Origin of the sequence: Streptomyces sp. SAI-170 (genome assembly GCF_049739565.1) — a bacterium.
GTDB lineage: Bacteria > Actinomycetota > Actinomycetes > Streptomycetales > Streptomycetaceae > Streptomyces.
In genome coordinates, this window is sequence record NZ_JBMGQD010000001.1 from 4,069,473 (window position 1) to 4,183,670 (window position 114,198).

Sequence of the window (114,198 nt, forward strand, 5' to 3'; positions counted from 1 at the left end):
GGTCGCCGTTGCCCACGAAGCCGAACATCATCGTGCCCAGGCAGTAGCTGCTGACCTCGATACCGGTGCGCCCCAGCGGGCGATAACGCATGCTCATGCCGCGCACGCTAGGTGCTGGAGCGCACTCCAAGTCCAGCGGGTTTCCTCAGTGGGAGGATCTGCCCGGGTCGTCCTTGGCGAGCCGTGCGAACGGCGCCACGAGCAGCCACAGCATCGCCAGGCAGACCAGCCCCGCGCTCCACGTCCGGTGTGTGCCGCTCAGCCAGGGCACGGCCAGCAGGAACGGCACGCCGTAGATCAGCAGCCAGCCCAGCGCCCCGAGCGGTGTCCAGCAGTCGTCGCCGGAGGCGCCGAGGCCGAAAACACTGACGATCGCGCCCATCAGGCCGGTCAGCACCAGGGGGCCGCCGAGGTACCACCAGGGCGAGGGCGGCGTGGCGTCCTCGGCCGCGAGCGCGAGCAGCAGCCCGCCGATGGGCACGCCCATCAGCATCACGTTCCCGGTGCGCAGCACGGCCCACATCCAGTCCGGCTCTCCGCCGACCGGGTCGAGCCCGGACACGGCGAGCCTCTTCGTGCCGGCGTCGGTGACCAGCCCGCGCCGCACCCACACCGCGTTGCGCCACAGCAGCAGCGTCCACAGCGCCCAGCAGCCGAGCGCGGCGCACCCGGCCACCAGGACGTACGGGTGCGTCTCCCGCTCCGGCCGTACCGGCAGCAGCCCGGCGGCCGTCCAGCCCAGCACCACCGCGGCCCCGGCGAGCAGCCGCGCGGCGACCGTGCGCAACAGCCCTGTGCGTACGGCCCGTTCGCCGTCCGCGTGCAGGGTGCGCACCTGGAACAGCAGGACCCGGCGGCCTCTCACCACAGCGCCCCGAACACCATGACCACGCCGACGACCAGCACCAGCCCGCCGGGGACGATCATCGTGAACAGCTTCAGCAGCAGGAACGGCGGCCACTGCACATGCGCGGCCGTGCCGGGGTTGCGGGGGTCGTACACGATGTGGGTGCGCTGGACGTTGCGCTGGCAGTTGTAGAAGTGCTCCCGGCCGTCGGCGTCGGTGTAGCGGTAGTAGGTGGACCCCCTCCGCCGCGACGTCGCGTACGCCTCCACGGTGATGCCGCGCCGCGCCAGCGTGATCCGCCGGGAGGTCTCCTCCAGGCCCCCGAAGAACAGCAGCAGGCCGATGAACAGCGGCAGCAGCCCCACGATCACCCCGAGGACCCGCACCCCCTGGGTGGAGGCGACCCAGCCGGCGTAGCCGAGGTAGGCCAGCACCAGCAGGATCAGCGGTCCGAAGAACCACCACACCGACGTCTCGCGCGACCCGCTCGTCGTCACCAGCGCGCTGCCCGCCGGGTCCCGCCGCTGCGGCAGCAGACCGCTCAGCGCAGTGGCGAACGCGCTGGTGGCGGTCGGGTTGCCGCCCTCGACGCGATGCACGACCCCGTCGGTGAGCACGACCTCCACGACCCGCTCGGCCGGGGTGCGGACCTCCCGTACGGCGGCCAGCGGGATGTCGGTGCGTCGGCCGGAGCGGTCGATGCGGAGGGCCTCCGCGTCGTAGGTGGCCGTGACGCGGCGGCCGTTGAGTATCTGGGACATGCACAGTGGACCGCCGGACGGCCCGCAGGGTTGCCCCGGATCAGGGTGGAGTCGGGGCTGCCCCGCCGACCAGGGGCAGCCCCGCGTGTGTACCGCCGGGAGGAGGCTTGGGCCGGACACCTTTGCCATGACAGCCGTGGGGGAAATACAACTGCCGGCACCGGCACTGCCGTCCTCCGGGCGGTGTCCCCAAGGTTGGCGCGCCGGGCGGCCCGCCGCATCGGTGACGCGCGGAGATCCGTACACCTATTCCGCCCGCCCCCCGCGGACGTACGACCCGCTCCGGTCACCCGGAAGGAGTACCTCCGTATACCTAGGTGTGCACCGCCGGGATCTCCGTGCGCGAGGTGATGCCCAGCTTGGCGAGGATGTGCTCGACATGGGCGTCGACCGTGCGTTTGGAGATGACGAGCCGCTCGGCGATCTCCCGGTTGGACAGGCCCTGGGCGACCAGGGAGGCCACCTCGCGTTCGCGGCGGGTGAGGGCGTCGACGGACCGTTCCGGTGAGGGGCGGGGGGCGGGTGGCCGGGCCACGATCGCGGGAGTGCCGTCGGGGCCGTCGCTGACGGCCGGCACCGCGTCCAGTACTTCCTCCAGCACCTCCAGCCCCGACATCCGCTCCCCCGCCTGCCGCCACCGCTCGAACTCCTCGGCGCCCAGCGCCGCGCGCACGGTCTTCTGGACGGCCTCCTGCTCCTCCAGCAGGCGCGGCAGCATCGCCACCGGGTCGCCGGACAGCCGGCGGGCGCTGTCGGCGTAGCCCAGCAGCCGGGCCGCGCGCGGCCAGCGTTCCTGCCGGGCCGCCTGCCAGGCCAGGCCCAGACAGGCCAGTGCCGCCACCAGCACCTCGCCGACCTCGCTCGCGGCCTCCAGGCCGCGCCGCAGCGGGTCCTCGCTCTCCTCGTACTGTCCGGCCAGCCACAGGATGATGCCCTGCACGGTCAGCGTGGAGGCGTACAACTGCCGGTCCCCGGTGCCCTGAAGGAGTTCCAGGCCGGTCCGGCACAGCTCCAGCGCACCGGCCGTGTCCCCGAACACGGCCCGTAACAGGGCCCCTTCGTAGTGCACGACCCCGATGCCGAGCGTGTCGCCGGAGGCCACGATCCGCAGCCGGGCGTCCTCCAGCGCGGCCAGGCCCTCCTCGACCTGGCCGCCGATCGCGGTCATCGCGCCCAGGTAGGCCTCGGCGAACAGCTCCACGCGCGCCTCGCCGCAGCGCCGTGCGCTCTCGTGGGCCTGCGGGAAGTACTCCAGGGCCGTCGCCAGGTCGGCCGTCCACACCGCGGACACGCCGGTCATCAGCAGGCCCCAGGCCCGCTCGGGCCCGTCGTCGCAGGTGTGCCCGAGGCCCTTGTCGATCCAGTAGCGGCCCTCGGACAGGGTGCCCATGGCCCGCCAGTACGGGGCCAGGCGTGCGGCCATCTCCAGCGCCTCGGGGGCCCGGTCGCCACCGCCGAGGCCGTACTCCAGGGCGGCCCGCAGATCGGGCAGCTCCTGGCGGACCGTGCGGTGCAGGACGATCTGGGCGGGGGTGAGCAGCTCGTCCCAGGAGCGGCCGACGAGTTCCTCGTAGTGGGCGAAGTGCCGCTGCCGTACGGCCGTCTCCTCGTCCGGGGTGCGGGCCAGGTGGCCGGCGCCGTACTCGCGGATGGTGTCCAGGAGGCGGTAGCGGTCGCCGTCCTCGCCGATGCGCTGCACGACCGACTTGTCGACCAGCCCGATCAGCGCCTCCACCACCCGCGGTCCGGCCAGTTCGCCGCCCGCGCAGACGCGTTCGGCGGCGGCGAGCGTGAAGGACCCGGCGAACACCGACAGGCGGGCCCACAGCAGCCGCTCCAGGGGGGTGCACAGGTCGTGGGACCAGTCGATGGCGGTGCGCAGGGTCTGGTGCCGGGTCAGCGAGGTGCGCCGTCCGCCGGTGAGCACCTCGAAGCGGCGGTCCAGCCGGGCGACCAGCTCGGCCAGCGGCACCGCCCGCAGCCGTACGGCGGCCAGCTCCAGGGCGAGCGGGATGCCGTCGAGCCGGTCCACCAGGGCGAGGGTGCGCTCGCGGTCGGAGCCGGTCGGCGCGAGCCCGCCGGTGACGGCGGCGGCGCGCTGCACGAACAGGTCGACGGCGTCCTGCCGGGCCAGCGGCGCGATCGGCACGCAGTGCTCGCCGGGCACGTCCAGCGGCTGTCTGCTGGTGGCGAGCACGCTCAGCCCGGCCGCCTCGCGCAGCAGTATGTCGGAGAGCATCGCGCACCCGTCGACGAGATGCTCACAGGTGTCCAGCACCAGCAGCAGACGGCGGCTTCTGAGGTGCTCCACGACCGCGTCCAGCGGGCTCATCCCGGACTGCTCGGGCAGTTCCAGCACGCCCGCGAGCGTGGCCGGGATCAGCTCGGGGTCGTGCAGCGCGGACAGCTCCACCAGCCGCACCCCGTCCGTGTACCGCCCGGCGCGCGAGGCGGCGGCCCTGAGCGCGGTGCGGCTCTTGCCGACCCCGCCGGGGCCCACCAGCGTCACCAGCCGGGAGCGCGCCAACGCCGCGTCGATCAGGGCGAGTTCCTCGCCCCGGCCGACGAAGCTGGTGAGTTCCACGGGTAGCTGACCGCCCCGCCGCTGTCCGAAGCCGAATCCCATGCGACCCCCGTAGCCTTCCATCCGACCATCACAGCGTAGGCAACCGGATGCCGAGCGTGAATGGCGCGAGGAACCCGCCCCCGGGTGAACACGAGGCCGGCTCCGGGGCCGCCGGATGCGCCGTCCGGGCGCCCCGGCATGCGCGGGGCGCGGCACCGAACTTCACTGGAGGGAGCGAGGCATCCCCACGGAGGCGGCACAGACATGGACGGTTCCCTCACGCGCCGGGCGGCGGGCGCGGCCCTGGCCCTGCTCGCCGGTACGGCGGCCCTGACCGGCTGCTCCGACGACGACAGCCCGGCCTCGACCGTCAGCAAGGCCGCCTCCGCCGTGGAGTCGGCCGCGTCGAGGGCCACCGACGCCTGGGCCTCGGCGACGGCGGAGGCCGGCCGGAAGTTCGACGAGATCAAGAACGGGACCGACGCCAAGGACGACGTGGCCGTCGCCGCACCCTCCGCCGGCTCCGACGGCCGCGTGACGGCCGAGGTCACCGTGGCGAACGACGCCGACTCCGCCAAGTCCTTCGCCGTACAGGTCGACTTCAAGGACAAGGACGGCAACTTCCAGGACGCCGTCGTGGTGACCGTCTCCGACGTGCCCGCGGGCAAGGAGAAGACGGCCACCGCCCGCAGCAACCGCAAGCTGGACGCCGACGTCCGCGCGGAGGTGTCACGGGCGGTGCGCTACTAGCCGTTTTCACCCGTTCGGCCGTACCGACGGCCGACGACCACGCACAGGGACAGGGACAGGGACGGACACCATGACCGAGGCACCGGCGCCGGAGCCGTTCACCGAGCGGGACTACGCCGAGCGCATACGCCGCGCCACCCAGGACGCGGTCGCCGCGGGGCTCTCCGGGCTGCTCGTCACCCCCGGCCCCGACATGGTGTGGCTGTGCGGCTACCAGCCCACCGCGCTCACGGAGCGTCTCACCCTGCTCGTCCTCGCCCCCGAGTCCCAGCCGCGCCTGCTGGTGCCCGCGCTGGAGCGGCCCGACGCCGAGAGCGCGCCCGGCGCGGGCGTGCTGCGCATGACGGAGTGGCGCGACGGCCAGGACCCGTACGCCGCCGCGGCCGGTCTGCTGCGGCCGGGCGGCCGCTACGGCGTGTCCGACGCGGCGTGGGCGCTGCATCTGCTGGGCCTGCAGGAGGCGCTGCCGCTGACGGCGTACCGGGCGCTGACGACCTCGCTGCCGATGCTGCGGGCGGTGAAGGACGAGCACGAGATCGCCCGGCTGGAGGCGGCCGGGGCGGCGGCGGACGCCACGTACGAGGAGCTGCTTTCGGTGCGGTTCGCGGGCCGCAGGGAGTTCGAGGTCGCGGCGGATCTGTCCCGGCTGCTGCTGGAGCACGGCCATGAGCAGGTCGACTTCACGGTGGTCGGCTCGGGCCCCAACGGCGCCAACCCGCACCACGAGGCGGGCGACCGGGTGATCCAGGAGGGCGACATGGTCGTGCTGGACTTCGGGGGCCTGCTCGACGGCTACGGCTCCGACACCACCCGCACCGTCCATGTCGGCGAACCCACTCGCGAGGAGATCCGGGTCCACGGCATCGTCCGCGAGGCGCAGCAGGAGGCGTTCGAGGCGGTGCGTCCGGGAGTGCCCTGCCAGCTCATCGACCGGGTGGCCCGCGCGGTCATCGAGAACGCCGGCTACGGAGACCACTTCATCCACCGCACCGGCCACGGCATCGGCGTCACCACCCACGAGCCGCCGTACATGGTCGAGGGCGAGGAACAGCCTCTCGTCCCCGGCATGTGCTTCTCCGTCGAACCCGGCATCTACCTCCCGGGCCGCTTCGGCGTGCGGATCGAGGACATCGTGACCGTCACCCCGGACGGCGGCCGCCGGCTGAACAACACGGACCGGGAGATGGCGCTGGTGGAGTGAGGGTGCGGCGTAGGGTCCCGGTCAGAGGGACCCCGTGTCCGGGCCCGGTGAAAGGAGCCCTGCCATGACCGGTCAGCCCGTTCCGGTGATCATCGACTGCGACACGGGGGTGGACGACGCCCTGGCGCTGCTGTTCGCCGTGCGCCACCCGGGGCTCGATCTGCGGGCCGTGACGTGTGTCGCCGGGAACACGGACGTGGACGGTGTCGTCCGCAACACCCTGATCGTGCTGGAGCAGGCCGGGGCGCCCGACATCCCCGTCGCCCGCGGGGCCGGGCGGCCGCTCGTCGAGGTGCCGCGGTCGGCGCGGCATGTGCACGGCGAGGACGGGATGGGGGACCTGGGGCTGCCCGCCCCGGCCCGCACACCCGTGGACCTGGACGCGGTGGCGCTGCTGCGCCGCGAGATCCTCGCCTCCCCGCGGCCGGTCACGCTGATCCCCACCGCGCCGCTGACGAACATCGCGCTGCTGCTGCGCACCCACCCGGAGGTCACCCGCAACATCGAGCGGATCGTGTTCATGGGCGGGGCGGTGGCGTGCGGCAACGCCACACCGGTCGCCGAGTTCAATGTGTGGCACGACCCGGAGGCGGCGGCGGTGCTGCTCACCGCGGACGTGCCGATCACCATGTACGGGCTGGACGTGTTCCAGCGGGTCCTCGTGCCCGGCCCGGCCGTACGGCGGCTGCGCGCGAGCGCGGAGCCCGGGGCGCGGCTGGCGGGCGACCTGCTGGCCCACCGCCCGGCCACGCCCGACGAGGACGGCGACGACCCGGCGGGCGGCATCGGCGACGCGGGCGCGGTCTGCGCGGTCGCCGACCCGGAGGGCCTGACCACCCGGCTGCTGCCGGTCGAGGTGTCCCTCGCTCCCGGGCCGACCCGCGGCCAGACCATCGTCGACCGCCGCCCCCGGCCCCGGCGAGGCCGAGATCCACGGCGGCGGCCGCGAGCAGGCCCTCGTCGACGTCGCCCTGGACGTCGACGTGGACCGCTACGTCAGGCTGTACCTGGACACGGTCGAGGGCCCCGTTCGCTAGGACCTGCCACCGGAAGCGCCGTTTGATCGTCTTCCTCTCGGGCAACGCCGTTGCCGCCGGGGGAGCAGCAGGGGGATCAGACGTGCGTGCGACACCTTTCAGCCGCCATGAAGCGGGCCGGCCGGTCCTGGCCGGACTCGCCTTCGCGACGGTCGCGGCGGCCGTCGTGGTGGGCCGGCCGGGCCTGGAGACGGTCGTGGGCTGCGGCGGCGGCAACGACCCCTGGCCGTCCCAGACGGCCCGCAACTGGGTGACGTACGCCGACCATGTGGTGGTGGCGTCGCCGACCGCCGAGGAGGAGACCAACAGGCGCGAGTACCGGACCGGCGCGGTGCGCTACGCGACGGACCGCCTGGTCACCTTCCGCACCGACGGCGTCCTGTGGAGCGCCGAACGCCCCGCGCACGCGATGGGCCGCGACTTCCGCCTGACGGCCCCCGGCTGGGCCACCTACCGCGCCACCGGCAACCGCACCGAGCTCACCACCGGCGACGCGCCCCGCCTGGAGCCCGGCCACACCTACCTCCTCGCCCTGCGCTGGGACGCCGGCCGGTGGACCCCCCTCGGCGAGGGCGCCGCCGTCCCCTTCGACGACGGCGTCGCCGGCCGCGGCGAATGGTGCGGCCGCGTCCTGCCCGAACAGGACGTCGCCCGCGGCGAACGCTTCTCCCGCCGCGACGACCAGAGCCTGGAGGAGACCCTGCTGGGCCAGGGCGAGGCGGCGGTGAGCCGGGAACTGGGGCGCGCGGAGGGCAGGTGAGCGCCCTCGCCGACCCGCCATAATGCCCTCAGGAGGTGAGCCTCTCGTGTCCATCATGAGCGACCTGATCGAGCGTGGAGTCCCTGAGGGCTACAAGGTCGAGGTCTTCGACGGCAGGGTGATCATGACGCCGCAGAGCCCGGAGCAGGACTGGACCGTGTCCGATGTCAAGGACGCCGTCAAGGCTGCGGGGATCGTCCGGGAGCGCGTCTTCGGGGACGTCCTCATCACGTTTCCCGGCGAGAACGACGCGGCTCCCGACCTGACGATCGTGGGCTTCGACGCCGAGCGGCGTAAGAACAGCTACTCGTGCCTCGACGTGCTGGCAGTGCTCGAGGTCCCCTCCGAGCCGGAGGACGAGAAGGACTACGTGCGGAACGTCCGCAAGTACGGGCGCTTCGGCATCGACCACTACCTGATCGCCGACCCGTTCAAGAAGGCCGTCACGCTGATGTCGGAGCCGCAGGCCTCGGGATACGGGCGGGTCGTCGAGATCCCCTACGGCGAACCGGTCACCTTCACGCTGGCGACCGGCGAGCGCGTGGAGATCGACACGAGCACCTTCCCCACCCGGGACGTCTGAGGGGACTGGGCCTCACCCGGACGGACCGCCGCGCTGGTGGTGGGTGCGGGGCGGTGGTGCCGTTGGTCTACGTCACTACGCCGTGAGTCCCCTCGGAGGCATCCCCGATGACCCGCCCCGTGTCCCCCGGCGCCCCTCGCGCCGTCCTCGTGTCGCTGTTGTGTGTGGGTGCGCTGCTGGCCACGAGTGGCTGTTCCGCGCTCGTCATGGGTGAGAGCGCCGAGCCGTCCGGCTCGGCCTCGTCCGCCGGTACGCGGCCGGCGAAGCCCAGCAAGCAGCCGCCCTCACCGACGGCTCCGGCCGCGCTGACGGACGCGCAGGCGCGGGCCGCGCTGGTCAGCTGGGCCGATCTGGGGGAGCCGTGGGCGCCGACGCAGGGGGCGGCGACCTGGCGGGACGCGTATCTGAAGGCGACGGCGGCGCAGCCGGACTGTGCGCGGCTGCTGGAGGCGCTGTACACCGACGAGCTGCTGGGCGCGCCGGGCCGTGCGGCGGTGGGCCTCGACGACGACTGGGACGAGGCCCAGCTGCGCCACCAGGTCGCCGTGCGGCCCCGGGCGGAGGTGGACCGGGCGCTGGAGTGGCTGGCGACGCTGCCGGACACGTGCTCCGGGTTCACCGCGAGGGCGGCCCGGGACCGTGCGCTTCAGGTGACGGTCTCGGACCTGCCGCTGCCGGAGGCGGGGGACGCCCGGCAGGGCCTGCTGGTGACGGTGACGGACGAGGAGGGTGACGAGCCGGTGACGCTCACCCTGCTCGCGGCGGCCGTACGCGTGGGCGACGACGCGTTCACGGTGACCGGCGGCGGTCTGGGCGACGTACCGCCCGAGGCGGTCGACGCGGTGGTGGACCTGGGCGCCCGCCGACTGGCGGAGGTCCGCCGCCAGGCACGCGTGCAGGTGTGACCGACAGGCCCCTACATCGACAGGTCCGGCTCGAAGCGCTCTCGGTGGGACACGATGTCGCGGGCCGCCTCCGGCAGGGTGCGGCCGCGGGCGAAGGCGTGGGCGCGCAGTCGGGCCAGTGCCTCGTCGGCGGCGATCCGCAGCCGGGCCATGATCATGCCGACGGCCTGGTGGACGGTGTCGTGCCCGGCGGCCAGCTCCCCGAACCACGGCGCCCGTCGGCCGGCCTCCGGCACCCCCTCGTCGTCGTAGCCGTAGTCACCCTCGCGCTGCAGGGTGGTCAGGGCGACGGTCACCACCCCGGCCAACAGCTGGGCGGTGCGCAGATCGCGGGCGGACAGCTCGGCCGGGATGTCGCGGCACAGGTCGAGGGTGCCGACGCAGTAGGGGTCGCAGCCGAGCGGGAGTGCGTACAGGGCCTGCACGCCGAGGGTGGTGGCGAGGGGCGCGAACACGGGCCAGCGTTCCGCGTCCGGCCCCGTCGACAGATCCGGGGCGAGGACGGGCGTCCCGGTGCTCGCGGCCTCCAGCGAGGGCCCCTCGCCGAGGTCGGCCTGGAGTTCCATCACCTGCGCGGCCCGCTCGTCGGTCGCGGTCAGCGGCACCGGCATGCCGTCGCCGCTCAGCAGCACGCTCGCGCAGGTCATCCGGAGCAGTCCGCCGGCCACGTCGCACAGCCTGACCAGCATGTCGCCGGGCCCGGCGAGCCGCACCTCGTCGGTCAGCGCATCGAGGGCCCTGGCCATGTCCCGCTCGTCGCTGTGACCCACGGCAGAGCCCTCCTTCCCGGCGATCGTTCCACCGCTCGCAGGCGCCCTCCGACTACCCGGGGTATGCCACACAAAACCCCCTGAGGACGCCCGGCCACGGGCTCAGAGCGGGGGCTGCGCGGGCGCGGGCCCCAGCGTGGTGGTGCCCGGGGCCGTACGGTGCCCGAGCCCGGTCCGGTACGCGTCCAGGGCGGCCTCCACCCGGCCGGTACGCCGCAGCAGATCCCCGAGCATCCGGCACAGGTCGGCGAGGTCCCCGGCCGCCCCGGCCCGCTCCAGCAGGCTCAGCGCGCGGACGTAGTGCTCCTCGGCGGCCTCGGTGTCGCGGGCGTCCTCGGCGATGATCCCGAGCAGCCGGTGGGCGGCCGCCGAGTGCACGGCCCCGCGCTCGGACGACAGGTCCCCGAGCACGTCCTGGAGCAGTTCGGAGGCCTCCTGCGACTTCCCGCGCCGGTGCAGTACGTCGGCCAGCTCGACGGTGACCTGGCTGCTGTAGAGGGCGGACCGCTGCGAGGCGAGCATGTCCTGGGCGGCGCGCAGCTCGCTCTCGGCGCGCTCCAGCTCGCCGTTCTGGGCGCAGACGTAGCCGCGCATCCAGTGGCAGTTGGCCAGCTCGGTGCGGATCTTCAGCTGGCGGTACATCTCGGCGGCCTTGGCGAGCGAGGCGTCGGCCTCGGCGATGCGCCCCTCGGCGAGCAGCGTCCGCGCGACGGACCGGTGCATCCGCGCCACGAGCGCCGGGTCGCCGGCCTGCGGGGCCAGCGCGAGGGCGAACTCGGCGGCCTGCGCGGCGCGGGCGTGGGCGCCCATGTCCATGTACGGCGCGATGGCCCCGGTGTAGAGCAGCAGCAGGGCGTCCGGATCGTGCAGGCCGCCCCGGTTGAGCTCGTCGAGGGTGGACTCCAACAGATAGACGGCGTAGCGCAGTTCACCGGCGAGGTAGTGGGCGACGGCCCGCCCGCGCAGCGCGGGCACCCTGGCCGGGAGGGGCGCGTCGGCGAGCATGGCCTCGGCCCGCTCGAAGTGCTCGCGGGCGGCGGCGATGTCCCCGGTGTCGAGCCCGCACTCCCCGAGCCCCAGCAGGGCGGCGGCCTGTTCCTCGACGAGTCCGTGCTCCTCGGTCTCCTCCAGCAGCCCGGCGTAGAGCGCGGCGGCCTCCTCGGCCTCCCCGACGGCGAGGGTGCGCTGCGCCTCGGTGAGCCGCAGCCGCAGGTCGGTGGCGAGCCGGGCGGGCCGCCCGGTGGCCAGCTCCTCGAACTCGACGCCCAGCCGCTCGGCGAGATGCCGCAGGGCGTCGTCGGAGGGCCGTACGCGTCCGGCCTCCAGGGTGGAGATGTAGGCAGGCGTGTAGACGGGCTCGGCCAACTGCCGCTGTGTCAGCCCCCGCTCACGCCGCAGCGCCTGTACGCGTCTGCCGATGACCTCGGGCTCGTCCCTCTTGGGCATGGACTTCATCATGCCAACTCCCGCCCTTCCCTTGTGCCTTGCCGGGCAGAGCCCCTAACTTAAGCGACCGATTAAGCGCAGTTAACCATTCTCTATCGAGAGGTCGCCGTGCCCATACGCAGCTGCACGCGCACACGCTGGATCGCCTCCCTCGGCGCGGGGATCGCCGCGACAGCGGCACTGATCGCGGCCGGGAGCGCCGTACCGGCCCAGGCGGCGGGGGATCCGGGCGACGTCCACGAGGTGGAGTACTTCACGGCGGGCCGCCCCCACCACACGGACGTCCGCACGAACAAGGCCCCCACACAGCCGCACGCCCCGATCGCCACCACCCCGGTCACCCCGTTCCAGCAGACGGGCCCGACCTCGGGCCGCCTGGACCTGGTGGTCATGGGCGACGGCTACACGGCCCCCCAGCAGGGCGACTTCAGCGCCGACGCCCGCGAGAAGCTGGAGGAGATCTTCGCGATCGAGCCGTACCGCAGCTACCGGGGCCTGTTCAACATCTGGCTGGTCGAGGCCCCCTCTGCCGACTCGGGCGTCACCGGCGACCCCACGGCCGACGTCACCCGCGACACGGCCCTCGGCTCCTACTTCTTCTGCGACGACATCGAGCGCCTGCTCTGCGTGAACCCGGACGCGGTCACCACCTACGCGAACAAGGCCCCGGCGGCGGACATCGTCTTCGTCATCGCCAACTCCACGAAGTACGGCGGCGCGGGCTACACCTTCGACACCCCGCCCGACAACGCCACGTACCGGGGCATCGCGACCATGTCATCGGACAACGAGCGCTCGTACCTGATCGGCGCCCATGAACTGGGCCACTCCATCGGCAACTTGGCCGACGAGTACCAGTACGCCGGGTACGGGGCCTACCCCGACCCCGAGCCGGCCACCGTCAACCTCACGACCTACCGGGACCTCGGTACGGCCAAGTGGTACCGCTGGCTGGGCGAGCAGGACCCCACGGGCTCGGTCATCGGCACGTACGAGGGCGGCGGCTACTACGAGACGGGCATCTACCGCCCGACCGACACCTCGATCATGCGCACCCTCGCCTCCACCGAGTTCAACCTCGTCGGCCGTGAGGCGATGATCGCCGGGTTCTACGCCCACGCGGACGCGCTGACGTCCTCCACCCCGACGACCGCGCCGCTCACGCCGTCGACCCGCCTCACCGTCGACGTGGCCCCGGTGAACGGCCTGGCCGCCCCGACTGTGACCTGGTACGCCGACGGCAAGCGCGTCGACCGCGCGACGAACGACCTCTCGGTCACGCCGCTGGAACTGGGCGTCCGGGGGCGTGGCCCGCACACCATCCGGGCGGCGGTCTCCGACGGCTCGACGTCCCTCCGCGACCCGGGCGCCCGGGCGGCGGCGACCAATTCGCTTACTTGGTGGCTGCGCTGAGCCCCTTCAGGAAATCGCCCCAGGCGGTGGCGGTGAGGGTCAGTACGCCGTGAGCGGGGTTCTTGGAGTCGCGCACGGCGATGGCCGAGGGGAGATCGGCGACCTCGACGCAATCACCGCCGGTGTTGCCGCTGTAGGACGACTTACGCCACTGCGCACGCGTCAGGTCCGAGCTGCTCCCCATAGCGTTCCTCCATCACGCGAGCGATCAGTGCGGCCGAGTCCCTCGGAGAGAGGGCCGAGGCCTGCACGGAAGCGTAACGGAGGGCGGCTTCCCGGACGGTGTCCGGGTTGGCCGTCATGTGGCCCGCGATGAGGTCCTCGGTGTAGACGAGGTCCGGGTTCTTCTCGAAGCGGAGAAGGTTGAACGAGCCAGCCAGGCTGGCGTGTTCACCGGCTTCGAAGGGGAGCACCTGGACCCGGACCCAGCGCTGGTTCCGGAAGCTCAGCAGGTGGTCGAGCTGCCTGCGCATGATCTCGGGGCTGCCGATCGGACGGTGCAGGACGGCCTCGTCCAACACCACCAGCGCCAAGGGCGGTTGCTCCCGCTCAAGAATCCGCTGGCGTTCCATTCGTGCGGCCACCGATTCGTCGACGTTGCCCTTAAGGCCAGTCTCCAGCAGCGCCCGTGCGTACTCCTCCGTCTGCAAGAGCCCGTAGACGACCTGGGCCTGGTACGTCGAGATGTAAGCCGCCTTCGCCTCCATCTCGGCGTACGGCTGGAACCAGCTCGGCAACTGGCTCTTCAACACCAGCCCCACCAGCCGCGAGAAGAACCCGTCGGTCATCAACGCGGCATCCACCCGCTCGGCGAACTCCCGCGTCGGTACCTTCAACGCGGTCTCGATCTGCCCGATCAGGGAGCCCGTACAGAAGACGACACCCCCCAGCTCTTTCTGCGTGAGCTCGGCCGCCTCCCGTTTGCGGCGCAGCTCGTAGCCGAAGTAGTCCAAGGGAGAGGCATTGGGGTCAAGTTCGCGCACATGGACCATGCAACCCAGCGTAACGAGGCCATTTCACCCCGTGTGCGGAAACCGGGAAATCGCCGTAACGAAAATCACGACAAAAGACCCTCTGCACCCACCTGCCTCCCCCTTACCTTGGAGGAATGTCTCCTCTGGCCAGAATCAGCACCTCGTACGGGCCCCGCTTCGCGGAGTTCGCGTTCGAGCCTGCTTTCACGGCCGCGGTGGACCAGCACGTGGCGGAACTCAGGGAGCGTCTGGGTGCGGCGACGCCCGACCTCAGCCCTCAGCCGCCGCACCCCGAGGACCTCTCGGACTACGCGCTCGGCTTTCTGGACGCGCTGAGCGAGATGGACTGGCGCGAGCCCGTCGGGCACGACTACGCGGTGTGCCGCCTGACCGCCATCACGTGGCTGGTCAAGCGGCACGGCCTGCTTCCGGAGCCTCGTAAGGCCCAGGACTGAGTCACATCTCGGTGGAGCCGGGCGGCATGTCGCGCCGGCCCTCCATGCCGCGGTCCATGCCCATGTCGGTGCGCTCGCGAGCCGGCTGGTTGCGCATCGCGTCCTCGCGGCCGGCCTGGTAGGCGGACATGCCACCGCGGGCCTGCGCGGTCTCGCGCTCGGCGGTGGTCAGCCACCGCTCCCAGCGCTGCCGCATGGGCATGATCATGCCGCCGCCGACACCGACCACCACGACGCCGACGATCGTGGCGAGGACCGCGTACAGGATCGGCCCGGTGATCGCGGTGGCGATGCCCGCCTGGCCGAGGGCGGCGATCACGCCGAGGGCGACGATGGCGGCCCAGACCATGGTGGCGACCGTACGGCCGTAGGAGACGGACGACAGCGCACTGGCGACGATGGACCGGACGGCGTTGGCGATGGCCATGGCGACGACGACGAGGACGACGGCCACGATGCCGCGGGGCAGCCAGGCGACGATGCCGTTGATCATCGAGCTGACCGGGTTGGGCCCGAAGACGCCGAGTGCGAGCTGGATCGTGATCAGCATCAGGGCGTAGAACACGATCCGGCTGATGATCGCGGTCATGTCGTACTTGGAGTCGCGCAGGAGGCGCTCGGTCCCGGCCCGCTCCGACAGCCGCTCGGAGCCCACCTTCCTCAGGACCCGGTCCAGCACCTTGGCGATCATCTTCGAGATGAACCAGCCGATGGCCAGGATGACCAGGAAGGCGACGAGTTTCGGCACGAACGTGGCGATCTTCGACCAGGCGTCGTTCAGACCCTGGGTGAAATCGACGGCGAGGTTGGCCATGGCGGGCACGTCCTTCGGTCGGAGGCAGGGGCATCCCCCTGCCTCCGGGATATCGCGGACCCGCGGCGGTGGCCCGTTGTGCACCCCCATCCGAGTGGTTGTCGGTGCCATGACCTACTGTGCGATCTCTCTCATACTTTTCGTACCGGGGGGTTCGAATCCGCGTGCACAGACGCACCCTCACGACCGCCACCACGCTGGCGGTCCTCTTCAGCTCGGCGATGCTCGCCGCCGTACCGGCGTCCGCCGACTCCACCATCGCCCTGCCGGTCAGGTCGACCGGCGACATCGTCGTGGACGGGGTCCACAAGCGGGTCTTCGTCAGCGACCCGGTGAACGGCAAGATCGTCGTCACGGACTACGCGGGGACGGTCGTCAAGCAGGTGGGAAACCTGCCGGGCGTCACGGGGCTCGAACTGTCCGCCGACTCGGGCACGCTGTACGCGGCCGTGAAGGACGCGGACGCGGTCGTCGCCGTCGACACGGTGACCGGCACCGAGTCCGGCCGCTGGCCCGTGGGGGACGCGCCGCTGAGCGTGGCCGTGGCCGGCGGCAAGGTGTGGTTCGGCTACGGCGCCGCCGGCGCGGGCAACATCGGCTCGCTCGACCTGTCCGGCGAGCAGCCTGTGCTCACCCTCGACCAGGACCCCTGGTCGGGCGCGCCGCTCGTGGACGCCGCGCCCGGCTCGGACACCGTCGTGGCGGGCAGGCCGGACGACCAGAAGCTCGTCGCGTACGACGTGTCGACGGGAACCGCAACCCGTACGGCCACCATGGACGGGGAGGTCCACCACCTGGCCGACTTCGAGGTCACCCCCGACGGACAGCGGGTGATCGCCGCGGGCGCCTGGCCGGCATCCCACCACGTGGTCTTCAGGACAGCCGATCTCACCGCCGTCGGCAGCTACGCCAGCGAGACCTGGCCGAACGCGGTCGCCGTCGCCGGGAACGGGACGGTGGCAGCGGGTGTCGACGGGGCGTACAGCCCCGACCTGTACATCTACAAGCCGGGCGCCACCACCTCCATACGCGAGTACGAGTTCCCGGACACCGACGACATCAGCGGCAGCGACGAGCTCGCCGACGGGGCTCTGGCCTGGGCGCCGGACGCCTCCCGCCTGTTCGCCGTGTCGCACAACTACAACGGCGTGTACACCCTGCGCGTCCTGACCACCCCCACCCGAGCCACCACGGCCCTCACGGTCGACGCCCCGGCCACCGCCGCCCGCGCCAAGCAGCTCACCGTCAAGGGCAAGATCACCTCCAGGGTGAAGCTCCCGACGGGCGCCCAGCTCACGGTCACCCGTACCGACGTGGAGTCCCCGAACGGCAAGGCTCTCAAGCCGGTCACGGTCAGGTCGGACGGCACGTACTCCTTCACCGACGTCCCGCCCGCCGGCGGCAAGGTCCGCTACACGGTCCGGTACGCGGGCGACGCCGAACACACCGCCTCGTCCGCCTCGGACACCGTCCAGGTCTCACGGGCCACGCCGGTGCTGACCCTGACCAACAACCGCAAGGTGTACTCGTACGGCGCCGACGTCCGGTTCACCGCGCACCTCGGGACGACGTACAAGAACCGCAAGGTGGAGATCTGGGCCGACCCGTTCGGCGGGGACAAGCCCAATCGGCTGGTGAAGTCCGGCACGGTCAACTCCAGTGGCAACCTGTCGGTCGTACTGGACCTGCGCCGGGACACCAAGGTCGTAGCGAAGTTCGCGGGTGACGCGCGCTACAAGCCGCGCACGGTGACGAGCACGGTCGGCACCCGGGTGAGGGTCTCGACCGCGCTCAGCGGCCAGTACAAGAAGCAGTACACGTGGGGCCACACGTACCACTTCTTCAAGAAGACCCGGAACCCGCTGATCACGACGGTGATGTCGCCCTACCCGGGCCGGTCTCAGAGGCTCGAGCTCGAGATCTACTACCAGGGCACGTGGTACGAAGCGGGCACCGAGTACTTCAAGCTGGACTCCTCCGGTGTCTCCAAGGTGGAGCTTCTCGGCCCGCACGACCCCGGCTGGCGCCTGCGGGCGCGCTCGGTGTACCTCGAGGGCCCCGGGGCCGGTGACCGGGTGAACACCACGACCTACGGCGCCTGGAAGTACCTCTACTTCACCAACTGATCGGACGTCAGGCGGCCCAGCCGCCCAGCCACGTCCTCCAGGGCGCCCTGCCGTCGGCCGGGCACCCTGGAGCGCAGTTCCACGAGCGCGGGCCCGAGTTCACGGGCCCGCGCTTCGTCGTCGATACGGCCCCACTGGTGATGGGCGCGGTCCACCGCGGCCTCGACCTCGGGCGCGTCCGGGGCCTGCCCCGCGGCGAGCCGGGCGGCGGCGACCGTCAGCCAGGTGCGGCAGCTGCGCACCGGGTCCCCGGCGAGCATCGCCAGGTCGGCGCGGACCTCCGTCCAGTGCAGGGCCTCGGCGGACCCGGGCCCGTGGGCCCGTACGGCGGCCTCCTCCCAGCGCGCGGCGAGCGCGTCGGCGTCGGAGTGGCGGCCGGCCTGGACGGCGGCGGTGATCGCGGCGTGCGGGTCGCCCCCGGTGAGGGGCGCGGGTGTGCGCAGCTCCAGGCCGGCGGGCTCCTCCCCGGCCACCCGGCCGAGCGCCTCCTCGTGCAGCCGCTCCAGGGGCGGCCGGTGCCCGCTGCGCAGCACCGTCGCCACGGCCTTCATGTACGACGGCCGCCCCACGCTCCGTCTCCTGGGCGGCGGCGCGATCCTGCCGTACACCTCCGTACCGCGGCCGCAGTCCAGGGGACGGCCCCGCAACTGCTCCCAGGTCTCGGTGTCCGTGTGCAGGTCGAGGACGAGCGTGGTGGTGCCCGGCGGGCGCAGCCGCAGTTCCTCGCGGAACCAGTGCCAGGGCAGGGCGGTGTAGCGCACGGTCGCCGGAGTGGTGCGGGCGAGCGCGAGGTGGGGCAGGCGCTGGCGGCGGTCGAGCTGGAGCTGGCCGGCGACGAACACGGTGAGCGGGCCGGGGGCCGCCGCGGCCGCGCGGAGCCGGGTCAGCACGGCCTGCGGGTCGAGCGGGTCGGCGAGTTCGACGACGTTGGCGGTGTCGGTGCCGGCCAGCACGGCGGGTGCGACGGCCGCGAGGACCGGCAGCACCGCCGCCGCGTCCACCAGCCGTCCCCGGCCCACCGGCGAGGCCGCGAGCAGCAGCACGGTTCCGGGCATGGTCCCTCCCCTGTCGATCACCTACCGCGTCCTCACCGTAACGGGTGGCCATCGGGTGCCGCTGCGGAAGGCCGTCCCTTACGCCCGCCTGCGCACGGCGAACACGGTCGTGTCGTCGGCCAGCCGCCCCCCGCAGTGCCGCAGCGTGCCGTCGCGGACGTAGGCGACCAGGCGGGACGGCTCGGCGGTGCGCGGGTCGGCGGCGACGGCGCGGGCCACCTCGGTGGCGAGCGGGTAGAAGCAGCCGCCCGCGTCGCGGGCCTCGGTGACTCCGTCGGTGGTCATCAGGACGGTCTCCCCGGCGGCGAGGGACACCCGCTGCACCGGCGGGGGTCCCGCGGCGGCGGCCAGCTCGCCGAGGCCGAGCGGGAGGCCGTCCGCGTCCGGGAAGGGGCGCACGCCCCGCGGGCCGACGACGAGCGGGGGTTCGTGGCCGAGGACGACGACGTCGACGGCGTCCGGGGCGTCCTCGGGGAAGCCCAGCAGGACCGCGGTGGCGAACCGGTCGCCGTCGGGGAAGCCGAGCTCCTCGTAGTGGCCGCGGTGCCGGATCATCCGGGTCTCCAGGCGTTCGGCGACCGTGCGCAGGTCGGCCTCGTGGTAGCCGGCCTCGCGGAAGGTGCCGAGCAGCGCGGCGGCCGTCTCGACGGCGGTCAGGCCCTTGCCCTGGACGTCGCCGAGGAGCACGCGCGTGCCGTGCAGGCCGGGCTGGATGTCGTAGAAGTCGCCGCCGACGCGGGCGTCGGTGTCGGCGGCGAGGTACACCGCGGCGTGGTCCAGGCCGCCGAAGCCGGGCGGCAGGGGGCGCAGCACGGTGCGGCGGGTGGTCTCGGCGATGTCCCGCATCCGCAGGATGTGCTCCTCGCCGCGCACTCGGACCACGCAGGCGAGGGTGGCGAGGATGCCGCCGAGCGCGGCCAGGACGAGATCGGCGGCTCCGGCGTCGTACTGGTGTGGCAGCAGGGCGTCGGCGATGAGGTAGACGATCGGCGCGAGCACCGCGAAGGCGGCCGTGCCCGCGATGCCGCAGATCGCGGCGGCGATGCCGGGCACCAGCACCACCCAGGAGATCATCCGGAAGTCGGGGCCGGTCACGTAATCGGCGCCCACGACGGCGGCGAGCAGCAGCAGCGGGGGCAGCCAGGCGACGCTGTGGCCGCGGACCCGGAGCAGCTGGTGCCGCTGCACGGCGTCCCGCCGCCCGGCCCGGGGATACCGGTCGAGCAGCCGCTGCCCGCCGCCACCGCTCACCGGACGACCCACGGCACCGCTCACGGCCCCAGCGAAACACGGGCCCGCACGCCCCGCATCCGCTCCGCTACGGGCCGACTTGCCTTCGGGCCGTGCGGGGTGTGCCCTTGAAGGCGGGGGCGAGGAGAGAGAGGAGTGCTCTCATGGCTCATGCGGCACCCGCGCCCGGACGCCCCGGACGTACCTCCAGGACGGCGACCAGGACGCCTTACACCACCCCGTCCAGGACTCCGGACGTGTTCAGCGCGCGTACCCACCGGATCGCGCAGTGGGCGGTCCCCGTCACGCTCGGACTGATCTACGGCTACTGGGTCGCGGCCAACAACCGCAGCGGCGGCGAGATCACCGGCTGGAACCTGCTGCTGGGCTTCGTCAGCGCCCTGGCGTTCATGGCGCTGTGGGTGGCCCTGTGGGCCGTGGCCCCGCGGATGAAGCGCGAACTGCACGCGCTGCTGTGGGCGGCATTCGCGGGCTCCGCCTTCGGGTTCATGTACAGCCAGGCGGGGAACCCCCCGCTGCGGTCGACGGGCATGGCGCTCGCGGCGGCGGCGACGGTGTTCGCGATCCTCTTCTACCGCTACTACACGCACGAGGACGCGGCGGGACGCCGCATCCGCTGACTTCCCGCGACAACCGTGAACCCCGGTGGTGTCGGCCACCGGGGTCCACGTTTCCCTCATCCCTCCACTCACCGGACGACTGGTAGCCATTCCCATCCGTCCGACGAGGCTCCGGTGACGCTCCAGCTCCAGGAGCCGGAGACGCTCCACGACCCGGACGCGCTCCAGGAGGCGCCCTCGAAGGGGTCGTTCCAGTTGGACCAGCGGCCGTCCTTCCATTCGGGACAGGGGTCCGCGCAGGTCGGCACATGGTGCCGGTCGGGCTCGACGAAGGCGGCGCTCGCCCAGCCCTGGGCGCCGACGAGCCAGTACCAGTACGGGTTGCCGTTGACGCTCTGCCCGATGACCTTGCACTTGATGCGGTCCTGGCTGCCGGGCGAGAGGCGGTCCACGACCGGTGCGTGGGTGGTCGGTGCCATCCGCACGTTGAGCGCGGTGCGGGAGACGACAGTGCCCCGGATCGAACCGTGGGATCCGTCGCCGTCGTGGCCGCCGGGGAGTTGGCCGGCGTACGTCGGTGGGGCCGCCGCTGCTGCCGTGGCTCCCGCCGTGACGGCGAGAGTGGCACTCGCGAGCAGGGCTGCGGTCAGGGTCCGCAGGGCCAAAGTGGTGCGCATGATCGGCCTCCTTTCCCCAACTCCAGGAAACACCCGTTCGGGTGAACGCTCCACCGGAGGCGGGAACGCCCAGTTCGGCAGGGGTGCGCATCCGGTGTGCACCCGTACGGCGGCGGAAAGCTGGCGCGCCCGGCGCCGGAGGCCTTGCCTGGAAGGGTGTCCTTGCGCCTGCGGACCGCGTTGTCGGCCGCTCTCATCGCCCTGTCCTGTCTGCTGGTGCCGTTCGGCGCGCTGGCGGCCTGGGCGGCGTACGGCCTGGCGGACACGGGCCGTTATGTGCGCACGATGGCCCCGCTGGCCGGTGACCCGGCCGTGCAGGACGCGCTCGCGGACACGGTCGGGCAGGACCTGGCACGCGAGCTGCACCTCACGGTCGCGCGACCGCAACTGCGCGAGGCCGTACGGTCCTTCACCGCCACCGACGCCTTCCGCGCGGGCTGGGACCAGGCGAACCGCTCCACGCACGGCGCCGTCCTGCGTGCCCTGCACGGCGAGGACACCGGCCCGGTCATGGTCGACCTGGCGCCGGTCGCTGCCAGCGTGAAGCACCAACTGGCCGCTGACCACGTCCCGTTGGCGCAGCACATCCCCGTCGCTCACCGGGAGGTCGCGGTCGTGCCGGCCGGTGAACTCGCCGGGATGCGCGAGGGGTTCCGGGCGCTGGAGGTGGCCGCGTTCTGGCTGCCGTCGGCGGCGGCCGTGCTCGCCGTCACCGGGATCGCCGTCGCCGCCTGCCGCCGCCGCGCGGTCACCGCGACCGCCCTCGGCACGGCCCTCGGCGGGGCGCTGCTCGGCGTGGCGGTGGCCGTAGGGCGGCACCTCACCGTCGCCGACCTGCCCGCGGAGGTCTCCGCCGCGGCGGCGGGCGCGGTCTACGACGCCCTGACCGCGACCCTGCGCACGGTGTCCTGGCTGCTGCTGGCGCTGGGCCTGACGGTGGCGGGCCTCGCCCGGCTCACCCGGTACGCGGGGCGGGCGCGCCGGGTGCCCTGACGGGCGGGCCCGCCCGAGCGACATCGGCCAGCGTCCGCAGCGCCCGCACCAGCGCCTCCTCGCGGGCCGAGGCGAGCCCCAGCCGCACCGCGTCCGGGGTGCGGGCCGGGTCGACGGCGAAGGCGGGGCCGGGGGTGACGGCGATGCCGTGCGCGGCCGCCGTCGCGGCGAAGGTGTCCGCACGCCAGGGCGGGGGCAGCTCCCACCAGGCGTAATAGGCCTGCGGGTCGGACCGTACGGTGAAGCCCGCGAGCTGCTCGGCGACCAGCCGCTGCCGCCGGGCCGCGTCCGCACGCTTGGCCGTGACCAGCCGCTCCACGGTGCCGTCCGCGCACCACCGTACGGCCGCTTCCAGGGCGAACCGGCCCGCGCCCCAGCCGCCCGAGCGCAGCGCGGCCGCGACCGCCGTCACCCGCTCGGGCGGGACGACGAGGAAGCCGACGGTCAGGCCCGGCGCGACCCGCTTGGACAGCCCGTCCACGACATGGGTGAGGTGCGGGGCGTGCGCGGCCAGCGGGGTGGAGCCGGGGCGGAGGAAGGACCAGATGCGGTCCTCGACGATCGCCGTCCCCAAGTCGGCGGCGGTTTGGGCGAGTTGGGCGCGGCGTTCCTCGTTCATGGTCCGGGAGGTCGGGTTGTGCAGCGTCGGCTGGAGGTAGAGCGCGGACAGCGGGGCCCGGCGATGGGCGGCGGCGAGCGCGTCGGGGCGCGGGCCCTGCTCGTCGCAGGGGAGGGGCACCAGGTGGATGCCGAGCCGGGCGGCGATCTCCTTGACCAGCGGATACGTCAGCTCCTCCACGCCCACCCGGCCGCCGGGACGCACCAGGGAGGCGAGGGTGGCGGCGATGGCCTGGCGGGCGTTGCCCGCGAACAGCACCTGCCCGGGGTCGGGGCGCCAGCCGGGCGCGGCCAGCAGCGCGGCGGCGGCCTCGCGGGCGGGCCCGGTTCCGGTCGCGGCGGCGGGCCGCAGCACCTCGGCGAGCACGTCGGGCCGGCGCAGCGCCTCCAGCGCCGGGGCGATCAGCTCGGACTGACCCGGCGCGGAGGGGTAGTTGAGCTCCAGGTTCACGGGTGCCGAGGTGTGGGCCTCGGTGAGGGCACGCCCGCCCGCGGTGGGCGGCGCGGCCCGCACGAAGGTCCCGCGCCCGACCTCGCCCACCACCAGGCCCCGCCGCACGAGTTCGCCGTAGACCCGTCCGGCGGTGGACGCGGCGATGCCGTGGCGGCGGGCGAACTGCCGCTGCGGAGGCAGCCGTTGCCCGGGGCTGAGCCGCCCCGAGGCGATGTCCACGGCTATGCGGTCGGCGATGCGCCGGTAGTCGTCCATGAGACCCATGATGTGGCACCCCCTCGGCATTGCACCGAGGGCAAAGATCTTATTGCGCCGAGGAGTTGGCGCCGCCTAGGGTCGCAGCCATGGCACCCTTCCTTGCATACGAGGACAAAGGCGGCGATTCCTCCGCGACCCCGCTCGTCCTCGTCCACGGCCACCCCTTCGACCGCACGATGTGGACCCCGCAGATCGAGGCGTTCTCGCCCGAGCGCCGGGTGATCGCCCCGGACCTGCGCGGCTACGGCGCCTCCCCGGTCGTGCCCGGCATCACCCCGCTGTCCCTCTTCGCCCGGGACATCGAGGAACTGCTGGACGAGCTGAAGGTGGACGGCTTCGTGCTCGGGGGCCTGTCCATGGGCGGCCAGATCGCGATGGCCTGCCTCGACGTCCTCGGCGACCGGGTGCGCGGCCTGCTGCTGGCCGACACCTTCGCCGAGCCCGAGACGGCGGAGGGCAAGCGCGTGCGCAACGCGATGGCCGACCGGCTGCTGGCCGAGGGCATGGCCGGTTACGCCGACGAGGTGCTGGAGAAGATGGTCGCGCCCTACGCCCACCCGGACGTCAAGGCCCACGTCCACCGCATGATGACCGGCACCGACCCCCAGGGCGCCGCGGCTGCCCTGCGCGGCCGCGCCGAACGCCCCGACTACCGCCCCGTGCTCGCCCGCGTCACGGTCCCCTCCCTGGTCGTGGTCGGCACCGACGACGAGTACACCCCCGTCTCCGACGCCGAGGCCCTGCACGCCGCCCTGGCCGACTCGGTCCTGCACATCGTCGAGGGCGCCGCCCATATGCCGAACCTGGAGCGGCCCGAGGAGTTCAACGCGGCACTGGCGGGGCTGCTGGCGCGGGTGGACGCGAGCTGACCGACAGCCGTTCGGACGGGCCGCGTTCACCAGTGGTTCACTCCCAGTCCCCGCTCCCGCACAAACGTGCTCCTAGCGTCCGACGAGCTGAGTCCAAGGGAAGCCAGGGGAGAACCACGTGCGCATTCAGCTGCCCATCATCAGAACGTCGAACGAGTCGCATCCGGGCGGCCGTTCCGCCCTGACCTGCCGCTTCCGCTGCGGTGACGCCTGTTTCCACGAGGTGCCCAACACCAGCGGCAACGACTACGTCGGCGATGTCATCGCGGGCGCGCTGAGCCGTCGTAGCGTGGTGCGCGCCGCGGCCGTCGTCACCGCGGCCGCTGCCGCCGGTACGGCCGCCGCTGCCGCCGTCGCCCCGAAGGCGCAGGCCGCCACGGCCTCCGGTAAGCCCGCCGCCCGGGCCGCGCGCGGTCTGCGCTTCACCCCGGTCGCGCCCAACACCGCCGACCAGGTCACCATCCCCGAGGGCTACGCGCAGAACATCGTGATCCGCTGGGGCGAACCGATTCTGCGCGGGGCCCCCGCCTTCGACGCGACCAAGCAGAGCGCCGCCGCGCAGGCCGGCCAGTTCGGCTACAACTGCGACTTCCTCTCCCTGCTGCCGCTGCCCGGTGAGCCCGGCCGCCAGGTCCTCGTCGCCAACCACGAGTACACCGACGAGATCCTGATGTTCCCCGGCTACGACGCCGAGAACCCGACGAAGGAGCAGGTCGAGATCGCCTGGGCCGCGCACGGCCTGTCCGCGGTCGTCGTCGAGGGCAACCGCGCCAACGGCAAACTCGTCCCGGTCACCCGGCACCCGCTCAACCGCCGCGTCACCGCCACCACCGCCTTCCGCCTGACCGGCCCCGCCGCCGGCTCGGCCCTGCTGAAGACCTCCGCCGACCCGACCGGCACCAAGGTCCTCGGCACCCTCAACAACTGCTCGGGCGGTACGACGCCGTGGGGCACGACCCTGCACGGCGAGGAGAACTTCAACCAGTACTTCGCCAATGGCGCCCGGGCCACCGACAAGCGCTACGGCCTCGTCGCCGGCCCCACCGAGCGCAAGTGGGAGCGTTTCGACAAGCGCTTCGACGTCGCCCAGGAGCCCAACGAGGTCCACCGCTTCGGCTACGTCGTCGAGTTCGACCCGTACGACCCGACCTCCACGCCCCGCAAGCACACCGCGCTGGGCCGCTTCAAGCACGAGGGCGCCACCGTCCGGCTGACCGACGACGGCCGCCCGGTCGTCTACACCGGCGACGACGAGCGGTTCGACTACTTCTACAAGTTCGTCTCCGCCAAGCGGATGAAGAAGGGCACGTCCCGCGCGGTCCGCGAGCACAACCTCTCGCTGCTCGACGAGGGCACCCTGTACGTCGCCAAGCTGACCGGCGACTCCCCCGCCCTCGAGATCGACGGCACGGGCAAGCTGCCCGCCGACGGCGAGTTCGACGGCTCCGGCCAGTGGATCCCGCTGGCCACGGCCACCGCCGACGGCGCCGTCTCGCATGTGGACGGCATGACCGCCGAGGAGGTGTTCGTCTTCACCCGCCTCGCCGGTGACAAGGTCGGCGCCACCAAGATGGACCGGCCCGAGGACATCGAGCCCAACCCGCACACCGGCAAGGTGTACGTGGCCCTCACCAACAACTCCCGCCGCGGCACCACCGGCAACGCGCCCGTCGACGAGGCCAACCCGCGCATCGGCAACAAGCACGGCCAGGTCCTGGAGCTGACCGAGCGCTGGAACCGCGCCGAGAGCCGGACCTTCGCCTGGAAGCTGTTCCTGGTCGCGGGCGACCCGAACGACCCCGCCACCTACTTCGCGGGCTTCCCCAAGGACCAGGTCAGCCCGATCTCCTGCCCGGACAACGTGGCCTTCGACCCGCACGGCAACCTGTGGATCTCCACCGACGGCAACCAGCTGGGCTCGCACGACGGGCTGTTCGGTGTGGCCACGCGTGGCTCGCGCCGCGGTGAGCTCAAGCAGTTCCTGACCGTGCCCGCGGGGGCGGAGACCTGCGGTCCGCTGGTGCAGAGCCGGCGGGTGGTTGTCGCTGTGCAGCATCCGGGGGAGATCGACGGGGCGACGGCCGAGAAGCCGCTGTCGGTCTGGCCTGATGGGCCGGGGAAGATCAACCGGCCTGCGGTGGTGGCCGTATGGCGCAAGGACGGATCTGACATCGGGGTCTGAGTGCGCGCCTGCGGAGAGGGGTGGTTTCTGGCTTTCGGCGGCTTCGGGTCGTTTGTGGTTGCTCGCGCCCACGCGGCGGAGCCGCATATCGAAACAGCCCCGCGCCCCTAAAGAGGGTCAGCGAGGTGAGGCGATTGCTCTTGCCGCGGCCACCTCTTGCCTCAGCCGTTCCAGGACGCTGTCCGGCGGGCCCGTCAGATCCGTACGGACGGCGATCAGGACCTCCGCCTCGCGGACGCCCTCCGACAGCTCGCGCAGCTGAAGGGCGACCTGGGTGATCTCCGCCTCCGACGGCGGCGCGGCTCCGTGCTTGACGCGGACCCGCGCCGCCGTCGTCGCGTCCACGATGCGCTCGACGGCCACGACCAGCGGCCACCACGCGGCGGCCCGGCGCCCGGTGGGCGGCGGCTCGGTCAGGGCGCGCTGGAAATCCGTACGGATGACGGACAGGTCGCGGTAGAGACGGCGGCGCATGCGGGCGCGGGCGGCGGGCTCGACGGTGTCGCCGAACGCGGACTCCACATAGCGGGCGGTGTCCGCGACCGCGTCCGCGAGACGGTCGCCGACACGGGTGTGCCAGCTCTCCGGCCACAGCAGATAGCCCACGGCCAGCGCGATCGCGCAGCCCATCAAGGAGTCCACCAGACGCGGCAGCAGCAGCCCGGTGCCCTGACGGTTGAGGACGTCCGACAGGAGCAGGATCACGGGCGTGATGGCCGCGGTCTGATAGCCGTAGCCGCGCGGGGTCAGGGCCGGGATCAGCGGGGCGAGCACCAGCATCACCGGCACGTCCCACCAGCCGCGGGGCACCTCCGCGAGCACGGCCGCCGCGATCACCAGGCCGCCGACGGTGCCGAGCGCGCGCAGCAGGGCGCGCGAGAACACCGAGCCGAAGTCCGGCTTGAGGACGAAGGTGATGGTCAGTGCCACCCAGTAGGAGCGCGGCACAGAGATGATCGACACCAGCACCTGGGCGATGCCGATGCACAGCGCGAGCCGCAGCCCGTAGCGCCAGGACGCGGCGGACAGCATCACATTGCGGGCGGCCTGCGCGGCCCGGCTGCGCAGCGCGGCGGGACGGCCGAGCCGGTCGTCGAGCGCGTACGGGTCGACGTCCGGGGCGGTGACGACCTCGGCGGTGTGCCGCAGGGCGTGGTCGACGGCCCGGCTGGTCTCGTCGGCCGGCTCGGGCAGCCCCAGCGCTATCGGCCCGGTGTAGCCGGTCCGCACGGCCTCGGCGAGATGCCGTACGGCCTCCGGCACCTCGACGGGCAGCGGCTTGCCCCGCAGATGAGCGGCCGGAGCAGCCTCGACCACGGCGATGACGGAGTTCAGCTGGGCGAGCAGCCGGGTCAGATCGGGGCTGCGGCCGTGGTGGCGGGCGCGCCGGGCCAGGACGAGGTCGTACGACTGGTTCAGCGACTGGGTGACGGCGTGCCGGGCGTCGTCGTAGCCGTCGGTGGCGCAGGCGGCGAGCAGCTCGGCGACCCTGCGGTAGGTGTCGGCGACGGCGTCCCGCTCGGGCACCCCGGACCGCAGCGGCCAGGCCAGCAGGGCGAGCACCAGCACGAGGAGCCCGCCGCCGGTCATCAGCAGCGGCGCCAGCCACCACTGGCCGGGCATCGGCAGCCCGGCCCCGACGACGGCGTTCAGCAGGAGCAACAGCCCCGACACGGAGGCGACGGCCCCGATCGTGGAGATCATCCCGGACACGAGCGCGATGCCGGTGACGGCGAGGACCGCGACCCACCCGTGCCCGAAGACGAGCGACCCGAGCGTGATGCCCACGGCACCGAAGGCCTGCGGGATCGCGATGTTCAGAATCCGCATCCGGTAGGCGTCCGCCGTGTCACCGATGACCCCGGACAGCGCCCCCATCGACGCGAGCGCCCCGTACGCCGGCTGCCCGGCCGCGAGACCGACGACGAGCGGCAACGTCATCGCGAGCGCGGCCCGTGCCACAGCCGCCTTGTTCATGGGCGCGGCCGGCTGAGACTGCAGGTTCCGCACCAGCCAGTCGGGAGGGGTGAGGCTGAGGGGGAACTCGCGCGACATGCGCCCATTATGGGTCGAGGCCCTCGGATACCCGCCTGACCGGCAGAATCCGACCCTCCCCAAGATCTTCATTCCGTGCCGCTAACCTTACGTGTCCGTCCTGGCCAGCGATCGACGGGCTACAACTCACGCGAAGGGTTGCGCACATGGGCATTCTCACTCTCCTGCGGAACACATTCGGCCGGTCACGCAAATCCCGCCACGCCGACCCGGAGGGTACGAACCCGACACCCGCGACCCCCGAGCCGACGACCCCGGCCCCTCAGGTCCCCGAACCCCGCACCTCCTCCTCCACGGACGACTCCGAGGAACACGAGCTGGTCGCAGCGGCCTTCGACAAGGTGGCCGTCCCGCGGCCGACGCGGTCGGGGGAGGACGTGGCGACGGGTGAGGAGCCGGTCGCGGCGGAGAAGCCGGTCGAGGTCGAGGAGCCGACGGTGACGGCTGAGCCGGAGCCCGAGCCTGTGGCGGTGGCTGAAACGGAGCCCGCGCCGGAGCCCGAGGCGCAGGTTGCGGCCGAGCCCAGCCCGGAGCCCGAGGCTGAGCCGGAGCCTGTGTTCGAGCCCGACCCGGAGGCGCTGGCGGCGCTGGTGGCAGTGGTCGAGCAGGGCTCGGAGCAGGAGCCGGAGCCGACGGCGGTGGCCGAAGGCGAAGCCGAGGCCGAGCGGGCGGAGCCCGAGCCCGCGGCCGCCGACGGCGAGGACGCCCCACAGGGGCCACCGGCAGCCGACGACGAGAGCCGCACGGGCGGTGCGGGTGGGAATCCGGAGGCGGCCGAAGGCGAAGCCGAGGCCGAGCAGCCCACCCCCGAGGCCGCGGCCGCCGACGGCGAGACCGCCCCTCAGGGGCCACCCGCAGGCGACGATGAAAGCAGCACGGGCGGTGCGGGTGGGAATCCGGAGGCGGCCGAAGGCGAAGCCGAGGCCGAGCAGCCCGCCCCCGAGCCCGCAGCCGCAGACGGTGACGCCAAGCCCGAGCCCGCCATCCCCCTCAGCCGCCTCAAGAGCCGCGCCCCCTCCCTGGCCACCGCCTACAAGGCAGCCACAGGCACGCTCAAGAAGACCGGCCTCACCGGCACCCGAGCAAAGCTCTACCTCGTGCTGGACCGCTCCGCGAGCATGCGCCCGTACTACAAGGACGGCTCCGCCCAGGCCCTCGCCGACCAGACCCTCGCCCTCGCCGCGCACCTCGACCCCGAGGCCACGGTCCACGTCGTCTTCTTCTCCACGGAGCTCGACGGCACCACCGACCTCACCCTCACCCCCGACCACGAGACGAAGATCGACGACACCCACGCCGAGCTCGGCCGCATGGGCCGTACCAGCTACCACGTGGCCGTCGAGGAAGTCGTGGCCCACCACGACAAGCACGCCGCCCCCGGCACCCCCGCCCTCGTGATCTTCCAGACCGACGGCGCCCCGGACGCGAAGACCCCCGCGACCCAGTCCCTCACCGAGGCCGCGAAGAACCACCCGGACATCCACTTCGCCTTCGTCGCCTTCGGTGAGCACGACAACAAGGCCTTCGACTACCTCCGCAAGCTGAAGACCGGCAACACCTCGTTCTTCCACGCCGGCCCCACCCCCCGCGAGCTCACCGACGCCGAGCTCTACACCGGCGTACTCGCGGACTGGCAGCCGTAAGGGAACCCGCACCACCCGGCCGTCCGCTTCCCACCCCTCAAAACGGGAAGCGGGCGGCCCACCCATGTCGGCTACGATTTCAAGGTTCGAAAAACAACCGACCTGGGAGCAGCCAAACCATGGCTCGACACCTCATCACCAGCGCCCTTCCGTACATCAACGGGATCAAGCACCTGGGCAACATGGTGGGGTCCATGCTCCCGGCGGACGTGTACTCCCGGTACCTCCGCCAGCGCGGTCACGACGTCCTCTACATCTGCGCCACCGACGAGCACGGCACCCCGGCCGAGCTGGCGGCGAAGGAGCAGGGCCTGCCGGTGGCGGACTTCTGCGCGCAGGCGCACGACGCCCAGAAGGCGGTCTACGACGGCTTCGCGCTGGCGTTCGACTACTTCGGCCGCAGCTCCTCGCCGGAGAACCGGGACATCACCCAGCACTTCGCCCGCAAGCTGAACGAGAACGGCTTCATCGAGGAGCGGGCGATCCGCCAGGTGTACTCGCCGACGGACGGCCGTTTCCTCCCGGACCGCTATGTCGAGGGCACCTGCCCCCACTGCGGCTACGACAAGGCCCGCGGCGACCAGTGCGAGAACTGCACCCGGGTCCTCGACCCCACCGACCTGATCAACCCGCGCTCGGCGATCTCCGGCTCCACCGACCTGGAGGTCCGCGAGACCAAGCACCTCTTCCTGCTGCAGTCCAAGCTGCAGCACGAGGTCGAAGCGTGGGTCGCCCGGCACGAGGCGGACTGGCCGCAGCTGGCCTCCTCCATCGCCCGCAAGTGGCTGAACGAGGGCCTGCACGACCGCGCCATCACCCGTGACCTGGACTGGGGCGTCCCGGTCCCGGCGGACACCTGGCCGGAGCTGGCGGCGGAGGGCAAGGTCTTCTACGTCTGGTTCGACGCCCCGATCGAGTACATCGGCGCGACGAAGGAGTGGGCGGACCAGGACCCGGAGAACCGCGACTGGAAGTCGTGGTGGTACGACGCCGACGAGACCGTCCGCTACACCGAGTTCATGGCCAAGGACAACGTCCCCTTCCACACCGTGATGTTCCCGGCCACCGAGCTGGGCGTGCGCGAGCCGTGGAAGAAGGTCGACTACGTCAAGGCCTTCAACTGGCTGACGTACTACGGCGGCAAGTTCTCCACCTCCCAGAAGCGCGGTGTCTTCACCGACCAGGCGCTGGACATCCTCCCGGCCGACTACTGGCGCTACTTCCTGATCGCCAACGCCCCGGAGTCGGACGACTCGTCCTTCACCTGGGAGCACTTCACCGCCACGGTGAACAAGGACCTGGCCGACACCCTCGGCAACTTCGTCAACCGCGTGCTGTCCTTCTCGCGCAAGCGCTTCGGCGACGACGTCCCCGCGGGCGGCGAGCCCGGCGAGGCGGAGGCGCGTCTGGGCGAGGAGATCGCCCGGCTGCTCGCCGAGTACGAGGAGCAGATGGAGGCCCTCCAGTTCCGCAAGGCCGCGGCCGCGCTGCGCGCCCTGTGGTCGGCCGGCAACTCCTACCTGGAGGAGAAGGCCCCCTGGCTGGAGATCAAGACGGACAAGGACGGCGCGGCCCTCACGCTGCGCACCGCGATGAACCTGATCCACCTCTACGCGGTGGTCTCCGAGCCGTTCATCCCGTCCACCTCCGCGGCGATGCGCCAGGCCTTCTCCCTCACCGAGGACACCGCCACCTGGGTCTCCCAGGACGAGGCGAAGGCCCTCACCTCCGTCCCGGCCGGCACCCCGTTCACCGTCCCGCCGGTCCTCTTCGCCAAGCTCACGGAAGAGGACCTGGCCACGTACAAGGAGCGCTTCGGCGGCACGGAGGAGTAGTCGCGCGGGTCGGTGAATCCCGGCCCCGGAGCGGGTGCTTCGTGGTCTGATGTCGTGCATGGCACGGCCGGGCCGCAGGTACCTCATCGCCGTCGGTTCATCGGTGTACGACGAACCGCTCATCGCCGATCTGCCGGGCGTCCCGGACGATGTGCGGCGCGTGTGCGAACTGCTCGCGCCGATGGGCTACGAGCGGGTCCTCGACAGCCTGTCCACCGACCCGAGCGCCCACGAACTGGCCCAGGGCATCGAGCGCTGGGCCAGAGGGGCCGACCTGGGTGAGCAGGACCTGGTGGTGGTCTACGTCGCCGGACACGGCGTCCGTGGCCGGGACCGCCACTACCTGCTGTGTGCCGACTCCGAACCCGGCGTGTGGAGCACGGCGCTGGCCAGCGAGGACCTCGCGCGCCCGCTGGTCAACAGCCCGCTCGGGCATCTGCTGGTCGTCCTGGACACCTGCTACGCCGGGGCGGGCACCGGCGAGATCGCCGTCCTGGCGGCCGAACTGGCGGCCACGCAGCGCGGCACGGCGGGCCGCAGCCTGCTGGCGGCCGCCCGCGGACGTGAAGCCGCCGTGGAGAACGTCTTCGTCGACGCTCTCGCCGAGGCCCTGACCCGGCCGCGAACCGGGGCCCGCCAGGAGTTTCTCGGCGTACGCGAGGTCACGGAATGGGTGAACGGGTATCTGCGCGCCCGTGGAGCCCGCCAGCACGCACGGCACACCGTCGTCGACAGCGACGGCCAGGACCCGTTCTTCCTCAACCCCGCCCACATACCGGGTCTCCCGGCCGACGACCTCGACGTGGCCACGCTGTCCCGGCTGCGCAGGAGCCAGCACGGCCACTTCGATCCCCGCAGCCGCGGTGTGGAGCACGCGGGTGAGAAGGGGGACCACTTCACGGGGCGCCGGCGCGCGCTGTCCGAGCTGCTGCGTTTCACCTCGACCGGCCCTCATGACCGTAAGGCCCGTGTGGTCACGGGCGATCCGGGGTCGGGGAAGTCGGCGACGCTGGGGCGCGTGTGGGCGCTGGCCGACCCGGACCGGGCAGGCGGGCCCGAGCTGCCCGTCGTACCGTTGCACGCCCGCCGCGCCACCCTGGAGGCGCTCGTCGCCGAGGTCGCCGGGGCCCTGGCCCTGCCCGACGCCCGCCTCGACGACGTCCTGGAGGCGCTCGGCGAGCGCACCCGGCCGGTGGTCGTGCTGGTCGACGCACTCGACGAGGCGGGCACCGCGGGCGAGGCCTCGGAGGGTGCCCGCATCGCGCGGGAGCTGCTCCAGCCGCTGAGTTCGCTGCCCTGCGTACGGCTGATCGTGGGGACCCGGCGGCATCTCGTCCCGGGCCTCGGCCGTGCCGTGGAGGTCATCGATCTCGACCGGCCCGAATACATCGGACCCGACGACATCCGCAGCTACGCGCGCAGCCTGCTGCTCGACGCGGGGGACCCGGACAGCCTCTCCCCCTACCGCGGCCGGGAGGAGCTCGCGGCGACCGTGGCCGACGGGATCGTGGCACGGGCCGGGAGTTCCTTCCTGGTGGCGCGGATGACGGCCCGCGCTCTGGTGCGCGGGCAGATCACCGTCGATCCGGGTGTGCCGGGCTGGCAGGAGGCCCTGCCGTCCGACGCCGGGCAGGCGTTCGCCGCGTATCTCAGCCGGTTCGGCCCGCACCAGGCGCGGGTCGAGCGGCTGCTGCGGCCGCTGGCGTACGCCCAGGGTGCCGGGCTGCCCTGGTCCTCCGTCTGGGCGCCGCTCGCCGAGGCGCTGTCCGGCGTGCCGTGCCCCGAAGACGAACTGCACTGGCTGCACCAGCACGCCGGCGCCTACATCGTGGAGTCGCCGACCCCGGCCGGGTCGGTGTTCCGGCTGTTCCACGAGACCCTCGCCGAACATCTGCGCACACCCGGCAGAGACGCGGAGAGCCACCGCGCCATCGGCGAGGCCCTGCGCGCGCTCGTCCCGTCCGACCCGCTCTCCGGCGCCCGCGACTGGCTCGCCGCCCACGCCTACGTGCGCGAACACCTCGCCACCCACGCGGCGGCGGGCGGCATGATCGACGCCCTGCTGTCCGACGCGGACTTCCTGGTCCATGCCGTCCCCGCCTCGCTGCTGCGCGCCCTGGAATCGGTGACCACGGACGCGGGTCACCAGGCCGCCCGGATCTACCGGGCGTCGGCCGCCGTGCACGCGCAGGCGGGGCCGCGGGCCCGTCGTCAGATCCTCGCCGTGGACGCCGCCCGCCACGGCGCCGCGCGCCTCGCCGGCCGGCTGGCGACGGAGGGCGCGTGGCGGGTGGCCTGGGCGAGCGGTTCCCTGGTCCACGCCGCCCATCGGGCGACCTTCAGGGGTCATGAGGAGCTCGTCCAGCAGGTGTCGTGCATCGACGTCGACGGCCGGCCGACCGCCCTGTCGGTGGGCGACGACGGGACGGTGGTGGCGTGGGACCTGCTGGAGGAGCGCGAGATCAGCAGAATCGACCTGGATCTCGGCTGGCTCGCCTCGGTGCACTGCCTGGACGTCGACGGCCTCCCCCACGCGGCGGTGGGCGCGGGGGACGGCACGGTGGTGATCCTCAGCCTGGACGATCTCGCGGTCAGGGCCGTCCTCGACGGCCACACCAGATACGTCACGCAGATCGCCCACTTCGACCACGGAGGCGAACGCCACCTGGTGACGGCCTCGTTGGACGGCACCGTGCGTACGTGGAGCCTGCGCGCACAGGAACAGACCGGCGTCCTCGACGGGCGCGACGGTCGTGACGCGGAGCTGTCCGCCGTCATGTGTCTGCTCCACGACGAGGTCCCCCACGCGCTCACGGGCTCCTCGGACGGACACCTCAGGCTGTGGAACCTGGCCGACCGCACGCTCACGGCCGCCGTAGACACCGGGGAGGCCGTCCGCTCCGCGCACTGCTTCCGGCTGGACGGGCGGCTGTACGCCCTCGCCGGGAGCGAATGGGGCGAGGTGACGATGTGGGACATGCGGGCGGAGGAGTTCGTCACGCAGCTCCTGCGTTCTCACACCGAGGCCACCACCCCCATCACCTCCACCGTCCTCTCCGGCGTGCCGCACGCACTGCTGGGCCTCGACGACGGCACGACGAGGGTGTGGAACCTGGCCACCCGCACGCAGGTCGCGGTCATCAGCGGCCACACCTACGCGGTGCACTCGGTCGCGGGAGTCGACCTGAAGGGCCGTCCGCACGCGGTGACGGGTTCCGGGGACAGCACCGTACGGCTGTGGGACCTGGCCGCCGCGCTCACGGCCGAGCGGCCCGTCGGGCACCGGGACTGGGTGGACGAGGTGGCGTTGATCGAGCGGGAGGACGGCCGCCGGCTGGCGGTGAGCGGCTCCCGGGACTACACGGTGCGCCTGTGGGACGCCGCGACCGGCACGGAGGCGGGACGTGTGCCGGTCGGGACCGGCTGGCCGCGATGGCTGGGCCCGATCGAGGTGCACGGCCGGACGCACCTGGGAGTCGGGCACACGGACGGGGCCCTCCTCTGGGACCTCGAGAACCAGGCCGACGAGTTCCACGCCTGGAAGGACACGGTCGGAGAGGCGGCCTTCGTGACGGTCCGGGGCGCTCCCTACGTGCTGCTGGCCCCACGCGGAGACGCTCCCGACCTCTGGGACGTGCACGAGCGGCAACTCCTGTGGACATTGACCGAGTCGAAGCACTGGTCCTCCGCGGCGGTCTGCCACGACATCGACGGACACACGCTGCTGCTGGTGGGCTCACGCCTGGGACACGTGGACGTCTGGGACTTCGACAAGGCCGAGCGCGTCGACTGCCTCGAGGGTCACAGCGACCAGGTGGCCGGCCTGGCCACAGTCCCCGTCCGCGGCCGCCCCCACCTCCTCACCGCCTCCTGGGACGGCACGATCGGCGTCTGGGACCTGATCGACCTCTCCCGGCGCACCGTCCTGCGGGCCCATACCGACCGCGTGTCGACGATCTCCCGCTTCGACGTCGACGGCCGCCCCTACGCCGTGACGGGCGGCTGGGATCGCACGGTCCTGACCTGGGACCTGGAGACGCTCCAGGTCGTGGACCGCCTGCACCTCCCGCTGGAGGTGGAGTCCTCGGCGCTGAAGGACGGGCTGTTGCTCCTCGGGGCGAGAAGCGAGCTGATCGCCCTTCACCTGGCCACCCACAAGGAGCGCTTCGGCGGCGAGCCGGAGGTCTGAGCCGGGCGATCAGTCGCCCATGAACCACACGTGGCTGCCCGGCGTCGCCGCGCACTGAGCGAGGAGCGCGGCGAGGTCGAGCAGGGCGGCCTTCTCCCCCTCGTTCGCCGACCGGCCGGCGAGGGCCTCGGCCTCCTGCGCGGCGGCCCCGGCGTCCTGCTCGCCGAAGAACGTGTCGCCGTACGGGTCCACCCGGCTCAGCCGGTCCGCGTCCCGGGGCCCGATGCGCTCCAGCGCGCGGGCGAGCGCCTCGCCGTGTTCGTACGACCCGCGCAGCAGGGTGTCCCGTGAGCGCCCCCCGCGGCTGTGCAGTTCCAGCTCGATGCCCATGGCCGAAGCTTCGCAGGCTGTGCTCAGCAGCGACACAGCCGGGTAACAGCCCTTCTCCGCCGCCGCACGCACCGGGTATACCTGGCCCAAGATCACATGGCTCACCTGGTCATGCGACACACATGTGGGGGGTCCTTTTCCATGGCTCTTTTCGGCAACGCGCACCCGATCGACCCGGCGCAGGCGGCGCAGGACTACGCGAGGCTGCTCGGGCAGGGGGAGACGGTGCATGCCGCCTACCTGCTGATCCGCGACACCATCCTGTTCACCGACCGCCGGCTGATCCTGGTCGACAAGCAGGGCATCACGGGCAAGAAGACGGAGTACCACTCCATCCCGTACCGCAGCATCACGCACTTCGCGGTGGAGACGGCCGGCACGTTCGACCTGGACGCCGAGCTGAAGATCTGGGTGTCCGGTTCGCAGCTGCCGATCACCAAGACCTTCACCAAGGGTGTGGACATCTACGAGGTGCAGGCGATCCTCACCCAGTACGTGGCCCGCTGATCGACAGGTAGTATTCGGCCACTTGTGCGAGGGCGCGGGCCCTCGCTGGGGAGGGTTCTCACGTGGGCAGATTCGCCCCGAGACGGGGCGGTCTGACCGCTGCCGTCTCCTCGCTCGTGGTCGCCGTGACGGCGACGTCCCTCGTCGTCCTTTCACCGAAGGACGGCGAGGCCGCGGAGTCCGCTGCCGCGGACACCACCGGGATCACACTGACCGATCCCAGCACCACCAAGGCACGCACCGAACGCCCGTACGTCACGGGCGACACCGGCTTCCTGCACCGCCATGAGGGCCGGGACGGCCTGCTGTGGACGGACTACGCGACGGGCCGGACCGTCACCGTCGAGGACGCCAGCGGCGTCTACACGCCCGACACCGCCTGCGCCGACGTCGATTCGGCCTGCCGCGACGCCTGGTACGGCTCGGACAGCGACGTGATCGCGCTGCCGAAGACGGCGTCCGACGCCCAGGCCACCTTGTGGGACCCGGCGACGGGCACCACCAGGACGGTGGACTGGAACGCCACGGACCACGGCTACTACCGGGCCCTGGCGGGCGACACGGTCCTCACGACCTACTCCCTGCTGGACGAGGTCGACGGCACCTGGCGCACCCGTCCCATCGGCGGTGAGCCGACGAGCGTGAAGAGCACGGACGTACGCGCCGCGGACTCCTCCGGTGTCCTCGTGGCGTACGGCAACTACGGGCTCGGCTACATCGACGTCGAGACGGCCACGGCCACCGTGGCGTTCGACGACACGGTCTACCGCCCGAAGACCGTGATGAGCCAGGACCGCGTCGGCTGGTACGACACCTACAGCGGCTATCTGCACCTGAAGTCCCGCGCCGACCTCGCCGCCGAGGAAGAGCTGGTCGAGGTGCCCGAGCTGTCCTACGGCCTCGACGGCGAACCGGTCCTGGTCGGCGACTGGCTGCTGCTGCAGCGATACGTGAACGACACCACCACCAGGCTCGTCGCGGTGAACGTCACCGACCCGTCCGTGAAGCAGACCCTGCTGCCCAGCGCCGGCGAGTACACGCTCGCGAGCGGTGACGGCTCCGCCCTCGTCACCGGCGGCAGCGCCATCACCGACCGGTGGGTCCAGCGGGTGAGCCAGGCCGCGGACGGCACGCTGAAGCTGGAGAAGGTCTACCAGCCCCCGGCCCTGGAGAACACCAAGACCGGCATCGCCCTCAGCCGCGGCAACCTGCGCGTCGCCGCGGACGACCCGGCGAGCACCACCACGGACACCACGTCCGTGCGCACCCTGACCACGAACGGCTCGACCACCCTGACGGCGTCCGCCGTCACGGCGAGGGGCTCGATGTACGAGCCCGTCTGCCCCTACCCCGGCACCACCTGCTCGGCGCTGTGGGGCAACGTCGACGGCCAGCACGCCTACCTGGACACCCACGGCGGCATGGGCGAGGGCGGCACCGGCGGCGACGACCGGCTGGTCGCGATCGGCGGCCACGAGCTGGAATTCGGCACACGCGGCGGCTCGATCGTCGACGTCTCCGACGAGTACGCGATCTACGACGCGGCCGGCACGCAGTACGTCGGCCGGTTCGGCTACGGCCAGCGGGTGAAGCGGCCCGCACGCGCCGCCGCCCTGAACGGCGCCACGCTCTGGAGCGCGAGCACGCTCGGCAAGCTCTCGTCGTACGACCTCGTCGCGATGAAGACGCTCGCCACGGTGACCGTGCCCGGCCTGGCCTGTGTGCCGAGCCAGCTCCAGGCGGCCGGCCGCTGGGTGTACTGGGCCTGCGGCACGAACTCGGCGGGCGTGTACGACACCAAGGCCCGTACGTCGAGGGCCGTCGCCCCCGGTGACGTGCTGCTCGGCGACGGCTTCACCGTCCGCCACGACCACGGCACCGACGAGCTGGTCCTGACCGAGGCGGCCACCGGCGCCACCCGCGTCGTCGCCTCCGGCCTGCCCGACACCGGACTCGCCGTCGACCGCCGCTACCGCTGGACGGTCGACGAGTACACGGGCCTGGTCGCCTGGTTCGACGGCTACGAGCGCACGCACGTCGCCACCACCGGCATCACGCCGTCCGCCGTGACCGCCTTCGAGTCGGAGACGGAGAGCTACACCGAGCCGTCGACGTCGGCACCGTGGAACGGCGCATGGCTGCTGTCCCGCCCGGTCACCTCCTGGTCCCTGACCTTCACCTCCGTCCAGAGCGGCGCGAACGGCAAGGCCACGCGCACGATCACCGGCACAGCCACCGCGGCCCGCGTGGCGGTGCGGTGGAACGGCCTGGCGTCCGACGGAACCCGCTTCCCCAACGGCCACCTGACCTGGGCCCTGAGGGCGACCGGCGTCGGCAGCACTTCCGTGAACACCGTGGCCACGGGCGGTGTCTTCCTCCAGCGGGGCATGCCGGTCCGCCGCGACTTCGTCAGCCCCGACGGTCCCGACGGCCGCGGCGACCTGCTCACCCTCGGCTCCACGGGCGCGCTGACGTTCCACTCGGGCACGGGCACGGGCAAGCTCGGCGAGCGGACGGCCGGCACCGGCTGGCCCACCTCCGTCACAGCCGTCCCCTTCGGCGACCTCAGCGGCGACCGCTGCAACGACGTCCTCGTCCGCCTGTCCAGCGGCGCCCTGCGCCTCTACAAGCCCGGCTGCAACGCCGCGCTCAGGCCGTCGACGCCGTACACCACGCTCGCGACCGGCGGCTGGACGACGTTCGACGTCCTCACCTCGCCCGGTGACGTGACCGGCGACGGCCGCCCGGACCTCCTCGCCCGCAAGGCGTCCACGGGCACGGTGTACCTCTACAAGGGCCTCAGCACGGGCAAGCTGTCCACCGCGGTGAAGCTCTACTCGGACTGGCGCACCTACAAGAGGGTCGTCGGCGTCGGCGACATCACCGGCGACGGCCGCCCCGACCTGATCGCCCAGGACAAGGCCAACGCCCTCTACCGCTACGACGGCAAGGGCAACGGCACGTTCGCGTCCCGCGTCAAGGTGGCGTCCAACTGGGGCAGCCGTTACAACGCGGTCGTCGGTGTCGGCGACCTCACCGACGACGGCAAGGCCGACCTCGTCGCCCGCGACACCAGCGGGTACCTGTGGCGCCTGTCGGGCACGGGCAAGGGCACGTTCGGCTCGCCCGTGAAGATCGGGACCGGCTGGGGCGGCTACAAGTCCCTGTCCTGACCACCACGGCTCGACAAAACGGTCTGGACCGAAATCACCCTGTCAACTCCCGCTCCCACAAGGTCAATCGCGTTCACTGTTTCCTCACAAGCGACGTAGAGTCCCCCCGGGGAGGCACCCGCCTCCCACGGGGAGGGAACACCACACATGGGCAGATCAGCCCTGCCGCGCCACCGTGCCGCGGCCACCGCACTCGTCACCGTCTCGCTCGTCCTGGCGTCCGCCACGCTGCCGGCCGCTCCGGCCGCCGCCGCGACCGCGCTGCCGCCGTGGACGGAGGCGGTGGATCTGGCGACCGAGCGCACCCGCGTCCAGGACGTCGCCGTAGCCGCCGACGGCACCGCCGTCACCGTGTGGATCCGGAGCGAGAACAACGACCCCGGCATCCTGTACGCCGCCACCCGCCCGGCCGGGAGCGACACCTGGAGCACTCCGGTGCCGCTCAGCACCGCGCCCGTCCGGGAGGCCGAGCTGGCGGCGCGCGCCGACGGCTCGGTCGTCGCCCTGTGGGCCGAGTTCCCGAACCCGACCTCGCAGGGCATCGGCACGGGACCGGCACGCCTGTCCCGGGCCATACTCGGCGCCGGGCAGACGGAGTGGTCGATACCCACCGACCTCGTCATCCCCGAGCAGCAGCTCGGTGTCCGCGGTCTCGACCTCACGGAGGGCCGGGACGGCACGCTCGCCGCCGTATGGACCGCCCTGCCGGTGAACGCCGTGGCGACCACGTCGAGCGAGGTGTACGCCAGCGTCATCGCGCCGGACGGCAGTCACACCGCGCCGCGGAAGGTCAGCAACGCGTCCGCGTACGCCGGGCCCTACAGCGGCATGCGGGTGAGCAGCCCCGAGGTCGCCTCCGACGCGTCCGGCGAGATGGTCGTGTCGTACCGGATGGAGCCGTTCGGGTACGGCACCGTGCACGTCATGACCGCCGTCCGGCCCGCCGGGAGTGACGTGTGGCAGACCCCGCAGCTGGTCACCACCGACGTGGCTCCCCTGGGGGCCCCGACGCTGTCGGCCGGCCCGCAGGGGGCGGTGCTGGTGTGGCCGGACAAGAACAAGACGCTCCAGGTGATGCGCCGGTGGTCGTACGCCGGGGAGTGGGGGCAGCCGGAGACGGCCGTCACCGGCGTCCAGCAACTCTTCCAGTTCCCGGACCCGATGGTCGGGGCGGACGGCGACGTGACGCTCGTCTGGTCCGACTACCAGGCCAACAGCGTGCAGACGACCACCTTCGACACCGACACCGGGCAGTGGTCGGCTCCGCAGATCCTGTCCACCGGCGACGTCGCCGGCGACGCCGACTCCAGCCCCGTGTACGACGCGGAGATGGCGCCCGACGGGTCGATCCACGCCCTGTGGCACCAGCGCGGCCAGTACGGCCGGGGCCTGTTGCAGGCCACGCGCGTCGGCGGCACCTGGTCTCCCGCGCGCGGGGTGAAGGGCAGCCTGCACGAGTACCTGACCGGGCAGATCGCGGCACGGTCGGCGAACGAGGCCACCGCCGTGTGGAGCTGGCTGCAGTCCACCACCTACCGGGCCGCCGGACTCCAGGCGTCCCGCACGGCCTGGCCGCAGCTGAAGGTCACCGGGTCGTCCGTGCCCGCGTCCGTGGACTTCAAGGCCACCGGCTTCTGGAAGCCGAGCTGGTACACGAACCGGCCGGTCGAGTCCTGGACCCTCACCCTCACCGACCGGTCGGGGCGCACCCTGCGCACCCTCACCGGCACCCAGGGGATCGCCGGCATCGAGGCCTCCTGGGACGGCCGCACCACCTCCGGCGCCTGGGCCGCCAACGGCAGGGTGAACTGGACGCTGACGGCCACCCAGCCGGATGTGCCGGGCACCACGACGCTGGCGAGCGGCCCGGTGACCGTGGCCGGAGGCGCCCCGGTCCTCCACGACTTCGGCGGCTCGTACGGCGTCCCTGACGGCGGCGGCGACCTGCTCATGCTCACCTCCACCGGGCGCGTGCACATGCGCCACACCAACCTGACCGCGACCCGCGAACTGGGCACCGGCTGGCCCACCACCGTCCGGTTCGTGGCGCTCGGCGACCTGAGCGGCGACCGCTGCAACGACGTCCTCGTCCGGCTGAGCACCGGCGCCCTGCGCGCCTACAAGCCGACCTGCGGCGGAGCCCTGAAGACCAGCACGCCGTACACCGCGCTCGGCACCGGCTGGAACCAGTACGACGTCCTGACCGCCCCCGGCGACCTCACCAAGGACGGCCGCCCGGACCTGATCACCCGTAACGCCTCGACGGGCGCGGTGTACCTCCACAAGGGCACGAGCACGGGCAAGCTGGCCGCACCCGTGAAGCTGTACACGAGCTGGAAGGCGTACAAGAAGATCGTCGGCGCCGGGGACCTCAACGGCGACGGCATCGGCGACCTCCTCGCCCAGGACACGTCGAACAACCTGTACCGCTACCTCGGCACGGGCTCCGGCACCTTCGGCGCCCGGGTGAAGCTGGCCGCGAGCTGGGGCGCTTCGTACAACCTGGTCCTCGGCGCGGGCGACGTCACCGGCGACGGCAAGGCGGACCTCGTGGCCCGCGACACGGCCGGGGTGCTGTGGCGTCAGGCGGGCACCGGGACGGGGACGTTCGGGGCCCGTGTGAAGGCCGGCACGGGGTGGGGTGCGTACAAGGGCGTGTTCTGAGCGTGTTCTGAGCGTTTACAACCATTCGAAGTGCTGAGCGGTCCCCTTCTTCGATCATGCGTCGAAGAAGGGGACACTCATGCGCAGATGGAGTGCGGCCGCGGTCGTGGCCGCCGCGGTGATCGCGGGGACGCTGGCGCCGGCCGTGCCGGCCGCCGCCGTGCACGGGGCGGTGCCGGGGGACTTCGACGGCGACGGGTACCGCGACCTGGTGCTGCCGGTGCCGGGTGCGACCCTCCAGGGCGCCGAATGGGCGGGTGCCGTCGTCGTGGTGTACGGCTCCTCCCGGGGCGTCTCGTCGGCGAGCCGGCGCCAGACCATCACCGAGGACTCGCCCGGCGTTCCCGGGCGCCTGGACGCGTGGGACCAGTTCGGCACCAGCACGGCGACGGCCGACCTGAACCGCGACGGCTACTCCGACCTGGTCGTGGGCTCCCCGCACAGCGAAGCGGACCAGCAGGTCACGGTGCTCTGGGGAAGCCGGAACGGCCTGACCAAGGGCACCCGGCTGCCGCAGGAGGTCAGGCAGGACGACGACGGCCTCGACCTGGCCGCACTCAGCCTGGGGACGGGCTCCAAGACCAAGATCCTGGTCGGCGGCGGTGACTGGACGACCGTCCACAAAGGCCCGTTCGCCAAGGACGGCTCCATCGGCTCCAGCGTCGTGACCCGGACGGACAAAGCCGTCGGCTCCGTCGCCCTCGGCGACTTCAACCGCAGCGGCAGCCCCGACCAGGTGGCCTTCGGGGCGCTCCGCCCCGAGCTGAGCGGCAGCCCGATCATGGCCAACCAGGCCGGGACGCAGACCTGGCCCGAGCCGCTGGCCAACGGCAACGGCCTGCTCGCCGCCACCGGAGACGTCAACGGCGACGGCTACCCCGACCTCGTGGTCGGAGACCCGCTGGAACCCGTGACCCCGGGTGCCGACGGCGAGCTCGGCGGGCGCGTGCTGGTCTACCGCGGCTCGGCGAACGGCATCACCCGCGCGCAGAAGCCCGAGGTGATCACCCAGCAGACCTCGGGCGTCCCCGGCACCAGCGAGGCGGGCGACCGCTTCGGCGGCGGCCTCACCGTGGCCGACCTCAACCGGGACGGCGCCGCCGACATCGTGGTCGGAGCGCCCTACGAGACCGTGGGCACGGTGGAGCGGGCAGGCACGGTCACCGTGATCCCCGGCCGCCGCTCGGGCGCCCTCGGCACCGGCGGGTACTCCTTCCACCAGGACACCTCCGGTGTGCCCAGCGGCAACGAGGCCGGCGACTTCTTCGGCACCACCGTCTCCGCGGGCGACCTGAACCGGGACGGTAAGCCGGAACCTGGTCGTCGGCGCGGCCGGCGAGAACTCCGGCAACGGGGCGGTCTTCGTGCTGCCCGGCGGCACCTCCCGCCCGACCGGCGCCGGCAGCCGCGTCTTCACCCTGGAGTCGCTCGGCATGGCACAGGCCGACGGCTGGCTCGGCGGAAAGGGCCTGCTGAGGCTCCTCGATTCCACCGGCGGTACAACCAACTGAAGCCGTGGCATGTCCCCCTTTCCACAAGCGCGTTGGGAAAGGGGACAGACATGGGCAGATGGGGGGCGGCCGCACTCGTGGCCGCCGGACTGGTCGCGGGGCTGCTGGCACCGGCCACCCCGGCCGCGGCCATCCACGGTGCCGTGCCGGGCGACTTCGACGGGGACGGCTACCGCGACGTGGTGCTGCCGATACCGACCGCGAGGATCGGTGACGGTGTGGGTCTGGGTGCCGTCGTCGTCCTGTACGGCTCCGCGAACGGCGTGTCGGCCGGGGGCCGGCGTCAGGTCATCACCGAGCTCTCGCCCGGCGTCCCGGCAGAGGTCGCCGAGTCGGCGAGCTTCGGCCAGTCCACCGCCACGGCCGACCTGAACCGCGACGGATACGCCGACCTCGTCATCGGCGCACCACGGGGCGGGGACAGCACAGGGACCGTCACCGTCATGTGGGGCAGCAGGAACGGCCTGCGCACGGGCACCCTGCTGCCAAAGCCGGTGTCCTACTTCAGCAACTACGGCGTGGACGTGGCGGCCGTCAGCGCGGGACCGGGCGAGAAGGCCCAGGTCGTCGTCGGCGGGGAGTACGCCTCCGTCGTCTTCAAGGGCCCCTTCAGCAGTTCCGGCACCTACGGCTCGGTCACGTACGGCCCGCGCGAGCGGGGACCGCTGCCCGGGTCGGTGGCGCTCGGCGACTTCAACCACGACGGCATGCCGGACCAGGTCGACTTCGGTGCGCGGGAGAAGGCCCTGACCGGCAGCCCGATCCGGCTGAACCAGACCGGTGCCGCAGCCGGGACGGTGCTGGAGTCGGGCAACGGGTTCATCGCGGCCACCGGTGACGTCAACGGCGACGGCTACACCGACCTGGTGGTCGGCGACCCGCTGACGCCCTGGAACCAGGGCGTCGACGGCCAGCTGGGCGGCCGGGTGGTGCTGTGGCGCGGCTCGGCGAGCGGCATCACCGCCAACACGGAACCCGAGGTGATCAGCCAGGACACCACGGGTGTGCCCGGCACGAGCGAGAAGGGCGACATCTTCGGGGCCGCCGTCGCGGTGGCGGACCTCAACCGGGACGGCGCGGCGGAGATCATCGTCGGCGCACCGCACGAGACCGTCGGCGCGGTCAGCCGGACCGGCATGGTCACCGTGATCCCGGGCCGCCGGACCGGCGCCCTCGGTGCGGGCAGTTACTCCTTCCACCAGAACACGCCCGGTGTCCCCAGCGCCAACGAGACCACGGACTGCTTCGGCACCACGGTGTCCGCCGGGGACGTGAACCGGGACGGCAGGCCGGAGCTGTTCATCGGCGCGGCCTGCGAGAACCACTACAACGGCGCGGTGTTCATGCTGCCCGGCGGCTCCTCGCGCCCGACGGGCACCGGCAGCCGCGTCTTCACCCTGGAGTCGCTCGGCATGCGGCAGTCGTACGAGGGCTGGCTGGGCGGCTACGGACTGTTCTGGATCATCTGATGACCGGGCGGGGACACACGCCGTACAACTCGACGCAATCCGCCGTACAACCAACCAGAGCCGCGACAAGTCCCCTTTCTCAAAGGGCGTTGGGGAAGGGGACAGACATGGGCAGATGGGGGGCGGCCGCACTCGTGGCCGCCGGACTGATCGCGGGGACACTGGCACCGGCCGGCCCCGCAGCGGCCGTGCACGGCGCCGTGCCGGGCGACTTCGACGGTGACGGGTACCGGGACGTGGTGCTGCCGATACCCGGCGCCGACAACGGCGACAACGCGCGGCCGGGAGCCGTGGTCATCCTGTACGGCTCCGCGAACGGGGTCTCGACCGCGAGCCGGCGTCAGGTCCTGACCGCGTACTCGGCCGGGGTCCCGGCACCGGTCGAGAACTCGTCCAACTTCGGCACGTCCACCGCCACGGCCGACCTGAACCGCGACGGATACGCCGACCTGGTCATCGGCGCACCGGGGGGCGGCTCCAACACGGGGACGGTCACCGTCATGTGGGGCAGCAGCAGCGGCCTGCGCAAGGGAAGCCTGCTGCCGAAGCCGTCGTACAACGGTCTCTACGGCGAGGACGTGGCGGCCATCAGCACGGGGCCGGGAGCGAAGGCCCAGGTCATGGTCGGCGGGGAGGACGGGACCGTCGTCATCAAGGGGCCCTTCACCAGCTCGGGCGGCTACGGCTCGGTCACGCAGGGCGAGCGTGAGGAGGGGCCCCTGGTCGGGTCGGTGGCGCTCGGCGACTTCAACCGCGACGGCATGCCCGACCAGGTCGACTTCGGCTGGCGGCGCCCCGAGATCACCGGCAGCCAGGTCCGGGTCAACCAGACCGGCGCCGCAGCAGGGTCGGTGCTGGAGAAGGGCAACGGGTTCATCGCCGCCACCGGTGACGTCAACGCCGACGGCTACACCGACCTCGTGGTCGGCGACCCGCTGACGCCCTTCACCCCGGGCGTCGACGGCGAGCTGGGCGGCCGCGTGCTGCTGTGGCGCGGCTCGGCGAGCGGCATCACCACCGACGCGGCACCCGAGGTGATCACCCAGGACACTCCGGGTGTGCCCGGCACGAGCGAGAAGCAGGACACGTTCGGCGCCGCCCTCGCGGTGACCGACCTCAACCGGGACGGCGCCGCGGACATCGTCGTCGGCGCGCCGTACGAGACCGTCGGCGAGGTCCGCCGGACCGGCGTGGTCACCGTCATCCCGGGCCGCCGCACGGGCCCGCTCGGCGCCGGCGGCTACTCGTTCCACCAGAACACGCCCGGCGTGCCCAGCGTCAACGAGACCCGTGACTGCTTCGGCGCGACGGTCTCGGCCGGGGACGTGAACCGCGACGGCAGGCCGGAGCTGTTCATCGGCGCGGCCTGCGAGAACCACTACAACGGCGCGGTGTTCATGCTGCCCGGCGGCGACACCCGCCCGACCGCCACCGGCAGCCGCGTCTTCACCCTGGACTCGCTCGGCATGCCCCAGTGGTACGAGGGCTGGCTGGGCGGCTTCGGGCTGTTCTGGATCATCTGAGCCACACCGTCCGGATCATCTGAGCCGCAACAGACGAAGGGGGCCGGAGATGTGCTCTCCGGCCCCCTTCTCATGGGTGACTTACTTCGGCTGCGGCTTGCGCACCGACAGGTGCAGCTCCTTCAGCCGCGCCTCGTCCAGCTCGGTCGGCGCGCCCATCATCAGGTCCTGGGCGTTGCCGTTGAGCGGGAAGGCGATGGTCTCGCGGATGTTGGGCTCGTCGGCCAGCAGCATCACGATGCGGTCGACACCCGGGGCGATGCCGCCGTGCGGCGGGGCGCCGAAGCGGAAGGCGCGCAGCATGCCGGCGAACTGCTCCTCGACCGTGTCACGGTCGTAGCCCGCGATCTCGAAGGCCTTGAGCATGATCTCGGGCTCGTGGTTCCGGATGGCGCCGGAGGACAGCTCGACGCCGTTGCAGACGATGTCGTACTGCCAGCCGAGGATGTCCAGCGGGTCCTGGTTCTCCAGGGCCTCCAGGCCGCCCTGCGGCATCGAGAAGGGGTTGTGCGAGAAGTCGATCTTGCCGGTGTCCTCGTCCTTCTCGTACATCGGGAAGTCGACGATCCAGCAGAACCGGAAGACGCCCTCCTCGAAGTGCCCGGCACGCTTGGCGGCCTCGACCCGCACCGCGCCCATGATCTTCGAGACCTCGTCGAACTCGCCCGCACCGAAGAACACGGCGTGGCCGGGGGCCAGCGACAGGCGCTTGGTCAGCTCGGCGACGTTCTCCTCGGTGAGGAACTTGGCGATCGGGCCGGACAGCGAGCCGTCCTCGGCCACACGCACCCAGGCCAGGCCCTTGGCGCCCTGCGAGACGGCGAAGTCACCGAGCTGGTCGAAGAACTTGCGCGGCTGGGCGGAGACGTCCGGCACCGGCAGGGCGCGCACGTGCTTGCCCGCGAACGCCTTGAACTCCGAGCCCTCGAAGACGTCGGTGATGTCGACGAGCTCCAGCTTGGCGCGCAGATCGGGCTTGTCGGAGCCGTACTTCAGCATCGCCTCGCGGAACGGGATCCGCGGGAACGGCGAGGTGACGTGGCGGCCGCCGCCGAACTCCTCGAACAGCTCGGTCATCAGCTTCTCGACGGGCTGGAAGATGTCCTCCTGCTCGACGAAGCTCATCTCGATGTCGAGCTGGTAGAACTCGCCCGGCGAGCGGTCGGCGCGGGCGTCCTCGTCGCGGAAGCAGGGCGCGATCTGGAAGTAGCGGTCGAAGCCGGAGATCATCAGCAGCTGCTTGAACTGCTGCGGGGCCTGCGGCAGGGCGTAGAACTTGCCCGGGTTCAGACGGGACGGCACGACGAAGTCACGGGCGCCCTCGGGGGAGGTCGCGGACAGGATCGGCGTGGCCATCTCGTTGAAGCCGAGGGCCGTCATCTTGTGACGGATCGCGGAGATCACGGCCGTGCGCAGCATGATGTTCTTGTGCATGCGCTCGCGGCGCAGGTCGAGGAAGCGGTACTCCAGGCGCCGCTCCTCGTTGACCCCGTCCTCGGCGTTGATCGTGAACGGCAGCGGGGCGGCCGCGCCGAGCAGCTCGACCTCGCCGACCTCGACCTCGATCTCGCCGGTGGGCAGCTCGGGGTTGATGTTCTCGGCGCCGCGGGAGACGACCTTGCCGTCGACGCGGACGGTGGACTCCTTGGAGACCTTGTCCAGGGCCTCGTAGGCCGGGGTGCCCGGACGGGCCACGAGCTGCGTGATGCCGTAGTGGTCGCGCAGATCGATGAAGAGGATGCCGCCCAGGTCGCGCCGATTGTGCAGCCAGCCACTCAGCCGGACGTCGGTGCCGACGTCAGAGGCGCGGAGCTCGCCGCAGGTGTGGGACCTGTACCGATGCATCGTCGTTCATCCAGTCTTCGCGGATCGGGGTCTGTGTTCCAGGGTGTTTCACGTGAAACACGACCCAGGGTACCGGGCAGGCGAAGATCGGCTCCCCCTATAAGGGACGGGGGTCACGGCACCCTTCGGTGGCAGGATGCGAACACCCTTTCTTAAAGTGGGGCAATGCGCACTGGTGAGCCCCTGCCCCTGCCCGCCGTGGAGCAGGTCCTCGCCACTCTCGCGACCGGCCTGTGGCACTGGGACACGTCGACGAGCCTGGTCAGGGTGGACGCGGAGGCGGCCCGGCTGCTCGGGCTGCCCGCCGAGGGGACGACGCTCAGCGAGTCCCAGGTGCGGGCCCGGCTGCATCCGGTGGACTGGAACGAGATCACCGGTGTGGTGCAGCTCGCGGTGGCCGAGTCCACGCTCGCCGAGGTCCGCATCCGGATCATGGACGAGCAGGGCCGGATCGTCCGGGTCGTACGCAGCCGCTCCAAGCCGTCCTTCGATCCGCACAAGCGGGCCTACGAGCTGATCGGCACCCTCCAGGAGGTCACCGAGCCCGCGCCGGGCACCCCGGCGGACCGGCGGACGGTCACCGGTGACTGGCGGCGCTCGCGGGAGGCGTTCCTGCTGGACGCGGGCCGGGCGCTGGCCGAGGCGCGGTCCACCGCGGAGGTGCTGCGGGTGGCGGCCGGCCTGTCGATGCCGGGGTTCTCGCCGGACGGGCTGGCGGTGTTCGGCGTCTCGGGCGATCGCCTGACGATCATCGGTCATCACGGACACCGGCCCGGCGACGAGGGACCCTTCGCCGCGATGTCCCTGGACACGGCCTATCCGGCCGCGGATGTGGCACGCACCGGGCGGGCCGTGTATCTGCCCTCCCCGGAGGAGTACGCCCGCCGCTATCCGCTGACCTGGCCACTGGCCCAGCAGTTCGGCCGCCAGTCGTGGGCGTTCCTGCCTCTGACGGTCGCCGGGCGCACGATCGGCGCCTGGATGGCCGCCTTCGCCTATCCGGTGGCGTTCACCCCGGACGAGCGCTCGGTGCTGACGACGGTCGCCCGCATGCTGGCGCAGGCCCTGTCCCGCGCCGGGACGGCGGAGTCGGAGCGGGAGCTCACCGACGGCCTCCAGCGCTCGATGCTGCCCTCCCTCGGCCCCGAGGTCCCGGGCATGTCGGTCGCGGCCCGCTACATCCCGACCGGCGGCGGCCTCCAGGTCGGCGGCGACTGGTACGACCTCATCCCGCTGCCCAACGGCAGATTCGCCCTGGTCATCGGGGATGTGCAGGGGCATGACGTACGGGCGGCGGGACTGATGGGGCAGTTGCGGATAGCCCTGCGGGCGTACGCGTCGGAGGGGCACCGGCCCGATGCCGTGCTCTCGCGCGCCTCCCGCTTTCTGCACGGCATCGCCGACGACGGTGCCGACCTGCGCTTCGCGACCTGTCTGTACGTCGAGGTCGACCCGGCCACCGGGGTGGTGGAGGCGGCCCGGGCGGGGCATCTGGACCCGGTGATCCGGATGCCGGACGGCACGGTGCTGCTGCGGGACACCGCGGGCGGGCTGCCGCTGGGCATCGACCCGGACTGCGACTACCCGACCACACGGCTGGCGCTGGAGCCGGGCGAGGTCATGATGATCTGCACCGACGGTCTGATGGAGACCGGCGGCCACGACCTGGACTCCGGCTGGGCGCGCATCCGCCGGATCCTGGAGCTGCACGACGGCGACCTGGAGGAGCTGGCCGACTCCCTGGTGCAGGCCGTGCACGGGCCGTCCTCGCACCACACGACCGGCCCGCTGGCCGACCGCCGTGAGGACGACATCGCGTTCCTGCTGCTGTGCCGCAAGGGCGAGGGCTGCGGCTGCGGGGATTCGCCGGCCGTACACGCTCCCGTGCGGCGCACCATGCTGACGGTGGCGCAGGCCGAGCCGGAGCGGATCGCGGTGGCCCGCCGGCACCTGCGGGAGCTGCTGCACGACTGGGCGTCCCAGGACCAGCTGGACTCGGCGGTGCTGCTGGTGTCGGAGATGCTGACCAACGTCCTGGTGCACACCGACGCCGACGCGCTGCTGGTCGCCCAGGTCACCGGCGAGGGCGCCGGGCGACGCCTGCGGGTGGAGGTCTCCGACACCAGCGACGACCTGCCGCACCGGCGCCACCCCGGCGAGCTGGCCTCCTCCGGGCGCGGCCTGGTGCTGATCGAGCTGCTGGCGGACGAGTGGGGGGTCGCGCCACGGGGCGAGGGCAAGGGCATCTGGTTCGAGCTGTGCGAGGGCGACGACAGCGTGTCCTACGACGGTGACGGCTCGGCCGGAGGCGACCCGGGCGGCGCGGCCGCGGGCGTGTAGCGGACCCGCAGCTCGCTCAGCACCCCGAACGCGGCGGCCGTCGCCGGCACGGCGAGCAGCATGCCGAGGATGCCGGCGACGGAGGCGCCCGCGGTGATGGCGACCATGACGACGGCGGGGTGCATCTGCACGGTCCGGCTCTGGATCATCGGCTGGAGCACATGCCCCTCCAGCACCTGCACGGCGAGCACCACACCGACCGCCCACAGCGCGATCACGAACCCCCGGTCGGCGAGCGCGACCAGCACGGCGACCGCGCCGGAGAGGAAGGCGCCGAGGTAGGGGATGTAGGCGCCGACGAAGACGAGCGCCCCGAGCCCGACCGCGCCCGGTACGTCGAGGATCAGCAGGCCGACGGTGATGCAGACGGCGTCGATGAGCGCGATGAGGGTGGTGCCGCGCATGAAGCCCTCGACGGCGTGGAAGGCGCGGCGCGCCATGGCCTCCAGGGTGTCGCCGGTGCCGCGCGGGGCGAGTCCGCGCAGGGTGCCCGCGGCCTTGTCGGAGTCACGCAGGAAGAAGAAGACCAGCAGCAGGGCGAGCACGGCCATGGCGATGGACTCGCCGACGACGCTGACCCCGCTGATCACACCGGAGGCGGCGGTGCTGCCGAACTTGGAGGCCAGTTCACGGGCGTTGGAGGCGATGTCGTCGAGGGAGGTGCCGGCCGCCCCGAAGTGGTCGGCGAGGGACTCGGCGGCGTCCTTGAGGGAGGCGACGATCTGGTCGCCGGTGTCGATGAGCGCGGCGACGACGATGTACACGGCCCCGCCGACCACACACACCACGGCCACACAGGTCAGCGCGGCCGCCAGCGAGCGGTGCAGGTGCGCCTTGACCAGCCGCCGGTGGAGGGGCCCGAGCAGGGCGGTGCCGAGCAGCGCGAGCAGCACGGGCACCACCGCCGTACGGAACACGACGCACAGCCGCACGGCGACCCAGCCGACGCCCGCGAGGAGCAGGAGGACGGCGCACCAGGCGGCGAGGCGGCGGACGGGGCGGGGGAGCAGCGGGGCGGAGTCCTGCACGCCTTCAGCGCACCACGCCCGGCGCGGGCTGTCCCGCCCGGACGGGCCGGTCGGGTGACGGAGCGTCAGGGCTTCAGCGGCGGCCGCGTCCCCGGTTCCTGGGGTGGTCGCGGGCGGTGCGCTCGTTGCCGAACTTGTACGAGCCGGTCCAGCGGGCCATCACGAGCTGCGCGTCCCCCGACCCGACCTCGTCGAGGAACCGTGCGGCCCGGTCCCCGCGCAGGGTGGCGGCCCGGCGGCCGCGATGGGTGATGACGACGCTTCCGTCGCCATGACTGCTGTAGGTGAAACCGGAGGGGGCGGGCATGCAGGCTCCTCGTGGCAGATGTCCCCGCATCCTGGACCAGGCCGGGCCCTGCGCGCCCCCGGATTTCGGGCGGGATGGACGAGGGGGCGCCGACCACGCTGCCGGCGCCCCCTCGTCCGGTCGGTCAGGCCTGCGGCCCGCTCGCGTCCATGCCGTGCACGGCCGGAACGGTGCCGAGGCGTCCCTTCTGGAAGTCCTCGAAGGCCTGCATCAGCTCGTCCTTGGTGTTCATGACGAACGGGCCGTAGTGGGCCATGGGCTCACGGATGGGCTGTCCGCCGAGGAGGACGATCTCCAGGTCCGGGGTGTGGGAGTCCTGCTTCTCGTCCGCGCGGACGGTCAGCGAGCCCCCGGCGCCGAAGACGGCGGTCTGGCCCGTGTTGACCGGACGGCGCTCGGCACCGACCGCGCCCCGGCCCGCCAGCACGTACGCCAGGCCGTTGAAGTCCTCACGCCAGGGCAGGGTGATCTCGGCGCCCGGCGCCAGGGTGGCGTGGATCATCGTGATCGGGGTGTGGGTGATGCCGGGACCGGCGTGGCCGTCCAGCTCACCGGCGATGACGCGGAGCAGCGCGCCGCCGTCGGGTGTGGTCAGCAGCTGGACGTTGCCGCCGCGGATGTCCTGGTAGCGCGGGGGCATCATCTTGTCCTTGGCCGGCAGGTTCACCCACAGCTGGAGGCCGTGGAAGAGGCCGCCGGACATGACGAGGTGCTCGGGCGGGGCCTCGATGTGCAGGAGGCCGGAGCCGGCGGTCATCCACTGGGTGTCGCCGTTGGTGATGGTGCCGCCACCGCCGTTGGAGTCCTGGTGGTCGAAGATCCCGTCGATGATGTAGGTGACGGTCTCGAAGCCACGGTGGGGGTGCCAGGGGGTGCCCTTGGGCTCGCCCGGCGCGTACTCCACCTCACCCATCTGGTCCATCATGATGAACGGGTCCAGATAGCGGTAGTTGATCCCGGCGAACGCTCGGCGCACCGGGAAGCCCTCGCCCTCGAAACCGCTCGGCGCGGTCGTGACAGCGAGCACGGGACGTGCCACGGCGTCGGCGGGCGCGGTCACGCGGGGCAGCGTCAGCGGGTTCTCGACGGTCACTGCAGGCATGTCGGTACCTCCTTGTGCTCCGATTTTAGTTGACGATTGAACTTTCTGCCACCCGCAACGCGAAAAGCCCGGAGGGCATTCCCCTCCGGGCTCTCCCGCACCAGGCGGTCCATTCAGCGCGTCCCGGACATCTCCCACAGCTCCGGGAAGAACCGGTGGGCGGCCCGGGCCCGCAGATAGGGGGACCCGGTGCTGCCGCCCGTGCCCCGCGCGGCCCCGAGCTGCCGCTCGACGACCCGGACGTGCCGCTCCCGCCAGCGCGCCCAGCCCCGGTCGTGCTCCAGCAGCGCCGCCGCCAGCTCACCCGCCGCGGTGCCGCCCCGCCCGATCCGGTCGTACGTCCGCCTGCGCTCGGCGCGATTGCCGCAGGCGAAGCCCTGCGCGGTCAGGGCGGCGAGGAAGGCGTCCCACAGCGACGGCTCCAGCAGCCGCCGGTCCAGCCGGGCCCGCTCGGCGGGCGTCAGCCAGGCGCCGAGGCCGACCGGGGCCACGTCGGTGCGGCCGGAGAGCGCCTCGATCTCGTGGAACTGCGCCGACTGCGCCCCGCTGGCCGTGCCGAGCGCGCCCCGGAAGGCCCGGAAGTCACCCGGCGCCATCGTGTCCAGCACCTCCAGCGCCGCCAGCATCGCGCTCTCGATCTCCCGGCAGCGCCGCAGCCGCAGCACGGGTACGGCGGTCTCGCCCGCCAGCATCCGGTCGCGGGCGTCGGTCAGCTCGGCAAGGAGCAGCTTGAACCACAGCTCGTGCACCTGGTGCACGGCGATGAACAGCGGCTCGTCGTGGGCCGTGCCGCCCGTGCGCGGGACCTGCTGGGCGAGCAGGGCGGGCAGCCGCAGGTACTCGGCGTAGGTGAAGGTGTCCGCAGCGGTCAGGGGTGTGCTGTTCATGAGTGCTCCAGGTGTCCGGCGCCGCTTCCGTCGCCGAGGCCGTGTGCCGCGAAGTGGTCGCGGGCGCCGGGGAGTTCGAAGACGCCCGTCGCGGCGCACAGCCGCAGCAGGGCGCGGGCCATCTCGTTCAGCCGCCGCTCCCCCGGGCCGCCCGCGTAGGTGTCGGCCACCACCTGCCGGGCCGTGTCCGCGTCCAGCCCCGCCAGCCGCAGCGAGGCGTGCACCGGGCCGAGGTCCCAGGTCAGGGCGGCCCGGATCAGCGCGGGCAGGGCACGGGCCGCACCCGCCCGCTCGGCGGGGGTCAGGCGCACCCACAACTCCCTGAAGAACAGGGAGAAGAAACGGTGGTGCCGTCCCTCGTCGCGGGCGTGGTCGCGCAGCAGGTCGCGTACCGGGGCGGCGACCGTCTCGTCGGCGGGCACCTCGTTCAGCACGGCCGTGATCAGGGTCTCGAACACGACCGCCTGGAGGAGTTCCGCCAGCCGGGGAGACTCGGGCAGCTGTGCGCGGCCCGTCTCCCGCAGCCGCTCCACGAAGCCGCCGTAGTCCCAGCCGGGGACGGGGATGCCGGTCACGGCCGCGACCTGGTCGGCGAGGTCGAGGCTGTACAGGGCGTGGTAGCCCTCGTCGCAGTACACCTTGAAGGCGTCCAGGCGCAGTGCGGCGGGCAGGTCCAGGCCCGCGCGGCCGTTGGCGACCGGCTCGGCGGCGGCGTTGACGACCCGGGTCTCCAGATGGGTGGTGGACAGCAGGAACTGGTACAGGTGCCGGACCGTCACCTCCCGCACCCGCTCCGGCGGCAGGGCGCGTACGGCCTCGTGGCCGGCGTACGGCACCAGCGCGGCCGGGAAGAGGACCTTGCCGCGCTCGGCGTCCTCGTGGAACATCCGGCGCACCCCGGTGCGGACGCCCGCCTGCTCATACCAGCGGTCGAGCGGTCCCGGCGGTGTGCTGTCGTCCCTCGCCACGGGGGCCTCCTTTCCCGTCCAGGAACCGGCCGAGCCGGGTCAGGGCCTCGGCGACGACGGCCGCGTCGAGGGAGTGGCAGACGCGGAACCAGCCGGGGCGCGGGGCGTGGAAGGCCTCGCCCGGCAGGATGCTGACGCGGGTGCCGTCGAGGATGTCCCGCCACAGCGCGCGTTCACCGGCGGGCGGCAGCCATGCGCCGAGGTCGGCCCAGACGGAACAGCCGGCCCGGGCCGGGGCGTACGGGATGCCGTACGCCGTGAGAAGCGCGGCGGCCCGCTCGTACGAGACTCCGAGGCGGCGGCGGTTCTCGCCGAGGAACGCGGCGACCCGCGCCGGCTCGGAGAGCAGTTCGGCGAGCACGGCCTGGGTGTGGGTGGACAGGGGCGCGAAGTAGGCGAGCGCACGGGCCGCCTCCCGCACGTCGGGGTCCGGCGTGTGCAGCACGCCCGCCTTCAGCCCGGACAGCCCGAAGTCCTTGGCGAAGCCCCACACGGTGTGCACGCGCGGCCCGTCGATCGCGCGCAGGCTGGTGAAGTCGCCCTCGAACACCGACCCGGCGTAGATCTCGTCCGCGATCAGGTCGACACCGAACTCGGCCGCGACGCCCGCCAGTTCGCGCAGGAGGGCGGCCGGGTGGACGCTGCCGGTCGGGTTGCCGGGCGAGGCGAGCGCGACGGCCCGCACGACCGTCCCCGCACGCCGCGCCTGCGCCAGCACCCGCCGCACGCCCTCGGGCCACAGCCCGTACCCGTCGGCCGGGTCCGGCGGCGCGGGCAGCAGCCGGGCGCCGGAGCGTCCCGCGAGATCCGTGTCGAAGGCCCCGTAGTACGGCGTCGGTACGACGATCCCGTCGCCGGGGTCGCACAGCACACTCGCGATCACATCCAGCGCGGCCGTCGCCCCGGCCACCACCACCAGGTCCTCGGCATCGACACCCAGATGCCCGGCCACCCGCTCGCGCAGCTCGGCGGTGCCGTACAGAGGGGCGTACCGGGTGGTGGCCTCGCCGAGCGGCGGAGGCCGCTGCCCGGTGTGCAGGTCCGCCAGGAGACGGTTCTCCGCCGTACCGAGGTTGAGCCACCCGTCGGGCCTGAGCCGCGGGTGATAGGGATACGCCTCCGCCCGAAAATGCGCCTCGGCAATCGCGGGCGTCCCGGCCACCAGCCGTGCGGCCTGCCGCGAGACGCGGGTCATCGGGGGGCTCCGGCGGGGTCGGGGACCGAGGTCGGCACCGTCGGCGCGGACGTCGGCTCCCGTAAAGCGGACGCCGGCTCCTGTAAAGGCGTCGCAGACACCGGCTCCGGCAAAGGCCCCTGCCCCGCTGCCCCGGTGGCCCGATGCTCCTCCGGGCCGTGGGCCAGTGCCGCCGAGCCCGTGAGGAGGCCCGGGTGGGCGCCCAGGCCCATCGACGCGTCGATCACCGCCCCGTGCAGGACGCCCGAGTCGGTGCCGGCGAGCCACCAGACCAGTTCGGCTATCTCCTCGGGGCTGATGAGCCGGCCGCGGGGCAGGGCGGCCTCGACGGCGGCACGGCGTTCGGGGGTGAGGCCGGCGAGGGTGCTGGCCTCGAACATCGGCGTCTCGACGGCACCGGGGCACACGGCGACGACGTCCACGCACGCGTGGGCGAGCTCGGCGGCCAGATGCCGGGTGAGGTAGGCGAGCGCGGCCTTGCTCATGCCGTCGGCGACCCGGAAGCCGGGGAAGGGCGCCACACCGCCGCCGACGCTGGAGACGTTGACGACCTTGCCGCGGCCGCGCGCCAGCATGCCCGGCAGCAGCTGCTGCACGAGCCACAGCGGGCCCACCGCGTTGATCTGGAGGAACGCCGCGTCCCTGACGTGGTCGGGGCCGGGGACGTAGGACTCGACGGTCTTGGAGCCGACCGCCGCGTTGTTGACGAGGACGTCGACCGGGCCCGGCAGCTCGGCGAGGAGCCGTTCGTGGTCGTCCCACTCGCCCTGCCGGAAGGCGAAGGCGCGCGGGCGCCGGTCGGCGTGGGCGAGGCGTGCGACCAGTTCGGCCGCCCGCGCGTGCCCCGAGTGATAGGTGAACCAGACGTGGTCGCCGGCTCTCGCGAACCGCTCCACACATGCCCGGCCGATTCCCGCCGAGCCTCCGGTGATCAGTACGTTCCGTGCAGCCGCCATGCAGGCCCCCAGGGGATGGTGCCGTGGGTCGCGGACACTTCACGGGGAAATGTAGAGAACCTGTGAAGAAATATGCCCCGGGCGCCCCTGGGACGGGCCCGACTACATGAAGTCAGCCACCGACCGGCTGGAATCAGCCGTCACGCGGGTCTCACCACGTCTCAGCCGTACATCCGGCGCATCGCGAACTCGACCATCTGTTCGACCGCCTTGGCGTCGAAGACGATCCGGTGCTCGCCCTCCATGTCGAGGACGAAGCCGTAGCCGGTCGGCAGCAGGTCGATCACCTCGGCGCCGGTGATGACGAAGTACTTGGACTCCTTGCCCGCGTACCGGCGCAGCTCCTTCAGCGAGGTGAACATCGGGATCACCGGCTGCTGGGTGTTGTGCAGGGCGAGGAAGCCGGGGTTGTCACCGCGCGGGCAGTACACCTTGGAGGTGGCGAAGACCTGCTGGAAGTCCTCCGCGGCCAGCTGGCCCGTGGTGAAGGCGCGCACCGCGTCCGCGAGCGAGGGCGGGGACGGCTCGGGATACAGCGGCGGCTGCTGCCCGTATCCGCCGGACATCGGCTGCTGGGGAGCGGCGTACTGCTGCTGAGCACCACCGACGTTCTGGTCGTAGCCGTACATGCCAGAAAGAGTAACCAGTCACAGATGGCCGGATCGGGGTTGCGTCTTATTACTGGCGGGTAGCATCATCGTAGCTACTTGTTGGTACGTGAACTAGCGCGAGGATCCAGTGCCTCGCCGATCTCTCTACGGAGCCGTCGCCATGGGGCACTACAAGTCGAATCTCCGCGACATCGAGTTCAATCTCTTCGAAGTACTCGGGCGCGACAAGGTGTACGGCACCGGCCCGTTCGAGGAGATGGACGTCGAGACCGCCAAGAGCGTCCTGGAGGAGCTGACCCGCCTCTCCGAGAACGAGCTGGCCGAGTCCTTCATCGACGCCGACCGCAACCCGCCGGTCTTCGACCCGGAGACGAACACCGCCCCGGTCCCGGCGTCGTTCAAGAAGAGCTACCAGGCCTTCATGGACTCCGAGTACTGGCGCCTGGGCCTGCCCGAGGAGATCGGCGGCACCACCTCGCCCCGCTCGCTCATCTGGGCCTACGCCGAGCTGATCCTGGGCGCCAACCCGGCCGTGTGGATGTACTCCTCGGGCCCCGCGTTCGCCGGCATCCTCTTCGAGGAGGGCAACGAGGTCCAGAAGCACATCGCCAAGGTCGCCACCGAGAAGCAGTGGGGCTCCACCATGGTCCTCACCGAGCCGGACGCCGGCTCGGACGTGGGCGCCGGCCGCACCAAGGCCGTGCAGCAGGAGGACGGCTCCTGGCACATCGAGGGCGTGAAGCGCTTCATCACCTCCGGTGAGCACGACATGTCGGAGAACATCCTCCACTACGTGCTGGCCCGCCCCGAGGGCGCAGGCCCCGGCACCAAGGGCCTGTCCCTCTTCCTCGTCCCGAAGTACCTCTTCGACTTCGAGACCGGCGAGCTGGGCGAGCGCAACGGCGTCTACGCCACCAACGTCGAGCACAAGATGGGCCTGAAGGCCTCCAACACGTGCGAGATGACCTTCGGCGACCAGCACCCCGCCAAGGGCTGGCTGATCGGCGACAAGCACGACGGCATCCGCCAGATGTTCCGCATCATCGAGTTCGCCCGCATGATGGTCGGCACGAAGGCGATCTCCACCCTCTCCACGGGCTACCTCAACGCCCTGGAGTACGCCAAGGAGCGCGTCCAGGGCCCCGACCTGGCGAACTTCATGGACAAGACCGCGCCCAAGGTCACCATCACGCACCACCCGGACGTCCGCCGCTCGCTGATGACGCAGAAGGCGTACGCGGAGGGCATGCGCGCCCTGGTCCTCTACACCGCCTCCATCCAGGACGAGATCCAGATCAAGGAGGCGGCGGGCGAGGACGTCTCCGCTCTGGAGGCCCTGAACGACCTGCTCCTGCCGATCGTCAAGGGCTACGGCTCCGAGAAGGGCTACGAGCAGCTCGCCCAGTCGCTGCAGACCTTCGGCGGCTCCGGCTTCCTGCAGGAGTACCCGATCGAGCAGTACATCCGGGACTCCAAGATCGACACCCTCTACGAGGGCACCACGGCCATCCAGGGCCAGGACTTCTTCTTCCGGAAGATCGTCCGCAACCAGGGCGCGGCCCTGAACTCCCTGGCCGAGGACATCAAGAAGTTCCTCGCGCTCGGCACCGGCGGCGACGAGCTGGCCGGCGCCCGTGAGCACCTGGCCAAGGCGGCCGTCGAGCTGGAGGCCATCGTCGGCCTGATGCTCACCGACCTCGCCGCCACCGAGCAGGACGTCAAGAACATCTACAAGGTCGGTCTGAACACGACCCGCCTGCTGATGGCCTCCGGTGACGTCGTCGTCGGCTACCTGCTGCTCAAGGGCGCCGCGATCGCCGCCGAGAAGCTGCCGACGGCCTCCGCCAAGGACAAGGCCTTCTACACCGGCAAGATCGCCGCGGCGAAGTTCTTCGCGGCCAACGTCCTGCCCGGCGTGACCCTGGCCCGCAAGGTCTCGGAGAACGTCGAGCTGGACCTCATGGAGCTGGACGAGACCGCCTTCTAGTCGCCCTCACAACCCTCACCAGGGCCCGCTTCCCAACCAGGGGAGCGGGCCCTCGTACGTCGTTAAGGTGAACCCCATGAGCGAACCCCCCCGCAGTGATCGCGGACACACCGACGACCTCATGTCCTTCCTGACGGCCAGCCCGACGCCGTACCACGCCGTGGCGACCGCGGCCGAGCGGCTGGAGAAGGCCGGCTTTCGCCAGGTCGCGGAGACGGATGCCTGGGAAGGCACGAGCGGCGGCAAGTACGTGACGCGCGGCGGCGCCATCGTGGCCTGGTACGTCCCCGAGGGCGCGGCGGCGCACACGCCGTTCCGGATCGTCGGCGCGCACACCGACTCGCCCAACCTGCGGGTGAAGCCGCAGCCCGACACCGGGGCGCACGGCTGGCGCCAGGTGGCCGTGGAGATCTACGGCGGGCCGCTGCTCAACTCGTGGCTCGACCGGGACCTGGGCCTGGCCGGCCGGCTGACCCTGCGGGACGGCTCGACGCGCCTGGTGAACGTCGACCGCCCGCTGCTGCGCGTCCCGCAGCTCGCCATCCACCTGGACCGCTCGGTGTCCTCGGACGGCCTCAAGCTCGACAAGCAGCGGCATCTGCAGCCCGTGTGGGGGCTCGGCGACGAGGTGCAGGGCGGCGACCTGATCGCCTTCCTGGAGGAGGAGGCCGGCATCCCTGCGGGCCAGGTCACCGGCTGGGACCTGATGACCCACTCCGTGGAGGCGCCCGCCTACCTGGGCCGCGACCGCGAGCTGGTGGCCGGGCCGCGCATGGACAACCTGCTGTCCGTGCACGCGGGCGTGGCCGCGCTGACCGCCGTCGCCGGGCAGGACCTGCCGTACATCCCGGTGCTGGCCGCCTTCGACCACGAGGAGAACGGCTCCCAGTCCGACAGCGGCGCCGACGGCCCGCTGCTGGGCGGCGTCCTGGAGCGCTCGGTGTTCGCGCGCGGAGGGTCGTACGAGGACCGGGCCAGGGCCTTCGCGGGCACGGTCTGCCTGTCCTCCGACACGGGCCACGCCGTGCACCCCAACTACGCCGAGCGGCACGACCCGACGCACCACCCGCGGGTCAACGGCGGACCGATCCTCAAGGTCAACGTCAACAACCGCTACGCCACGGACGGTTCGGGCCGGGCGATCTTCGCGGCGGCCTGCGAGAAGGCGGGCGTGCCCTTCCAGTCGTTCGTCTCGCACAACTCCATGCCCTGCGGCACCACGATCGGCCCGATCACCGCCGCCCGGCACGGCATCCGCACGGTCGACATCGGCGTCGCGATCCTGTCGATGCACAGCGTCCGTGAACTGTGCGGCGCCGAGGACCCGTTGCTGCTGACCCGGGCTCTGACGGCGTTCCTCGAAGGCTGATCAGCCCCTCCCGGGTGTCCGACGGGAGGGTCCGGGGTACCCGGACCCTCCGAGCACACGACATCCCTATGAGGGAGGCAGGTCTGATGGGCCTGGGCGGATGCATCATCCTCATCGCCGTGGGAGCCATCCTCACGTTCGCGACCGACTGGGACATGGAGGGGGTCAACCTCGACCTCGTCGGTCTCATTCTCATGATCGTGGGCCTGATCGGCGTCACCACGTTCAGCAGCATCGCCCGCCGCCGGCGGGTGGTCGTCCCACCGGCCACACCCGTGGTCGAGGACGACGTACACCACCACCGTCACCACCGCCGGGACGACTACACGGACGGATACGGCGTGTGAGTCGGGCCCGGGTGAGTCACGCCAGCGCGTGGCCCGTGGTCGCGTCCACGTGGGAGGGGACCTCCTCGTGGCGGTCGCCGACGGTCGAGGTGCCCGTGGGCTCCAGCACGAGAATCTCGGTCGGGACGGGCGCGTACGGCTTGTGCTCGGTCCCGCGCGGGACGGTGAAGACGGAGCCACGGGGCAGCACGACGGTGCGCTCACCGTCCTTCTCCCGCAGCCCGATGTGCAGTTCACCGCTGAGGACGAGGAAGAACTCGTCGGTGTCGTCGTGGGCGTGCCACAGGTGCTCGCCCTCGACCTTGGCGACGCGGACGTCGTAGTCGTTGACGGTGGTGACGATGCGCGGGCTCCACTGCTGGGTGAAGGAGTCGAGCGCGGCGGCCAGGGAAACGGGTTCGTCGGTCATGCGTCGATGCTGGCCGGTGGCGTGGGGCGGCCGCGAGTGCTAGGAATCGCACATGCCGCAAGAATCCTCTCATCGTGTGGTGCTGATCGTCGACGAGAACTCCAACCCCTTCGAGATGAGCTGCGCCATCGAGATCTTCGGCCTGGACCGGCCGGAGCTGGGCCGACGGCTGTACGACTTCCGCCTGTGCGCGGCCGGATCGCATACGAGGATGAGGGACGGGTTCTTCACCCTGACCGGGGTCGCCGGTCTGGAGGCGGCCGAGGACGCGGACACCCTGATCGTGCCGAACCGGCCGGACACGGAGGTGCCGCGCGCCCCCGAGGTACTGGACACGATCAGGCGGGCCCATGCGCGGGGGGCCCGCCTGATCGGCTTCTGCTCGGGCGCGTTCACCATGGCGGAGGCGGGGCTGCTGGACGGGCGGCGGGCGGCCTGCCACTGGATGTGGGCGGAGTCCTTCCGGACCCGCTTCCCTCAGGTCCTCCTGGAGCCCGACGTGCTCTTCGTCGACGACGGCGACATCCTCACGGCATCCGGCAGCGCCTCGGCCCTCGACCTCGGCCTGCACGTCGTACGCCGTGACCACGGCGCCGAGATCGCCAACCACGTCTCCCGCCGCCTGGTCTTCGCCGCCCACCGCGACGGCGGCCAGCGCCAGTTCGTGGAACGCCCTGTGCCCGAGATCCGCGACGAGTCCCTCTCCCCCCTGCTGGCCTGGGCCCAGGAACGCCTGGGCGAGCCGCTCACGGTGGCCGACCTGGCGGCCCACGCCTCGGTCTCCCCGGCCACCCTCCACCGCCGCTTCCAGTCCCAGCTGGGCACGACCCCCCTGGCCTGGCTCACCAGCGAACGCGTCGCCCTGGCCTGCCGCCTGATCGAGCGGGGCGAGAACCGCCTGGAGGTCGTGGCCGAGCGCAGCGGCCTCGGCACGGCCGCCAACCTGCGTGCCCGGCTGCGCAGGGAGACGGGGCTCAGCCCTTCGGCGTATCGGCGGCGTTTCGGACCCGGAGCCGGGGAACCGGTGAGGGCATGAGATTCCAGGTGCGTGACCGGCTGCTCGGATTCGGTGAGGACTACTGGATCGAGGACGACAGCGGCGAGAAGGTGTACCTCGTCGACGGCAAGGCGATGCGGGTGCGGGACACCTTCGAGCTGAAGGACCGGCAGGGCCGGGTGCTGGTGGACATCCGGCAGAAGATGTTCGCCCTGCGGGACACGATGGTGATCGAGCGGGACGACGAGCCGCTCGCGACCATCCGGCGCAAGCGGCTGTCTCTGCTGCGCAACCACTACCGGGTGACCCTCGTCGACGGCACCGAGCTGGACGTCAGCGGCAAGATCGCCGACCGGGAGTTCGCGATCGAGTACGACGGTGAGCTGCTGGCCGTCGTGTCACGGCGGTGGCTGCACGTCCGGGACACCTACGGCCTGGACGTCGTACGGGACGACGCGGACCCCGCGCTGCTGATCGCGGTGACGGTGTGTGTGATCCACCTGGCGGAGAAGGAGCGCGAGGACTAGCTCCTCGGGGGCTCCAGACCCAGGACCCTGTCCTTCAGGGCCGGGAACTGGTCCCTCGTCGTCGCGACCTTGGCCGGGTCGAACTCCACCGTGAGGATCTCCTCGTCCGCCCCGGCCTGCGTCAGCACCTCGCCCCAGGGATCGACCACGATCGAGTGACCCGCCTGGGGAACTCCGGCGTGCGTCCCGGCCGTTCCGCAGGCAAGGACGAACGACTGGTTCTCCACCGCCCGCGCCTGAGCCAGCAGCGTCCAGTGGGCCCGCCGCCGCTCCGGCCAGCCCGCGGGAATGACGAGGGTCTCGGCGCCGGCGTCGACGAGACCACGGAAGAGTTCGGGGAAGCGGAGGTCGTAACAGGTCGCGAGGCCGAGGGTCGTCTCCGGCAGACGGACCGTCACCAGTTCCTCGCCCGCGCCCATCAGCACCGCCTCGCCCTTGTCGAAGCCGAAGCGGTGGATCTTGCGGTACGCGGCGACGAGGTCTCCGGAGGGGGAGAAGACCAGGGAGGTGTTGTACAGCGGCCCCTCTGGGTCACGTTCGGGGATCGAACCGGCGTGCAGCCACACGCCCGCGTCGCTCGCCGCCTTCGCCATCGCCTCGTACGTCGGCCCCTGAAGCGGCTCGGCCTCGCGCCCGAACTCCTCGTACGCGAAGGCCCCCGTGGTCCACAGCTCCGGCAGGACGACGAGGTCGGCCCCGGCCTGACCCCGTACCAGCGACGCGGCCCGCTGTCTGCGGGAGGCGACCGATTCGCCCTCGTCTACGGCGATCTGGATCAGAGAGGCGCGCACACTACCACCGTCCTGGCATTCGGGCCGTCGACACCGGCCTACGATCGTCACACGAAAGCACTGCCGGGGTGCCTCGCAGCAGCGTAACTTAGCGTTCCAAGACACCCGCCGACAGCCGCCACCTCCCACTGGCAACGCCGCCACCACCAGCCCGTGCACCGACCGCCGAGGGGTCCCGTTTCCGTGAGTCTGCATCCCACCCTCCAGCCCTACGCCGACGCCTGGACCCACTCCATCGACGCGATATCCGAGCTGGTGCAGCAGCTGGTGGAGGCCGACTGGAACCGTCGCACCCCCTGCCCGGGCTGGTCCGTGCGCGATGTCGTCTCGCATGTCATCGGCCTGGACAGCGAGATGCTCGGCGACCCGCGGCCCATCCACACGCTGCCGCGCGACCTGTTCCACGTCACCAACGACCACCAGCGCTACACGGAGATGCAGGTCGACGTCCGCCGCCACCACACGGCGCCGGAGATGACGGCCGAGCTGGAGTACACGGTCATCCGCCGCAACCGCCAGCTGCGCAACGAGTCCCGCGACCCCGGCACCAAGGTCCGCGGCCCGCTCGGCGCCGAGCTGACGCTCGAGGAGGCCATGCGCAACCACGCCTTCGAGATGTGGGTGCACGAGCAGGACCTGCGCACCGCCCTCGGCCGGCCCGGCGACCTCGACTCCCCCGGCGCGTACATCGTCCGTGACGTCCTGCTGGACGCCCTGCCCGAGGTCGTCGCCGTCCGCGCGAACGCCCCGCGCAGCTCCGCGGTCGTCTTCGACGTCCACGGCCCCGTCGAGTTCCTGCGCACCATCCGCATCGACATCCAGGGCCGCGGCAGCCTGGAGACCGTCCCGGCTCTCGGCCCTGCCGCGTCCTTCGCCCTCGACTGGGAGACGTACGTCCGCCTGGCCTGCGGCCGGGTGACGCCGGAGTCCGTGTCCGACCGGGTCAAGGCGGAAGGGGACCTGGAGCTGGCTTCGGCAATTCTGAGGAACTTCACGGTGACGCGGTGAGGCTCGGCTTCTTGAGGTGGTGAGTCGGGCGGTGGGTGGGCATAGGCCGGGGGTCTGGGGGCGGAGCCCCCAGGGCACGGACGCTGCCCGGCTTCACACAGGGACGTGGACGGAGGAGACCCTGCTGGCAACGAGCCGCTCCCGCTCCCGCCGGGCCGCGCGGCGGCGCAGCCGCAGTATCTGACCGACGCCGAGCGCCTGAAGGAAGAACACCACCGAGAAGGCGACCCGGTACTCGTCGCCCGTCGCGTCCAGCAGCACGCCCACCAGGAACAGAGTCGTCATCGAGGCGACGAACCCTCCCATGTTGGTGATGCCGGAGGCGGTGCCCTGCCGCTCGGGCGGATTCGCCGGACGCGCGAAGTCGAACCCGATCATCGACGCCGGCCCGCACGCCCCGAGCACCGCGCACAGCACGATCAGCAGCCACATCGGCGCCCGATCACCCGGCCAGTACAAGGTCACCGCCCACAACAGCGCCGTCGCCCCCACGGTCCCGAGCGCCAGCGGCAGCCGCGCCCCGTGATGCCGGGCGACGATCTGGCCGTAGACGAGCCCGATCGCCATGTTGGACAGCACCACCAGCGTCAGCAGCGACCCCGCCGTCCCCCGCGACAGCCCCTGCGCCTCGACCAGGAACGGAAGGCCCCACAGCAGCAGGAACACCATCGCCGGGAACTGGGTGGTGAAGTGCACCCACAGCCCCAGCCGGGTCCCGGGCTCCCGCCAGGACGCGGCGATCTGGCGACGGACGTACGCCGCACCCTGGTGCGGGACGGGCTCGGGCTCATGGCCCTCGGGGTGGTCCTTGAGGAACAGCAGCAACAGCACGAACACGACCACACCGGCCAGCGCGCTCCCGGCGAACGCGGCCGTCCAGCCGATGCCGTGCAGCAGCCGGGCCAGGACCAGCGTGGAGACGAGGTTGCCGGCCATGCCGACCAGACCGGCGAGCTGGGCGATCAGCGGCCCGCGCCGGGCCGGGAACCAGCGGGTGCCGAGCCGCAGCACGCTGATGAAGGTCATCGCGTCGCCGCAGCCGAGCAGCGCGCGCGAGGCGAGGGCTGTGCCGTAGGAGGGCGAGAAGGCGAAACCGAGCTGGCCGAGCGTGAAGAGGACGACGCCCAGGCCGAGCACCTTCTTGGTGCCGAGCCGGTCCACGAGCAGGCCGACGGGTATCTGCATCCCGGCGTAGACCAGCAGCTGGAGGATCGAGAACGTCGACAGGGCCGAGGCGTTCACATCGAATCGGTCGGCCGCGTCGAGGCCGGCCACCCCCAGCGACGTACGGAAGATGACGGCGACGAAGTAGACGGAGACGCCGATGCCCCAGACGGCCGCGGCGCGCCGGCCGCCGGGCGGGTCGCCCGGCAAGGTCGCTGAAGCCGAGGCCGAGCTCATCGCACCTCACCCCGGGCGAGGTGCGAGACCCAGCCGACGTGCCGGTGGACGAGGGAGACGGCCTCCTCGGCGTCGCCGGAGCGCAGCGCGTCGAGGATCTCCTGGTGCTCGGTGATGTTCTTGGCGATGCGGTCGGGGTGGGAGTGCATCACGGCGACGCCCATCCGCAGCTGGCGGTCGCGCAGTTGGTCGTAGAGGCGGGAGAGGATCGCGTTGCCGCCGCTGCGGACGATCTCGGCGTGGAAGCAGCGGTCGGTGACCGCGACGGCGGCCAGATCGCCGGCGGCGGCCTCGCGCTTCTGCCGTTCGAGGAGTTCCTCCAGGCGCTGGACGAGTCCGGCGGGGGCGGGGACCGCCTTGCGGGCGGCGTGCTCCTCGACGAGCAGCCGGGTCTCGACGACGTCCGCGATCTCCTGCGCGGAGACCGGCAGGACCAGGGCGCCCTTCTTCGGGTAGAGCTTGAGCAGGCCCTCGACCTCCAGCCGCAGCAGCGCCTCGCGCACCGGCGTGCGGGAGACCCCGACGGCCTCGGCGAGTTCGCCCTCGGTGAGCAGCGTGCCGCCTTCGTAGCGGCGGTCGAGGACGCCCTGCTTGACGTGGCTGTAGACGCGTTCGGCGGCGGGAGGTTGCTTTACGGCCATGGTCATGCCGACAGGATAGATACAACACGTACGCATGCGAGGGGCCGTCCACGATGCGGACGGGCGATTCTGGAAAGTCGGAGCGCAACCATTCCCCGATCTCGCGAGTCTCCCCTGTGCGGCCCTGTTGCCCCCTCTCAACTCGGCTGCATCAAAAGAGACTTAACCAACCATTCGGGGTAATCCTCTTGATGACTAGCATTTCGGGCGCCCGGATCCGCCAGGCGATCACGGTCGGCCTCACGACCGGCGCCATGCTCACCGCCGGCGCGGTCGCCGCCGCCCCCGCACAGGCACTCACGGTGCCGACGGTGTACGCCAAGGGCGCCTACGTCAGCGACGGAAGCGGCAGAACGCTCTACACCAAGAGCGCCGACGTCAAGCGCTCCACCGGCTCCACGACGAAGATCATGACGGCGAAGGTCGTGCTGTCGCAGCCGAACCTGAACCTGGACGCCAAGGTCACGATCCAGAAGGCGTACAGCGACTACGTCGTGTCGAGGAACGCCTCGCAGGCGCACCTCATCGTCGGCGACAAGGTCACCGTCCGTCAGCTGCTCTACGGTCTGATGCTGCCCTCGGGCTGCGACGCCGCCTACGCGCTGGCCGACAAGTTCGGCACCGGCACCACGCGTGCCGCGCGCGTGAGCTCGTTCATCTCCAAGATGAACACCACGGCGAAGAACCTGGGCATGACGAACACGCACTTCGACTCGTTCGACGGCATCAGCAACGGCTCCAACTACTCGACGCCGCGCGACCTCACCAAGCTCGCCCGCAGCGCGATGACGGGCTACACGTTCCGCACGATCGTCAAGACCAAGTCGTACACGGCCAAGACGATCACCAGCACGGGCACCACCCGCACGATGGCGCCCTGGACCAACACCAACCCGCTGCTCAGCTCCTACAGCGGCGCCACCGGCGTGAAGACCGGCTCCGGCCCCGAGGCCGGCTACTGCCTCGCCTTCTCCGCCACCCGCAGCGGCAAGACGGTCTACGGCGTCGTCCTGGCGTCCACCAACGCCACGACCCGCCAGTCGGACGCGACGAAGCTGCTCAACTACGGCTTCGCCAAGCAGGCCTGACGGTCACACAGCTTCATCTCTCAGGGCCCGCCGTGCTGGACACGGCGGGCCCTGTTGCAGCGAAATCCATTTGTACGACTTCTCGCCCCACCCCTACCGTCGAACCCATCGACGTGTAGCTCAGCAGCAGAGCGCCGGGCTTCCTACCCGGAGGGCGCGGGGGCAGCACCCGCCACGTCGGCTATGAACGACGACGCTGAGCAGCAGCATCCCGCCCAGGTGAACACCGGCTACGCGGCAGGCCAGTTGGCAGCCGCGCTCCGGACCGCGGCCACCCACGAGGACCCCGACACCCGGCGCCGCGCCGAGGAACGCGGCCAGAAGTGGCGTGCCGTGCTGGCCGGGATGGCAGGCGGCCTGCTGTCGGTCGGTTCGCGCACTCCCGTCGCGGGGCTGCCCGCCTGGGTGACGCCCGAGGTCGTCCGGGGCGGCTTCGCCACCGGCCGGCCGAGCGCGGGCGGCCCGCTGCTCGCCCATGAGATCGCCGCCGCCCGGCGCGCCGGGGTGCCCGAGGACCGGCAGGCGTTGTTCGCGTACTTCCTCTCCGAGGACGGGCTCGCCGAGCTCTGCGGCCTGCTCGACAGCGGGCGTTACGAGATCGGCGTGCCCGAGGAGGCGGCGCTGCTCACCGTCGCCTGGCTGGTCCGCGCCGGGGAGACCGACGCCGCGCTGGACCTCGTACAGGAGCTGGCGCCGTTCGCGGGGCGGCTGCGGTTCGCGCCCCGGCCCGCCGACCGGCCGGCGCCCGGGGCCGACGCCGTCCACCGCTCCACCGTCGCCGAGGCCCGCGCGTCCCTGGCCCGGCGGCAGCCGCGCACGGCCGTGGAGACCCAGCGCGAGGCCCTCGCCGTCTGGCAGCCCTTCAGTGACGAACTACTCACGCACTGGCTGGAGGTGACCGGCGAGGACGGCTGGATCCGCGTTCCGCAGGCCGGCCGCGGCCACGCCTGGCACAGCCGTTCCGCCGCACTCCTCGCCCGCTACCGCGACCTGGCCCGGGACCACACCCTGTGCACCAAGCACCGCAGCCCGAAGGAGAACCTCGGCATCCTGCGGGGCGCGCTGGAGGACGTCGTCGCCGGACGGCAGCTCGGTCCGCGGCGGCTCGGGCTGCTGGGGAACGCCCTGACCTCGATGGTCCGGCGGCGCGGACTGCCCGGCTCGGAGCGGCACTCCGCCCTGCGCCGGGAGCAGGCCGCCCAGGCCGCGCTGCCCTCGCACCACGCGCTGGCCCGGCTGGTGCACGACCGGCTGGCCGAGCTGCCCGCGCAGGACGGCATCGCGGAGGTCGGGCCGTTCGTCGCGGAGGTGAGCGGACCCGAGGCGGCCCGTACCGGGCTGCCCGCCGGCGCCGCGATCCCGGCTGCCGTACGGCGGCCCGTCGAGGTCGCCCTGAGCGCGCCGCTCGGCACGCTCGTCGAGCGTGGCATCGTGCCGTCGGCGGAGGTGCTGGCCACGTTCGTGCCGCAGCTCGTGGCCGCCGCCACCGCGCAGGCCCACCCGGACCCTGCGCTGCGCACCCTGGCCGCCGCGCACTACCGGGCCTTCCGGAGCCGCCGCTCGCTGCTGCTGCTCAACCTGGAGCGGCAGGTGCGGGCCGAGGAGCTGCCGTGGGTGCGGGCGGTCGCAGCGCACCGCGTCGACGGGGAGGCCGGTGACGTCGCCGCCGCCGCGCTGCGGCAGTTGGGCGGGCTGGCCGTGCAGGCCTTCCCGGGCACGATCCTGCCGAACCCGCTGGTCCGGGAGCTGTCCGTGCTCGCCCGGCAGGCGGACCTCGGCGCGCCCCTGGTGGAGGAGCTGGCCTCGGACATCTTCATGGGCACCTTCACCCCGAAGTTCCTCAGCTCCGCGCGCGTGGCCGCGGAGCTGCTGGGCGGCGGCTCCCTCTACGAGCGCTACTACGCCATCGACTACCGCGCCCTGCGCAACCTCGCGATCGTCGAGGCCGGTGAGGCGGCACAGCGGTCGTACGGGGCGCGTACGTCACCCGGGTTCGCCGAGCTGTGCAAGAAGCGGGCGGCACAGCTGGCACCCGGGTCGGGAGGCGGCTCGTGGGTCGCCGAGAACGGCACGGTGATCGAGCAGGCGCAGATCCTCACCACCCACAACCTGGCCACCCTGGTCCACCGGGTCGGCATCGCCCCCGGGTCGGGCTGGGACGAGCTGGCCCGGAGGTCCTTCACGACCGTGTGCCGGCTGACCGCGCGCGTCCATCACAACCCGCGGCCCCTGGGCACGATCAAGGACATCGCCTACGCCTGGCGGCAGATGCTGTTCCAGCTGTCACTGTGCACCCCGGGCGGGCGGGCCCGCACCCTGGCATGGCTACCAGGGGAGACGGCCCGCCACCCGTGGCACGTCGCCGTCCGGCTCGCCCCGGCGCTCACCGGTCTCCGCCAGGTCGCGGAGGGCGGCTCGGCCCGGGAGGGCGAGGGACGGATGCTGCTGGGCTGGAGCACCGGCGGCCACTGGCTGCGGCCGGACCCGGTGCTTCCCTCGGACGTGCCGGTCAGGCCCAGGTGATCAGCCGCTTGGGCTGCTCCAGGACCGCCGCCACATCGGCGAGGACCTTGGAGCCCAGCTCGCCGTCGACCAGGCGGTGGTCGAAGGACAGCGCCAGAGTGGTCACCTGACGCGGCTTGACCTTGCCCTTGTGGACCCACGGCTGGAGCTTGATCGCGCCGACCGCGAGGATCGCCGACTCGCCCGGGTTGAGGATCGGGGTGCCGGTGTCGACGCCGAACACGCCGACGTTGGTGATCGTCACCGTGCCGCCCTGCATCGCCGCGGGCGAGGTCTTGCCCTCGCGCGCGGTGGACACCAGCTCACCGAGCGCCTCCGCGAGCTGCGGGAGCGTCTTGGTGTGCGCGTCCTTGATGTTCGGGACGATCAGGCCACGCGGGGTGGCCGCGGCGATGCCCAGGTTGACGTAGTGCTTGAGCACGATCTCCTGGTTCGCCTCGTCCCAGGACGCGTTGACGTCCGGGTTGCGCTTGATGGCGACCAGCAGGGCCTTGGCGATCAGCAGCAGCGGGTTGACCCGCAGCCCCTGCATGTCCTTGTCCTGCTTCAGCTCCTCGACGAGCTTCATCGTGCGCGTGACGTCGACCGTGACGAACTCGGTGACATGCGGCGCGGTGAACGCCGAGCCGACCATCGCCGCGGCCGTCGCCTTGCGGACGCCCTTGACCGGGATCCGCGTCTCGCGCGTGGTGTCGTACGTCGCCACCGGCGCGGGGGCGGGGGCGGCCTGGGCGGCGGCCGGAGCCGGGGCCGGGGCGGCCGTCGGCGCGGGAGCCTGGGCCGCAGCGGCCGGGGCCGCCGCCGCGTGGACGTCCTCGCGGGTGATGATGCCGTCCGGGCCGGTCGGGGTGACCGCGGCCAGGTCGACGCCGAGGTCCTTGGCGAGCTTGCGCACCGGCGGCTTGGCCAGCGGGCGGTCCTTGCCCGCCTGGGCCGGGGCGGCGGCCGGGGCTGCGGGGGCGTGGCCGTTGAGCTCGGTCTGGATCGCCGTGGACGCCTGGGCCGGCACCTCCGGGCCCTTGCGCGGGCGGCGCTTGGTGGAGGTGGTGGCGACGCCGTAGCCGACGAGGACCGGCTGACGGCCCTGCGGCTCGGGCTCCTCGGCGACGGCCTCCGCGGCAGCCTGCGCCGGCTGCTCGACGGGGGCCTGCGCGGGCGCGGACTCGGGCGCGGCTCCGCCCGAGACGTCCACCGCGATGATGGACGTGCCCACGTCGACCGTGGTGCCCTCGGGGAAGTGCAGGGAGCGCACCACACCGTCGTAGGGGATGGGCAGTTCGACGGCCGCCTTGGCGGTCTCGACCTCGCACACCACCTGGCCGTCGGTGACGGTGTCACCGGGCTGGACGTACCACTTGAGGATCTCGGCCTCGGTGAGCCCCTCGCCCACGTCCGGCATCTTGAACTCGCGTACGGACGCTTCAGTCATCGTCGTCACGACCCTCTCCTCAGTACGCCAGGGCACGGTCGACGGCGTCGAGCACCCGGTCCAGGCCCGGCAGGTACTCCTCCTCCAGGCGCGCCGGCGGGTACGGGGCGTGGTAGCCGCCGACCCGGAGCACCGGGGCCTCCAGGTGGTAGAAGCAGCGCTCGGTGATCCGGGCGGCGATCTCCGCGCCGGAGCCGAAGAACACCGGCGCCTCGTGGACCACGACCAGACGGCGGGTCTTCTCGACCGAGGCCTGGATGGAGTCGAAGTCGAGCGGCGAGACCGAGCGCAGGTCCAGGACCTCCAGGTTCCGCCCCTCCTCGGCGGCCGCGGCGGCGACCTCCAGGCAGGTCTTCACCATCGGGCCGTACGCGGCGAGGGTCAGGTCGGTGCCCTCGCGCACCACCTGCGCCTTGTGCAGCGGGCCGGGGATGGCCTCGGTGTTGACCTCGGCCTTGTCCCAGTAGCGGCGCTTGGGCTCGAAGAAGATCACCGGGTCGTCGCTCTGGATGGCCTGCTGCATCATCCAGTACGCGTCGGAGGCGTTCGACGGGGAGACGATCTTCAGGCCCGCCACGTGCGCGAACAGCGCCTCGGGGGACTCGGAGTGGTGCTCGACCGCGCCGATGCCACCGCCGTAGGGGATGCGCACGACGACCGGCAGCTTGACCTTGCCGAGCGAGCGGGCGTGCATCTTCGCGAGCTGAGTGACGATCTGGTCGTAGGCCGGGAAGACGAAGCCGTCGAACTGGATCTCCACCACCGGGCGGTAGCCGCGCAGGGCGAGGCCGATCGCGGTGCCGACGATGCCGGACTCCGCGAGCGGGGTGTCGATGACGCGGGACTCGCCGAAGTCCTTCTGCAGGCCGTCGGTCACCCGGAACACGCCGCCGAGCTTGCCGACGTCCTCGCCCATGACGAGGACCTTCGGGTCGGCGTCCAGAGCGCGGCGCAGCGATTCGTTGATCGCCTTGGCCAGAGCCATCTTTTCCGCTGCCATGATCAGACCCCCTCTACGTCCGCGAACGACGCCTGGTAGGCGGCGAACTGGGCGCGTTCCTCGTCGACGAGCGCGTGCCCGTCCGCGTACACGTTCTCGAAGATGGCGAAGTGGTCCGGGTCCGGCATGGCACGGACCGCTTCGCGCACTCGCCTGCCCAACGCCTCGGACTCGGCCTCCAGTTCCGCGAAAAATCCCTCGTCCGCGTGGTTTGAGGCCTCCAGATAGCGGCGAAGGCGCAGGATCGGGTCCTTGGCCTCCCACGCCTGACGCTCCTCGTCACCGCGGTAGCGGGTGGGGTCGTCGGAGGTGGTGTGGGCGCCCATGCGGTAGGTGAAGGCCTCGACCAGGGTCGGGCCCTCGCCGTTGCGGGCGCGCTCCAGCGCCTGCTTGGTGACCGCGAGGCAGGCCAGGACGTCGTTGCCGTCGACGCGGACGCCGGGGAAGCCGTAGCCCTGCGCGCGCTGGTAGAGCGGGACGCGGGTCTGCTTCTCGGTGGGCTCGGAGATCGCCCACTGGTTGTTCTGGCAGAAGAACACCACCGGCGCGTTGTAGACCGCGGCGAAGGTGAAGGACTCCGCGACGTCGCCCTGGCTGGAGGCGCCGTCGCCGAAGTAGGCGATGACCGCCGAGTCCGCGCCGTCCTTGGCGACACCCATGGCGTAGCCGGTGGCGTGCAGCGTCTGCGAGCCGATGACGATCGTGTACAGGTGGAAGTTGTTGCTGTTGGGGTCCCAGCCGCCGTTGTTCACGCCGCGGAACATGCCGAGCAGGTTGGTCGGGTCGACGCCGCGGCACCAGGCCACGCCGTGCTCGCGGTAGGTCGGGAAGACGTAGTCGTCCTCGCGGGTGGCACGGCCGGAGCCGATCTGGGCGGCCTCCTGGCCCAGCAGCGAGGCCCACAGGCCCAGCTCGCCCTGGCGCTGCAGAGAGGTGGCCTCGGCGTCGAAGCGCCGGGTGAGCACCATGTCGCGGTACAGGCCGCGGAGCTCTTCGGGGGTGATGCCGTCGACGTAGCCGTCGTACTCGGCGTTCTTGACGCGCTCGCCCTCGGGCGTCAGCAGCTGCACGAGCTCAGGGTCGGTGCCCTTCTTGGCGCTCGTGCGGGTGGTGCGCTTGGTGCCGGTGGTGCCGGCCTTGCTTGCGGCGCCGCCTCGCGGCTTGCGCGCGGCAGTGCTCTCCACGCTCACGTGTGCTCCTCCGTCGGTCCGGCTACCCGGGTTCGCCGGGTGCCAGTGCGGCTCGCCTGCTGGCCCAGGGGACGCACGGGGTGGGTGCGGCTCTTGGGGACAGGCGTGACAGGTGCCCCGGCGAGCGCCCTGCAAAATGCACGTTACCCAGTGCTCCACATTTCTGTGAAACCCTTCCTGACCTGCGATTTTGCTTGGATTTCCAAGTAAATCGCGAATGTCGGGAACAACTCCTGGTCACAGCCTTGCAGGGGGCCGGAGCTACGGCACGTTATCTCGGTGGGCCAGGTCACGGGAAGAGCCTCGCGACTTTGAACCAACCGGTCAGTAATAAATGCGCGACGCGTTAATGCGCTTTCTTTTGCTTCGGCTTTGCTTTCGGCTCGGGCTTTCGGTCCGGGTTCAGCCGACGACGCCGCCGTCGTTGGCGCCGCCGATGTCCGCGCCGCCCGCGTCGGTGCCGCCCGCGTCCGTGCCACCGGCGTCGGTGCCGCCCGCGTCCGTGCCACCGGCGTCCGTACCGCCCGCGTCGGTCCCGCCGTCGTCCGTGCCACCCGTCTCGGTGCCGCCGTCGTCCGTGCCGCCCGTCTCCGTCGGCTGGGTGTCCGTCGGCTCACCACTAGGCGTGCCCGACGGCGTGGAGGACGGCGTCCAGGACGGGGTGGGCGTCGGCGAGTAGTCTCCCCAGCCGCCACCGCCACCGCCGGTGGTGCTGTCGTCCGGCGTGTCCTCCGTCTGCTCCTGCGTCGGCTCGTCGCTCGGCTCCTCGGAGGCGGTCTCCTCCTGGCTGGACTGCGTGACGGTCGGCGTCGGCGTCGGACGGGGCTCCTCGCCCTTGCCGTCGTTGTTGTTCAGCGCAAGGGCGACACCCGCCGCGATCGCGATCACCGCGAAGACGGCGAGGATCAGCAGCTTGCCGCGGCCGCTGCCCCTGTTGCCGTGCCCCTCGAAACCGCCGTCGTCGCCATGGCCGTACTGCGGCAGGATCGGCTGCGGGATCTGCGCGGTGCCCGCGCCGCCGTCCATCGAGTGCGGCAGCACGGTCGTACCGGCCATGCCCATCGCCGCGCCGTGACCGCCGTCGTGCACGGTCACCGGGCCGGTGTTCCAGGTGCCGGTGTGGCCGCCCTGGTCGTACAGCATCTGCAGGGCGTACTGCACCAGACCGCGCATCTCCTCGGCGGTCTGGAAACGGTCGTCGGGGTCCTTGGCGAGCGCGCGCATCGCCAGGCCGTCCAGCTCCGGCGGCGAGGCGTCGGAGACCTCCGACGGCGGCACCGGGATGTCCTGGACGTGCTGGTAGACCACCGACAGCGGGGTCTCGCCGACGAACGGCGGGCGCAGTGCGAGGAGTTCGTAGAGCAGACAGCCCGTCGCGTACAGGTCGGAGCGGTGGTCGACGGCCTTGCCGAGGGCCTGCTCCGGGGAGAGGTACTGCGGGGTGCCCATGACCATGCCGGTCTGCGTCATCGTTGTCGACGCACCGTGCAGGGCGCGCGCGATGCCGAAGTCCATCACCTTCACGGCGCCGTTGTTGGTGATGATGACATTGGCGGGTTTGATGTCGCGGTGCACGATGCCGTGCTGGTGCGAGTAGGCCAGCGCCTCCAGCACGCCCGAGACGATGATCAGGGCCTGCTCGGGGCCCGGCGCCTCGGCGTTGAGCAACAGGTCGCGGATCGTGCGGCCTTCGACCAGCTCCATCACGATGTACGGCACCGACTGGCCGGCCATGTGGTCCTCGCCGGAGTCGTACACGGCGACGATGGCGTGGTGGTTGAGCCCGGCGACCGACTGGGCCTCGCGCGTGAAGCGGGCCTTGGAGACCGGGTCCTCTGCGAGGTCGGGACGCAGCAGCTTGACGGCGACGGTGCGGCCCAGGCGTACGTCCTCGGCGGCGAACACCTCTGCCATGCCGCCCCGGCCGAGCCGGCGGGTCAGCCGGTACCGGCCGTCCCCGACAAGCCCTCCGTTGCCCCAGGACTCCGGCGCGTCCGACATGCCGCCGCCAGTCGCCTCGGGTTCGGACGGACCCTGAGCGCGCTGCTGCTGTGCCATCAGTCCTCGCCGTCGTTTCTGCCCGCGGTGCGCGCGGTGTTGTTACGGTCTCCGTCGGCCACGCTACAGCCTCCGTGCGATCCGCCGGTCCGAGATGGCGCCGCCACGGCCAGGAGCCGGACCGGCCATCAAACCGTGGCTTCAGGCCGCGGCGCAAATCCTGTGTACCGCCCGTACGCCCGCTGTAACGCTTCCGCGACGCTTCTTTCGCGTACGGTCACGGAACGGGCACCGAGCTTGACGTGTCAGTGCCCTGGGGCAGACTTGGCCGGGAATAACTCTTTTCGATCACGCGGGAGCACAGCAGCCGCTGTTGCCGGCGCCTATGGGGGACGCAAGACGATGAGCCAGGACGGCGCACAGGACCGCTATTCGGCGCGCGCTCTCGCCGGCGGCCGCTACCAACTGCGTGACCTGCTCGGCCAGGGCGGCATGGCCGCGGTGCACCTCGCGTACGACAGTGTCCTCGACCGTCAGGTCGCGATCAAGACGCTGCACACCGAGCTCGGCCGCGAGGCCGCCTTCCGCGAGCGGTTCCGCCGCGAGGCGCAGGCCGTGGCCAAGCTCACCCACACCAACATCGTCTCCGTCTTCGACACCGGCGAGGACGACGTCGACGGCATGACGACGCCGTACATCGTCATGGAGTACATCGAGGGCCGCCCGCTCGGTTCGGTGCTCGACGAGGACGTACGGCAGTACGGCGCGATGCCCGCCGACAAGGCGCTGAAGATCACCGCGGACGTGCTCGCGGCGCTGGAGATCAGCCACGAGATGGGGCTGGTCCACCGGGACATCAAGCCGGGCAACGTGATGATGACCAAGCGCGGCGTGGTCAAGGTGATGGACTTCGGCATCGCGCGTGCCATGCAGTCCGGCGTCACCTCGATGACCCAGACCGGCATGGTCGTCGGCACCCCGCAGTACCTTTCGCCCGAACAGGCCCTGGGCCGTGGCGTGGACGCCCGCTCCGACCTGTACTCGGTCGGCATCATGCTGTTCCAACTGGTCACCGGGCGGCTGCCGTTCGACGCGGACTCGCCGCTGGCCATCGCGTACGCGCATGTGCAGGAGGAGCCGGTCGCGGCCTCCTCGGTCAACCGCTCGCTGCCGCCGGCCGTGGACGCGCTGATCGCCCGCGCGCTGAAGAAGAACCCGAACGAGCGCTTCCCGACCGCCGTCGCCATGCGCGACGAGTGCCTGCGGGTCGCGGCCTCCTTCCAGCCGGCCGCGCCGAACATCGTGGCCGGTGCGCCGACGGGCAGTGGCGCGGGCGTGGGCTCCGCGGTGTTCCCGCCCGTCGACCAGGCCACCCCGGCGCCCACGGGCCCGGTGCAGACGCCGTACCAGCCGACGCCGCCGCCTAACCCGTACAGCACCCCGGCGCCCACGCCCGCGCCCTCCCCGGCGTACGGCTATCCGCACCAGGGCGGCTACCAGCAGCCGCACGCGACCTCCGGGTACGCCCCGCAGCCGGGCACCGCGACGCCGCCGCCGTACAACATCACCCCGCAGCAGGCGCCCGCGCCGGGCGGGGGCCGCAAGAGCAACCGGGCGGTGATCATCGGCTCGATCGTGGTCGCGGTCGTCGCCGTCGGCGGGCTGATCGCCGCGCTGACGCTGAACGGCGGGGACAAGGGCGACGAGGGCAAGGGCGGCGACCCGAGCACCTCGGCCTCGTCCTCCGAGAAGCCGGGCTACCGTCCGCCGGACCACTCGCGCACGATCGAGACGACCGAGTGCACCGAGCCCACGGAGTCCTACAACGACCCGGACAAGGTCAAGCTCCCCGACTTCCGGTTCAAGGACATCGACTCGGTGCGCAAGTGCCTGCAGGCGGCGGGGTGGAACCTGACGCCGAAGGACGTGGACAACAACACGTGGGGGGACGGGACGGTTCTGGAGCAGTTCCCGTCCGCGGGCACGGACGTCGACCCCAAGAACCCGGGGGACATCCAGCTGAGTATCTCGACGGGTAATCCGATCGAGTGACATGACGTGAGGTGACGCGAGATCAAGCGTCCTTCGTCGAAGGGGCCCGGCCGCGCATCATGCGGCCGGGCCCTTGCCGTGAAGGCAGGTGCGTGTGCGCGTGCCGTCAGAGGTACGGCCCGCCCGAGCGGGTGCCCGGGTGGTGCTCGTCGCCCTCGTGGCCGACGCCCGGCGGGAGGGCGCGGCGCATCTGCTCCAGCTGGGCCCGCGCCGCCATCTGCTGGGCGAACAGGGTGGTCTGGATGCCGTGGAAGAGGCCCTCCAGCCAGCCGACCAACTGGGCCTGGGCGATCCGCAGTTCCGCGTCGGTCGGAGTCGCGTCGTCGGTGAAGGGCAGGGACAGCCGCTCCAACTCCTCGACCAGCTCAGGGGCGAGGCCGTCCTCCAGCTCCTTGACCGAGCTGGCGTGGATCTCCTTGAGCCGGACCCGGCTCGCCTCGTCCAGAGGGGCCACCCGCACCTCTTCGAGCAGCTGCTTGATCATGCTGCCGATCCGCATGACCTTCGCAGGCTGCTCGACCTGCTCCGTCACCGGGATCTCGCGGGAGTCGTCGTCTCCATTGCCGCCACTGAGCGCCATGCCGTCCTGGCCCACGACCAGGATCTGAGGGTTCTCCGGCGACCGTTCGTTCCTCGGCATCTCCATGCCGCCATTCTCTCGCACCCCAACAGCTCATCATCGTGGTGCCCCCGGAGGGGGGTGATCCACCGTTTCCGTGGCGGCGGATTCTGCGGGGAGCCGTTCAGCGGACTGGCGGAGTCCGGAATGCCGGGAATGCGGGGTGGTGTGAGGGTGGGGGGGTGAGTCGTTCGATGTGGGTGACGCGGGGGCGGGTCGCCGTGCCTGTCGCGCTGCTGGCGGGGTTGGTGGTTCCGGGGGTCGCGGCGGGTCCGGCGGTCGCGGCGGGTTCGGCGGTCGCGGCGGGTTCGGCGGCCGCGATGGGTCCCGCGGCCGCGATGGTTCCGGCAGTCGCGGCAGTTCCCGCGGTCGCAACGGTTCCGGCAGTCGCGACCGTTCCGGCAGTCGCGGCAGTTCCGGCGGTCGCGGCAGTTCCGGCGGTCGCAGCGGGTCCGGCGGTCGCAGCGGGTCCGGCTGCTGCGGCTTTCTCGGCTGCCGCTCCGGAGGGCTCGGTTGCCGCTGCGGATGGCTCGGTGTCGGCTGTGCGTTCTCCCGTCGCCGGCGCATCCGGGGCGCCTGCTCCCCATGGGTCGCCCCGTGCCCCGGGCCGCCCCGAGGGCACCTCTCCCCGTTCCTCCTCGCCCACGCCCTCCTCCGAAGGCTCGGGCCATGCGCATGGGCCCGGTGCCGGGCGGCCCGTCTCTCCCCCGGAGCCCGCCAAGTCCTCCGCCGAGCATTCGGCCGAGCCGTCCGCCGAGCCCTCCGCCGAGCCGTCCCGGGCCGGAAGCCGGGCCGGGGAGGGGCGGGAGCGGCCCGGAAGGCGCCCGGAGGTGACGGCACGCGAGCCGGACGACGAGGACGAGGGCGAAGAGCCCACCGGGAGTGCCGAGACCGCCGGGACCTCCGGGCGCGGGGAAGCCTCGGCGGACAGCGAAGAGGCCGACACCCCCGAGGACCCCGCCGGCACGCCTGAGGACCCCGGGAGCGGTCGCCGGGAAGAAGGGCTCCCCGACGCCGACCCGGTCTCCCCCTCCGCCCCCCAAGGCGCCTCACCGCGGCCCGTCGCGCCACAGGCCGGCACGCCCGCCGAGCCGATGATGCACGTCCTGCCCCTCGGCAGCGGCATGGTTCTCATCGGCCTCGGTCTGGCCCTCGCCTTCGTCGGCCTGCGACTGAGACGGGGATAGCCACCGTACGGCCGCCGTACCACCCGGCTACGGCGCGACCAGCAGCACCTTGCCCACGTGGCCGCTCTCCTCCACCCGGCGATGCCCCGCGGCGGCGTCGCTCAGGGGCACCTCGCTGTCGACGACCGGACGGACATGACCGGCGTCCAGCAGGGGCCAGACATGCTCGCGTACGGCGGCGACGACGGCGGCCTTCTCCTCCAGCGGCCGGGCGCGCAGCGAGGTCGCGGTGACGGCGGCGCGCTTGCGCATCAGGGCGCCGATGTTGAGCTCGCCCTTGACTCCCCCCTGCATGCCGATGATCGCCAGACGGCCGCTGACGGCGAGGGCCTGGATGTTGCGGTCCAGGTACTTGGCGCTCATGTTGTCCAGGATGACGTCCGCCCCGGCGCCATCGGTGGCCTTGTGGACCTCGGCGACGAAGTCCTGCTCGCGGTAGTTGACCAGGATGTCCGCGCCCAGTTCCGCGCAGCGCTCCAGCTTCTCCGCGCTGCCCGCCGTGACGGCGACCTTGGCGCCGACGGCCTTGGCGAGCTGGACGGCCATGGTGCCGATGCCGCTGGAGCCGCCGTGCACCAGCAGGGTCTCGCCGGGGCGCAGGTGGGAGATCATGAAGACGTTCGACCAGACCGTGCAGACCACCTCGGGCAGCGCGGCCGCCCGGGTGAGGATGACGCCCTTGGGCACGGGAAGCAGCTGGCCCGCCGGGACGGCGACCTTCTCGGCGTAGCCGCCGCCCGCGAGCAGCGCGCACACCTCGTCGCCGACGCTCCAGCCGGACACGCCGGGGCCGAGCGCGGCGATCCGCCCGGAGCACTCCAGGCCGGGGTAGGCGGAGGCGCCGGGCGGCGGGTCGTAGAAGCCCTGCCGCTGCAGGATGTCGGCCCGGTTGACGGCGGTGGCCGCCACCTCGACCAGCACCTCGCCCGGACCGGGAACCGGGTCGGGGACCTCGTCCCACACCAGCGCCTCGGGCCCACCAGGTTCGGGAATCGTGATCGCATACATGAAACGGACGCTACCGCGCGCGGGCCGGGCCCTTTAGAAATCCCCGTGCGGAACCGATGAATTCGCGCGACGGTGGAGGTCTCCCCCTGCGTAACCCCCGTACGCGGAAGGACACCCCATGAGCCAGCAGACCTCCGGCCTGGCCATCGAGACCGCGGGCCTGGTGAAGACGTTCGGTGCGACCAGGGCGGTCGACGGAGTCGACCTCGCGGTGCCGACGGGCACGGTCTACGGCGTCCTCGGCCCGAACGGCGCGGGCAAGACGACGACCGTGAAGATGCTCGCCACCCTGCTCAGGCCCGACGGCGGCCAGGCCCATGTCTTCGGCCACGACGTGGTGCGCGAGGCCGACGAGGTGCGCGGCCGGGTGAGTCTGACCGGGCAGTACGCGTCGGTGGACGAGGACCTGACCGGCACCGAGAACCTGATGCTGCTCGGCCGGCTCCTCGGCCACGGCAAGAAGGCCGCCCGGGAGCGTGCCGCGCAGTTGCTGGCCGCCTTCGGGCTGTCGGATGCCGCCGGAAAGCAGGTCAAGCACTATTCGGGCGGTATGCGGCGCCGGATCGACATCGCCGCGTCCATCCTCAACACCCCTGATCTGCTGTTCCTCGACGAGCCCACCACCGGTCTGGACCCGCGCAGCCGCAACCAGGTGTGGGACATCGTGCGCGCGGTGGTCGCGCAGGGCACGACCGTGCTGCTGACCACGCAGTACCTCGACGAGGCCGACCAGCTCGCGTCCCGGATCGCGGTGATCGACCACGGCAGGGTGATCGCGGAGGGCACCAAGGGCGAGCTGAAGGCGTCCGTCGGCGCCGGTTCGGTCCATCTGCGACTGCGCGATCCGGCGCAGCGTCCGGAGGCCGAGCGGGTGCTGCGGCTGACCCTGGACGCGGACGTGCAGCTGGAGCCCGACCCGGTGGCGCTGACGGCCCGGGTCGGCGCGGGCGCGGCGAACGGACGGGGCGCGGCCGAGCAGGCGGCCCGCGCGCTCGCGGAGCTGGCCCGCGGCGGCGTCACCGTCGACAACTTCTCGCTGGGCCAGCCCAGCCTGGACGAGGTCTTCCTCGCCCTGACCGGGCACGACACGCAGGCACGGCAGAACGACATGCCGGTACGAGAGACCGAGGGTGAGGCAGCCGTATGAGCACCGTGACCGAGACGAAGGACCTCGCTCCCGTCAGCGCCGAGTCGCTCGCCGCGCTGCTGGTGGCCGGGGAGCGGCCCGCACGGCCCAGCGCCTGGTCGGCGTCGCTGACCTTCGGCTGGCGGGCGGTGCTGAAGATCAAGCACGTGCCGGAGCAGCTCTTCGACGTCACCGCGTTCCCGATCATGATGGTGCTGATGTACACGTACCTGTTCGGCGGGGCACTGGCCGGGTCGCCGAAGGAGTACATCCAGTTCCTGCTGCCGGGCATCCTGGTGATGTCGGTCGTGATGATCACGATGTACACCGGCGTCTCGGTGAACACCGACATCGAGAAGGGCGTCTTCGACCGCTTCCGGTCCCTGCCGATCTGGCGGCCGTCGACGATGGTGGGCTATCTCCTGGGCGACGCCCTGCGCTACACGATCGCGTCCGTCGTGATGCTCACGGTCGGGATGATTCTCGGCTACCGGCCGGACGGCGGGCCGGCCGGCGTGGTCACGGGGATCGCGCTGCTGATCGTCTTCTCGTTCGCCTTCTCGTGGATCTGGACGATGTTCGGGCTCATGCTGCGCACGGAGAAGTCGGTGATGGGCGTCAGCATGATGGTGATCTTCCCGCTCACCTTCCTGTCCAACGTCTTCGTCGACCCGCGCACCATGCCCGGCTGGCTGCAGGCGTTCGTGAACAACAGCCCCGTCACCCATCTCGCCTCCGCGGTGCGCGGCCTGATGGCCGGTGACTGGCCGGCCGCCGAGATCGGCTGGTCCCTCGGCTGGGCCGGCCTGTTCGTGCTGGTCTTCGGGCCGATCACGATGCGGCTGTACAACCGCAAGTGACATCGCACCTCACCGGGACGGCGTCTGCCCGTTCCCGCCGTTCCCGCGCACGATCGCCACGACCCGGTCCGTCGGTTCCAGCACGCCGATGGCCGGATCGTCGTACGCCAGCACCCGGTGCCCGCGTACGACGGTGACGACCAGGTCGGCGAGGTCGCGCGGGCGGCGTCCCGTCTCCGCCTTGGTGACCGGCCGCTCCACCATGTCGAGGCCGCTGCCCTGCCGCATCAGGTTCTCCATGACCAGGCCGGCGGCCGGGGTGAGGACGGACAGCCCCAGCAGCCGCCCGGCCGCGCTCGCGCCGGTGACGACCTCGTCCGCACCGGACTGCCGCAGCAGCGGGGCGTTCTCCTCCTCCCGCACCGCCGCCACGATCGTGGCCGTGGGGTTGAGCTGGCGGGCGGTCAGCACGACCAGGACGGCCGTGTCGTCGCGCTGGGTCGCGACGATGATCTTCCCCGCCCGCTGGACCTCGGCCTGCCGCAGCACATCGCTGCGCGTGGCGTCCCCGGAGACCGTCTCGAAGCCCTCCGCGGCCGCGGCGGCCATCGCCTTGGCGCTGGGGTCGATCACCACGACCCGCTCCTTCTTCAGCCCAGCGGCGCACACGGTCCGCAGGGCTGCCCGGCCCTTCGTACCGAATCCGATGACGACGGTGTGGTCACGCACAGGGCCTCCAGCACTACAGGCGATTCCGGGTTCCATGGAGCGGGCGTACAGCACCATGGTGCGCGATCTCCCCGACGCCCATGGCGCCCACGTCTTACGATCACGACGTGGGACAGGCGATGAGGCAGGACGAGAAATCCGCGGCCGGGACCGCGAAGCCCTCCGTGCTGCGGTACCTGCGGTACCGCTCGCATCGCGAGGCGCGCGACGACGCCGAGGCGGGCCGGTCCATCACGATGCCCACGGGCACCGTCCTGCACCCGCTCCAGCAGGTGATGCGGCGCCTGACCATGGCGCTCGGGGTGCTGGCCCTCACCACGCTGATCGTCTACGCCGACCACTCCGGCTACAACGACAACTCCGACGGCTCCGTCGACTTCCTCGACGCGGCCTACTACGCCACCGTCACGCTCTCCACCACCGGCTACGGCGACATCACCCCCGCCAGCGACGCCGCCCGGCTGGTGAACATCCTGCTCATCACGCCGCTGCGGGTGATGTTCCTGATCATCCTGGTCGGCACCACCCTGGAGGCCCTCACCGAACGCACCCGGCAGCAGGTCCGTGTGCACCGCTGGCGCAGCCGCACCCGCGACCACATCGTGGTCGTCGGCTACGGCACCAAGGGCTACCACGCCGTACGGACCCTCATCGGGCAGGGCGTGACCAAGGACCGGATCGTGGTGGTGGACGCCCAGCGCAAGGCGGCGACCTCGGCCGGGGACGACGGTCTGGTGGCGGTCATCGGGGACGCCACCCGCTCCGAGACGCTGCTGAAGGCCGAGGTGGCCACCGCGTCCCGGGTGATCGTCGCCCCGCAGCGCGACGACACGGCCGCCCTGGTCACCCTCACCGTCCGGCAGTTGAACCGGCACGCCACCATCGTCGTGGCCGCCCGGGAGGACGAGAACGTACCCCTGCTGCGGCAGAGCGGCGCGGACACCGTCGTCACCAGCTCCAGCTCCGCCGGCCGCCTGCTCGGTGTCTCCATGGTCAGCCCGGTCGTGGCCCGGACCCTGGAGGACATCATGACCCTGGGCGCCGGACTCGACCTGGTGGAACGCCCGGTGACGGAGGCTGAGGCGGGCAAGGACCCCCGCAAGTGCGCCGACCTGGTCATGGCCGTCGTACGCGACCGGAAGGTCCTGGACTACGCCGACGAACGGATCGGGACGCTACGGCCGGGCGACCGCGTCGTCACGGTGCAGCGGGCGATCGAGGAGCCGGAGGAGTAGGCCCCGCCACTCGCCACCCGCCGTCCGGTGATGTTTCACGTGAAACAGACGCCGACCCCGGCCGTCGCCCACGGCAGATCGAGCAGTTCCGCCTCCTGCCCCTTGCGCGCACCACCGGGCGGTACGACGGCCAGGGCGTCGGCCGCCGCGATACCGCGCAGCATCGCCGGGCCGTTGTAGTGCAGCGGCACGGCATGGTCGGCGCGCAGGGTGACCGGGACGAGCCGGGTGTCATCGGGATGGCCGTGCACGGCGTCCCGCAGCGGCAGCGCGTACGGCTCCGGGGCAGGGCGGGCGGCGAGGGCGCGCAGCAGCGGTTCGGCGAGGGTGAGCAGCCCGGAGACGGCCGCGAGGGGGTTGCCGGGCAGGCCGACCAGGTGCTGGTCGTCCTTGGTGCGGGCCAGCAGCATGGGGTGGCCGGGGCGCACCTGTACGCCGTTCACCAGCAGCTCCGCGCCGAGGCGGCGCAGCGTGGGGTGGACGTGGTCGACGGGGCCCGCCGCGGTGCCGCCGGTGGTGACGACGAGGTCGGCGTCGCTGTCGGCGACGGCCTTGTACAGGGCTTCGGCGTCGTCACCGAGGCGGCGTACGGCGACGACCTCGGCGCCCAGGGCGCGCAGCCAGGGCGGCAGCATCGGGCCGAGCGCGTCGCGGATGAGGCCGTCGTGCGGGAGTCCCTCGGTGAGCAGCTCGTCACCGAGGACCAGGACCTCCGCGCGGGGGCGGGGGACGGCGGTGAGGGTGTCGTACCCGGCGGCCGCTGCGAGCCCGAGCACGGCGGGGGTCACCAGCGTTCCCACGGGCAGGAGTTGGTCGCCGTTGCGGCACTCCTGGCCGCGCGGGCGGATGTCCTGGCCGTGGGCGACCTCGCGGATCGGGTGCAGCCGGCCCTTGTCGTCGGTGCGGCCGTGTTCGCTGCGCAGTACGGCGGTGGTGTCCGGGGGGATACGGGCCCCGGTGGCGATACGGACGGCCTCGCCGTCGTCGAGGCGGACGGGCTCGGCGTGTCCGGCCAGCACGCCCTCGTCCCGCACGCTCCAGGGGCCGGGCCCGGCGACCGCCCAGCCGTCCATGGCGGAGGTGTCGAAGGAGGGCAGGTCGGTGAGCGCGGTGAGCGGCTCGGCCAGGATCAGGCCCAGCGCGGCGTCCAGCGACACCGGCTCCGGCGCGCGGCGCGGGACCCGGCGGGCGGCGCGGGCGGCGATCGCCCGGGCCTCGGGCCAGGGGGTGCCCCGGTGCCGGGCTCTGTGCGTGTGCGGGTCGGCCGCGGCGGACGGCTGCGGTACGGCGGGGTCGGTGCCGGGGGTGTTCACCAGGGCGAGGGCCTCCTCGACGTCGAGGTCGTCGGCGTCCTGGCCGAGGCCGGGGGCGGTCATCCCGCGTCCGGGCGGGTGTCGGGCGTGGCGTCGGGGGCCACGTCGGGCTTGCCGTCGGCCGCGTCCTCCCGCGCCCAGAGCTGCGCCAGGGCGGCGGCCTTGCGCGCGGCCTCGGCCACCGCCTCGGGTCCGCCGCCGGAGTGGGCGGCGGCGTAGCCGACGAGGAAGGTGGTCAGGGGCGCGGCCGGCCGGGCGACCCCGTGCGCGGCGTCCCGGGCCAGGTCGAGGAGCGTGCCGGTGTCGACGTCCAGGTCGATGCCCAGCTCGTCCTTGACTGCGGAGATCCATTCATCCAACACGTGCTCATGCTCCCTGATGCGGGCCCTGGCGGTGGCGATGTCGTCCCAGGTGTCGCAGTCGAAGGCCGCGACGGGGTCGGTGAGGCGGGTCAGACCGAGTCCGGCGGTCAGCCGCCGCAGCGGCAGGCCGGTCAGCGCGCCGTGCTCGGCGGTGAGCCGCGCCAGACCGCGCCGCAGGGCGTCGGTCCGGTAGGCCGCGACGAGCGGCTGGTCGCGTCCGTCTGCGTCGGCGAGCAGCACGCCGTCGCTGTCGCCCTTGCGCAGGGCGGTCAGCAGCCGGTGGACGGTGCCCTCGTCCAGGAACGGCAGGTCGGCGGAGAGCACGACGACACGGGGCGCGTCGGTGTGGCGCAGCCCGGCGTCCAGCGCGGCGAGCGGTCCGCCGCCGGGCGGCTCCTCGCGGGCCCAGCGCACGGGCCGGGCCGTGGGTCGCGGGTCGGCGACGACCACGATGGTGCGGGCCCCGGCACAGGCGCCCAGCACCCGGTCGAGCAGGGCTCTTCCGCCCACCCGCACCCCGGGTTTGTCGGCCCCGCCGAGCCGTCGCGCACCGCCACCGGCGAGCACGACGGCGTCGTAGCCGGTGTCGGCGGTCTCGGTGGACTCGGTGGACTCGGAGGGCGCTTTCTCGGTCACCCCCCGAGTATGCGGGCGTACCGGGGCCTGCGGAAACGGCGACCGACCCGCGATACACGCGCCACAGCAGGGCGCGCCGGGCAGGAACCGCCCGGCGCGCCTGGGTCTCCGCTCAGCGTCTCTGCTGAGCGGGTGCGTACAAGCACCTCGGAGAGGCAGAAGCGCCTCAGAGGGTGCGCAGCAGCACCGCCGGTTGTTCGACGCAGTCCGCCACGTAGCGCAGGAAGCCGCCGGCCGTGCCGCCGTCGCACACGCGGTGGTCGAAGGTGAGCGAGAGCTGCACGACCTGCCGCACCGCCAGTTCGCCCTCGTGCACCCATGGCTTGGGGACGATGCGGCCGACGCCGAGCATGGCGGCCTCGGGGTGGTTGATGATCGGCGTGGAGCCGTCGACGCCGAACACGCCGTAGTTGTTCAGCGTGAAGGTGCCGCCGGTCAGGTCCGCGGGCGTGAGCGTCCCGGTGCGCGCGGCCTCGGTGAGCCGGGCGAACTCCGCGGACAGCCCCTCGGCGTCCCGTGCGTGCGCGTCGCGGACGACCGGGACGACCAGTCCGCGCTCGGTCTGCGCGGCGAACCCGAGGTGGACGTGGTCCAGCCGGACGATCTCCCGGGCATCCAGGTCGACGGTGGAGTTGAGCTCGGGGAACCGGGCGAGCGCGGCCGTGCAGATCCGGGCCAGCAGGGCGAGCAGGGAGATCTTCGGCCCGCCGGCCGCGTTCATCGCGGTGCGCGCCCGCATCAGCTCCGCCGCGTCCGCGTCCACCCAGCAGGTCGCGTCCGGTATCTCGCGCCGGCTGCGTGAGAGCTTGTCGGCGACGGCACCGCGCACGCCCTTGAGGGGCACCCGGACCTCGCCGTGCGCGACGGCGGAGGAGCGGATCGGGGCCGCGGGGGACGCCGGGGTCGCGGCAGCCGTGGGTGTCGTGGCCACGCGCGGGTGGGGCTCGGCCGTCGGCCGGGTGGTGCGGCCCTGCGCGGCGGCCGCCTGGAGCGCGTACTCCACGTCCGCGCGCAGGATCAGGCCCTCGGGGCCGGAGCCGTGCAGCTCCCGCAGGTCCAGGCCGTTCTCCCGGGCCAGCCGCCGTACGAGGGGCGAGATCACCGGGACGGGGCCCTCGGGGGCCCCCGCGGCGAAGGTCCCGCCGCCGACGGACCCCGGCGCCTCGTGTGCGGGGGCCTCCGCCGCGACGGGTGTCTGCCGCCCGGCGCCCAGGCCGTTGGCGGAGCCCGGCGCCCTGGGGGCCGGCCGTACCGCGCGGGCCCTGCGGCGGGCGGGGCCCTCGGAGGTGCCGTAGCCCACGAGGACATTGCCCGAGCCTTCGCCCGAGTCACGGCCCGGCGCGGCGGCGTCCTCGTCCGGTGCCCCGGCCGCACCGCCGGAGGCGTCCGCGCCGACGGCGACCGTCAGCAGCGGTGCGCCGACGGGCAGTTCGGTGCCCTCCTCGCCGAAGCGGGCGGTGACGACGCCTCCGTAGGGGCAGGGCACCTCGACCATCGCCTTGGCCGTCTCGACCTCGACGACCGGCTGGTCGATGGCGACGACGTCACCGACCTGCACCAGCCAGCGCACGATCTCCGCCTCGGTGAGCCCCTCCCCGAGGTCGGGGAGCTTGAACTCCAGCACCTGTGCCATCAGCTCTCGGCCTCCCATTGCAGACGCGCGACGGCGTCCAGGATCCGGTCGACGCCGGGCAGGTGGTGCTTCTCCAGCATCGGCGGCGGATAGGGGATGTCGAACCCGGCCACGCGCAGCACCGGTGCCTCCAGATGGTGGAAGCAGCGCTCCGTGACCCGGGCCGCGATCTCCCCGCCCGGTCCGCCGAACCCGCCCGACTCGTGCACGACGACCGCTCGTCCGGTCCGCCGTACCGAGGCGCAGACCGTCTCGTCGTCGAACGGCACCAGGGAGCGCAGGTCGACGACTTCGAGGTCCCACCCCTCGGCCCGGGCCGCCTCGGCGGCTTCGAGGCACACGGGCACGGACGGACCGTACGTGATGAGTGTGGCGCTCCGGCCCGAGCGCCGCACCACCGCGCGGCCTATCGGCTCAACGCTCTGCGGCTCCTCCGGGTTCCAGGAGTCCTTCGACCAGTACAGCCGCTTGGGCTCCAGGAAGACGACCGGGTCGTCGGAGGCGATGGCGGCGCGCAGCAGGCCGTAGGCGTCGGCGACGGTGGCGGGCGTGACGACATGGAGCCCCGGAGTCGCCATGTAGTACGCCTCGGAGGCGTCGCTGTGGTGCTCGACGCCGCCGATGCCGCCACCGTAGGGGACGCGGATCGTGATGGGCAGGGGCATCCTGCCGCGGGTGCGGTTGCGCATCTTCGCCACGTGCGACAGAAGCTGCTCGAAGGCCGGGTAGGCGAAGGCGTCGAACTGCATCTCCACGACCGGGCGCAGGCCGTACATGGCCATGCCGACGGCCGTGCCGAGGATGCCGGCCTCGGCGAGCGGGGTGTCGGTGCAGCGGTCCTCGCCGAACTCCTTGGCGAGGCCGTCGGTGACGCGGAAGACGCCGCCGAGTGTGCCGACGTCCTCGCCCATGACGTGCACGGCCGGGTCGGCGGCCATGGCGTCGCGCATCGCGCGCGTGAGGGCCTGCGCCATGGTGGCGGGCTTCACGGCGACGGTGGTCATGACTGCGCACCTTCCTGGGTGTCGGCGTCGAACTCCGCCTGCAACTGGGCCTGCTGCTCCCGCAGTTGTGCGGTGGGCTCGGCGTAGACGTGGGCGAACAGGTCCATCGGGTCGAGGACCGGGTCCTGGTTCATGCGCTCGCGCAGGGCGGCGGCCATGATCTCGGCGTCCTCGCGCGCGGCCTGGATCGTCTGCTCGTCGAGGAGTCCGCGCTCGGTCAGCTCGCGTTCGAGGAGCAGGATCGGGTCGTGGTCGCGCCAGGTCTCGACCTCGGAGTCGCCGCGGTAGCGGGTGGCGTCGTCGGCGTTGGTGTGGGCGTCGATGCGGTACGTCACCGCCTCGACGAGCGTCGGGCCGCCGCCCGCGCGGGCGTGGCGGACGGCGTCGGAGAGGACCTCGTGCACGGCGGCCGCGTCGTTGCCGTCGACCAGGCGGCCCGGCATGCCGTACCCGACGGCCTTGTGGGCCAGGGAGGGGGCGGCGGTCTGCTTCGCGAGCGGGACGGAGATGGCGAAGCCGTTGTTCTGCACGAGGAAGACGACCGGGGCCTGCCATACGGCGGCGAAGTTCAGCGCCTCGTGGAAGTCGCCCTCGCTGGTGCCGCCGTCGCCGACCAGGGCGAGCGCGACGACGTCGTCGCCCTTGAGGCGGGCCGCGTGCGCCAGGCCGACCGCGTGCGGCAGCTGGGTGGCGAGCGGCGTGCACAGGGGGGCCACGCGGTGCTCGTGCGGGTCGTAGCCGGTGTGCCAGTCGCCGCGCAGCAGCGTGAGCGCCTCGACCGGGTCGACCCCGCGGGCGACCGCGGCGAGGGTGTCGCGGTAGCTGGGGAAGAGCCAGTCGCGGTCCTCCAGAGCCAGTGCCGCCGCGACCTCGCAGGCCTCTTGGCCGGTGCTGGAGGGGTACACGGCGAGGCGGCCCTGCTTGGTCAGGGCGGTGGCCTGCGCGTTGTACCGGCGGCCGCGCACCAGCTGGGCGTACAGCCGGCGCAGCAGCTCCGGGTCGGCCTTGGCGGCCGCGTCCGTGCCGAGGACGCGGTACGGCTCCGGGTCGGGCAGCAGCGGCGCGGGGTCGGTACGGGGCTGCCAGGCGGGCGGCGGCGATGGCCGATAAGCGCCACGCTGCTCCATGACCGTCATGACGGCACCTCCTCGTGGGAGCGGCTTGCGGCGCAGCGTCTGTGATGCGCCTCACCTACCGATTGTTCGGTCGTCGGCACATTTTGGCTACAGGCGGCCTCAGGCTGTGGACAAACGGTTCTCCACAGCCTCTGATGGACGCAGTACGTCCATGGTAGGGAGGCGGGGGGACATGGCACCTGAACAAATGGCCGACGGGCCGGATGCCGGGGCGGCGCCGCCGCAGCCGCGTCCGCTGGACGCCATCGATCAGGACATCCTCCGCATGCTCCAGTCCGACGGGCGTGCCTCGATACGGTCCGTGGCCGAGCGGGTGCATGTCTCGCGGGCCAACGCCTATGCCCGTATCAACCGTCTCGTCGAGGACGGCGTCATCCGCGGTTTCGGAGCTCGCGTCAACCACGAGCGCGCGGGCCAGGGCACCTCGGCGTACATCACCCTGAAGATCGTCCAGAACTCCTGGCGCACGGTGCGCGAGCAACTGCGCAGGCTGCCCGGCGCCGCCCATATCGCGCTGGTGGGCGGCGACTTCGACGTCCTGCTGCTGGTGCACGTGTCCGACAACCGCGCGCTGCGCGAGCTGGTGCTGACCCGGCTGCAGGCCATCCCGGAGGTGCTCAGCAGCCGCACGCTGCTGGTGTTCGAGGAGGAGGACCTCGAACCGCAGAACTGACCGCGAGGGCGCTCAGTTCGCCGTCAGCGCCACGCCCAGCGCCAGTGCGAACAGCACGGGGAGCAGCGCGCAGCCGAGCCCGGCACCGGCGGCGAGCATCCGCGGCGCCCGCAGCGACCGGCGGTGCGGCAGCAGCCAGGCGACGGCGAGCAGGCCGGCCGCCCAGTAGAGGATGCCCCCGAAGGCCCCGGCGCCGTCCTCGGACCGGAACCAGAAGTACTCGAGCACCAGACACGGCAGGCCGAACGCGGACGCCACGAGCGGCGTCCGCCACCAGGTGGGGTGGGCCGTGCCCGGTCGCGCGGGAGGGGGAGACATGTCGTCGTGCGGCATGCTCCCAGCCCATCACCGCGGACGGGGCGGGGCATCGGGTGAGCTACTCAGGCCCCCGCACGCGCGCGTACTCAGTCCGCGTGCCGCAGCCCTCCGGTCACCAGCCGGACCACCGCGTCGGCCACTTCGCGCTCGTTCATGCCGCGGCCGTCGGGGCGGTACCACTCGACGATCGAGTTGATCATCCCGAACACCAGCCGGGTGGCGAGCCGCACCTCCACGTCGTCGCGTACGTCGCCGTCCGCGGCGGCCGCCTTCAGCAGCTCGGCGACCCGGTGGTCGAACTCGCGGCGCCGCTCCAGCGCCCAGCGCTCGGTGGCGGTGTTGCCGCGCACCCGCAGCAGCAGCGTGACATAGGGCAGTTCGGCTATCAGCACCTCGACCATGCGCCGTACGACGTACTCCAGACGGTCGGCGGCGCGCCCCACGCGCGCGTGCTCCTCGTCGAGGATTCCGAAGAGCCCGTCGAGCGCCCGGCTGACGGCGCGGCGCAGCAGCTCCTCCTTGCCGGCGACATGGTGGTAGATCGACGACTTGGAGATGCCGGCCGCCTTGGACAGATGCTCCATGGACGTGCCGTCGTAGCCACGCTCGTTGAAGACCTGGACGGCGACGGAGAGCAGCGTCTCGGGGGTGTACGTGTCGCGCTTGGCGGTGGTCATGAGGTGCTGCCCTCCCGCTTGTCGGAGGCGTACGCGTGGCGGTACAGCGCGAGGGACGGCGCGTAGCGGCCGGAGGGGTCGCGCAGGTGCAGGTCGTCGAGCAGGGCGTACGCCCAGTTCCGGCCGAGCCTGCGGCTCCACTCGAAGGGCCCGAGCGGGTAGTTGACGCCCAGCCGCATCGCGGTGTCGATGTCCTCCTCGGTGGCCACGCCCTTGGCGACGGCGTCGTGCGCGAGGTCGACGATCCGGGCGACCGTGCGGGCGACGATCATGCCGGGGACGTCCCCGATGACGCTGACCTTCTTGCCGAGCGCCTGGAACAGTCCGGTGGCCTCGGCGAGGGTCTGGGCGGAGGTGTCCTGGGAGGCGGACAGCGCGATCCGGCCGGCCCTGCGGTAGTCCAGGGCGAGGTCGAAGTAGACGACGTCCCGGAACTCCACCGAGGTCTGGCCGTCGGCGAGCGCGAGCTGGCCGCCGCCGGGCAGCACCAGGCGCGTGCCGTGGTCCTCCTCCTCTTCTCGGACCTGGATGCCCGCCTCGCGGATCATCGCGAGCAGTTCGGAGGCGGGGCCCAGATCGCCCTCGGCGACCACGTAGGCGGGCGGCTGGGCCGGCTCGGCCGTGTGCGGTTCGGGGCGCTCGGCGCCCTCGGAGTGGTCGTACCAGCCGTGGCCGCTCTTGCGCCCGAGGCGGCCGGACTCCACCAGGCGCCGCTGGGCGAGCGAGGGCGTGAAGCGCACGTCCTGGAAGAAGGACTGCCACACCGAGTGCGTGACCGACTCGTTGACGTCCTGCCCGATCAGGTCGGTGAGCTCGAACGCGCCCATCTTGAAGCCGCCCGACTCGCGCAGGACGGCGTCGATGGTGGCCGGGTCGGCGCCCTGGGCCTCGTAGACGGCGAAGGCCTCGGCGTAGAAGGGCCGGGCGATGCGGTTGACGATGAAGCCGGGGGTGTCGGCGCAGGCGACCGGGATCTTGCCCCAGGCGCGGGCCGTCTCGTACGCGCGCGTGGCGGAGGTGACGTCGGTGGCGAACCCGGAGACGACCTCGACCAGCGGCAGCAGCGGGGCGGGGTTGAAGAAGTGCAGGCCGACGAACCGGCCGGGGTTGCGCAGGGCGCCCCCGATGGCGGTGACGGACAGGGACGAGGTGTTGGTCGCGAGCAGGCAGTCGTCGGCGACGACGTCCTCCAGCGCGCCAAACAGCTCCTGCTTGACGTCGAGCCGCTCCATGATCGCCTCGACGACCAGCGAGCAGTCGGCGAGGCCGGCGATGTCCTCCACGGGCTCCAGGCGGGCCCGGGCGGCGTCCCGGTCGGCGGCGGTGAGCCGGTCCTTCTCGACGAGCCGGTCGAGGCGGGCGCCGATCGCGTCGGCCGCCTCACGGGCACGGCCGGGCGCGGCGTCGCACAGGCGCACGGTGTGGCCCGCGAGGAGCGCGACCTGGGCGATGCCCTGGCCCATGGTGCCGGTGCCGACGACTGCCACGGGGCTGCTGAGGTCGAGTGCTGTCATGTGCGCGATCCTCCCGCACGGGGTTTTCCACAGATGCGGCGGACCCCCTTGAACCGACCGATCGTTCGGTTACTCTAACTCTGACTGCCTGAACCTGCCCATGTTTCTGCCAGGTCAACGAGCTCAAGGACGAGCTCAGGAACGAGGAGTTGGTCTCTCATGGCCGCCGAGCCCACAGCGCAGCAGCTGATCGCCCAGCACCGGCCCACGCTGGACCAGGCCCTGGAAGCGATCCGCACGCGCGCGTACTGGTCCCCGCACCCCGAGCACCCCAAGGCGTACGGCGAGAACGGCAGCCTGGACGCTGCCGCGGGCAAGGCCGCCTTCGACGCCCTCCTCGGCACCCGCCTCGACCTCGGCCAGCCCGGCACCGACGACTGGGTGGGCGGCGAGACCTCGCCGTACGGCATCGAGCTGGGCGTCAGCTATCCGCACGCGGACCTCGACGTGCTGCTGCCCGCCATGAAGGCCGGACAGCGCGCCTGGCGCGACGCGGGCGCGGAGCTGCGCGCCGTGGTCTGCGTCGAGATCCTCAAGCGGATCAGCGACCGGACGCACGAATTCGCGCACGCGGTCATGCACACCTCCGGCCAGGCCTTCATGATGGCGTTCCAGGCGGGCGGCCCGCACGCCCAGGACCGCGGCCTGGAAGCGGTGGCGTACGCGTACGCCGAGCAGGTGCGCACCCCCGACAACGCCGAGTGGACCAAGCCGCAGGGCAAGCGCGACCCGCTCGCGCTCACCAAGCGGTTCACGCCCGTCCCGCGCGGCATCGGCCTGGTCATCGGCTGCAACACCTTCCCGACCTGGAACGGCTACCCGGGTCTGTTCGCCTCCCTGGCCACCGGCAACGCCGTCCTGGTCAAGCCCCACCCGCGCGCGGTGCTGCCGCTCGCGCTGACCGTGCAGGTCGCGCGCGAGGTGCTCAGCGAGGCCGGCTTCGACCCGAACCTGGTCGCGCTGGCCGCCGAGCGCCCCGGCGAGGGCATCGCCAAGACGCTCGCCACCCGCCCCGAGATCCGGATCATCGACTACACCGGCTCCACCGGCTTCGGTGACTGGCTGGAGGCCAACGCCCGCCAGGCGCAGGTCTACACCGAGAAGGCCGGCGTCAACACGGTGATCGTCGACTCCACCGACGACTACAAGGGCATGCTGTCCAACCTGGCCTTCTCGCTGTCGCTGTACAGCGGCCAGATGTGCACCACCCCGCAGAACCTGCTGATCCCTCGCGAGGGCATCCGCACCGACGAGGGCTCCAAGACCTTCGACGAGGTCGCGGCCGACCTCGCCCGCGCGGTGGACGGACTGCTCGGCGACGACGCCCGCGCGAACGCGCTGCTCGGCGCCATCGTCAACCCGGACGTCAAGAGCCGTCTGGAGGCCGCCGCCGGGCTCGGCGAGGTCGCGCTGGCCTCCCGCGAGGTCGCCAACCCGGAGTTCCCGGACGCGGTCGTGCGCACGCCGGTGATGGTCAAGCTGGACGGCGCCAAGCCGGACGACGAGGCCGCCTACATGAGCGAGTGCTTCGGGCCGGTCTCCTTCGCCGTCGCCGTCGACTCGGCCGCCGACGCCGTGGAGCTGCTGCGGCGCACGGTGCGGGAGAAGGGCGCGATGACCGTCGGGGCGTACACCACCGACCCCGAGGTCGAGCAGGCCGTGCAGGAGGTGTGCCTGGAGGAGGCCGCGCAGCTGTCGCTGAACCTCACGGGCGGGGTGTACGTCAACCAGACGGCCGCGTTCTCCGACTTCCACGGCTCCGGAGGCAACCCGGCGGCGAACGCGGCACTGTGCGACGGGGCTTTTGTGGCCAACCGGTTCCGGGTGGTCGAGGTGCGCCGGGAGGCCTGAGAGCTCGGGTGGCCAGGGGACTGCGCGGCTGCCGGCTCGTCGTGGCTTGTCGCGCAGTTCCCCGCGCCCCTAAGGGGCGCTCACCGAGCCTGCGCTCCAGTGGTACAGGGTCATCGCCACGCTGGTGGCCAGGTTGTAGCTGGAGACCTGGGGGCGCATCGGCAGGGACACCAGGTGGTCGGCACGCGCGCGGAGCTCGGGGGAGAGCCCGCTGCGCTCGGAGCCGAAGGCGAGGACGGCGTCGTCCGGGAGCTTCACGCCCCGGATGTCGTCGCCCTCCGGGTCGAGCGCGAAGACGGGCCCGAAGGGCAGGGCGGCCACCTCCAGGCGCTCCACGGCGGTCGCGAAGTGCAGGCCCGCGCCGCCGCGGACCACCGTGGGGTGCCAGGGATCGAGGGTGCCGGTGGTGACGACGCCCGTCGCGCCGAAGCCGGCGGCCAGCCGGATCACCGCGCCCGCGTTGCCGAGGTTGCGCGGATGGTCGAGGACCACGACGGGGGCGGTGCGCGGCGCACGCGCGAGCCGCGCGAGGCTCGCCGCACGGGACGGCCGTACCGCCAGGGCGGCCACCGCCGTGGGGTGCGGGCGCGGCACCAGCGACGCGTACACCGCGTGCTCCACCTCGGCCAGCAGCCCCTCCAGCGCCGGACGTACGTCGGGGGCCAGCTCGTCGGCCAGGGCGAGGACGGCGGCCCGGTCGGCGGTGACCGCGACGGGCACCTCGGCGCCGAAGCGCAGGGCGTGCTTGAGGGCGTGGAAGCCGTCGAGCAGGACGGTGTCCTCGCCTGTCAGGCGGTGCCAGGCGGCCACGGGGTCGTTCATGCCGTGAAGCCTACGTGCGCGTGCCGCCCGCGTGGGCCGGGTGTTCCGGCAGCGGCTCGGCGGGCCGGTCGGGCGGCCGCCCGGCGCTCCCCGTGCGCCGGAACAGCCGGGCACGCGCGCGTGCCGCGAGGGCGCCGAGGCGGCGCAGGAAGGTGGTCGGCAGGAAGACGGCGTCCGCCGCGATCATGGCCAGCGAGAAGAACGGCAGGCCGAGCACCACGGCGATCACCGCGTGCTCGGTGATCATGAGGGCGAGCAGCGCGTTCTTGAGCCGCCGGTTGAGCAGCGTGAACGGGAAGGCGACCTGCACCAGCACGGTCCCGTACGTCACGAGCATCACCAGGGTGCCGCTCGACGACATCAGGTCGCCCAGGGCGGGCCAGGGCGAGAAGTAGTCGAGGTGGAGCGGGTAGTAGACGGCCGTGCCGTCCTGCCAGCGCGAGCCCTGGATCTTGTACCAGCCGGCCGTGGCGTAGATCAGACACGCCTCGACCATGATCACCAGCAGGGCGGCGTTGTGCAGGACGTTCGCCACCACGTCGAGCAGGATGCGCGGCTGGGCGCTCCTGGCCCGGTGGCCGACCAGCCACCACAGGCCCTGGGCGGCCCAGGCGGACCAGAGCAGGGCGGGCACCATGCCGGGCCCGTTGAGCGCCGACACCAGGAAGGTCCACACCAGCTCGGGAGCGCTCGCGCCGCCCGACTCCGTCGCCTTCAGCATCCAGTCCTCGCCGAGCTTCCCGGCGAGGGTCGAGGCGACGAGCACCAGCCCGGACACCCCCCACAGCACCGGCCCGGCCCGGTCCGCCACCCACTCGCCACGCGCGCGTGCCGCGGCGGTACGCCGCGCCCGGCGCGCGTCCAGCGACCACACCTGGCCGCAGCGTGTGAAGACCAGGTAGACGCTCATCAGGTGCAGGACGTTGTCGCCGCCGTCGCCCATGAGGACGCTGCGGTTCTGCAGGGACAGCACGCCGACCATGAACAGCACCGACATGGTGCGGGTGCGCCAGCCCAGCATCAGCAGGGCCGCGGAGAGGACGGCGAGCAGATAGACGGACTCGAACCAGACGCCGCCGTCCGACCACATCAGGACGGTGAAGGCGTGGTTGAGGTCGATCAGCTGCCGCCCGAGGTCCCAGCTCCACGGGCCGTCGGGGCCGTACAGCTCGTGGGCGGTGGGGGAACTCGCGCAGCAGGAACAGCAGCCAGGTCGCGGCGAAGCCGATACGGATGACGGCGGTCTGGTACGGGCCGAGGGCCGCCTCCGTGACGCGGGCGATCGCGCCGGAGACCGCGAGGGAGAACCGGTTCATCCCGTGACCCCCTCGGCCTCGTCCGCCGACACCGTCCACCAGGGCAGCACCCGGTGCATCGGCTTCAGCGACACCTTCTCCTCGCTCCATTTCGGCGGGGGCACGTTGGTCGTGAGGGAGCGCAGCTGGACCATCTCCACTGTCCCGCCCGGGCCGACCGTGCCGGCCCGGTCCAGGCGCAGCACCGCGATACGGCGCAGATACGACTCGGCGAGCATGCCGCGCTCGCCCGAGGGGCGGTTGTCGGCGTCATGCGTGCCCAGGAAGAAGTCCCAGGCCCGACGCAGCTCGTTCTGCTGCGTGTGGCTCGGCAGCGGGTTGCCGTCCAGCGCCCGGCCGTCCTGGGCCGACAGGTCCTGCCAGGCGGTGCTCCGGCGCTCGCCGTCCGCCGTCCGGATCTGGGCCCTGACCTGCACGGTGATGTTCTGCTGGAGCGGGTTCGGCGCGAAGAGCTTCCAGTTCTGCTCGAACTCCGGGTACACCCATTCGTCGATGACCTCCGCATGCTTCTTCGACACCGTGTTCGACGGCGCGACATGCAGAAACACCATCCCCAGATGCACACACACCCCGACCGCCACCACGGCGAGCGCCAGCGCGACCCCGACCTGATACCTCGGCGACAGCGCGGCGACCCCGGTACGCCGCCCCTCCCGGGGACCGGGCACACCCGGCGACGGGGCGCCGGGGGCGAAGAGGGGCTCGGCCACGAGACGGGTCGGCGGGGTGGGGGCGTGCTCGGCGGAGGGGGGTCGGGGAGAGGAAGCGGGCTCGGGGGAGAACGCGGGCTCGGGCGGGGGTGGAGTCGAACGCTGCGCGGCCGATGGCGGCAGGGGCGCGGTCGAGGGCCCAGTCGAGGGCGCACTCGTGGGCGGAGCCGCGAGTGGAGCCGCCGGGGACGACAGCGACGGCCCGGCGGTCAGGTCGGCAGGCGCGGACTCGGTGGTCGGACGGGTCACGGGCAGCGACGACGGCACGGTCTCGGCGGGCCGGTCCGCGGATGCGGCCCGCGGCTCGCCGGGCTCGACCCCGACCCCGCCTACGGGTACGCCACCGGTCTCGGCGCCGGCCCCGCCCACAGGTACGCCACCGGGCTCGGCGGACCCTGACCCTTCCGACTCGGTGGTCGGACGGGTCACGGGCAGCGGCGACGGCACGGTCTCGGCGGCTCCGTCCGCGGATGCGGCCCGCGGCTCGCCGGGCTCGACCCCGGCCCTGCCCACGGGTACGCCACCGGTCTCGGCGCCGGCCCCGCCCACAGGCACGCCGCCGGGCTCGGCGGACCTGGACCCTTCGTCCACGGCCGCGCCACCCCGGCCCCCGGCCTCGGCAGCCTCGGTGCCCGGCTTCGTGGTGTCGTACCCCGCAGGACGCGTCTGCTCAGGGTCGGTCGAGGACGGGTCGGCGTGGGTGTGCCCGGTGGTGTCCGGGTCCTTTGCCCCGTGCGCGTCCATAACGACCCGATTCCCCGATGCCCTAGTGCCCTGCCTGCGGTCCGGCCGGTCCGGCCGGTCCGGCGGGACACGGTACTCAGGACCACCCGTCCGGCACAGCCCCCGCAGTGCGGCCACGGCCGGCCGGTTATCCACAACGGTTGACACCTTACGGCGCCCGTCCCACCATGGAATCGCACGGACCGAACGATCGGTCGGGAGAAGCTCCGCGCAGAGCCCATGGTCGAGGGGGACCTCATGGCGACAGCAGCCGCGCACCAGACGGCCCGTACACCGGCGCACCACGCACCGGACGGCACCGACGCCACCGAGGCGTACCAGCGTGTCTTCGACGCCGCCGTCGCCGACGACGAACGCATCGAGCCGCGTGACTGGATGCCGGACGCCTACCGCGCGACGCTCGTACGGCAGATCGCGCAGCACGCCCACTCCGAGATCATCGGCATGCAGCCGGAGGCCAACTGGATCACGCGCGCGCCCTCGCTGCGCCGCAAGGCGATCCTCATGGCCAAGGTCCAGGACGAGGCGGGCCACGGGCTGTATCTGTACAGCGCGGCCGAAACGCTCGGCACCAGCCGTGACGAGCTGCTCGACAAGCTCCACAGCGGCCGCCAGAAGTACTCCTCGATCTTCAACTACCCCACCCTGACCTGGGCGGACGTCGGCGCGATCGGCTGGCTGGTGGACGGCGCCGCGATCACCAACCAGGTGCCGCTGTGCCGCTGCTCCTACGGACCGTACGCCCGCGCGATGGTCCGTATCTGCAAGGAGGAGTCCTTCCACCAGCGCCAGGGCTACGAGCTGCTGCTGGCCCTCAGCAACGGCACGCCCGAGCAGCACGAGATGGCCCAGGACGCGGTGAACCGCTGGTGGTGGCCGTCGCTGATGATGTTCGGCCCGCCCGACGACGCGTCGCAGCACTCGGCGCAGTCGATGGCCTGGAAGATCAAGCGCCACTCCAACGACGAGCTGCGCCAGCGCTTCGTCGACATCTGCGTCCCGCAGGCACAGTCCCTGGGCCTGACCCTGCCCGACCCGGACCTGAAGTGGAACGAGGAGCGGGGGCAGCACGACTTCGGGGAGATCGACTGGACGGAGTTCTGGGAGGTCCTCAAGGGCAACGGCCCGTGCAACGAACAGCGGATCGACCAGCGCAGGCGGGCCCACGAGGAGGGCGCCTGGGTGCGTGAGGCGGCCGCGGCCTACGCGGACAAGCACGCCGGCGGAAACGGAGAGGCGCGAGCATGACCACCAACGACTGGCCCCTGTGGGAGGTCTTCGTCCGCTCGCGGCGCGGACTCTCCCACACCCACGCCGGCAGCCTGCACGCGCCGGACGCGGAGTTCGCCCTGCGCAACGCCCGTGATCTGTACACCCGGCGCGGCGAGGGCGTCTCCCTCTGGGTCGTGCCCTCCTCCGCGATCACCGCGTCCTCGCCGGACGAGAAGGACCCGTTCTTCGAGCCGGCCGCCGACAAGCCGTACCGGCATCCCACGTTCTACGAGATCCCGGAGGGGGTGAAGCACCTGTGACCGCCACCGTGCCCATGACGGCCGCGCTCGCCCTCGGCGACGACGCGCTGGTGCTCTCCCACCGCCTCGGCGAGGGCATCGGCCACGCCCCCGTCCTGGAGGAGGAGGTCGCCCTCGCCAACATCGCGCTCGACCTGCTCGGCCAGGCCCGGGTGCTGCTGTCGATGGCCGGTGACGAGGACGAACTGGCGTATCTGCGCGAGGAGCGCTCCTTCCGCAACCTCCAGCTGGTGGAACAGCCCAACGGCGACTTCGCCCACACCATCGCCCGCCAGCTGTACTTCTCCGTCTACCAGCACCTGCTGTACGCCGAACTGGCCGCGGGCGAGGGCCCGTTCGCGCCGCTCGCCGCCAAGGCCGTCAAGGAGGTCGCCTACCACCGCGACCACGCCGAGCAGTGGACGCTGCGCCTGGGCGACGGCACCGAGGTCAGCCATGAGCGCATGCAGCGGGCCTGCGACGCGCTGTGGCGGTTCACCGGGGAGATGTTCCGGCCGATCGAGGGCCTCGACGTGGACGGCCCGGCCCTGGAGACCGCCTGGCTCACCGCCGTCGAGGACGTACTGCGGCGGGCGAGCCTGACCGTCCCCGAGGGGCCGCGCACCGGCGCCTGGGCGGCCGGGGCCGGCCGAGAGGGCCTGCACACCGAGTCGTTCGGGCGGATGCTCGCCGAGATGCAGCACCTGCACCGCAGCCACCCGGGGGCGTCATGGTGACCGTCACCCCGCTGGAGGCCGAACTCCTCGCCGTCGCCGGGTCGGTGCCCGACCCCGAGCTCCCGGTGCTCACCCTGGAGGAGCTCGGCGTGCTGCGCGCGGTGCACGTACGGGGCGCGGACGCGGTCGAGGTCGAGCTGACCCCGACGTACACCGGATGCCCCGCCCTGGAGACGATGTCGGCGGACATCGAGCGGGCACTGCACGAGCACGGGATGCGCGAGGTCACCGTCCGCACCGTGCTGTCGCCCGCCTGGTCCACCGACGACATATCGGACGAAGGCCGCCGCAAGCTGCGGGAGTTCGGCATCGCGCCCCCGCGCGTACGGCAGGAAGCCGGACCGGTGACGGTGGCCCTCGGTCCCACCCGTACGACCGCGCCGGCACCCGCCTCGGCCGCCACGGAGCCGGACCTCGACCCGATCCGCTGCCCGCACTGCGGCTCCGCCGACACCGAGCTGCTCACCCGCTTCTCCTCCACGGCGTGCAAGGCCCTGCGGCGCTGTCTGTCCTGCCGTGAACCCTTCGACCACTTCAAGGAGTTGTGATGGCGCGCTTCCACACGCTCCCGGTGGCCGCGGTCGACCGGCTCACCGACGACTCCGTCGCGCTCACCTTCACCGTGCCCCCGGAGCTGCGCGAGGCCTACCGGTACGCGCCCGGGCAGCATCTGGCGCTGCGCCGGGTGGTCGACGGCGTCGAGGTTCGGCGGACGTACTCGATCTGCGCGCCCGCGCCCGACCCCGGCGAGGACGGCCCCCGCACCCTGCGCGTCGGGGTGCGCCTGGTGGACGGCGGCGCCTTCTCGACGTACGCGCTGAAGGAGGTGAACATCGGCGACGAGCTGGAGGTGATGACTCCGGCGGGCCGCTTCACCCTCGATCCGGCGCCCGGGCTGTACGCGGCGGTCGTCGGCGGCAGTGGGATCACCCCGGTGCTGTCGATCGTCTCGACGCTGCTGGCGCGCGAGCCCGGGGCCCGGTTCTGCCTCATACGCAGCGACCGTACGGCCGCCTCGACGATGTTCCTGGAGGAGGTCGCCGACCTGAAGGACCGCTATCCGGAGCGGTTTCAGCTGGTCACGGTCCTGTCGCGGGAGGAGCAGCAGGCCGGGCTGCCCTCGGGGCGGCTCGACGAGGAGCGGCTGACCGGGCTGCTGCCGGCGCTGCTGAAGGTGGACGACGTGGCGGGCTGGTTCCTGTGCGGGCCCTACGGGCTGGTGCAGGGGGCCGAGCGGGCGCTGCGCGGCCTCGGTGTGCCGCGCACCCGGATCCACGAGGAGATCTTCCATGTGGACTCCGAGGGCGCGCCCCGCGCGGGGGTCAGTGCCCCCGCGCACAGCACGGTGACCGCGCGACTGGACGGCCGTGGCGGCACCTGGGCGGTGCAGGACGGCGAGTCGCTGCTCGACGCGGTGCTGCGCAACCGCCCCGACGCGCCCTACGCCTGCAAGGGCGGGGTCTGCGGCACCTGCCGGGCCTTCCTCGTCTCCGGCGAGGTGCGGATGGACCGCAACTTCGCGCTGGAGCCGGAGGAGACGGAGGCCGGGTATGTGCTGGCCTGCCAGTCGCATCCGGCGACGGAGAAGGTGGAGCTGGACTTCGACCGCTGACCGGAGTCCACCGGCTCCGCACCACCGGCATTCCCTTCTCCTAGAACCTGTTCTATCTTGACGCTCCGTCAGGTCCGGCGCCCCGGCCGGATCGGCGGAGGCGGCGGAAGGACAGGACCGTGGACTTCACCTTCACCGAGGAGCAGCAGGCGGCCGCCGAGGCGGCGCGCGGGGTGTTCGCCGATGTCGTGCCCGACTCCGTGCCGAGCCCCGCGCTCACCCGCGGTGCCGTCGCCGAGGGCTTCGACCGGGCGCTGTGGTCCCGGCTCGCCGAGGCGGATCTGCTGAGCCTGCTGCTCGGCGCGGAGCACGGCGGGGCCGGGCTGGACGCGGTCGCGCTGTGCCTGGTGCTGCGCGAGTCCACGAAGGCGCTGGCACGGGTGCCGCTGCTGGAGAGCTGCGCGGCGGCCGCCGCCCTCCAGGCCTACGGCGACCCGGAGTTGACGTCCGGGCTGCTCGCCGCGACCGGGCGGGGCGAGGTCGTGCTGACCGTCGCCGCGCACGGCCGTACCGGGCACGACCCGGCCGAGCGGGCCGTGACCGCTCGCCGGGACGGGGCGCAGGGGTGGGTGCTGGACGGCGTACAGACGGCCGTGCCCTGGGCGTTCGACGCCGACCATGTCCTCGTGCCCGCGCACACCGACGGCGATCGCGCTGTGCTCGCCCTGGTCCCGCGCGGGCACCCGGGCACCGCTCTCGCCGAGCAGATCTCCACCACCGGCGAACGGCTCGGCGAGCTGCGCCTGGAGTCGGCCCGCCTCGCCGACCGGTGTGTCGTCGAGGCGGACGGGGCGTGGGAGTGGCTGCGCGAGCTGCTGGCCACCGGGACGTGCGCGCTGGCGCTGGGGCTCGGTGAGCGGGTGCTGCGGATGACGGCGGAGTACACCGGCAGGCGGGAGCAGTTCGGGCATCCGCTCGCCACGTTCCAGGCGGTCGCCGTGCAGGCCGCCGACCGCTACATCGATCTGCGGGCGATGGAGGTCACGCTGTGGCAGGCGGCCTGGCGGTTCGGCTCGGGAGCGCCGGGCGCGCTGCCCCTGCGCGGCGATGTGGCCGTCGCCAAGATCTGGGCGGCGGAGGGGGTACGGCGCGTGGTCCAGACGGCACAGCATCTGCACGGCGGGTTCGGCGCCGACGTCGACTACCCGCTGCACCGGTACCACGCCTGGGCCAAGCACCTGGAACTGTCCCTCGGCCCGGCCGCGGCCCACGAGGAGGCACTCGGCGAGCTGCTGGCGGCACACCCGCTCAGCGGCTGAGGGGCCTCGCGGGCGACACCAGCTCAGCGGCTGAGGCGCCGCACGGCTGACCATGAGGCCCGCACGGCCGACACCCGCTCGACGGCTGGGACACCGCACGGCGGCACTCAGACCCGCACGGCCGACACCGAATCAGCGGCTGAGACGCCGCACAGCCGGCACTCAGTCCCGCACGGCCGACACCGGCTCAGCGGCTTAACCGCCACACAACCGACACCCGCTCAGCGGCTGAGGCGCCGCCCGGCCGGCCATGAGACCCGCACGGCCGACACAGAGCTCACCGCCCTGCCGCCGGCCGCACACTCGGCCCCGCTCAGAGGACGAAGCCCGGCTGGCCCTCGTCCGTGACGACGGGGCGCCCCGCGGCCTCCCACACCTGCATGCCACCGTCGACGTTCACCGCGTCGATGCCCTGCTGCACCAGATACATGGTGACCTGGGCCGAACGCCCGCCGGAGCGGCAGATCACATGGACCCGGCCGTCCTGCGGCGCGGCCTCGGTCAGCTCGCCGTAGCGGGCGACGAACTCGCTGATAGGGATGTGCAGCGCGCCCTGGGCATGACCGGCCTGCCACTCGTCCTGCTCGCGAACGTCCAGCAGGAAGTCGTCGTCCTTGAGGTCGGTGACCCCGACCGTGGGCACTCCAGCTCCGAAACTCATGCCTCCGACGCTACCCGACCCAGGCCCTAACCCTGCAGCTCGGCCAGTTCCGCCTCCCGCTGGGCGACCTGCGCCAGCAGTTGCTCGGCGATCTCCTCCAGCAGCCGGTCGGGGTCGTCCGGGGCGAGCCGGAGCATCGAGCCGATCGCGCCCTCCTCCAGCTCCCGCGCCACCACCGCGAGCATCTCCTTGCGCCGGGCCAGCCAGTCGAGGCGGGCGTACAGCTCCTCGCTGCGGCTCGGGCCGCGTTCCGCCGGAGCCGGGCCGGCCGCCCACTCGCGCGCCAGCTCGCGCAGCTGGGCCTCGTCGCCGCGGGCGTAGGCGACGTTGACGCGGCTGATGAACTCCTCACGCCGCTTGCGTTCCTCGTCCTCCTGGGCGAGGTCGGGATGGGCCTTGCGGGCCAGCTCGCGGTAGAGCTTGCGGGCCTCCTCGCTGGGGCGCACCCGTGGCGGGGGCTGCACGGGCTGGTCGGTGAGCATGGCCACGGCCTCCGGGAACAGCCCGTCGCTGTCCATCCAGCCGTGGAACAGCTCCTCGACGCTGGGCATGGGCAGCACCCTGCCGCGCAGCTCCTGCGCCCGGCGGACGTCCTCGGGGTCGCCGGTGCGGGCCGCGCGGGCCTCGGCTATCAGCGCGTCCAGCTCCTCGAGCCGGGCGTACACCGGGCCGAGCCGCTGGTGATGGAGCCGGGAGAAGTTGTCGACCTCGATACGGAAGGTCTCCACCGCGATCTCGAACTCGATCAGCGCCTGCTCGGCCGCCCGCACGGCCCGATCCAGCCGCTCCTCGGGCGTCTCCGTGGAGGCACCGCCATCAGGCGCCGCGCCGGTCCCACCGGCCGCGCCACCACCCTGCTCAGCATCCGGGCTCGTCACCCGACCAGCGTAGGCCACGCCTCCACGACCTCCGGAACCACGAAATCCGCCCCGAGCACCACAAGCCCTCACACAGTCGTCAGGTCCCCCAGGCCCCGCGGCCCACGTGAGCCCCTCACACCCCCGCCTCGGCGGCGATGCGCCCCGCCCGCACGCCGGCGACCAGCTCCGCGTGATCGGCCTCGGTGCGGTCGGCGTAGGCGACGGCGAACGTGGCTATCGCCTCGTCCAGCTCCTCGTTCTTGCCGCAGTAGCCGGAGATCAGCCGGGGGTCGGCGCTGTGGGAGTGGGCGCGGGCCAGGAGCGCGCCGGTCATCCGGGCGTAGTCGTCGACCTGGTCGGCGGCGAGCGCGGCCGGGTCGACGCTGCCCTTGCGGTTACGGAACTGCCGCACCTGGAAGTCCCGCCCGTCGACGGTGGTCCAGCCCAGCAGAATGTCGCTGACGACCTGCATCCGCTTCTGCCCGAGCACCACCCGGCGGCCCTCGTGCGCGACGTCCGGCACTTCCAGGCCGGCCGTGGCCAGATGCGGCAGCAGCGCGGAGGGGCGGGCCTCCTTCACCTGGAGGACCAGGGACTCCCCGCGATGGTCGAGCAGCAGCACGACGTAGGAGCGGGTGCCCACGCTGCCGGTGCCGACTATGCGGAACGCCACGTCCTGCACCGCGTACCGGGCGAGCAGCGGCAGACGGTCCTCGGAGAGCGTGCCGAGGTAGTTCTCCAGGGACGCCGCGACCGCGGCCGCCTCCTGGTCCGGGACCCGGCGCAGTACAGGCGGGGCGTCCTGGAAGCGGCGTCCGCCGTCCGGGGTCGGCTCGGTGGACTTCGCCGCGAACCGCCCGCTGGTGTTGGCGCGGGCCTTCTCCATGACCCGCTCCAGCGTGCCGAGCAGGTCATGGGCGTCGGTGTGGGAGACGAGCTCCTCGTCCGTGATGGCGTTCCACGCGTCCAGCACCGGCAGCCTGGCCAGCAGCCGCATCGTGCGACGGTAGGCGCCGGCCGCGTCCCGGGCCGCCGCACGGCAGGTGTCCTCGTCGGCGCCGGCCTCCCGGCCCGCGAGCACCAGCGAGGCGGCGAGCCGCTTGAGGTCCCACTCCCAGGGGCCGACGACCGTCTCGTCGAAGTCGTTCAGGTCGATGACCAGGTCGCCGCGGGCGTCGCCGTACAGCCCGAAGTTCGCCGCGTGGGCGTCACCGCAGATCTGGGCGCGGATGCCGGTGATCGGCGTACGGGCCAGATCGTGGGCCATCAGGCCCGCCGAGCCGCGCAGGAAGGCGAAGGGCGTGGCCGCCATTCTGCCGACCCTGATCGGCGTCAGCTCGGGGATGCGGCCGCGGCCGGACTCCTCCACCGCGCTCACCGCGTCGGGCCGGGAGGCGTCCAGGTCGAGGGCGGCGTGCGCGGAGCGCGGCACGCCGCCCCGCAGCGCCTTGCCCTGTTCCTTGCCCTGCTCCTTGGACCCCGCCTCGGGCCACTCGGCGAACCCCCGCACCCGCGGCAGCCGCCGCCCCGCACCGGCCTCGGTCACGTCGACCGCCTCCCCCGCACTCACCCGTACGCACACGCACGACCCGAACATCAATGCGTGCCGACCGTACAGCCGGTGGCCGAAACGCGTCAGGCCCCTGTGGACAACTCCCGCACTGTGGACAACTCCGCGCCCTCTACCGAGGCGTCACCGCCACCACCGTCGCCACATGCCCCTGCCCCTGAGCCCCGCCCCGGACCCCCCAACGGCCGCTGAAGCGCCCGAGCCGCTCCCCGTCCACGACCGGGCCCGGCACGAGGAGGGTCCCCGTGAGGGTGCCCCGGTCGGCGTCGAAGTCGATGACGCACTCGCTGAAGTCCAGCCAGCGGCCCGTCAGCGGGAACCACGCCTTGTAGACGCTCTCCTTGGCGCTGAACATCAGCCGGTCCCAGGAGACGTCCGGGCGGTGCGCCGCGAGCCGGGCCAGCGTGGCCCGCTCCTCGGGCAGCATCACCGACTCCTCGATCCCCTCGGGAAGCGGGCCGTCGGGTTCCGCGTCCACGCCGATCGAGACGACCGACGCGCGGCGCGCCACCACCGCACCGCGATACCCGTCGCAGTGGGTCATGCTTCCGACGATGCCGTCCGGCCACCCCGGCGCCCCGCGCTCCCCCGGCAGGATCGGCGCGGGCGCGACGCCGAGCCGCGCCAGGGCCGTACGCGCGCACAGCCGCACCGCGGCGAACTCGCGCCGGCGCTTGTCCACCGCGCCCGCCACCAGGGCGGCCTCTTCCGGATACAGGACCGAGGTGACGTCGTCGGGGTCGGCGAACAGCTCGCAGACCTCCGTCCCGGCGGGCAGCAGCCCGCCCAGCAGGCCCGCCGCCGCGCCGCTCTCCACCGCAGCCGACGCCACACCACCGCCCGACACCACGCCCGACGCCGTGCCACCGCTCTCCGCCGCGCCCGAAGCCGCGATGCCGTTCGCACCACCGATCCCTGTCATGTCCCGAAGTCCCCCCGTGTGAACCGGCGTTGCAGGTCAGTACGCGTAGAAGCCGCCGCCCGTCTTGCGTCCCAGCCGGCCCGCCGCGGCCAACTCCCGCAGCAGCGGGGCCGGCAGCAGATGGGGACGGCGGTGCGCCTCGTGCAAACTCTGCTGGATGGCCAGTGCCACATCAAGGCCGATCACGTCGAGCAGGGCCAGCGGTCCGAGCGGGAAGCCGTAGCCGCGGACGATCGCCCGGTCCAGCTCGCGGGGCTCCGCCTCACCCGACTCCACCAGCCGGACGGCCGCGTTGAGGTAGGGGAAGAGCAGGTGGTTGACGATGAACCCGGGCCGGTCCCCGCAGCGCAGCGGGGTCTTGCCGAGGCCCTCGCAGAAGCCCTGGACCGTGGCGAGCGTGTCGGACGAGGTCGACCCGGTGTGCACCACCTCGACGAGCTTCATGGCCCGTACGGGGTTGAAGAAGTGCAGTCCGACGACGTTCTCCGGACGGCGGGTCAGTTCGCCGCACAGGGTCACGGAGAGGCTGGAGGTGGTGGTGGCGAGCACGGCGTCGGGCCGGCAGACGCTGTCCAGCTCGGCGAAGACCTTCAGTTTCAGCATCTGGTCCTCGGCTACCGCCTCGATCACCAGGTCGCAGTCGGCGAGCGCGTCGAAGCGGGTGGCCGTCCCGAGCCGGCCGAGCGCGTCGACCCGTTCCTGCGGGGAGACCTTGCCGCGGCGCACCCCGGCCGTCAGCGCCACCGCGACGGCCTCGGCGGCACGCTCCGCCCGGTCCTCGGCGCGGGCCACGAGCACGACGGGATGGCCGGCGAGCGTGACGGCCTCCGCGATGCCGCGGGCCATGGTGCCCGACCCGACGACGCCGACCTTCCCGATACGACGCCGGGGCTCGGGCAGGGCGAACCGCGCGGCGGCCCGCGGGCGCCGTACGGCGGTGTCCGGCCACTTCATGTTCCGCAGCGCGAGCACGCCGATCGGCAGGCCGCAGCCGAGCCGCATCGCGGTGTCGATGTCGTCGGCGGTGGCGTATCCCTCGGCCTCCAGGCCGGCCGCCCGGGCCGTGAGGTCGGCGATCAGCGCGGACGCGGCGCGCACGGTCCGGTGCGGGACCGCCTCGTCGCTGCCGCCGAGCCCGGTGACCCAAGTGCGTGCGAGGGAGACGGCGTCCTCGTCGGCGGCGGGCAGGGTGACCAGCTCCAGGCCCGTGCCGTGGGTGAGCGGGGTGGCGCAGCGCAGGCCCAGCGTCCTGGCGGGCCGTCCGGAGGAGGCGGCCAGCCGCGGCAGCGCACACTGCTGGGACGTCGTGCACAGCACGGCCTGTGGGGCGCAGGCCTCGGCGAGGACGCGCAGTGCGGCGGTCTTCTCCTGGTAGGTGTCGGCCACCGCCTCGACGACCAGGTCGGCGCGGTCGAACGGGACGGTGTCGGCGGTCAGGGTGAGCTTCGTGGCGTCGCCGCCCCGGGTGAGCCGCAGGTCCAGGCGTTCCTTCAGCCGCTCGACGACCTCGGGGTCCGGGTCGGTGGCCAGCACCTCGTGGCCGGCGCCGGTCAGCACCTCGATCAGCGCCTCGCCCAGTCCGAGCAGGCCGTAGACGCCGATCACCGCAGGTCGTCGCGACATGACAGCTCCCCCTCTTCCGGTCCTCACCGGCCTTTCCGGCTCGTCCCGGTTCGCACGCGGCGGCCCCCTGCCGGGCCGTCGTCGGGCTCCACCGTTCAGGACGTAGGGACAGCTGTACAGACGTAGGGCTACGGCCGTGAGGTTTCAGGGGGCCAGCGGGGTCGGATAGGGGATACGGCCGTCCCCCACCCCGAACTACGTTCGTGGGCCATGACGCCACCACAGACGGCTACGGCCACCGCGCACGAGCGGACGGCCGAACTGACCGCCCTGCGGGCCGGGATACTCCAGGGACCCGGCGACAAGGCCACCGCCGCACAGCACGCCCGGGGCAAGCTGACGGCCCGCGAACGCATCGACCTGCTGTTCGACAAGGGCACCTTCACCGAGGTCGAGGGCTTCCGGCGGCACCGCGCGACCGGCTTCGGCCTCGAGCACAAGAAGCCCCACACCGACGGCGTGGTCACCGGCTGGGGGCAGGTGCACGGACGCACCGTCTTCGTCTACGCCCATGACTTCCGGATCTTCGGCGGCGCACTCGGCGAGGCCCACGCCCAGAAGATCCACAAGATCATGGACATGGCCGAGGCGGCCGGGGCGCCGATCGTCGGGCTCTGCGACGGGGCCGGCGCGCGCATCCAGGAGGGCGTCACCGCGCTCGCCGGCTACGGCGGCATCTTCCGCCGCAATGTGCGCTGTTCGGGGGTCATCCCGCAGATCAGCGCCGTGATGGGCCCCTGCGCCGGCGGCGCCGCCTACTCGCCGGCCCTCACCGACTTCGTGTTCATGGTGCGCGGCACCTCGCAGATGTTCATCACCGGCCCCGACGTCGTCCAGGCCGTGACGGGCGAGGAGATCACCCAGGACGGCCTGGGCGGAGCCGATGTGCACGCCACCACCTCGGGCGTGGCCGCCTTCAGCCACGACGACGAGGAGAGCTGCCTGGAGGACATCCGCTATCTGCTCTCGCTGCTGCCGTCCAACAACCGGGAGCTGCCGCCGTCCGTGCCCTCCGGCGACTCGCCCGAGCGGCGCACCGACTCGCTCCTGGACCTCGTACCGGCCGATCCGAACCGGTCGTACGACATGCGGGCGGTGATCGAGGAGATCGTCGACGACGGCGACTACGTCGAGGTCCACGAGCGCTGGGCCACGAACGTTTTGTGCTGCCTCGCCCGCCTCGACGGCCAGGTGGTCGGGATCGTCGCCAACCAGCCGTCCTCGCTGGCCGGAGTGCTCGACATCCACGCCTCGGAAAAGGCGGCACGGTTCGTGCAGACCTGCGACGCCTTCAGCATCCCGCTGGTCACGCTCGTGGACGTGCCCGGCTTCCTGCCCGGCGTGGACCAGGAGCACGGCGGGGTCATCCGGCACGGGGCGAAGCTGCTGTACGCCTACTGCAACGCGACCGTGCCGCGCGTGCAGGTGATCCTGCGCAAGGCCTACGGCGGGGCGTACATCGTCATGGACTCCCGGTCCATCGGCGCCGACCTCTCCTTCGCCTGGCCGGGCAACGAGATCGCCGTGATGGGCGCGGAGGGCGCCGCCAACGTCGTCTTCCGCCGGGAGATCAGCGCCTCCGACGACCCCGAGGCGACCCGGGCGCAGAAGATCAAGGAGTACCAGGCGGAGCTGATGCACCCCTACTACGCGGCCGAACGCGGCCTCGTCGACGACGTCATCGACCCCGGCGAGACCCGCATCCGGCTCATCACGGCCCTGGAGATGCTGCGCGCGAAGCACGCGCCGCTGCCGGGCCGCAAACACGGCAACCAGCCGCAGTGAACGCCGGCGACGAAATCCGCCCACGCGCCGTTCGTGGTTCTCGCCGATCGCGACCACCGGTCGTCCCTGGCCGGTCGCGCAGTTCCCCGCGCCCCTGAGGGCACTGCACTCAGCCGCGTAGCCGCCGCCCCTCGCCACACCCACAGGAGACACCACCGTGACCATGACGGACATCCTCGCCGCGATCCAGTCGCCGGACAGCACGTCCGCCGACCTCGCCGCCCTGCCGCTGCCCGAGTCCTGCCGAGCCGTCGTGCTGCACCGCGAGGACACCGAGATGTTCGCGGGGATGGCCGGCCGCGACAAGGACCCGCGCAAGTCGCTGCACCTGGAGGAGGTGCCCCTGCCCGAACTCGGTCCGGGTGAGGCCCTGGTGGCCGTGATGGCCTCCTCCGTCAACTACAACACCGTGTGGAGCGCCCTCTTCGAGCCGCTGCCGACCTTCGGGTTCCTGGAGCGTTACGGCCGCACGAACGAGCTGGCCAAGCGGCACGACCTGCCGTACCACATCATCGGTTCCGACCTCGCGGGCGTCGTCCTGCGCACCGGCCCCGGCGTGAACGCCTGGCAGCCCGGTGACGAGGTCGTCGCGCACTGTCTGTCCGTCGAGCTGGAGTCTTCCGACGGCCACAACGACACCATGCTCGACCCCGAGCAGCGCATCTGGGGCTTCGAGACGAACTTCGGCGGCCTGGCGGAGATCGCGCTGGTCAAGTCCAACCAGCTGATGCCCAAGCCCGGCCACCTCAGCTGGGAGGAGGCCGCCGCCCCGGGCCTGGTCAACTCCACCGCCTACCGCCAGCTCGTCTCCCGCAACGGCGCCGGCATGAAGCAGGGCGACAACGTCCTGATCTGGGGCGCCAGCGGCGGACTCGGCTCGTACGCCACCCAGTTCGCCCTCGCCGGCGGCGCCAACCCCATCTGCGTCGTCTCCAGCGACCAGAAGGCCGACATCTGCCGCTCCATGGGCGCCGAGGCGATCATCGACCGCAACGCCGAGGGCTACAAGTTCTGGAAGGACGAGC

93 protein-coding genes, 1 tRNA gene and 3 pseudogenes (2 of these 97 running past the window's edge) are annotated in these 114,198 nt (G+C 72.4%); 46 read left to right on the forward strand and 51 right to left on the reverse strand.

Annotation, left to right across the window (positions count from 1 at the left end):
• From RKD23_RS18250 to RKD23_RS18265, 4 genes are all read right to left on the reverse strand, one after another.
• A protein-coding gene (locus RKD23_RS18250; RefSeq protein WP_424858269.1) for an aldo/keto reductase crosses the window boundary here: on the reverse strand, positions 1 to 91 show its 5' end (the start). The gene continues 962 nt to the left of window position 1, outside the view; only the first 91 of its 1,053 coding nucleotides appear in the window; its start codon is at positions 89 to 91; its stop codon lies off the left edge, out of view.
• 54 nt (positions 92 to 145) lie between these two features.
• Positions 146 to 868 (reverse strand): hypothetical protein, encoded by a 723-nt coding sequence (locus RKD23_RS18255; RefSeq protein WP_424854632.1) that lies wholly within the window; start codon positions 866 to 868, stop codon positions 146 to 148.
• Positions 862 to 1,608, reverse strand: coding sequence for a hypothetical protein (locus tag RKD23_RS18260; protein WP_424854633.1), 747 nt, complete (start codon positions 1,606 to 1,608; stop codon positions 862 to 864). Before RKD23_RS18260 ends, RKD23_RS18255 begins: the two co-directional genes overlap by 7 nt.
• A 313-nt stretch (positions 1,609 to 1,921) precedes the next feature.
• Complete coding sequence (locus tag RKD23_RS18265) at positions 1,922 to 4,234, reverse strand: ATP-binding protein (protein WP_424854634.1); 2,313 nt, start codon at positions 4,232 to 4,234, stop codon at positions 1,922 to 1,924.
• 204 nt (positions 4,235 to 4,438) lie between these two features.
• Here RKD23_RS18265 and RKD23_RS18270 point away from each other — a divergent pair, with 204 nt between their 5' ends.
• The 6 genes and pseudogenes from RKD23_RS18270 to RKD23_RS18295 all read left to right on the forward strand — a co-directional run bounded on the left by RKD23_RS18270 (position 4,439) and on the right by RKD23_RS18295 (position 9,410).
• Positions 4,439 to 4,924: a hypothetical protein gene (locus RKD23_RS18270; RefSeq protein WP_424854635.1), complete on the forward strand. Its 486-nt coding sequence runs from the start codon at positions 4,439 to 4,441 to the stop codon at positions 4,922 to 4,924.
• Positions 4,925 to 4,994: 70 nt separating this feature from the next.
• Positions 4,995 to 6,125 carry an aminopeptidase P family protein gene (locus tag RKD23_RS18275; protein WP_424854636.1) on the forward strand — a complete coding sequence of 377 codons (1,131 nt, stop codon included), beginning with the start codon at positions 4,995 to 4,997 and terminating at the stop codon, positions 6,123 to 6,125.
• 64 nt (positions 6,126 to 6,189) lie between these two features.
• Positions 6,190 to 7,162: pseudogene (locus tag RKD23_RS18280) on the forward strand (nucleoside hydrolase).
• Between the two features lie 82 nt (positions 7,163 to 7,244).
• Complete coding sequence (locus tag RKD23_RS18285) at positions 7,245 to 7,922, forward strand: hypothetical protein (RefSeq protein WP_424854637.1); 678 nt, start codon at positions 7,245 to 7,247, stop codon at positions 7,920 to 7,922.
• A gap of 55 nt (positions 7,923 to 7,977) precedes the next feature.
• The gene (locus RKD23_RS18290) at positions 7,978 to 8,505 is read left to right on the forward strand and encodes a Uma2 family endonuclease (protein WP_424854638.1); all 528 of its coding nucleotides are present in this window, start codon (positions 7,978 to 7,980) and stop codon (positions 8,503 to 8,505) included.
• A 107-nt stretch (positions 8,506 to 8,612) separates the two neighbouring features.
• Positions 8,613 to 9,410: a hypothetical protein gene (locus tag RKD23_RS18295; protein ID WP_424854639.1), complete on the forward strand. Its 798-nt coding sequence runs from the start codon at positions 8,613 to 8,615 to the stop codon at positions 9,408 to 9,410.
• A gap of 11 nt (positions 9,411 to 9,421) precedes the next feature.
• Here RKD23_RS18295 and RKD23_RS18300 read toward each other — a convergent pair whose 3' ends face one another.
• Positions 9,422 to 10,180, reverse strand: coding sequence for a GAF and ANTAR domain-containing protein (locus RKD23_RS18300; protein ID WP_424854640.1), 759 nt, complete (start codon positions 10,178 to 10,180; stop codon positions 9,422 to 9,424).
• A gap of 102 nt (positions 10,181 to 10,282) precedes the next feature.
• Positions 10,283 to 11,626, reverse strand: a complete 1,344-nt coding sequence (locus tag RKD23_RS18305) for a tetratricopeptide repeat protein (protein WP_424854641.1) — start codon at positions 11,624 to 11,626, stop codon at positions 10,283 to 10,285.
• A 108-nt stretch (positions 11,627 to 11,734) separates the two neighbouring features.
• Here RKD23_RS18305 and RKD23_RS18310 point away from each other — a divergent pair, with 108 nt between their 5' ends.
• Positions 11,735 to 13,039 (forward strand): M64 family metallopeptidase, encoded by a 1,305-nt coding sequence (locus tag RKD23_RS18310; RefSeq protein WP_424854642.1) that lies wholly within the window; start codon positions 11,735 to 11,737, stop codon positions 13,037 to 13,039.
• Here RKD23_RS18310 and RKD23_RS18315 read toward each other — a convergent pair.
• Positions 13,020 to 13,223 carry a DUF397 domain-containing protein gene (locus tag RKD23_RS18315; protein WP_424854643.1) on the reverse strand — a complete coding sequence of 68 codons (204 nt, stop codon included), beginning with the start codon at positions 13,221 to 13,223 and terminating at the stop codon, positions 13,020 to 13,022. The genes RKD23_RS18310 and RKD23_RS18315 overlap by 20 nt on opposite strands.
• Positions 13,183 to 14,031 carry a helix-turn-helix domain-containing protein gene (locus RKD23_RS18320; RefSeq protein WP_424854644.1) on the reverse strand — a complete coding sequence of 283 codons (849 nt, stop codon included), beginning with the start codon at positions 14,029 to 14,031 and terminating at the stop codon, positions 13,183 to 13,185. Before RKD23_RS18320 ends, RKD23_RS18315 begins: the two co-directional genes overlap by 41 nt.
• Positions 14,032 to 14,147: 116 nt before the next feature.
• Between RKD23_RS18320 and RKD23_RS18325 the strand changes: the two genes are divergently transcribed.
• Positions 14,148 to 14,468, forward strand: coding sequence for a DUF6401 family natural product biosynthesis protein (locus tag RKD23_RS18325; protein ID WP_424854645.1), 321 nt, complete (start codon positions 14,148 to 14,150; stop codon positions 14,466 to 14,468).
• 1 nt (position 14,469) lies between these two features.
• Here RKD23_RS18325 and RKD23_RS18330 read toward each other — a convergent pair whose 3' ends face one another.
• On the reverse strand, positions 14,470 to 15,282 hold the full coding sequence (locus RKD23_RS18330; RefSeq protein ID WP_424854646.1) for a mechanosensitive ion channel family protein: 813 nt from the start codon (positions 15,280 to 15,282) through the stop codon (positions 14,470 to 14,472).
• Between the two features lie 164 nt (positions 15,283 to 15,446).
• On the opposite strand from RKD23_RS18330, the gene RKD23_RS18335 reads away from it, so the two are divergent.
• The gene (locus tag RKD23_RS18335; protein WP_424854647.1) at positions 15,447 to 17,408 is read left to right on the forward strand and encodes a YncE family protein; all 1,962 of its coding nucleotides are present in this window, start codon (positions 15,447 to 15,449) and stop codon (positions 17,406 to 17,408) included.
• On the opposite strand, the gene RKD23_RS18340 is transcribed toward RKD23_RS18335, so the two are convergent.
• Together RKD23_RS18340 and RKD23_RS18345 are read right to left on the reverse strand one after the other, a co-directional pair.
• Positions 17,393 to 18,463 (reverse strand): hypothetical protein, encoded by a 1,071-nt coding sequence (locus RKD23_RS18340; protein ID WP_424854648.1) that lies wholly within the window; start codon positions 18,461 to 18,463, stop codon positions 17,393 to 17,395. The two genes, RKD23_RS18335 and RKD23_RS18340, sit on opposite strands and share 16 nt — an antisense overlap.
• 78 nt (positions 18,464 to 18,541) lie before the next feature.
• Positions 18,542 to 19,738 (reverse strand): PP2C family protein-serine/threonine phosphatase, encoded by a 1,197-nt coding sequence (locus RKD23_RS18345; protein ID WP_424854649.1) that lies wholly within the window; start codon positions 19,736 to 19,738, stop codon positions 18,542 to 18,544.
• Positions 19,739 to 19,857: 119 nt separating this feature from the next.
• On the opposite strand from RKD23_RS18345, the gene RKD23_RS18350 reads away from it, so the two are divergent.
• The gene (locus RKD23_RS18350) at positions 19,858 to 20,334 is read left to right on the forward strand and encodes a hypothetical protein (protein ID WP_424854650.1); all 477 of its coding nucleotides are present in this window, start codon (positions 19,858 to 19,860) and stop codon (positions 20,332 to 20,334) included.
• A 68-nt stretch (positions 20,335 to 20,402) separates the two neighbouring features.
• Here RKD23_RS18350 and RKD23_RS18355 read toward each other — a convergent pair whose 3' ends face one another.
• Positions 20,403 to 20,951, reverse strand: coding sequence for an SH3 domain-containing protein (locus RKD23_RS18355; protein ID WP_424854651.1), 549 nt, complete (start codon positions 20,949 to 20,951; stop codon positions 20,403 to 20,405).
• A gap of 156 nt (positions 20,952 to 21,107) precedes the next feature.
• Here RKD23_RS18355 and RKD23_RS18360 point away from each other — a divergent pair, with 156 nt between their 5' ends.
• Complete coding sequence (locus RKD23_RS18360) at positions 21,108 to 21,944, forward strand: hypothetical protein (protein WP_424854652.1); 837 nt, start codon at positions 21,108 to 21,110, stop codon at positions 21,942 to 21,944.
• Here the strand turns inward: RKD23_RS18360 and RKD23_RS18365 are convergent.
• On the reverse strand, positions 21,907 to 23,271 hold the full coding sequence (locus RKD23_RS18365) for a PLP-dependent aminotransferase family protein (protein ID WP_424854653.1): 1,365 nt from the start codon (positions 23,269 to 23,271) through the stop codon (positions 21,907 to 21,909). The two genes, RKD23_RS18360 and RKD23_RS18365, sit on opposite strands and share 38 nt — an antisense overlap.
• A gap of 89 nt (positions 23,272 to 23,360) precedes the next feature.
• Here RKD23_RS18365 and RKD23_RS18370 point away from each other — a divergent pair, with 89 nt between their 5' ends.
• Complete coding sequence (locus RKD23_RS18370) at positions 23,361 to 24,143, forward strand: alpha/beta fold hydrolase (RefSeq protein ID WP_424854654.1); 783 nt, start codon at positions 23,361 to 23,363, stop codon at positions 24,141 to 24,143.
• Positions 24,144 to 24,261: 118 nt separating this feature from the next.
• A complete protein-coding gene (locus RKD23_RS18375; RefSeq protein ID WP_424854655.1) occupies positions 24,262 to 26,325 on the forward strand; it encodes a PhoX family protein in 2,064 nt (687 codons plus the stop codon).
• Positions 26,326 to 26,442: 117 nt separating this feature from the next.
• On the opposite strand, the gene RKD23_RS18380 is transcribed toward RKD23_RS18375, so the two are convergent.
• On the reverse strand, positions 26,443 to 28,380 hold the full coding sequence (locus RKD23_RS18380; RefSeq protein ID WP_424854656.1) for an FUSC family protein: 1,938 nt from the start codon (positions 28,378 to 28,380) through the stop codon (positions 26,443 to 26,445).
• 146 nt (positions 28,381 to 28,526) lie between these two features.
• Between RKD23_RS18380 and RKD23_RS18385 the strand changes: the two genes are divergently transcribed.
• The 3 genes from RKD23_RS18385 to RKD23_RS18395 all read left to right on the forward strand — a co-directional run bounded on the left by RKD23_RS18385 (position 28,527) and on the right by RKD23_RS18395 (position 36,047).
• Complete coding sequence (locus tag RKD23_RS18385) at positions 28,527 to 30,023, forward strand: VWA domain-containing protein (protein ID WP_424854657.1); 1,497 nt, start codon at positions 28,527 to 28,529, stop codon at positions 30,021 to 30,023.
• 119 nt (positions 30,024 to 30,142) lie between these two features.
• Positions 30,143 to 31,858, forward strand: coding sequence for a methionine--tRNA ligase (gene metG, locus RKD23_RS18390; protein ID WP_424854658.1), 1,716 nt, complete (start codon positions 30,143 to 30,145; stop codon positions 31,856 to 31,858).
• 58 nt (positions 31,859 to 31,916) lie between these two features.
• A complete protein-coding gene (locus RKD23_RS18395) occupies positions 31,917 to 36,047 on the forward strand; it encodes a caspase family protein (protein WP_424854659.1) in 4,131 nt (1,376 codons plus the stop codon).
• A gap of 9 nt (positions 36,048 to 36,056) precedes the next feature.
• On the opposite strand, the gene RKD23_RS18400 is transcribed toward RKD23_RS18395, so the two are convergent.
• Positions 36,057 to 36,377, reverse strand: coding sequence for a hypothetical protein (locus RKD23_RS18400; RefSeq protein WP_424854660.1), 321 nt, complete (start codon positions 36,375 to 36,377; stop codon positions 36,057 to 36,059).
• Positions 36,378 to 36,518: 141 nt separating this feature from the next.
• Here RKD23_RS18400 and RKD23_RS18405 point away from each other — a divergent pair, with 141 nt between their 5' ends.
• The 5 genes from RKD23_RS18405 to RKD23_RS18425 all read left to right on the forward strand — a co-directional run bounded on the left by RKD23_RS18405 (position 36,519) and on the right by RKD23_RS18425 (position 47,224).
• Positions 36,519 to 36,884, forward strand: a complete 366-nt coding sequence (locus RKD23_RS18405; protein WP_404037248.1) for a PH domain-containing protein — start codon at positions 36,519 to 36,521, stop codon at positions 36,882 to 36,884.
• A gap of 62 nt (positions 36,885 to 36,946) precedes the next feature.
• Positions 36,947 to 40,057 carry an FG-GAP repeat domain-containing protein gene (locus tag RKD23_RS18410; protein WP_424854661.1) on the forward strand — a complete coding sequence of 1,037 codons (3,111 nt, stop codon included), beginning with the start codon at positions 36,947 to 36,949 and terminating at the stop codon, positions 40,055 to 40,057.
• Positions 40,058 to 40,204: 147 nt separating this feature from the next.
• Positions 40,205 to 42,721, forward strand: coding sequence for an FG-GAP-like repeat-containing protein (locus RKD23_RS18415; RefSeq protein WP_424854662.1), 2,517 nt, complete (start codon positions 40,205 to 40,207; stop codon positions 42,719 to 42,721).
• A gap of 79 nt (positions 42,722 to 42,800) precedes the next feature.
• A complete protein-coding gene (locus RKD23_RS18420) occupies positions 42,801 to 45,701 on the forward strand; it encodes an FG-GAP-like repeat-containing protein (RefSeq protein ID WP_424854663.1) in 2,901 nt (966 codons plus the stop codon).
• A gap of 107 nt (positions 45,702 to 45,808) precedes the next feature.
• A complete protein-coding gene (locus RKD23_RS18425) occupies positions 45,809 to 47,224 on the forward strand; it encodes an FG-GAP repeat protein (protein WP_424854664.1) in 1,416 nt (471 codons plus the stop codon).
• Between the two features lie 81 nt (positions 47,225 to 47,305).
• Here RKD23_RS18425 and aspS read toward each other — a convergent pair whose 3' ends face one another.
• Positions 47,306 to 49,069: an aspartate--tRNA ligase gene (aspS, locus tag RKD23_RS18430; protein ID WP_424854665.1), complete on the reverse strand. Its 1,764-nt coding sequence runs from the start codon at positions 49,067 to 49,069 to the stop codon at positions 47,306 to 47,308.
• Between the two features lie 165 nt (positions 49,070 to 49,234).
• Between aspS and RKD23_RS18435 the strand changes: the two genes are divergently transcribed.
• On the forward strand, positions 49,235 to 51,409 hold the full coding sequence (locus RKD23_RS18435) for a SpoIIE family protein phosphatase (RefSeq protein ID WP_424854666.1): 2,175 nt from the start codon (positions 49,235 to 49,237) through the stop codon (positions 51,407 to 51,409).
• Here RKD23_RS18435 and RKD23_RS18440 read toward each other — a convergent pair.
• The 8 genes from RKD23_RS18440 to RKD23_RS18475 form a co-directional block, all read right to left on the reverse strand.
• A complete protein-coding gene (locus RKD23_RS18440; RefSeq protein WP_424854667.1) occupies positions 51,352 to 52,437 on the reverse strand; it encodes an AI-2E family transporter in 1,086 nt (361 codons plus the stop codon). The two genes, RKD23_RS18435 and RKD23_RS18440, sit on opposite strands and share 58 nt — an antisense overlap.
• A 73-nt stretch (positions 52,438 to 52,510) precedes the next feature.
• Positions 52,511 to 52,744: a hypothetical protein gene (locus tag RKD23_RS18445; RefSeq protein WP_424854668.1), complete on the reverse strand. Its 234-nt coding sequence runs from the start codon at positions 52,742 to 52,744 to the stop codon at positions 52,511 to 52,513.
• A gap of 124 nt (positions 52,745 to 52,868) precedes the next feature.
• Positions 52,869 to 53,846 (reverse strand): pirin family protein, encoded by a 978-nt coding sequence (locus RKD23_RS18450; RefSeq protein ID WP_424854669.1) that lies wholly within the window; start codon positions 53,844 to 53,846, stop codon positions 52,869 to 52,871.
• Between the two features lie 113 nt (positions 53,847 to 53,959).
• Entirely contained in the window at positions 53,960 to 54,733 is a 774-nt protein-coding gene (locus RKD23_RS18455; protein WP_424854670.1) for a tryptophan 2,3-dioxygenase family protein, read from the reverse strand.
• Positions 54,730 to 55,701 (reverse strand): diiron oxygenase, encoded by a 972-nt coding sequence (locus tag RKD23_RS18460; protein WP_424854671.1) that lies wholly within the window; start codon positions 55,699 to 55,701, stop codon positions 54,730 to 54,732. Before RKD23_RS18460 ends, RKD23_RS18455 begins: the two co-directional genes overlap by 4 nt.
• A complete protein-coding gene (locus tag RKD23_RS18465; protein WP_424854672.1) occupies positions 55,652 to 56,896 on the reverse strand; it encodes an aminotransferase class I/II-fold pyridoxal phosphate-dependent enzyme in 1,245 nt (414 codons plus the stop codon). The genes RKD23_RS18460 and RKD23_RS18465 overlap by 50 nt, the downstream gene beginning before the upstream one ends.
• Positions 56,893 to 57,852: an SDR family NAD(P)-dependent oxidoreductase gene (locus RKD23_RS18470; protein ID WP_424854673.1), complete on the reverse strand. Its 960-nt coding sequence runs from the start codon at positions 57,850 to 57,852 to the stop codon at positions 56,893 to 56,895. The genes RKD23_RS18465 and RKD23_RS18470 overlap by 4 nt, the downstream gene beginning before the upstream one ends.
• Positions 57,853 to 58,013: 161 nt before the next feature.
• A complete protein-coding gene (locus tag RKD23_RS18475) occupies positions 58,014 to 58,481 on the reverse strand; it encodes an SseB family protein (protein WP_399643123.1) in 468 nt (155 codons plus the stop codon).
• 142 nt (positions 58,482 to 58,623) lie between these two features.
• On the opposite strand from RKD23_RS18475, the gene RKD23_RS18480 reads away from it, so the two are divergent.
• The 3 genes from RKD23_RS18480 (at position 58,624) to RKD23_RS18490 (ending at position 62,166) form a co-directional block, all read left to right on the forward strand.
• The gene (locus RKD23_RS18480; protein ID WP_424854674.1) at positions 58,624 to 60,450 is read left to right on the forward strand and encodes an acyl-CoA dehydrogenase; all 1,827 of its coding nucleotides are present in this window, start codon (positions 58,624 to 58,626) and stop codon (positions 60,448 to 60,450) included.
• Positions 60,451 to 60,526: 76 nt separating this feature from the next.
• Entirely contained in the window at positions 60,527 to 61,819 is a 1,293-nt protein-coding gene (locus RKD23_RS18485; RefSeq protein WP_424854675.1) for a M18 family aminopeptidase, read from the forward strand.
• Positions 61,820 to 61,905: 86 nt separating this feature from the next.
• Positions 61,906 to 62,166, forward strand: coding sequence for a DUF6458 family protein (locus RKD23_RS18490; RefSeq protein ID WP_404038342.1), 261 nt, complete (start codon positions 61,906 to 61,908; stop codon positions 62,164 to 62,166).
• Between the two features lie 16 nt (positions 62,167 to 62,182).
• Here the strand turns inward: RKD23_RS18490 and RKD23_RS18495 are convergent, their stop codons facing one another.
• A complete protein-coding gene (locus RKD23_RS18495; protein ID WP_424854676.1) occupies positions 62,183 to 62,575 on the reverse strand; it encodes a cupin domain-containing protein in 393 nt (130 codons plus the stop codon).
• Positions 62,576 to 62,627: 52 nt separating this feature from the next.
• Between RKD23_RS18495 and RKD23_RS18500 the strand changes: the two genes are divergently transcribed.
• Positions 62,628 to 63,611: a GlxA family transcriptional regulator gene (locus RKD23_RS18500; RefSeq protein ID WP_424854677.1), complete on the forward strand. Its 984-nt coding sequence runs from the start codon at positions 62,628 to 62,630 to the stop codon at positions 63,609 to 63,611.
• Complete coding sequence (locus tag RKD23_RS18505) at positions 63,608 to 64,099, forward strand: LURP-one-related/scramblase family protein (protein WP_424854678.1); 492 nt, start codon at positions 63,608 to 63,610, stop codon at positions 64,097 to 64,099. The genes RKD23_RS18500 and RKD23_RS18505 overlap by 4 nt, the downstream gene beginning before the upstream one ends.
• Here the strand turns inward: RKD23_RS18505 and RKD23_RS18510 are convergent.
• Complete coding sequence (locus RKD23_RS18510; protein ID WP_424854679.1) at positions 64,096 to 64,890, reverse strand: carbon-nitrogen family hydrolase; 795 nt, start codon at positions 64,888 to 64,890, stop codon at positions 64,096 to 64,098. The two genes, RKD23_RS18505 and RKD23_RS18510, sit on opposite strands and share 4 nt — an antisense overlap.
• 183 nt (positions 64,891 to 65,073) lie before the next feature.
• On the opposite strand from RKD23_RS18510, the gene RKD23_RS18515 reads away from it, so the two are divergent.
• Complete coding sequence (locus tag RKD23_RS18515) at positions 65,074 to 65,898, forward strand: maleylpyruvate isomerase family mycothiol-dependent enzyme (RefSeq protein ID WP_424854680.1); 825 nt, start codon at positions 65,074 to 65,076, stop codon at positions 65,896 to 65,898.
• 93 nt (positions 65,899 to 65,991) lie between these two features.
• Here the strand turns inward: RKD23_RS18515 and RKD23_RS18520 are convergent, their stop codons facing one another.
• A complete protein-coding gene (locus RKD23_RS18520) occupies positions 65,992 to 67,299 on the reverse strand; it encodes an MFS transporter (RefSeq protein ID WP_424854681.1) in 1,308 nt (435 codons plus the stop codon).
• Entirely contained in the window at positions 67,296 to 67,946 is a 651-nt protein-coding gene (locus RKD23_RS18525) for a GntR family transcriptional regulator (protein ID WP_424854682.1), read from the reverse strand. The genes RKD23_RS18520 and RKD23_RS18525 overlap by 4 nt, the downstream gene beginning before the upstream one ends.
• 185 nt (positions 67,947 to 68,131) lie before the next feature.
• Between RKD23_RS18525 and RKD23_RS18530 the strand changes: the two genes are divergently transcribed.
• From RKD23_RS18530 to RKD23_RS18540, 3 genes are all read left to right on the forward strand, one after another.
• Complete coding sequence (locus RKD23_RS18530; RefSeq protein ID WP_424854683.1) at positions 68,132 to 69,028, forward strand: D-alanyl-D-alanine carboxypeptidase family protein; 897 nt, start codon at positions 68,132 to 68,134, stop codon at positions 69,026 to 69,028.
• A gap of 109 nt (positions 69,029 to 69,137) precedes the next feature.
• Positions 69,138 to 69,209: transfer RNA gene (locus RKD23_RS18535), tRNA-Gly, on the forward strand.
• Between the two features lie 2 nt (positions 69,210 to 69,211).
• A complete protein-coding gene (locus tag RKD23_RS18540) occupies positions 69,212 to 71,551 on the forward strand; it encodes a hypothetical protein (protein WP_424854684.1) in 2,340 nt (779 codons plus the stop codon).
• Here RKD23_RS18540 and RKD23_RS18545 read toward each other — a convergent pair.
• The 4 genes from RKD23_RS18545 to RKD23_RS18560 all read right to left on the reverse strand — a co-directional run bounded on the left by RKD23_RS18545 (position 71,538) and on the right by RKD23_RS18560 (position 77,228).
• Positions 71,538 to 72,989 carry a dihydrolipoamide acetyltransferase family protein gene (locus RKD23_RS18545; protein ID WP_424854685.1) on the reverse strand — a complete coding sequence of 484 codons (1,452 nt, stop codon included), beginning with the start codon at positions 72,987 to 72,989 and terminating at the stop codon, positions 71,538 to 71,540. The two genes, RKD23_RS18540 and RKD23_RS18545, sit on opposite strands and share 14 nt — an antisense overlap.
• Before the next feature lie 10 nt (positions 72,990 to 72,999).
• Entirely contained in the window at positions 73,000 to 73,980 is a 981-nt protein-coding gene (locus RKD23_RS18550) for an alpha-ketoacid dehydrogenase subunit beta (protein WP_404037179.1), read from the reverse strand.
• Between the two features lie 2 nt (positions 73,981 to 73,982).
• The gene (gene pdhA, locus RKD23_RS18555) at positions 73,983 to 75,170 is read right to left on the reverse strand and encodes a pyruvate dehydrogenase (acetyl-transferring) E1 component subunit alpha (protein WP_424854686.1); all 1,188 of its coding nucleotides are present in this window, start codon (positions 75,168 to 75,170) and stop codon (positions 73,983 to 73,985) included.
• Positions 75,171 to 75,572: 402 nt separating this feature from the next.
• The gene (locus RKD23_RS18560; protein WP_424854687.1) at positions 75,573 to 77,228 is read right to left on the reverse strand and encodes a protein kinase domain-containing protein; all 1,656 of its coding nucleotides are present in this window, start codon (positions 77,226 to 77,228) and stop codon (positions 75,573 to 75,575) included.
• Between the two features lie 342 nt (positions 77,229 to 77,570).
• Here RKD23_RS18560 and RKD23_RS18565 point away from each other — a divergent pair, with 342 nt between their 5' ends.
• The gene (locus tag RKD23_RS18565; protein ID WP_424854688.1) at positions 77,571 to 79,220 is read left to right on the forward strand and encodes a protein kinase domain-containing protein; all 1,650 of its coding nucleotides are present in this window, start codon (positions 77,571 to 77,573) and stop codon (positions 79,218 to 79,220) included.
• A 106-nt stretch (positions 79,221 to 79,326) separates the two neighbouring features.
• Here the strand turns inward: RKD23_RS18565 and RKD23_RS18570 are convergent, their stop codons facing one another.
• On the reverse strand, positions 79,327 to 79,866 hold the full coding sequence (locus RKD23_RS18570; protein ID WP_424854689.1) for a bacterial proteasome activator family protein: 540 nt from the start codon (positions 79,864 to 79,866) through the stop codon (positions 79,327 to 79,329).
• Between the two features lie 803 nt (positions 79,867 to 80,669).
• On the opposite strand from RKD23_RS18570, the gene RKD23_RS18575 reads away from it, so the two are divergent.
• Entirely contained in the window at positions 80,670 to 81,026 is a 357-nt protein-coding gene (locus tag RKD23_RS18575) for a hypothetical protein (RefSeq protein ID WP_424854690.1), read from the forward strand.
• 27 nt (positions 81,027 to 81,053) lie between these two features.
• On the opposite strand, the gene RKD23_RS18580 is transcribed toward RKD23_RS18575, so the two are convergent.
• Positions 81,054 to 82,034: an NAD(P)H-quinone oxidoreductase gene (locus tag RKD23_RS18580; protein WP_424854691.1), complete on the reverse strand. Its 981-nt coding sequence runs from the start codon at positions 82,032 to 82,034 to the stop codon at positions 81,054 to 81,056.
• Positions 82,035 to 82,152: 118 nt separating this feature from the next.
• On the opposite strand from RKD23_RS18580, the gene RKD23_RS18585 reads away from it, so the two are divergent.
• The gene (locus tag RKD23_RS18585) at positions 82,153 to 83,181 is read left to right on the forward strand and encodes an ATP-binding cassette domain-containing protein (RefSeq protein ID WP_424854692.1); all 1,029 of its coding nucleotides are present in this window, start codon (positions 82,153 to 82,155) and stop codon (positions 83,179 to 83,181) included.
• Positions 83,178 to 84,020: an ABC transporter permease gene (locus RKD23_RS18590; RefSeq protein WP_424854693.1), complete on the forward strand. Its 843-nt coding sequence runs from the start codon at positions 83,178 to 83,180 to the stop codon at positions 84,018 to 84,020. The genes RKD23_RS18585 and RKD23_RS18590 overlap by 4 nt, the downstream gene beginning before the upstream one ends.
• A 9-nt stretch (positions 84,021 to 84,029) precedes the next feature.
• Here RKD23_RS18590 and RKD23_RS18595 read toward each other — a convergent pair.
• Positions 84,030 to 84,689, reverse strand: a pseudogene (locus RKD23_RS18595) (potassium channel family protein); the annotation flags it as partial.
• Positions 84,690 to 84,808: 119 nt separating this feature from the next.
• Between RKD23_RS18595 and RKD23_RS18600 the strand changes: the two are divergent.
• The gene (locus tag RKD23_RS18600; protein ID WP_424858270.1) at positions 84,809 to 85,924 is read left to right on the forward strand and encodes a potassium channel family protein; all 1,116 of its coding nucleotides are present in this window, start codon (positions 84,809 to 84,811) and stop codon (positions 85,922 to 85,924) included.
• A 35-nt stretch (positions 85,925 to 85,959) separates the two neighbouring features.
• Here the strand turns inward: RKD23_RS18600 and RKD23_RS18605 are convergent, their stop codons facing one another.
• The 5 genes from RKD23_RS18605 to pdhA (RKD23_RS18625) form a co-directional block, all read right to left on the reverse strand.
• Entirely contained in the window at positions 85,960 to 87,300 is a 1,341-nt protein-coding gene (locus RKD23_RS18605) for a molybdopterin molybdotransferase MoeA (RefSeq protein ID WP_424854694.1), read from the reverse strand.
• The gene (locus RKD23_RS18610; protein WP_424854695.1) at positions 87,297 to 88,235 is read right to left on the reverse strand and encodes an NTP transferase domain-containing protein; all 939 of its coding nucleotides are present in this window, start codon (positions 88,233 to 88,235) and stop codon (positions 87,297 to 87,299) included. The genes RKD23_RS18605 and RKD23_RS18610 overlap by 4 nt, the downstream gene beginning before the upstream one ends.
• Positions 88,236 to 88,401: 166 nt before the next feature.
• On the reverse strand, positions 88,402 to 89,868 hold the full coding sequence (locus RKD23_RS18615; RefSeq protein ID WP_424854696.1) for a dihydrolipoamide acetyltransferase family protein: 1,467 nt from the start codon (positions 89,866 to 89,868) through the stop codon (positions 88,402 to 88,404).
• Complete coding sequence (locus RKD23_RS18620) at positions 89,868 to 90,872, reverse strand: alpha-ketoacid dehydrogenase subunit beta (protein WP_424854697.1); 1,005 nt, start codon at positions 90,870 to 90,872, stop codon at positions 89,868 to 89,870. Before RKD23_RS18620 ends, RKD23_RS18615 begins: the two co-directional genes overlap by 1 nt.
• Entirely contained in the window at positions 90,869 to 92,008 is a 1,140-nt protein-coding gene (pdhA, locus tag RKD23_RS18625) for a pyruvate dehydrogenase (acetyl-transferring) E1 component subunit alpha (protein ID WP_424854698.1), read from the reverse strand. Before pdhA (RKD23_RS18625) ends, RKD23_RS18620 begins: the two co-directional genes overlap by 4 nt.
• Before the next feature lie 187 nt (positions 92,009 to 92,195).
• Between pdhA (RKD23_RS18625) and RKD23_RS18630 the strand changes: the two genes are divergently transcribed.
• A complete protein-coding gene (locus RKD23_RS18630) occupies positions 92,196 to 92,681 on the forward strand; it encodes an Lrp/AsnC family transcriptional regulator (RefSeq protein WP_424858271.1) in 486 nt (161 codons plus the stop codon).
• Between the two features lie 12 nt (positions 92,682 to 92,693).
• On the opposite strand, the gene RKD23_RS18635 is transcribed toward RKD23_RS18630, so the two are convergent.
• The 3 genes from RKD23_RS18635 to RKD23_RS18645 all read right to left on the reverse strand — a co-directional run bounded on the left by RKD23_RS18635 (position 92,694) and on the right by RKD23_RS18645 (position 95,190).
• Positions 92,694 to 93,014, reverse strand: a complete 321-nt coding sequence (locus RKD23_RS18635; RefSeq protein ID WP_424854699.1) for a hypothetical protein — start codon at positions 93,012 to 93,014, stop codon at positions 92,694 to 92,696.
• A gap of 71 nt (positions 93,015 to 93,085) precedes the next feature.
• Complete coding sequence (locus RKD23_RS18640; protein ID WP_424854700.1) at positions 93,086 to 93,676, reverse strand: TetR/AcrR family transcriptional regulator; 591 nt, start codon at positions 93,674 to 93,676, stop codon at positions 93,086 to 93,088.
• Positions 93,673 to 95,190, reverse strand: a complete 1,518-nt coding sequence (locus RKD23_RS18645; RefSeq protein WP_424854701.1) for a 3-hydroxyacyl-CoA dehydrogenase — start codon at positions 95,188 to 95,190, stop codon at positions 93,673 to 93,675. Before RKD23_RS18645 ends, RKD23_RS18640 begins: the two co-directional genes overlap by 4 nt.
• 159 nt (positions 95,191 to 95,349) lie before the next feature.
• Between RKD23_RS18645 and paaN the strand changes: the two genes are divergently transcribed.
• On the forward strand, positions 95,350 to 97,041 hold the full coding sequence (paaN, locus tag RKD23_RS18650) for a phenylacetic acid degradation protein PaaN (protein ID WP_424854702.1): 1,692 nt from the start codon (positions 95,350 to 95,352) through the stop codon (positions 97,039 to 97,041).
• A gap of 69 nt (positions 97,042 to 97,110) precedes the next feature.
• Here paaN and RKD23_RS18655 read toward each other — a convergent pair whose 3' ends face one another.
• The 3 genes and pseudogenes from RKD23_RS18655 to RKD23_RS18665 form a co-directional block, all read right to left on the reverse strand.
• Positions 97,111 to 97,863 carry a TrmH family RNA methyltransferase gene (locus RKD23_RS18655; RefSeq protein WP_424854703.1) on the reverse strand — a complete coding sequence of 251 codons (753 nt, stop codon included), beginning with the start codon at positions 97,861 to 97,863 and terminating at the stop codon, positions 97,111 to 97,113.
• A gap of 10 nt (positions 97,864 to 97,873) precedes the next feature.
• A pseudogene (locus RKD23_RS18660) lies at positions 97,874 to 99,179 on the reverse strand (HTTM domain-containing protein).
• A complete protein-coding gene (locus RKD23_RS18665) occupies positions 99,176 to 100,084 on the reverse strand; it encodes a DUF5819 family protein (RefSeq protein WP_424858272.1) in 909 nt (302 codons plus the stop codon). The pseudogene RKD23_RS18660 and the gene RKD23_RS18665 overlap by 4 nt, the downstream one beginning before the upstream one ends.
• A 786-nt stretch (positions 100,085 to 100,870) precedes the next feature.
• Here RKD23_RS18665 and paaA point away from each other — a divergent pair.
• From paaA to RKD23_RS18695, 6 genes are all read left to right on the forward strand, one after another.
• Complete coding sequence (gene paaA / locus RKD23_RS18670) at positions 100,871 to 101,881, forward strand: 1,2-phenylacetyl-CoA epoxidase subunit PaaA (protein ID WP_424854704.1); 1,011 nt, start codon at positions 100,871 to 100,873, stop codon at positions 101,879 to 101,881.
• On the forward strand, positions 101,878 to 102,165 hold the full coding sequence (paaB, locus tag RKD23_RS18675) for a 1,2-phenylacetyl-CoA epoxidase subunit PaaB (protein WP_424854705.1): 288 nt from the start codon (positions 101,878 to 101,880) through the stop codon (positions 102,163 to 102,165). Before paaA ends, paaB begins: the two co-directional genes overlap by 4 nt.
• A 14-nt stretch (positions 102,166 to 102,179) precedes the next feature.
• Entirely contained in the window at positions 102,180 to 102,881 is a 702-nt protein-coding gene (gene paaC, locus RKD23_RS18680; protein ID WP_424858273.1) for a 1,2-phenylacetyl-CoA epoxidase subunit PaaC, read from the forward strand.
• On the forward strand, positions 102,875 to 103,429 hold the full coding sequence (gene paaD / locus RKD23_RS18685) for a 1,2-phenylacetyl-CoA epoxidase subunit PaaD (protein WP_424854706.1): 555 nt from the start codon (positions 102,875 to 102,877) through the stop codon (positions 103,427 to 103,429). Before paaC ends, paaD begins: the two co-directional genes overlap by 7 nt.
• Entirely contained in the window at positions 103,429 to 104,493 is a 1,065-nt protein-coding gene (locus tag RKD23_RS18690) for a 2Fe-2S iron-sulfur cluster-binding protein (RefSeq protein WP_424854707.1), read from the forward strand. Before paaD ends, RKD23_RS18690 begins: the two co-directional genes overlap by 1 nt.
• Positions 104,494 to 104,612: 119 nt before the next feature.
• Entirely contained in the window at positions 104,613 to 105,752 is a 1,140-nt protein-coding gene (locus RKD23_RS18695) for an acyl-CoA dehydrogenase family protein (RefSeq protein ID WP_424854708.1), read from the forward strand.
• Between the two features lie 313 nt (positions 105,753 to 106,065).
• Here the strand turns inward: RKD23_RS18695 and RKD23_RS18700 are convergent, their stop codons facing one another.
• The 5 genes from RKD23_RS18700 to RKD23_RS18720 all read right to left on the reverse strand — a co-directional run bounded on the left by RKD23_RS18700 (position 106,066) and on the right by RKD23_RS18720 (position 111,388).
• Positions 106,066 to 106,395 carry a rhodanese-like domain-containing protein gene (locus tag RKD23_RS18700; protein ID WP_424858274.1) on the reverse strand — a complete coding sequence of 110 codons (330 nt, stop codon included), beginning with the start codon at positions 106,393 to 106,395 and terminating at the stop codon, positions 106,066 to 106,068.
• A gap of 44 nt (positions 106,396 to 106,439) precedes the next feature.
• Entirely contained in the window at positions 106,440 to 107,291 is an 852-nt protein-coding gene (locus RKD23_RS18705; RefSeq protein WP_424854709.1) for a hypothetical protein, read from the reverse strand.
• Between the two features lie 115 nt (positions 107,292 to 107,406).
• Positions 107,407 to 108,870, reverse strand: a complete 1,464-nt coding sequence (locus tag RKD23_RS18710; protein ID WP_424854710.1) for a DUF2252 domain-containing protein — start codon at positions 108,868 to 108,870, stop codon at positions 107,407 to 107,409.
• An 85-nt stretch (positions 108,871 to 108,955) separates the two neighbouring features.
• Complete coding sequence (locus RKD23_RS18715; protein ID WP_424858275.1) at positions 108,956 to 109,636, reverse strand: 4'-phosphopantetheinyl transferase family protein; 681 nt, start codon at positions 109,634 to 109,636, stop codon at positions 108,956 to 108,958.
• 165 nt (positions 109,637 to 109,801) lie between these two features.
• On the reverse strand, positions 109,802 to 111,388 hold the full coding sequence (locus RKD23_RS18720; RefSeq protein WP_424854711.1) for a 3-hydroxyacyl-CoA dehydrogenase NAD-binding domain-containing protein: 1,587 nt from the start codon (positions 111,386 to 111,388) through the stop codon (positions 109,802 to 109,804).
• Positions 111,389 to 111,598: 210 nt separating this feature from the next.
• On the opposite strand from RKD23_RS18720, the gene RKD23_RS18725 reads away from it, so the two are divergent.
• Positions 111,599 to 113,173, forward strand: a complete 1,575-nt coding sequence (locus RKD23_RS18725; protein WP_424854712.1) for an acyl-CoA carboxylase subunit beta — start codon at positions 111,599 to 111,601, stop codon at positions 113,171 to 113,173.
• 163 nt (positions 113,174 to 113,336) lie between these two features.
• Positions 113,337 to 114,198: the 5' portion of a crotonyl-CoA carboxylase/reductase gene (gene ccrA / locus RKD23_RS18730; RefSeq protein WP_424858276.1), read on the forward strand. It continues 476 nt past the right edge of the window; only the first 862 of its 1,338 coding nucleotides appear in the window; it begins with the start codon at positions 113,337 to 113,339; its stop codon lies beyond the right edge, outside the window.

Bases quoted from the DNA above. Each gene is read 5' to 3' on its own strand.
- RKD23_RS18720 (WP_424854711.1), bottom strand. From the start codon at position 111,388: ATGTCGCGACGACCTGCGGTGATCGGCGTCTACGGCCTGCTCGGACTG.
- paaC (WP_424858273.1), top strand. From the start codon at position 102,180: ATGACGGCCGCGCTCGCCCTCGGCGACGACGCGCTGGTGCTCTCCCAC.
- RKD23_RS18465 (WP_424854672.1), bottom strand. From the start codon at position 56,896: ATGACCCGCGTCTCGCGGCAGGCCGCACGGCTGGTGGCCGGGACGCCC.
- RKD23_RS18710 (WP_424854710.1), bottom strand. From the start codon at position 108,870: ATGTTCGGGTCGTGCGTGTGCGTACGGGTGAGTGCGGGGGAGGCGGTC.
- paaN (WP_424854702.1), top strand. From the start codon at position 95,350: ATGGCCGCCGAGCCCACAGCGCAGCAGCTGATCGCCCAGCACCGGCCC.
- pdhA (WP_424854698.1), bottom strand. From the start codon at position 92,008: ATGACGGTCATGGAGCAGCGTGGCGCTTATCGGCCATCGCCGCCGCCC.
- RKD23_RS18315 (WP_424854643.1), bottom strand. From the start codon at position 13,223: ATGGGGAGCAGCTCGGACCTGACGCGTGCGCAGTGGCGTAAGTCGTCC.
- RKD23_RS18425 (WP_424854664.1), top strand. From the start codon at position 45,809: ATGGGCAGATGGGGGGCGGCCGCACTCGTGGCCGCCGGACTGATCGCG.
- RKD23_RS18655 (WP_424854703.1), bottom strand. From the start codon at position 97,863: ATGAACGACCCCGTGGCCGCCTGGCACCGCCTGACAGGCGAGGACACC.
- RKD23_RS18485 (WP_424854675.1), top strand. From the start codon at position 60,527: ATGAGCGAACCCCCCCGCAGTGATCGCGGACACACCGACGACCTCATG.
- RKD23_RS18605 (WP_424854694.1), bottom strand. From the start codon at position 87,300: ATGACCGCCCCCGGCCTCGGCCAGGACGCCGACGACCTCGACGTCGAG.
- RKD23_RS18420 (WP_424854663.1), top strand. From the start codon at position 42,801: ATGCGCAGATGGAGTGCGGCCGCGGTCGTGGCCGCCGCGGTGATCGCG.
- RKD23_RS18380 (WP_424854656.1), bottom strand. From the start codon at position 28,380: ATGTCGCGCGAGTTCCCCCTCAGCCTCACCCCTCCCGACTGGCTGGTG.
- RKD23_RS18305 (WP_424854641.1), bottom strand. From the start codon at position 11,626: ATGCCCAAGAGGGACGAGCCCGAGGTCATCGGCAGACGCGTACAGGCG.
- RKD23_RS18290 (WP_424854638.1), top strand. From the start codon at position 7,978: ATGAGCGACCTGATCGAGCGTGGAGTCCCTGAGGGCTACAAGGTCGAG.
- RKD23_RS18295 (WP_424854639.1), top strand. From the start codon at position 8,613: ATGACCCGCCCCGTGTCCCCCGGCGCCCCTCGCGCCGTCCTCGTGTCG.
- RKD23_RS18455 (WP_424854670.1), bottom strand. From the start codon at position 54,733: ATGAACAGCACACCCCTGACCGCTGCGGACACCTTCACCTACGCCGAG.
- RKD23_RS18260 (WP_424854633.1), bottom strand. From the start codon at position 1,608: ATGTCCCAGATACTCAACGGCCGCCGCGTCACGGCCACCTACGACGCG.
- RKD23_RS18645 (WP_424854701.1), bottom strand. From the start codon at position 95,190: ATGACAGCACTCGACCTCAGCAGCCCCGTGGCAGTCGTCGGCACCGGC.
- RKD23_RS18480 (WP_424854674.1), top strand. From the start codon at position 58,624: ATGGGGCACTACAAGTCGAATCTCCGCGACATCGAGTTCAATCTCTTC.
- RKD23_RS18690 (WP_424854707.1), top strand. From the start codon at position 103,429: ATGGCGCGCTTCCACACGCTCCCGGTGGCCGCGGTCGACCGGCTCACC.
- paaD (WP_424854706.1), top strand. From the start codon at position 102,875: ATGGTGACCGTCACCCCGCTGGAGGCCGAACTCCTCGCCGTCGCCGGG.
- RKD23_RS18450 (WP_424854669.1), bottom strand. From the start codon at position 53,846: ATGCCTGCAGTGACCGTCGAGAACCCGCTGACGCTGCCCCGCGTGACC.
- RKD23_RS18355 (WP_424854651.1), bottom strand. From the start codon at position 20,951: ATGCGCACCACTTTGGCCCTGCGGACCCTGACCGCAGCCCTGCTCGCG.
- RKD23_RS18495 (WP_424854676.1), bottom strand. From the start codon at position 62,575: ATGACCGACGAACCCGTTTCCCTGGCCGCCGCGCTCGACTCCTTCACC.
- RKD23_RS18600 (WP_424858270.1), top strand. From the start codon at position 84,809: ATGAGGCAGGACGAGAAATCCGCGGCCGGGACCGCGAAGCCCTCCGTG.
- RKD23_RS18590 (WP_424854693.1), top strand. From the start codon at position 83,178: ATGAGCACCGTGACCGAGACGAAGGACCTCGCTCCCGTCAGCGCCGAG.
- RKD23_RS18580 (WP_424854691.1), bottom strand. From the start codon at position 82,034: ATGTATGCGATCACGATTCCCGAACCTGGTGGGCCCGAGGCGCTGGTG.
- RKD23_RS18445 (WP_424854668.1), bottom strand. From the start codon at position 52,744: ATGCCCGCCCCCTCCGGTTTCACCTACAGCAGTCATGGCGACGGAAGC.
- RKD23_RS18370 (WP_424854654.1), top strand. From the start codon at position 23,361: ATGGCACCCTTCCTTGCATACGAGGACAAAGGCGGCGATTCCTCCGCG.
- RKD23_RS18500 (WP_424854677.1), top strand. From the start codon at position 62,628: ATGCCGCAAGAATCCTCTCATCGTGTGGTGCTGATCGTCGACGAGAAC.
- RKD23_RS18560 (WP_424854687.1), bottom strand. From the start codon at position 77,228: ATGGCACAGCAGCAGCGCGCTCAGGGTCCGTCCGAACCCGAGGCGACT.
- RKD23_RS18400 (WP_424854660.1), bottom strand. From the start codon at position 36,377: ATGGGCATCGAGCTGGAACTGCACAGCCGCGGGGGGCGCTCACGGGAC.
- RKD23_RS18725 (WP_424854712.1), top strand. From the start codon at position 111,599: ATGACGCCACCACAGACGGCTACGGCCACCGCGCACGAGCGGACGGCC.
- RKD23_RS18570 (WP_424854689.1), bottom strand. From the start codon at position 79,866: ATGGAGATGCCGAGGAACGAACGGTCGCCGGAGAACCCTCAGATCCTG.
- paaA (WP_424854704.1), top strand. From the start codon at position 100,871: ATGGCGACAGCAGCCGCGCACCAGACGGCCCGTACACCGGCGCACCAC.
- RKD23_RS18525 (WP_424854682.1), bottom strand. From the start codon at position 67,946: ATGACCATGGCCGTAAAGCAACCTCCCGCCGCCGAACGCGTCTACAGC.
- RKD23_RS18475 (WP_399643123.1), bottom strand. From the start codon at position 58,481: ATGTACGGCTACGACCAGAACGTCGGTGGTGCTCAGCAGCAGTACGCC.
- RKD23_RS18395 (WP_424854659.1), top strand. From the start codon at position 31,917: ATGGCACGGCCGGGCCGCAGGTACCTCATCGCCGTCGGTTCATCGGTG.
- aspS (WP_424854665.1), bottom strand. From the start codon at position 49,069: ATGCATCGGTACAGGTCCCACACCTGCGGCGAGCTCCGCGCCTCTGAC.
- RKD23_RS18530 (WP_424854683.1), top strand. From the start codon at position 68,132: ATGACTAGCATTTCGGGCGCCCGGATCCGCCAGGCGATCACGGTCGGC.
- RKD23_RS18325 (WP_424854645.1), top strand. From the start codon at position 14,148: ATGTCTCCTCTGGCCAGAATCAGCACCTCGTACGGGCCCCGCTTCGCG.
- RKD23_RS18520 (WP_424854681.1), bottom strand. From the start codon at position 67,299: ATGAGCTCGGCCTCGGCTTCAGCGACCTTGCCGGGCGACCCGCCCGGC.
- RKD23_RS18490 (WP_404038342.1), top strand. From the start codon at position 61,906: ATGGGCCTGGGCGGATGCATCATCCTCATCGCCGTGGGAGCCATCCTC.
- RKD23_RS18540 (WP_424854684.1), top strand. From the start codon at position 69,212: ATGAACGACGACGCTGAGCAGCAGCATCCCGCCCAGGTGAACACCGGC.
- RKD23_RS18435 (WP_424854666.1), top strand. From the start codon at position 49,235: ATGCGCACTGGTGAGCCCCTGCCCCTGCCCGCCGTGGAGCAGGTCCTC.
- RKD23_RS18505 (WP_424854678.1), top strand. From the start codon at position 63,608: ATGAGATTCCAGGTGCGTGACCGGCTGCTCGGATTCGGTGAGGACTAC.
- paaB (WP_424854705.1), top strand. From the start codon at position 101,878: ATGACCACCAACGACTGGCCCCTGTGGGAGGTCTTCGTCCGCTCGCGG.
- RKD23_RS18640 (WP_424854700.1), bottom strand. From the start codon at position 93,676: ATGACCACCGCCAAGCGCGACACGTACACCCCCGAGACGCTGCTCTCC.
- RKD23_RS18550 (WP_404037179.1), bottom strand. From the start codon at position 73,980: ATGGCAGCGGAAAAGATGGCTCTGGCCAAGGCGATCAACGAATCGCTG.
- RKD23_RS18565 (WP_424854688.1), top strand. From the start codon at position 77,571: ATGAGCCAGGACGGCGCACAGGACCGCTATTCGGCGCGCGCTCTCGCC.
- metG (WP_424854658.1), top strand. From the start codon at position 30,143: ATGGCTCGACACCTCATCACCAGCGCCCTTCCGTACATCAACGGGATC.
- RKD23_RS18275 (WP_424854636.1), top strand. From the start codon at position 4,995: ATGACCGAGGCACCGGCGCCGGAGCCGTTCACCGAGCGGGACTACGCC.
- RKD23_RS18470 (WP_424854673.1), bottom strand. From the start codon at position 57,852: ATGGCGGCTGCACGGAACGTACTGATCACCGGAGGCTCGGCGGGAATC.
- RKD23_RS18350 (WP_424854650.1), top strand. From the start codon at position 19,858: ATGGCTCATGCGGCACCCGCGCCCGGACGCCCCGGACGTACCTCCAGG.
- RKD23_RS18270 (WP_424854635.1), top strand. From the start codon at position 4,439: ATGGACGGTTCCCTCACGCGCCGGGCGGCGGGCGCGGCCCTGGCCCTG.
- RKD23_RS18615 (WP_424854696.1), bottom strand. From the start codon at position 89,868: ATGGCACAGGTGCTGGAGTTCAAGCTCCCCGACCTCGGGGAGGGGCTC.
- RKD23_RS18385 (WP_424854657.1), top strand. From the start codon at position 28,527: ATGGGCATTCTCACTCTCCTGCGGAACACATTCGGCCGGTCACGCAAA.
- RKD23_RS18365 (WP_424854653.1), bottom strand. From the start codon at position 23,271: ATGGACGACTACCGGCGCATCGCCGACCGCATAGCCGTGGACATCGCC.
- RKD23_RS18630 (WP_424858271.1), top strand. From the start codon at position 92,196: ATGGCCGACGGGCCGGATGCCGGGGCGGCGCCGCCGCAGCCGCGTCCG.
- RKD23_RS18265 (WP_424854634.1), bottom strand. From the start codon at position 4,234: ATGGGATTCGGCTTCGGACAGCGGCGGGGCGGTCAGCTACCCGTGGAA.
- RKD23_RS18415 (WP_424854662.1), top strand. From the start codon at position 40,205: ATGGGCAGATCAGCCCTGCCGCGCCACCGTGCCGCGGCCACCGCACTC.
- RKD23_RS18330 (WP_424854646.1), bottom strand. From the start codon at position 15,282: ATGGCCAACCTCGCCGTCGATTTCACCCAGGGTCTGAACGACGCCTGG.
- RKD23_RS18340 (WP_424854648.1), bottom strand. From the start codon at position 18,463: ATGCCCGGAACCGTGCTGCTGCTCGCGGCCTCGCCGGTGGGCCGGGGA.
- RKD23_RS18620 (WP_424854697.1), bottom strand. From the start codon at position 90,872: ATGACCACCGTCGCCGTGAAGCCCGCCACCATGGCGCAGGCCCTCACG.
- RKD23_RS18320 (WP_424854644.1), bottom strand. From the start codon at position 14,031: ATGGTCCATGTGCGCGAACTTGACCCCAATGCCTCTCCCTTGGACTAC.
- RKD23_RS18405 (WP_404037248.1), top strand. From the start codon at position 36,519: ATGGCTCTTTTCGGCAACGCGCACCCGATCGACCCGGCGCAGGCGGCG.
- RKD23_RS18585 (WP_424854692.1), top strand. From the start codon at position 82,153: ATGAGCCAGCAGACCTCCGGCCTGGCCATCGAGACCGCGGGCCTGGTG.
- RKD23_RS18635 (WP_424854699.1), bottom strand. From the start codon at position 93,014: ATGCCGCACGACGACATGTCTCCCCCTCCCGCGCGACCGGGCACGGCC.